Consider the following 82,313-nt stretch of genomic DNA (forward strand, 5'->3'; position numbering starts at 1 on the left):
CAATGTTAATTACTGAAAAAAGTGGTGAACTCATTCATTTTAAAAATGGTCAAAAAACTACTATCTCTGGTTTACCGGAAATATATGTAAGAGGTCAAGGAGGTTTATTGGACATTTGTTTACATCCTGAGTATAAAGATAACGGTTGGATTTATTTCACTTATGCATCTCCTGAAGGAGAAGAAAAAGGAGGCAATACAGCCTTAATGAGAGCAAAACTAAAAAACAATACTTTAGTTGATAAACAACTATTGTACAAAGCTAGTCCTAATACAACAAGAGGTCAACATTTTGGTTCAAGAATAGTTTTTGACAACCAAGGGTATTTATATTTTACTATTGGCGAACGTGGAGATAGAGATACAAATCCACAAGACATAACAAAAGATTGCGGTAAAGTTTATAGGTTAAATAGTGATGGGTCAATCCCAATAGATAATCCGTTTGTAAACACACCTAACGCAAAACCTGCAATTTTTTCCTATGGTCATAGAAATCCGCAAGGTATGGTTTTACACTATGAAACTGGTGAAATATGGACTCATGAGCATGGTCCTAGAGGAGGAGACGAAATCAATATTATAAAATCTGGAAAAAATTACGGATGGCCAGTTATAAGTTATGGCATCAATTATAGTGGAACAAAATTTACTGACATTACCGAAAAAGAAGGCATGGAACAACCCTTTCATTATTGGGATCCTTCAATTGCTCCTAGCGGAATGGCTTTTATAACTAGCGATAAATATCCTGGTTGGAAAGGAGACCTTCTAGTTGGTTCATTAAAATTCCAATATCTTGATAAATGTGTCATCAAAGATGGTAAAGTAATTAAAGAAGAACGTCTTTTAGACAACTTAGGTCGTGTGCGTTCAATAAATCAAGGACCAGACGGTTACATTTATGTAGGCATTGAAAACTTAGGAATTGTAAAACTGTTACCAAAAAAATGATAAAAACCAAACCACTATTATTTATTATAGCTTTAGCTACATTAACGTTGTGCAATAGCAAGAAAGAAGATAAAAGCCCAGAAATACAAGAAAGTATACAACGTGGTTCCGAAGTGTACAACGACTTTTGTATGGCTTGCCATTTACCAAACGGACAAGGTGTACCACGCACATTTCCGCCTTTGGCGAAATCGGATTATTTAATGAACAAAAGAGCTGAAAGTATAAAAGCTATTAAGTACGGACAAAAAGGAAAAATAACAGTTAATGGTGTTGAATATGATAATGTAATGACACCTTTAGGACTAAGCGACCAAGAAGTTGCCGATGTAATGAATTACATTACAAACTCTTGGGGAAACACCAATAATAAAATGATTACCGAAGATGAAGTTTCAAAAATTCAGCCTTAATTTTTCTTGTAAATACTTAAATTTGCCTAAATTCTAAACAAAAAATATGCTCATTATAGGAATCGCAGGAGGAACAGGTTGTGGTAAAACAACTGTGGTTAATCAAATATTAGCTCAACTTCCCGAAGGTGAAGTTGGGGTCATCTCTCAAGACTCATATTACAAAGACACGTCTCATTTGAGTTATGACGAACGAGTAAAAATCAATTTTGACCATCCTCGTTCTATCGATTTTGAACTTTTGGAAGAACACCTTAAAGAGTTAAAAAAAGGAAATACAATAGATCAACCTGTATACTCTTTTGTAAAACATAACAGAACAGGTGATGTTGTAAAAACCAAACCAAGAAAAGTGATGATTGTTGAGGGTATTCTTATCCTTACCAATCCTGAATTGAGAGACATGTTTGATATAAAAATATTTGTGCATGCTGATAGTGATGAACGTCTTATACGTCGTTTAAAACGAGATATTTCTGAAAGAGGAAGAGACATTGACGAAGTATTATCGCGTTACCAAAACACATTAAAACCTATGCATCAGCAATTTATAGAACCTATGAAAGAGTATGCTGACATTATCATACCAAACAATAAGTACAATACTGTAGCAGTTGATATAGTTAAAACTATTATTAATCAACGCTTGTAGCTTACAATGCCAAAAAAGAAAAACATAAAATATTTAAAACCTTTCAAAAATCTTTTTGTAATCATACTTGTGCCTTTTGCAATATGGATGCTGTTTTTTGACACTAACTCCTTTTTAATTCATCATGAATTAAATTCAGAAATGGAGGATTTAGAAAACGAAAAAGAATATTATAAAAAGGAAATTGAAAAAGACAATAAAGCTATTAAAGAGCTAAAAACCGAAGAAGGTATTGAAAAACTAGCTCGAGAAAAATACTATATGAAAAAGGAAAATGAAGAGATTTATATCATTGAGTATGAAGATAGCTTAGCAAAACAGAGTAATGAAAAATAATCCGTTATTTTCCACCTTTGATGGTGTCTCATCAAAGCAATGGAAGCAAAAAATTCAAGCTGACCTTAAAGGTGCTGATTATAATGATACACTAATATGGAAATCAAACGAAGGCATTGATGTAAGACCATTTTATCATGCTGATGAGTTTGATGCACTTCCTGAAATTTCAGATGCTGAAGCAACACAATGGCACATTTGCCAAACTATTTTTGTTGCTGACACTAAGAAATCCAACGAAAAAGCTATTGATGCACTTTCTAGAGGAGCCGAAAGCATCAAGTTTATTATTCCTAACACTAAAATAAACTTAGAAGAACTCCTCAAATCAATTGACACCAACACTACGCTACTCTATTTTGAATTACAGTTTTTAGATACTGAATACGTTACTGAAATCCTCAGCAAAACTTCAAAAGACAAGGTTTATATCCTAACAGATATTATTGGTCAATTAGCAAGAACTGGCAATTGGTTTAAAGACTTAAAAACCGATCATTCTATTTTTGAAAGTATTGTAAAAAGTACCAATTCTTTAAGTGTTGATGTTGCTTTATATCAAAATTCTGGAGCAACTATTGTGCAACAATTAGCATATGCGCTAGCACATGTTAATGAATATTTCAATCATCTTGATGCACTACTTTCAACTGAAGCAAAAAAAGAATTCAACATTGTTTTTAATGTTTCAGTAGGCACAAATTATTTCTTTGAGATTGCCAAACTTCGTGCTTTAAGGTTATTGTTTTCAACACTTGCCGAAGCTTTCAATTTTAATCCACAGTGTCACATTTTTGCTACACCTACAAAGCGCAATAAAACGCTTTATGATTACAACACCAATATGCTACGTACTACAACAGAGTGTATGAGTGCAATTCTTGGTGGCGCAAATTCGGTATGCAATTTACCTTATGATGCTATTTATCATAAAGACAACGAATTTGGAGAGCGAATCTCGAGAAATCAGTTATTAGTTTTAAAGCACGAAAGTTACTTTGACAAAGTCAATAATCCTGCCGATGGTAATTATTATGTAGAAACGTTAACTGAGCAAATTTCAGAAAAAGCCTTAGCATTATTTAAAGATATAGAAAGTAATGGTGGGTTTTTAAACCAACTTAAAGAAGGTACTATTCAACGTAAAATAAAAGAAAGTGCTACTAAAGAACAAGAAGATTTTAATGCTAACAAACTCATTTTATTAGGAACAAACAAGCATCCAAACCCAAACGATAAAATGAAGCACGAGCTTGAGCTATATCCTTTTGTAAAACACAATCCTGTAAAAACACTTATTGCCCCAATAATTGAAAACAGATTAGCTGAGTCAATGGAACAAGAACGAATTAATAATGAATAAACACAACATCATGAAGTTTAAATTAATTATTACATGCCTTATTGCAAGTTTAGTATTGTGGAACTGTAAGCAAGAACCAAAAACACCTGAAGTAGATTACAAATATGCTAACAACAACGAATTAAAAGACTGCAAAAGCAAAGACTCTCTTCTACTTAACGAAGCATTAATGTCTTTTGAAAAAGATTTAATAAACGCTTACGATCCAAAAACCCAAAGTCCAAACAGGTCTTATGTTAGGTTTTTAAGCGATGTAAGAGTTAATAAAGTTAATTATATAGCTATCACATCAAAACACACAAAAGAACTGTTTGAAGCTTTAAAATCTAAATCCGATTTATGGAATACTAAAGAGGGTGATTATACTTTAAACTACGCTAACCCTTTAGTCGCTTGTATTGCTTCTAATATGCAAGAAGGTGATTTAAAAATTACTTTCAATGCTTTAGTTGACACTAATAGTATGAGCTACAGAATGTATAGCGAAGAATTAAGACGAAACACCATAAGCATAACAAAAGACAAGTATTTAGCTCTTTTTGTAGCATTAGATTTATACTATGCTAAACTATTTGGTGTAGACTTTAACAAACAACCAGAAGCAAACATAGATTTCAATAAGAAACCTGTAAAAAAAGAAATTGAATCAAAAGATTCGCATGAAGGTCACAACCATTAAAATAACAGTATTATTACTTGTTGTAGTAACATTTCAATCGTGTCTTAATGTTGCCAATGACGTCAAAAGCTGGATAGAATTAAATGCTGAAGACGAAATTTTTGGTAAATACCACATGCTTGAAGACGATGGCATAAAAATATATCTACCTGATGTTTTTAAACGTTACTCATCAGTAGAGTATCAACAATTACTAGATTCTTTAGCCACAAAAAAAGACTATGAGTACGAGTCTAAAAGGCTAAAGTCCATGAGAGAACTGGAAGGTAATTTGTATTTATATTTTGATGAAACCACGCGTTCTACCTATAGTATAAATACAATGCCTTATATGCCACTTTACAAGAGAGACGCTCAATATTTATTAGGAATGATACGTCTTGGCAATGAAAGAGTAGCTGAAAACACCGATTTAAAATTCACTAAAATCACAGCCAAGTATAATGCTAGTAATGGTCCGCAAATTTTCAAAGTTGTACACAGAATTGATAATGAAGCTACACAAACCTCAACCTTTAGTACAACTTATATTATTTCGTCTAATCACAAAACGGTCTTCATTAATCTAACCACACCTTTTGACGTCTATTTTGACCCATTTCTTCAAAAAATGATTTTATAATGTCTAGAAAAAATATTCAACATATTACCTTAAAGAATCAAAAGCCAAGAACCAAGAACCAAGATTCTCTTCCTTTGGGAGAGATTTCCGAAGGACAGAGAGGGCTTTTTACGACTGCGGAAAATATAAATGTTCAGTCAACATACTCTAAAGATGACCTTAAAAATGTTGAACATCTAAATTTTGTGGCTGGAATAGCTCCAAACCTTCGTGGTCCATACAGCACAATGTATGTTCGAAGACCATGGACTATTCGTCAATATGCAGGATTTTCAACAGCAGAAGAAAGTAACGCTTTTTACAGACGTAATCTTGCTGCAGGTCAAAAAGGATTGTCTGTAGCCTTCGATTTGGCTACACATCGTGGATATGATAGTGACCACGAACGTGTTGTTGGAGATGTTGGAAAAGCAGGAGTTGCTATTGATAGTGTTGAGGACATGAAAATTCTCTTTGATCAAATTCCGCTAGACAAGATGAGTGTATCTATGACCATGAATGGTGCTGTACTACCAATTATGGCATTTTATATTGTTGCTGCCGAAGAACAAGGTGTAAAACCTGAACAGTTAGCTGGTACTATTCAAAATGACATTTTAAAGGAGTTTATGGTAAGAAACACTTACATCTATCCTCCTACACCATCCATGAAAATCATTTCAGATATTTTTGAATATACCAGCAAAAACATGCCTAAGTTCAATAGTATCAGTATTTCTGGATACCACATGCAAGAAGCTGGAGCTACTTGTGATATTGAATTGGCTTACACTTTAGCTGATGGATTAGAATACATTAGAAAAGGGCTTGATGCAGGAATGGATATTGACACCTTTGCTCCACGATTGTCGTTCTTTTGGGCCATTGGGATGAATCATTTTATGGAAATTGCCAAAATGCGTGCTGCAAGAATGCTTTGGGCTAAATTGGTAAAACAATTCAATCCTAAAAATTCAAAATCTTTAGCATTACGAACCCATTGTCAAACCAGTGGCTGGAGTTTAACAGAGCAAGATCCATTTAATAATGTAGCACGAACAACTATTGAAGCTGCTGCTGCTGCTTTTGGTGGCACACAAAGTTTACATACCAATGCATTGGATGAAGCTATTGCATTACCAACAGATTTTTCGGCTAGAATTGCACGTAACACACAAATATTTTTACAAGAAGAAACCCATATTACGAAAACTGTTGATCCTTGGGCAGGAAGCTATTATGTTGAAAAATTAACACATGACATTGCTCAAAAGGCATGGGAACTGATTGAAGAAGTTGAAGCATTAGGCGGAATGACAAAAGCTATTGAAGCTGGTATTCCTAAAATTAGAATTGAAGAAGCTGCTGCACGAAAGCAAGCTCGAATTGATTCTGGTCAAGACATTATAGTTGGTGTAAACAAATATAGATTACAAGAAGAAGATCCAATCGCTACACTTGAAGTTGACAACCAAATTGTACGCAACTCCCAAATAGAACGCTTAAAAGCCATTAAAGCAGAAAGAAATACCGGAAAAGTACAAGCAGCATTATCAAAATTAACTGAAGTTGCTAAAACAGGACAAGAAAATTTATTAGCTTTAGCTGTAGAAGCAGCTCGAGAACGAGCAACTTTAGGAGAAATAAGTGATGCTTTAGAAGCTGCTTTTGGTCGCTATAAAGCGCAAATTAAATCATTTAGTGGTGTGTATAGTAAAGAAATAAAAGACGACGAATCCTTTAAAAAAGCTAAAGAATTAGCTGATAAATTTGCTGAACAAGATGGACGACGTCCTCGTATTATGATAGCAAAAATGGGACAAGATGGTCATGATCGTGGTGCAAAAGTTGTTGCTACAGGTTATGCCGATGTTGGTTTTGATGTAGATATTGGTCCACTGTTTCAAACACCACAAGAAGCCGCTAAACAAGCTGTAGAAAATGATGTACATATTTTAGGTGTATCTAGTTTAGCTGCTGGACATAAAACTTTAGTGCCACAAGTTATTGAAGCACTTAAAAGTTATGGTCGTGATGATATTATGGTAATTGTTGGAGGTGTGATACCAAAACAAGACTATCAATATTTATTTGATGCAGGAGCTGTGGCTGTTTTTGGACCTGGAACAAAAATTAGTGATGCTGCTATAAAGATTTTGGAGATTTTGATTGATTAATACTTATATTTGATTTCTAACTTATATTAATCAACTAATGAAAAACACTTTTTTATTTGCATTCCTATTATTTACGTTAATTAGTAATGCTCAAAATGAATTTAAAGATGGTAGTTATACCTCAAAAAATCAAGAAGAATTTAGCGGTTTAATCAAAATAATCTCTGAAAGAGAAATTATTTTTAAACACAGTATTGATAGCAATGAAAAAATATTAAATGCTCAAGCTATACAAACTTTTAGTTTTAAAAAACCCTATAAAAAATATATAAGCCTTTCCGAAAACAATCAACCTGCTAAATTTTTTGAATATGTTATAGAAAGTGATGTTTCCCTTTTAATCCTAGATGACACCTATTATCTCAAAAACGAAACAGAGGGATTGAACAAGCTCGAAGTAAAGAAAATTGAAACATCGACAGATCAAGGTAAATACGAAAGCACTATTAACACTTACATAGGTGTACTGAATAATTATAGTAAGAACTGTAAAGAACTTCAATCCAAAGTTAATGCTGTAAAATATAACCGTAAAAGTTTATCTAAATTTGTTAGCGAACTAAATGCCTGTACAAATAACGATATTAATGACTTTTCTATAGATGAAGAAGTAGTGAATCTCTTTGAAGCTGGAGTTACAGTTGGAGGAAATTATGCTAATTTTGAAGACACAACTACAGGAGGTTATAAAACTGAAAGTCCTAGTATGGGCTTAGGTATTGGAGGATTTGTTAGTTTTTCACCTAACATAAATAAATACAACTTATCCTTTCTTTTTGGAATTGAATACAACCAAAAGAAAGTTGATTATAGCTACAGAGAACCTAACTTTGTAAGTGATAGAAATATTGTACATGATGCAAGTGTAATTGAGCCTTATTTATTAGCTCTTTATCAACCTTTTTATAACAAAAAAGGGCTTTTTAGTCCCTATATTGGTTTAGGTACATCTTATGGTTTTACCCTATCTCATGAAATTCAAGAAAGAGATAATCTTTCTGAGGTAATTTATGAAAGAGATGTTAATCAAACTTTTTCACTTCTCTACAAATTTGGAACATTTATAAACGTAAGCAAAAATAAGTTCATGTTTGAACTAGCTTTCTCTGATTACAGCTACCAAGTTCCAGGTGAAGCAGAGGATTATGGAACAAACTTTCAACTTAAAATAGGTTATGTATTTAATTTAAAATAATTAAATAAACTCAATACTTAAAGCCACTTTAAAAAATTAAAGTGGTTTTTTTATTTATAAAACTGTTAACAACTTCCATTTTATAAACTCGTAAATAATTGTATTTTTACGGGACAAAAAACCAAATCATATTAATGGGTAAAATCATTGCAATTGCCAATCAAAAGGGAGGAGTAGGTAAAACAACTACTTCTGTTAACTTAGCCGCATCTTTAGGTGTTTTAGAAAAAAAAGTATTGCTAATTGATGCTGACCCTCAAGCCAATGCTACTTCAGGTCTTGGTATTGATGTAGAAACTATTGAAATAGGGACTTATCAATTATTAGAGCATACTACTTCCGCTGAAGAATGTATAATGTCTACCGATTCACCAAATGTAGATATCATACCAGCTCATATTGACCTAGTGGCTATTGAAATTGAACTAGTAGATAAAGATGAACGTGAGTACATGCTTAAAAAAGCGATTTCTCACCTAAAATCATCTTACGATTATATTTTAATTGACTGTGCACCATCGTTAGGTTTGTTAACATTAAACGCTTTAACGGCTTCAGACTCTGTGATTATTCCAATTCAATGTGAATATTTTGCTTTGGAAGGTTTAGGTAAACTTTTAAACACTGTAAAAAGTGTTCAAAAAATCCATAATCAAAACTTGGATATTGAAGGTATGCTTTTAACCATGTACGACCAACGTTTACGACTTTCAAATCAAGTTGTAGAAGAAGTTCAAAAGCATTTTAGTGATATGGTTTTTGAAACCATTATTCAGCGTAATGTAAGATTAGGTGAAGCTCCTAGCTATGGTGAAAGCATTATTAACTACGATGTAAGTAGTAAAGGTGCTACAAATTACTTAAGTTTGGCAAAGGAAATTATTAAAAAGAATGGCTAATGGCGAAGGCAACAAAAAAACAAGCATTAGGTAGAGGACTTTCAGCACTGCTTAAAGACCCTTCTAATGATATCAATTCGGTTCAGGACAAAAATGCAGACAAGGTAATTGGTAATATTGTTGATTTAGATATTGAAGCTATTGAGATTAACCCTTTTCAGCCTCGTACAAACTTTAATGAAGAAGCCTTACGTGAACTAGCATCTTCAATTAAAGAGCTTGGAGTTATTCAACCTATAACAGTAAGAAAACTAGAATTCAACAAATACCAATTGGTATCTGGAGAACGTAGGTTTAGAGCTTCAAAATTAATAGGTCTTGAAACTATTCCTGCTTATATTAGAATAGCCAATGACCAAGAGTCGTTAGAAATGGCTCTTGTTGAAAACATTCAACGTCAAGATTTAGACCCAATAGAAATTGCGTTATCTTACCAACGTTTAATTGACGAAATCAATTTAACGCAAGAACAAATGAGCGATCGTGTTGGTAAAAAGCGTTCTACAATTGCCAACTATTTACGTTTACTTAAATTAGATCCAATCATCCAAACAGGAATGCGAGATGGATTTATATCAATGGGTCATGGTAGAGCAATTATTAACATTGAAGATCAAAATACACAGTTAACTATTTATGAAAAAATAATTACCAATAAACTTTCGGTACGAGAAACTGAAAAACTGGTAAAAAACTATCATTCTAGCAATACTGTAACTGTCCCAGAAAAGCAAGAACTTCCAAAATATATTAAAAAAGGCATAAAAGAGTTTTCAGAATACTTTGGCCATAAAATAAACGTTAAGGTATCAAAGAATGGTAAAGGTAGTATTACGATTCCTTTCCATTCTGAAGAAGATTTTAATCGTATACAAAAACTTGTTAAAAGTGCCAAATAAGACATTTTATAGTATTCTATTTTTACTTTTTATAGGTTCTACTTGCTTTTCACAAAGCGACAGCACCAAAGTAGATACTGACCTTATGGTAGTGAACGACACCATAACTCGTGAGCCTATAAACATTCTTGCACCTTCAAAGGCTGCATTTTATTCTGCAGTGTTACCTGGTTTAGGTCAAGCTTACAATAAAAAATATTGGAAAATCCCTATTGTTGTTGGTGCTATTACAACCGGAATTTTAATTTACGACCACAACAATAGAGAGTATCATCGTTATAGAGATGCATACAAAAGCCGATTAGCAGGCTACTCTAACGATGAGTTTTGGGGAACCCAAGCCGATGGCACAACTCCTCTAGCCTCTCCAAGAGTTTCTGACGATGGACTTATTAGAGCTCAAGAATCGCTAAGGCGAAATAAAGAAATTTCATTATTAGTAACCATTGGTATTTATGCTTTAAATATTATTGATGCTAATGTTGACGCACACCTACTACAGTACAACGTCGACGAAAATTTAGCTCTAAAGCCTCATTTTAAATATAATGAGCTTGAAAACACTTCTGATTTGGGTGTGACAGTAAATTTCAAGTTTTAGCTTAGCAATACACAAACGATACTTAAATTATGAAGATAGCTTTATTAGGATATGGAAAAATGGGAAAAACCATTGAAAGAATTGCTGAAGAAAGAGGCCATACCATTGTTATAAAAGCTAAATTAGACACAGCATACACCATTACTGATGCCGATGTTGCAATAGATTTTAGTATTCCTGAAGCTGCTTACAATAATATTTCAAACTGCTTACTCAATAATGTTCCAGTTATATCTGGGACAACAGGTTGGTTAAAAGATTATGACAAAGCAGTTAATTTATGCAAAGCGCAAAATGGTGCTTTTATTTATGCCTCAAATTTTAGCTTAGGTGTAAATATCTTTTTTGAAGTTAATAAAGTATTGGCAAAACTTATGAATGGGCAACCTCAATACAATGTTGAGATGGAAGAAATTCATCATACTCAAAAACTCGATGCACCAAGTGGAACTGCAATTACACTAGCTGAAGACATTATTAAAAATTCCAATTACGACAATTGGACATTAGATAACCCAAATCCAAAAGACATAAAAATAGACGCAAAACGTATTGAAAACGTCCCTGGCACACATGAAATCACTTATCAATCCAATGTAGATACTATTCAAATAAAGCATACTGCCCATAATAGAGATGGGTTTGCTTTAGGTGCTGTTGTTGCAGCCGAATGGATTATTGGGAAAAAAGGTGTATTTTCAATGAACGATGTGTTAAACATTGGTTAATTGCACAAAGGTTTGTAACGTTTTTAAATACTTTTCAACTCATAAAAAAAACATAAAATGACGAGTACACAGTGGTTAATTTTTTTATTTGCTATTCAAATAATACATGGTCTAGGCACATGGAAACTTTATATTAAAGCAGGTAGAAAAGCTTGGGAAGCCTTTATACCATTTTACAATGCTGTAGTATTAATGAAAATCATTAATCGTCCTTGGTGGTGGACCATTTTACTTTTTGTTCCTATTGTTAATCTTATAATGCTTCCTGTAGTTTGGGTTGAAACAGCAAGAAGCTATGGTAAAAACTCAGCAACTGATACATTATTAGCTGTTGTTTTACTTGGATTTTATAATTTCTATCTCAATTATGTAGCAGATGTAAAATATATTGAAAACAGAGACTTACACCCTAAAACTGGTTTAGGAGATTGGGTAAACTCAATTTTATTTGCCATAGTTGCGGCAACTATTGTTCACACTTATTTTATCCAACCTTTTACAATTCCGACATCGTCTTTAGAAAAAACACTTTTAGTAGGTGATTTTCTTTTTGTAAGTAAAGTGCATTATGGTGCTCGTACACCAATGACCACCTTAGCTACACCAATGGTACACGATACAATACCAGTAGCAAAAATAAAATCGTACATTCCAAAATTTGAAATGCCATACTTTAGACTTCCTGGTTTTCAAAAGATAAAAAGAAATGACATAGTGGTTTTCAACTGGCCTGTGGACACTATGAAGAACATGCGTCATACTGACAAATTCTACTATAAGCCAATTGATAAAAGAACAAACTATGTAAAACGCTGTGTTGGTATTCCTGGTGATTCGCTGTCTCTAAAAGATGGATATGTATACATAAATGGTAAGCCTAATGATTTACCAGATAGAGCTAAACTTCAGTTTTCATATGAAATTACCTTTAAGCGTAATCTACATCCAAATGATATTATTTCTTTATTAAATAGATATGATATTACTGATGGTCCAGGATATGGCAGAACACAAGGTTCATATTTAATTCCTGCAGCAACTGACGAAGCTATAGCACGTTTAAAGAACCATCCTGAAGTTGCTAGTGTTGTACCATTAAAAAATGAAGATGGTGTTAGAGATGCTGGTATTTTTCCTAGTAATGTGAATTACAACTGGAATAATGATTATTTCGGGTCGTTATATATTCCTGAAAAAGGAAAAACAATAGAGTTAACCTTAGAAAATTTACCGCTTTACAAACGCATTATCACTGCTTATGAAGGTCATAAACTTTCAGTAAACGGAAATCAAATTATAATTGACGACCAACCAACAACATCCTACACGTTTGCTCAAGATTACTATTGGATGATGGGAGACAATCGCCATAATTCACAAGACTCAAGAGTTTGGGGATTTGTTCCGTTTGACCACGTAGTTGGAAAACCAGTTTTTATTTGGATGAGTTGGGAAAATGGAAAACCTCGTTGGGAGCGTTTCTTTACAACTGTTGGTGGCAGTGGAAAACCAACATCATACCTCATCCCATTTTTAGTGTTACTTTTAGGTTGGTTTGGGTTTAATAAATGGCGTAAACGCAAAAAAGTAAATAGTTAATTTGTTATTTGTTTATTTCGCCAACCATTTTACTAATAAATCAAATGCGTTGAGAAATTATCAAATAAACGCATAAACAAATGAACGTACTACTCCATCCTACATATTTCCCTAGTATAGCTCACTTTGTTGCTATTGCTAAAGCTGATAATTTAACGTTTGAGATTTGTGATAATTACCAAAAACAAACCTATAGAAATCGTGCATACATTTATGCTGCTAATGGAAAGCTGCTTTTAAACATTCCTATAAAGCATACACAAAAAAACCGTCAACTTTATAAGGATGTAAAAATTGCTAATGATAGTAGGTGGCAGGATTTACATTGGAAATCTTTAGAATCGGCTTACAGAACGTCTCCTTTTTTTGAGTTTTATGAAGACGAATTTCAACCCTTGTTTACTGGTAATGAAACATTTCTTTTAGATTTTAATTTGAAATGTTTAGAAGTTGTTTTTGATTGCCTTCAATTACCTTTTGAATTTTCTACTACTGAGCATTTTGAAATAGAACCAAACCGCAAAACCGATTATAGGTTTTTAGCAAACAGTAGAAAAGAACAACCTCATAATTTTGATTCCTACACACAAGTCTTTGATGACAAGCATGGGTTCATTCCTAATTTGAGCATATTGGATTTATTATTTAATGAAGGAACAAATGCTATGAGTTATTTAGAGTCTCAACAGCTTCAAACACCATAAACTACTTTGCTAATTTTAATTTAGCAAGTATAGGATAGTGGTCAGACAATTCAACATCAAAGGTTTTAAAACCGTTTACTTCAAAAGCATCATCAGCTAAAATAAAGTCAATTCTAACAGGAAAAAACTTAAAGTTAAACGTACGTCCAAAACCATTACCTCCTTCAACAAAAGCATCCTGTAAATCGCCTTTTATCTCTTTATACACATAGGAATAGGCAGTATTATTAAAGTCTCCACAAATAACCATTTTATACTTACATCTTGCTTTATGCTGTAAAAACAAATCGGTTTGACTTTCCTGCATTTTAAACGTTTTACTTACACGCTTAAATAAGTTTTCAGAGGACTCATTTGCTAATTTTTCAACCGTTGGATCTATACCAAGCGATTGTAGATGCACATTATAAATTCTTATCGTGTCCTTAGCCTTTACTATATCGACAAAAATGGCATTATTACTAGTGTTTGGAAACTCAATAGAACCCGAGTTTACTATTGGGAATTTAGAAAATATTGCTTGACCGTTTTTCACCTTTTTACCTGAAAGCTCTTCATACTTATAGTACCCTTTTAAGTCAATAGCTTCATCAGGCCTGTATTCTTGCATGCTTAACACATCAGGCTGTTTTTCAGAAATAAAATCGACTATTTGAATTTTAACGGTTTCATCAGGAATCCATTCAAATACATTAAACAATCTCACATTATAATTCATCACTGAAATATTATTTGGATCTTCAATATTCTTGGATGATGAAAATTTATACAATGAAAACAGATAGTTATACCCAATAAACAATATAATAAGTGATAGTAAAAGCTGCTTTTTCACTTTTAAAAGCCAATACACAAAAAATAGAATATTGAGTAGTATTAAAAAAGGAACTGCAAGACTTAAAACTGATAATAAAGCGAAGTTTTTAGGCGACACATAAGGTAAAATATAAGACAGCAGCAACATTGTCGCTACAATGGAGTTAACGAAGAACACCAATTTATCTACCAATTTTAGTCGCTTCATAGACTTTTAATCCTTACCTGATTTAAATAAAAACGCTTTTTCTTCTTTAGTTAAACTTTCATAACCGCTTTTACTGATTTTATCTAGAATGAGGTCAATTCGTTTTTGTTTAGTAAACTCATTAAAATCGTCTTTATTATGGCCTGCAAACGGTTTTTTCTTGCTCTTATGAACTGTTTTTAAAGGCGACTTTCGTTTAAACATACTAGCAACGCTATCCATTATACGCTCAAAGCCTTTACCTATATCATTTCCTTTAGTTAATTGTTGTGCATATAAATATCCTAACAAACTTCCTCCTAAATGCGCTACATAACCACCTTGGTTTATGGTAAACAATCCAAGAATATCAATAACCACCATTGCTACACCTATATACCAAAGTTTAATGTTTATGGTTACCAATCGTGCTTCTTTATTAGGCATATAAGCGCTTAAAAAAATAATTAAAGCCCTTACTCCTGCTGATGCTCCTACCAATGGCAACGTATAGTTAACCAAGCTTCCAGAAAAAAGTGTATGAACCAATACAAATGCAAGTCCGCCAAATAAAATTCCTAAAAAGTAAATATTCAAAGATAGTTTTACACTAAAAAGGTTAACCAGCATATTAGAAATAAAATACAGGATAAGCATATTTAGAGCAATATGCCAAAAACCGTAATGCACAAAACCATAGGTAAAAATAGACCAAGGTTGGTATATAAACTCGTTAAGACTCACAGGTAATTCAAACCAATGCAATACATTGGTAGTGTTTTTAACCTTTGTAAGTATAAACCCAATTATATATATAACAACATTAACACCTATAATCTTTTCAAAGGCATTAAGACGCTTTAGTTTGTCTTGTATGTCTTGAGTAAGTGTTGTCATTTAATCCCATCTATTTTTATTAAACTGATTCTTTTTCCAATACCACATAATTATAAAGCCTGTTAATGCGCCTCCAACGTGAGCAAAATGTGCAACACTAACTCCAAACATAGAATTCCCTCCTGTGAGACCTGAAATCACTTCGTAACCTAACAATAATGGAATAAAATACTTTGCTTTAATAGGAATCGGCAAAAAAATCAACATCAACTCAGCATTTGGAAAAGACATCCCAAACGCAACCAAAAGTCCCATTAAGGCTCCAGAAGCTCCTAAACTATTAGAATAAAATATTTTTTGCAAAGAGTTCCAATTACTTTCTCCTATAGTTTTTACCCAATCAGGGTTGTACTTTTCTTGATTTAAAATTGAAACTAAAGTTTCTTTATCTAATCCATCAGCAAGTAATGGACTTATTATAGAATTAAATTGTACATAGTCAATCAATAATGGAATAAGCACTGCTCCTAATCCACATGAAAAGTAAAAAAACAAAAACTTATTTCTTCCCCACATCTGCTCCAAAGGACTCCCAAACATCCATATACCCAACATATTGAAAAGAATATGTAAATAAAATGTAGGATGATGCATAAACATATGCGTAAAAATTTGCCAAACTTGAAAGTTGTCGTTTTCAGGAAACCACATAGATAAAAGAGCAAAAGCCTTATCTCCAACAACTTGACATCCTATAAAAACCAGGACATTTATAATAATAAGGTGCTTAACCGTTTCTGTAATTCTCATCATAGCTTACATAAATTTTTTGTCGATGTCATCAACACTCATGGTTATAAAAGTCGTTTTATTTGTTGGCGAAACCGTAGGTTCCTTACAAGCAAATAGTGAGTTTACCAAATGCTCTTGTTCTTGTTTATTAAGCGATTGACCTGTTTTTATAGCTAAACTTTTTGCCATAGATTTTGCTAATAAATCTGTAGCACTAAAATTACTGTCTGGTACTTCTTGCTCAACATCACTTATCAGTTGTTCTAAAATAATAGACACTTCACTCTCAGGAACACCTAAAGGAACACCTGTAATCTCTATAGTATGGTCTTTAACGCTAGAAAATACAAAACCTGTACTTTCCAAATCTTCTTTTAACTGAATAAGTATTGGCAATTCTGTTGAGGAAAAATGCAACTGCAACGGAAATAACAACTGCTGACTAACAGCTTCTTTCACAGTCATATTCTTCAGTAAATTTTCGTACAACACACGTTGATGCGCTCTATGCTGATCTATCAGCAACATACCAGATTTTATAGTACTCACAATGTATTTGTTGTGAAGCTGATAAGTAGCTTGTGTAGTTTCGGTTTGCGAATCATCAAACAAGGTTTCATTTTTTGAATCGCTTTCAAACTCTACTTCACTAAAATTATGGTCTTGCTGTGTACTTTTTGATTCTAATCCTACATACAAACTGTCCCAACTAGATGTATTTTGTTTCTTAAAGGCAACTACAGGTTTACTGCTTCCACCTCCATGAGATACTTTTTCCTTAAAAGGATTGAAATCTCTATCAACTTCTATTGTTGGTGGTGTAGCAACACTCTTATCTTTGTAATCGTAAGGCGTGTTTAGGTTAGGATCACTATCAAAATCTAAAACTGGCGCAATGTTAAATTGCCCTAAGCTGTGTTTTACTGCTGATCTTAAAATAGCATACAAAGTATGTTCATCATCAAACTTAATTTCGGTTTTTGTTGGATGAATATTGATATCAATTGTTTTTGGGTCTACAGTAAGATTTAAAAAATAGCTTGGATGCGCTCCATCTTTTACCAAACCTTCAAATGCTGAATTGATAGCATGATTAAGGTAAGGACTTTTGATAAAACGATTATTTACAAAAAAGAACTGCTCGTTCTTTGTCTTTTTAGCAAACTCAGGTTTTCCTACAAACCCTGAAATTTTTAGCACTTCGGTAGTTTCTTCAACAGGAACTAACTTTTCGTTGGTTTTACCTCCAAAAATATTTACTACACGTTGTCTGTAATTACTACTTGGTAGATTAAAAATTTCGCTGCCATTATGATACATTGCAAACACAATACTTGGATGCGCTAATGCGACACGATGAAATTCATCGATAATATGTCGTAACTCTACTGCATTGGATTTTAAAAAATTGCGTCGAGCAGGAATATTAAAAAATAAATGTTTTACAGCTAAAGACGTTCCTTTTGGTGTTACCACAACATTTTGAGCTTTAAGGTCGCTACCTTCAATCTCAATTTGGGTTCCTAGTTCGTCTTGCTCTTGTTTGGTTTTAAGTTCAACATGAGCAATAGCAGCAATACTAGCTAATGCTTCGCCTCTAAACCCTTTTGTATGTAAATTGAATAAATCTTCAGCAGCGCGTATTTTGGATGTTGCATGACGCTCAAAGCTTAAACGTGCATCAGTAACACTCATGCCTTTACCATTATCAATAACCTGAATAAGTGTTTTACCTGAATCTTTTATAATAAGTTTTATTTCAGTAGACTCAGCATCTATTGCATTTTCGAGAAGCTCCTTAACCACTGAAGCAGGTCTTTGCACGACTTCGCCTGCTGCAATTTGGTTAGCAACATGGTCTGGTAATAGTTGAATAATGTCTGCCATTAGCGTTTTGAAAAGAATATTGACAGGTCAAAATCAATAAAAATCAAAAAAACCAAAATCAATACACCTATAATAATCAATACACGTCTGTTGGCTCCAGCCGTATCTTCATTATGCTTATAATCGTCAATGGCATTAACAAACTTGGTTTTTAATCCTTTATTGCTTCCTACAGTTTGCCTGTGTTCGTCAAATTTATGCTTAATTTCGTAAGGACTTCCCTCGCCTTTATAGTATCTTGGAGTGTATTCAAACTTTTTATTTCTTCGTAATTTAAACATGATGTAACGCTTTATTATTCGTAACGACTTAATATGTAAAGTATTACTAATACACCAATCAAAAACAAGACCAAAAAGGGTAAAGTAGTAAAAATACTTTTCTTACGTTTGTTAGCAGCTCTTACCTCTTCCCATTGTGCTTCAACACTTTTCTTGGTAGTATCATCTTGGTCTCTAAGATGTTTAGGCGTATAACTGAAACGTTTATTTTTACGTTGCTTAAAAAACTCCACTATAAAGTATAATCGTTGTTACACTTCAAATGTACTTAAAAAGCTAGGAAAATAAGCCTTTCAACTGCTAAAAATTGTTAACAGTTTTAAAATGAAGAATAGTGTTTTTAAGCTTTTCGTCTAAGCTCTGCCATTTTTATTGCAGCAACAGCAGCTTCAACACCTTTGTTACCATGTTTACCTCCAGACCTATCAATTGCTTGTTGCATATTATTGTCGGTTAACACACAAAATATAACTGGCGTTTCACGCATCACGTTAAGGTCTTTGATACCTTGAGAAACAGCTTCACAAACAAAATCAAAATGCTTTGTTTCGCCTTGTATAACACTACCAATAGCAATAACAGCATTTACCATTTGCTCTTGCATTTTTTTGCTTCCATAAATTAGCTCGTAGCTACCAGGAACTTGCCAATGCACAATATTTTCAGGTAAAGCACCATGCTCAATTAATGTATCGTAAGCGCCTTTAAAAAGGCCATTAGTAATGGTGTCGTTCCATTCAGAAACAACAATCCCAAACCGAAAGTCCTTCGCGTTTGGGATTGTGTTTTTATCGTATTCGGATAAATTTGCAGTTGCCATATGTATTATAAACTTGCTTCTGCTTTTCCTATAAGTACATCTATATTAGAAGCTTCATTTGAAGCAGAAAATTCTTCTTTTATTCTTGTAAAATAGTTTAATGCTTTTTGGTTTTCACCTTGAGACAATGCTAATGTACCAGCTTTGTATAAATATAATGGTGTTGTAAACTCATTATTAGAAATTGCAATAGCTTGCTCGTAGTAATCCATAGCGTCTTTTGGCTGATTCAATTGCACAAAAGCATCACCAATTCCTCCTTTTGCAAGTGGTGCTAACATGATATCATCACTTGAAAAATTGTTTAAGTAAGAAATTGCTTCAGAATATTTATTTAGGTTTAAGTAAGCCATACCTGCATAATAGTTGGCTAAATTACCTGCAGGAGTACCACTGTATTTATCAGCAATATCAACCATACCATATTTACCTTCACCTCCATTTAAAGCTAATGTATATAAAGAATCTTTTTCAACACCATTAACCGCTTGGTCAAAATATTGTTGTGCTTTATACATTTCATTCATAGCTTCTCCAGCTTTTGGTTCAGCAACAAATTTATTGTAACCTAAGTATCCAAGTATAACTGCAACAGCTACACCAACAATAATATAAATATAGTTTTGATTTTTAACAGCCCATTCTTCAGTCTTAGAAGCTGTTTCATCTAAAGTGTTAAAAACTTCAGCTGTTGTTGAGTGTTCTTCAATAGCTTCAACTTTTTCTTCTTTAGTCTTTGGTTTATATCCTCTTTTCTTATAAGTTGCCATATATTCTCTATTTATGCGCCGCAAAAATAAAATTTTTATTGGTAAATAAAAGGTAAATTATTTGTTATTTTTCAATAATTTGCACATCCTTTTCCATAATTGTTAACCAAAAACATCAATATATTGTTTGTTTTATGATTTTAAATTCCCTTTCCCTACTTAATTACAAGAATTTTGAAAGCCAATCTTTTGCTTTTGACACTAAGATAAACTGCTTTGTAGGTTCAAACGGAGTTGGGAAGACTAATGTTTTAGATGCTATTTATCATTTAGCTTTTGGAAAAAGTTATTTTAATCCTGTAGCTACACAAAACATAAAACACGATGCTGATTTTTTTGTTGTGGATGGTGTGTTTGACAAAGATGATAAAACCGAAAAGATTATCGTGTCGCTAAAACGTGGTCAAAAAAAGATGATTAAGCGCAATGGAAAAGTGTACGATAAATTTAGCGACCATATTGGGTTTATTCCTTTGGTAATTATTTCGCCTGCTGATAGAGACCTAATTATTGAAGGTAGCGATACACGTCGAAAATTTATAGACAACGTTATTTCACAAAGCAACAAACAGTATTTAAGCGATTTAATTAACTATAACAAAGTACTCTCACAACGCAATGCGTTATTAAAATATTTTGCACTCAACAATACATTTAATGCTCAAACACTAGAGGTTTATAACGACCAGTTAAATACTTATGGAACCTCAATTTTTAAAACTAGAGATGCTTTTTTAAAAGCCTTTATTCCTATTTTTAAATCGCGTTACAATGCTATTAGTAACAATAATGAAGTTGTAAATCTTAGTTATAAAAGCGATTTGTTTGAAGCACAACTAAGCGAACTCCTTAGCAAAAACCTCAATAAAGACAAAGCTTTACAATATACAAGTGTAGGCACTCATAAAGACGATCTTATTTTTGAAATTGAGCAATATCCTATCAAGAAATTTGGAAGCCAAGGACAGCAAAAATCGTTTTTAATTGCATTAAAACTGGCTCAGTTTGATTTCTTAAAACAAGAAAGTGGTGTTGCTCCTATTTTGCTTTTAGATGACATTTTTGATAAACTAGACGAACAACGCGTAGCACAAATAGTTGGTCTTGTTGACGATGAGCATTTTGGTCAACTCTTTATAAGCGATACGCATGCTGAACGTACCGAAAATGTTGTGAAACAAATTCATCAATCGTATAAAATATTTGAATTATGATAAGAGCCTTTTGCGTTAGCTTAGTGTTTATGGCATTTTTTAATTGCTCTAACAATCCTGAGACATTTGTAGAACATATTGAAGGTTATTGGGAAATTGATGAAGTAACTTTAAAAGATGGTTCAAAACGCGACTACAATTTTAACAGCACTATAGATTATATTGAAATTACTGACAGCTTAACAGGTTTTAGAAAAAAGTTGAAACCTAATTTCTCAGGAACTTTTGAAACGTCCAATGATGCTGAACAACTTAAGATTGTCTTAGAAAACGATAGTTTAAACCTCTATTACAAAACACCTTTTCACAGCTGGAAAGAAACGGTTTTAAACGCTACAAAAGATGAACTTTTAATTCTTAATGCCAATAAAGATATGTATCTTTATAAACGTTACGAACCTATAAATCTTGAAGAATAATGTCCAAACGCAACAACGAACACTCACCTATTAGCGACCTCCTAAAAGAGTTTGTAAACACTAACAACCTACAACAAGGTTTAGATAAGGTAAACGTACGTAATGCTTGGGAAAACATGATGGGAAATGGTGTAAACAACTACACTACCAATATTGTTTTAAAACAAGACACACTTTATGTACAATTAAGCAGTAGTGTTTTGCGAGAAGAGTTAAGTTATGGTAAAGAAAAAATTATTGCTATGCTCAATGAAAGTTTAGGTAAAGACGTTATCAAAAAACTAGTCCTACGATAAATAAAAAAAGCAGCTCAATGAGCTGCTTTTTTTTTATGAATTATATGTTATTAAAACATTTCTCTTCCTGAAAAATGGAAAGCACCTTCAATAGCTGCGTTCTCATCGCTATCACTTCCGTGTACAGCGTTTTCACCAATAGAAGCAGCATACATTTTACGTATTGTACCTTCAGCAGCCTCAGCAGGATTAGTAGCTCCAATTAAAGTTCTAAAATCTTCAACAGCATTATCTTTTTCTAAGATAGCTGCTACAATTGGTCCACGAGTCATGTACTCAACCAACTCACCAAAAAATGGTCTTTCACTGTGAATAGCATAAAAAGCTTTTGCATCAGCAGTAGTCATGTGAGTTAATTTCATTGCTACAATTCTAAATCCTGAAGCAGTTATTTTTTCTAATATTGCGCCAATGTGTCCTTTTTCAACAGCATCTGGCTTAAGCATTGTAAATGTTCTATTTGTTGCCATTTGTTTATTTTAATTTGGTTGCAAAAGTAATGTATTTCTTAACAAAAACAATATAAAGCAATATTAAAAAATTGTATCTTCGCCAGATATGACAAATGAAGATTACAGCAGCATAAAACAACTTTTAAGTTCCAAAAAAAACATTGTAATTGTACCTCATAAAAATCCTGATGGAGATGCTATAGGTTCAAGCTTAGGTTTATACCATTACCTTAAAAAGTACAATCATGAGGTTACAGTAATTGCACCTAATGATTATCCTGATTTTTTAAAGTGGATGCCTAGTGAAACCTCAATTTTAAAATACGAACTACAACAGGAAGATTGTGACACAGTAATTAATCAAGCAGATATTATTTTCACTTTAGATTTTAATGCGTTGAATCGAATTGGAGATATGGAAACTCCTATCCAATCTGCTACAGGTATTAAGATAATGATTGACCACCATCAGCAACCTGATGATTATGCATTGTATATGTATTCTGATGTTAGCATGTCATCAACCTGTGAAATGGTGTATAATTTCATTTGTAACTTAGGTGATGAAAATAGTATAGACCAAGACATTTCAACCTGTTTATATACAGGAATTATGACTGATACTGGTTCGTTTAGGTTTCCTTCAACCACGAGTACAACTCACAAAGTTATTGCCAATTTAATTGAAAAAGGAGCAAATAACGCTCAAATACACAATAACATTTACGACACCAATACTTATAGTAGATTACAATTATTAGGTTGTGCACTCAGCAATCTAAAAGTATTGCCAGAGTACAGAACAGCTTACATAAGTTTGTCGCAACAAGAGCTTAACACATTCAACTTTAAAAAAGGTGACACCGAAGGTTTTGTTAATTACGGTCTCTCGCTAGAAGGTATTGTATTTGCTGTTATTTTTATAGAAAACGAGCAAGAAAACATTGTAAAAGTGTCGCTAAGAAGTAAAGGAGCGTTTTCAGTAAACGAATTTTCTAGAGCACATTTTAATGGTGGTGGACACACAAATGCTGCTGGTGGAAAAAGTGATTTGGGCTTAAAAGAAACTATTGAAAAATTTATTAGTATATTACCCAGCTATAAAGAGGTCCTAAATCATGAATAAAAGCATCATTATATTACTAATAAGTTTTATGGCTTTTAGCTGTAAATCACCTGAAGCTAGACTTCCTAAGACCGTTAAATCTGGTTCATTTATTAATGCTTCAGTAGAACGAAATATTAAACTAAATAAAAAAGAGCAACAGTTTATTGAAGGTATTATTAAAGATAATCCTGAAATAGATTACATTGCTTCTGAAAGTGGTTTTTGGTACTATTACAATACTAAAATTGAACAAGATACCATTACACCACAGTTTGGTGACATTGTAAATTTTGATTACGATGTTAAAGACTTGAATGGTTCACAAATCTATTCTGAAGAAGACATAGCACCTCAAGATTATGCTATGGACAAAGAAGAATTGTTTACAGGCCTTAGAGAAGGTTTAAAACTTATGAAACCAGGAGAAACAGTAACATTCTTATTTCCTTCGCAAAAAGCCTATGGCTATTATGGTGACACCAATAAAATAGGTGTTAACACACCTTTAATGTGTAAGGTAACCGTAAATACAATAACAAAAAAACAAAACAATTAATTAAAATTTTATGAAACTGATTAGTAAAGCCCTACAGTTATTTATTTTATTTATACTAGTAACTGCAACCTCATGCAAAGAAGACCTTTATCCAGATTTAGAAGATGGTCTTTATGCTGAAATAGTGACTTCTAAAGATACTATGGTTGCTAAGTTATTCTTTGAAAAAGTACCAGTTACTGTTGCCAATTTTGTGGCTTTAGCCGAAGGTACTCACCCTTTAGTTAGCGAGCAATTTAAAGGAAAACCATTTTACGATAGTTTGACTTTTCATAGAGTTATGGATAAATTCATGATTCAAGGTGGAGACCATACTGCTACTGGATCTGGTGATCCTGGTTACAGATTTGTTGCCGATTTTGACCCAAGCTTAAAACATGATAAAGCAGGTGTATTATCAATGGCAAATGGTGGAGGAATTGACACCAACGGAAGTCAGTTTTTTATTACCGAAGTACCATACCCAAGCTTAGATGCTTTTGATGCTAATGGTGACTTTAAACCTTGTGACCAACGTGGTGTAAGCTGCCATTCAGTATTTGGACAATTGGTAAAAGGTATTGAAGTACAAGATTCAATTTCTAACGTAAAAGTTGGACGTGGTAACAAGCCTCTTGAAAATGTATACATCTACAAAGTAAACATTATCAGAAAAGGATCAGCTGCAAAATCTTTCAACGCTGCTAAGGTTTTTGAAGAGCAAATGCCTAAGGTAAAAGAAGATTTAGAAAACATGAAAGAACAAGCTCGTATAAGAGCTGAAGAAGAAAAGAAAGCTAGAGAAGCTAAAAATGCTGAAGCTGGTGCTGAAATAAAAATACAATTAGACGAATACCTAACTAAAGCTACCGAAACAGCTTCAGGTTTAAGAGTATATTACATTAACAAAGGTGATGGAGAAAAGCCTGCACAAGGTAAAAGAGCGTATGTAAACTACGAAGGTTATTATGAAGATGGACGTTTATTTGACAGTAATGTTGAAGCTGTTGCTGAGCGTCATGGTATGTTGGACGAGCGTAGAAAAGAAGCTAATATGTACAAGCCTTTCCCTATGAAAATTAGTCCAGATGCACAACTTATTGCAGGTATGAAAGAAGCCCTTGCTGATATGCGTGTTGGTGATAAAGTATATATGTACATTCCTTATCACTTAGCCTATGGCGAACGTGATTACGGACCAATTCCTGCAAAATCAAACCTATCGTTTATTGCTGAAATGACAGGAATAGAATAGATTTCTAAATATTAAGAATAAAAAAACTCCATTTTCAGATGAAAATGGAGTTTTTTTATGGTGTTCAATTTACTTTTTCGGAATCTGTTTTAAGATTTCAAGTACATAGTTCCAATATTTTTGAGCCGAAGAAATTTGAGCACGCTCATCAGGTGAATGTGCACCTTTAATATTGGGTCCAAAACTTATCATATCCATTTCAGGATAATTTTGTCCTAAAATACCACACTCCAATCCTGCATGACAAGCAGCAACATGAGGTTCCTCTCCATTATTAAGTGTTTTATATAATGGTACCATTACTTTTAGTATTTCAGAGTCCATATTAGGCTGCCAACCAGGATAATCACCACTAAACTCAACTTCACAACCTGTTAGTTCAAATGTTGCTCTTAGTGTATTGGCTAAATCCCATTTAGAACTTTCTACCGAAGAACGCGTTAAACAACCTATTTTAATATTCCCTTCTTTTACAATTACACGTGCAATATTATTTGAAGTCTCTACCAAATCAGGAATATCAGCACTCATACGATACACACCATTTAACGCAGCATAAATAGCTCTTGTTAATCCTTCTTGCACACCTAAATCCATAATAGATTTTGGTGTTTCAATTTTAGAAACCACAACTGTTAAATCTGGTTCCATTGTTTTATACTCTGCTTTTATCTCTTGAGCCAATGCTTCTGTTTCAGCAACAAACGCTTCTTCATGAATCGCATCTACAACAACAGTAGCAACACTTTCACGAGGGATTGCATTACGTAAACTTCCGCCATCAATTTCACTAATTCTCAAGCCAAAGTTTTCAAATCCGTCAAACAATAAACGATTCATTATTTTATTGGCATTACCTAAACCTTCATGGATTTGCATTCCAGAGTGTCCACCTTGTAAACCTTTTACGGTTAATTTAAAACCTGTTTTAAACTCAGGAGTTTCTTCTTCTTTATAAGTTCTTGTAGCAGTAACATCAACACCACCAGCGCAACCTACTCCAATTTCGTCATCTTCTTCGGTATCTAAATTTAAAAGTATATCTCCTTGCAATAAACCACCTTCAAGTCCCATTGCTCCTGTCATTCCTGTTTCTTCATCAATAGTAAATAAGGCTTCAATAGCAGGATGCTCAATATCTTTACTTTCTAAAATTGCCATTATGGTGGCTACTCCAAGTCCGTTATCAGCACCAAGCGTTGTGCCTTTGGCTTTTACCCAATCACCTTCAATAAACATTTCAATTCCTTGTGTGTCAAAATCAAAAACGGTATCGTTATTTTTTTGGTGAACCATATCTAAATGCGATTGCATTACAATGGTTTTGCGGTCTTCCATACCAGCAGTTGCAGGTTTTTTTATAATGACGTTACCTACCTTATCAACAACTGTTTCTAAACCGAGTTGCTTTCCAAAATCTTTCATAAACGCGATAACACGCTCTTCTTTTTTAGATGGTCTTGGTACAGCATTTAGGTCTGCAAACTTGTTCCAAAGTTGTGTTGGTTCTAATTGTCTTATTTCTGAATTCATAGTATTTACTTTAAGTTTTACAAAGGTAACCAATAGCGTATGTTTTATAAAACTATTTTCTATTTTTGATTTATGCAGAAATACCTCAAATCCATACTAGCGTTTTCAATTGTACTTCAAATTATACTCTTGAAAATTATAGCACGTTTTCCTGATGTTGTTGAACAATTATACAGCAATGGTCTTTATGTATACATCTCAAAACTGATGCGATACGTTTTTGGTTGGGTGCCTTTTTCTGTAGGTGATGTGTTATACACCTTAGCTACTGTTTATATATTAAGATGGTTGTTTGTAAATAGAAAACGTGTAATAAAAGACACAAAAGCGTGGATTTTAGATGTATTATCAGCCGTATCTATAGGGTATTTTACATTTCATTTACTTTGGGCTTTTAATTATTACAGGCTACCACTACACAAAGCGCTTAATATAGAAAAAGACTATACTACTGAAGCACTTGTAGCAACTACAGAGCGTCTAATTAGTACTGTAAACACTGTTCATATAGCCATTACAAATAATGACACTATTAAGGTTGATATGCCTTACAGCAAAACAGAATTATTACAAAAAACCCCTAAAGGCTATGATAAACTTTCTAAAAAATTTCCTCATTTAGCTTATCAGCCTAAAAGCGTTAAACGTTCTATTTATAGTTTACCACTAACTTATATGGGCTTTTCAGGGTATTTAAATCCGTTTACCAATGAAGCACAAATTGATGGACTGATTCCAACTTTTAAATATCCAACCACTGCAAGCCACGAAGTAGCACACCAATTGGGTTATGCTGCTGAAAATGAAGCTAACTTTATAGGTAGTATGGCAGCAATGCATCATGATGATATTTATTTTAAGTATTCTGGTTATGCGTTTGCATTAAGACATTGCCTACACGAAATTTATAGACGCGATCCTAAACAGTATGAAACTTTGGTTACTAAAGTGAATAAAGGCATTTTGAAAAACTATCAAGAGGTTAGAGACTTTTGGGACAGTTATCAAAATCCAACTGAGCCTTTGTTTAAATCTACTTACGATACATTTCTAAAAGCTAACAACCAAATAGATGGTATGGAAAGCTATAGTTATGTAGTTGCACTTTTAGTAAATTACTTTGAAAATAATACATTCTAAAAAAGTTAAAAAAAGTGTATTAGTTCGTTACTAAAGGCAATATTTCTATCTTTAGCTTTCTATTTTTTAACCAACACTTACATAATGATAAGACCGTATCTCACTATCTTAACATTTTTGTGCTGTTTTTCATTTTACGCACAAGAATATTTTCCAAAAAATGATGGTGTAGTTGCAACAAACACTAACTACACTGCATTTACAAATGCTAAAATTTATGTGACTCCTACTCAAGTTATTGAAAACGGAACACTTTTAATTAAAGACGGAAAAGTCGTTGCTACAGGAACTTCTGTTAGCATTCCAAAAAACACTAAAATTATTGATGTTTCAGGTAAAAGCATCTACCCTTCTTTTATTGACATCTATTCCGATTTTGGTATCAAAGCCCCTGAACGAGACTCAGGAAGTGGCAGAAGTGCACAGTACGAACCTAGCAGATCAGGATATTACTGGAACGACCATGTAATGCCTGAAAACAAAGCAATAGACCGCTTTAGTTTTGACAGCAAAAAAGCTTCAGAATACATTAAAGCAGGTTTTGGAACACTTAACGCACACATACAAGATGGAATTGTTAGAGGTAGCGGAATGCTTGTAGCGCTTGATAGCGAAGGCACCAACGCTAACCGAATATTAGATGATCATTCTGCGCAATACTTCTCGTTTTCTAAAAGTGTGACTTCAAGACAGTCTTATCCTTCTTCTATTATGGGAAGCATGGCTTTACTAAGACAACTGTATATTGATGCTGATTGGTATGCAAAAGGAAACTCTAAAACAAAAGATTTATCTCTTGAAGCACTAAATAAGAATAAATCCTTAATTCAAATTTTTGCTGCAGGTAGTAGAGCTAACTTATTAAGAGCTGATAAAGTTGGTGATGAATATGGTGTACAATATGTTATACTTGGAGGTGGTGATGAATACGAACGTGTAAACGAAGTAAAAAACACAAACGCGTCGTTGATTATCCCAATTAATTTCCCAGATGCTTACGATGTTGAAAATCCGTTTTTAGCTTCAGGTTTATCGCTTAGCGATATGAGAGCATGGAATCAAAAACCAACAAACCCAAAGGTTTTAGCTGAAAACAATATCAAATTTGCGTTAACTACGCATTCATTAAAATCGCCAAAAGAGTTTAAATCCAACCTCTTAAAAGCCATTGAATATGGACTTTCTGAAGAAAAAGCTTTGGAATCACTTACTACTATTCCTGCTCAATTATTAGGAAAGCAAAATACTATTGGTTCTTTAAAGAACGAAACTTACGCTAACTTCTTAATTACTTCTGGAAACATTTTTGATAAAAAAACCACATTATATGAAAACTGGGTACTTGGTCAGCAAAATGTTATAGAAGACATGACTATTAAAGACATTAGAGGCGACTATGAGTTTAGATTAGCTGGTGAAGATTATAAAATGTCATTAAAAGGAGAACTTAGCAAATTGAAATCTGAAATTATCAGTGGTGACAATACCTTAGGTTCTAAAGTAAGCTACAGTGATAATTGGGTTACTATTTCAATGACAACAAAAGATTCTACAAAACAAGAGTTTGTTAGAATTATAGCAAATGTTGATAGTGACAACAACCTTAGAGGTACAACTACAATGCCTACAGGAAACGAAATGTCATTTTATGCTAAATCTTTAAAAAAAGAAGACGACACTAAATCTGACGACAAAAAGAAATCTAAAGACTCCACTGAAAAAGTATTTCCAGTAACATTCCCAAACAATGCGTATGGTTTTACCGAATTACCAAAAGCCGAAACATTATTATTTAAAAATGCTACAGTTTGGACTAATGAAGCTGATGGAATTTTAGAAAACACTGATGTACTTATCAAAAACGGAAAGATTGCCAAAATAGGTCAAAACCTATCAGACAATAGCGCAAAAGTTATTGATGCAACAGGAAAACATCTTACTGCTGGAGTTATTGATGAGCACTCACATATTGCTGCTGCATCTATAAACGAAGGTGGACAAAACTCTTCTGCCGAAGTATCTATAGAAGATGTTGTAGAACCAGGAGATATAAGTATTTACCGTAATCTTGCTGGAGGTGTAACTTCAATACAAATCTTACATGGTTCGGCTAACCCAATTGGAGGTCGCTCAGCAATTATAAAACTAAAATGGGGAGAATCTGCCGATAATTTAATTTATGACAACAGTCCTAAGTTTATCAAATTCGCATTAGGTGAAAACGTAAAACAGTCTAACTGGTCTAGCTACTCAAGATTCCCACAAACACGTATGGGAGTTGAGCAACTCTATATAGATTATTTCACTCGAGCAAAAGAATATGATGCTTTAAAGAAAAGCGGAAAACCTTATCGTAAAGACATAGAGCTTGAAGTACTTGCTGAAATATTAAACAAAGAGCGCTTTATTTCTTGTCATTCTTATGTACAAAGCGAAATAAATATGCTAATGAAAGTGGCTGAAAAGTTCAATTTCAACATCAATACGTTTACACACATTTTAGAAGGCTATAAACTTGCTGACAAAATGAAAGAACATGGTGTTGGTGGCTCTACATTTAGTGATTGGTGGGCATACAAGTATGAAGTAAATGATGCCATTCCTTACAACGCTGCAATAATGCACAACCAAGGTGTTACAGTTGCTATAAATAGTGATGATGGCGAAATGTCTCGACGTTTAAATCAAGAAGCTGCAAAATCGGTAAAATATGGTGGTGTTAGTGAAGAAGAAGCTTGGAAATTCGTAACTCTTAATCCTGCTAAATTATTACATATCGATGATAGAGTTGGTAGTATTAAAGTAGGTAAAGATGCTGATGTAGTTTTATGGACAGACCATCCACTTTCAATATATGCAAAAGCAGAAAAAACCATTATTGAAGGTGTTACCTATTTCGATTTAAAACGAGATGAAATGATGAGAAGCAAAATTCAAAATGAAAAAAGCGAACTCATCAACTTAATGTTACAAGCAAAGAACAAAGGATTAAAAACACAACCTATTAAGAAAAAAGAAAAAGAATTTTTGCATTGCGATTCTATGGATAACGAACACCATGAACACTAAAAAAACAGTATTATGAAACAAATTAAACAAACCCTTATAGTGTTATTAGTGTTATGCTTTTCATCAGCGATAGCACAACAAACACCTGCTCCAAAGCAAACTAAAGACATTGCTATTGTAGGAGCTACAGCTCATATTGGTAATGGTAAGGTTATTGAAAATAGTATTATCATAATTAAAGATGGTAAATTACTTACAGTTGCCGATGCTGGAATTGTAAAAATCAATATCACTAACATGGAAACCATAAATGCCGAAGGTAAACATGTGTATCCAGGATTTATAGTACCTAACACTACTTTAGGATTAGTAGAAATTGATGCAGTTAGAGCAACTGATGACGATGCCGAAATTGGAACTTACAAACCACACATTAGAAGCTTAATTGCCTATAATGCCGAATCTAAAGTGGTTGAAAGTATGCGTCCAAACGGAGTACTTATAGGACAAATAACACCAAGAGGTGGTACTATTTCAGGAACATCGTCTATCGTTCAATTTGACGCTTGGAACTGGGAAGATGCTGCTATAAAAGTTGACGATGGCATTCATGTTAATTGGCCTAATAGTTTTTCTAGAGGTCGTTGGTGGCGTGGAGAAGACCCTGGTTTAAAACCTAACGAAAACTACTCGAAGCAAGTTAAAGAACTTCAAGATTATTTAGACCAATCTAAAGCCTATAACAATGGAGACAAAAAAATCACAAACTTACCTTTTGAAGCACTTAAAGGTATTTTTGATGGTTCTAAAAAACTATATGTAAATGTAGATGACGAAAAAGGAATTAATGATGTTATCAACTTCAAAAACAAAAATGGTATTAAACACATGGTTATTGTTGGAGGTTATTCAGCTTATAAAGTAGCCGATTTACTGAAGCAAAACAATATTCCGGTTTTAGTACAACGTCTTCATAAAACACCTAGTAATGAAGATGACGATTACGATTTACCTTATAAATTAGCAAAACTATTAACAGACAAAGGTGTTACAGTTGCTTTAGAAAGTAGTGGTAGTATGGAGCGTATGAATGCTAGAAATCTTCCGTTTTTAGCAGGAACAGCTGTAGCTCATGGCGTAACAAAAGAGCAAGCATTACAAATGATAACGCTTAATACTGCTAAAATTTTAGGTATTGATGATCAATATGGTTCTTTAGAAGAAGGTAAAAGCGCTACACTTTTTATTAGCGAAGGTGATGCATTAGATATGCGTACAAATGTTTTAACACACGCTTTTATTGATGGTCGCGATGTGAGTTTAGAAAGTCATCAAACTAAATTGTGGAAACGCTACTCCAATAAATTCAAAAATCAAGAATAACTTAAAGCGAACCAAATGGTTCGCTTTTTTGTTCAATAGACATTCGTTACAATAAAATTATCGACTAAAATGGCTACTTTTGTCTGGTTATGACAAAAGAAATTACAAGCATACAAAATCCTTACATTAAACAACTTGTTCAGTTAAAAGACAAATCGCGTGAGCGTAAAAAGTCTGGATTGTTTCTTATTGAAGGCAAACGAGAATTATCTTTAGCACTTAAAGGCAATTATGACGTGGATACCGTTTTGTTTTATTCTGAATTGATTTCGGAAGAAGAACTATCTTCATTAATACCATCAAACATTAAACGTATTGAAATTTCTAAAGATGTATTTCAAAAAATTGCACATAGAGACACAACCGAAGGGATTATTGCTGTTGCCAAAACAAAATCACATCTTTTAGATGATATTATCTTTAAAAGTGAAAACCCTTTGATTTTAGTAGCCGAAGCTCCTGAAAAACCTGGTAACATTGGTGCTTTATTACGTACTGCTGATGCTGCCAATGTAGATGCTGTAATTATTGCAAACCCAAAAACCGATTTATACAACCCTAATATTATTCGTTCTAGCGTTGGCTGCGTGTTTACCAAGCAAGTGGTTACAGGCTCAACAAAAGATATCGTTTCGTTTTTAAAACAACATCACATTAACATTTTTTGTGCTGCACTACAAGCTTCTGTAAACTATCACACACAAGATTTTACATTACCTACTGCTATAGTTGTAGGTACTGAAGCGACTGGATTAAGTGACGAATGGTTGCAAGAGTCTACACATAACATTATTATTCCTATGCAAGGTGAAATTGACTCTATGAATGTGTCTGTTGCTGCAGGAATACTTATTTTTGAAGCTGTTCGCCAAAGAATTTTAAACGGATAATTATTAATTCCTAATATGACTGCCACTACTCTATTTTATATCATAATAGCAATAATCATTGTAAATTTTTTTATTGATAAAATCCTAGATGCGCTTAACGCAAAACATTTTAACGATGCTATACCAAACGAGCTTAAAGATGTTTATGATGACACTGAATATAAAAAATCGCAAGCCTACAAACTCACCAATTATAAGTTTGGTGTTTGGAGTTCAACTTTTTCGGTGGCTTTAACGTTGGCTTTTATTTGTTTTGGTGGTTTCGAATATGTTGATGTTTTAGCAAGACGTTTCAGCGATAACTCAATTGTAGTCGCTTTGGTGTTTTTTGGTATAATCATGTTTGGTAGTGATATCCTATCTACTCCATTTTCTTACTATAAGACTTTTGTAATTGAAGAGCGTTTTGGCTTCAATAAAACTACCGTAAAGACATTTATTCTAGACAAAATAAAAGGCTTATTAATGATGGCTGTTATTGGTGGTGGAATTTTAGCACTCATCATTTACATATTTCAACTTACCCAACAACATTTTTGGTTATACGCTTGGGCCATCATAACCATATTCTCGGTATTTATGAATATGTTTTATGCTAAGCTTATTGTACCACTATTCAACAAACAAACTCCTTTAGAAGAAAGCTCTTTACGTCATAAAATTTCAGAATATGCTCAATCGGTTGGGTTTAATCTTGAAAAAATATTTGTGATTGACGGTTCAAAACGTAGCACAAAAGCAAACGCTTACTTTTCGGGTTTTGGAAATGAAAAAAGAGTTACACTATATGATACCTTAATCAATGATTTGGAAGAAGAGGAAATTGTAGCAGTTTTAGCTCATGAAGTAGGTCATTACAAAAGAAAACACATTATTTACAACTTAGTAGCTTCAGTATTACTTACAGGACTTACCTTGTATGTGCTTTCCATTTTTATAACCAACCCATTACTTTCTAATGCCTTAGGTGTAAGCACACACAGTTTTCATGTTGGTTTAGTTGCTTTTGGACTACTCTACGCGCCTATTTCTGAAATCACAGGATTGGTAATGAATTGGCTGTCTAGAAAGTTTGAATATCAAGCTGATGATTACGCAAAAAACACTTATAAAGCGCAACCGCTTATCACAGCTTTAAAAAAACTAAACAAAAACAGCCTTAGCAATTTAACACCTCACAAAGCTTACGTATTTGTGCATTATTCACACCCAACACTGTTACAACGCATGCGAAATTTAATGGGTTAAATAGCATTTATTTTTAACAGGTTTGGTAACTGTTTTCCATTAAATAAAACCATAAAAAGCAATTGCACATTAAATTTCTAATGCGTACTTTAGTTTTATGACAGAAGTTGAGATAGAAAAAGAAAATGCAGCCATTGCTAAAGCTTACAAAGAACTCCTTAAAGTAAGTTACCAGACATTAACCAATGACGATAAAAAATTAATCCGTCATGCGTTTGATGTAGCTGTTGATGCGCACAAAGATCAACGTAGAAAATCTGGTGAAGCCTATATTTTTCATCCTATAGCTGTAGCAAAAATTGTCGCTTCAGAAATAGGCTTGGATGCTATCTCTATTGCTGCTGCTCTGCTCCATGATGTTGTTGAAGACAATGAGGATTATACCAAAAATGACATCGAACAATTATTTGGAGAAACTGTTGCTCGTATTGTTGACGGACTTACTAAAATTTCGTCACTAAGTAAAGAAACCGATGTTTCCACCCAAGCGGAAAATTTCCGTAAAATGCTATTAACGCTTAACGACGACATTAGAGTTATCATTATCAAAATAGCCGACCGTCTTCATAACATGCAAACCATGGATGCGATGAGACGTGATAAACAGGAAAAAATAGCTTCTGAAACACTGTACATCTATGCACCATTAGCACATAGAATTGGGCTTTACAACATAAAAACCGAACTAGAAGATCTTGGTTTAAAATATACCGAACCTGAAGTTTATCAAGACATTCATGATAAAATAAAGGAAAGTAAAGAAGAGCAAGACAAATACATTGAAACCTTTTCTAAAACCATTAAAGATGCTTTAGATGCTGAAGGCTTAAATTACGACATTAAAGGTCGACCAAAATCTATTTATTCTATCCGTAGAAAAATGATAAAACAAGGTGTCACCTTTGATGAAGTATATGACAAATTTGCTGTTCGTATCATTTACAAGTCAGATGTCGCTAACGAAAAATTCCTAGCTTGGAAAATCTACTCCATAGTTACAGACCACTTCACACCTAACCCAACCCGATTAAGAGATTGGATATCCTCTCCAAAATCTACTGGTTACGAAGCGTTGCATATAACGGTTATGGGACCTAAAGGACGTTGGGTAGAAGTTCAAATTCGTAGTGAGCGCATGAACGAAATCGCCGAAAAAGGCTATGCAGCACACTACAAATACAAACAAGGTAATACCGAAGATGCTCTAGACACCTGGATAAATAAACTACAAGAAGCATTAGAAACTAACGAAACCAATGCTGTTGATTTTGTTGAACAGTTTAAGCTCAACCTATATTCAAAAGAAATTTATGTCTTCTCGCCTAAAGGAGATTTAAAATCGTTACCAAAAGGCGCAACACCTTTAGATTTTGCCTTTAGTATCCATACCGAAATAGGTATGAAAACAAGAGGAGCTAAAGTAAATGGCAAACTGGTGCCTTTGAGTCAAGAATTGCAAAGTGGTGACCAAGTTGAAATTTTAACATCCGAAAATGCCAAACCTAACTCCAACTGGTTAGACTATGCTACCACTGCAAGAGCTCGAAGCAAAATTAAAGGGTCGTTAAAAGACGAGAAAAAAACAATTGCTGAAGACGGTAAAGAGATTTTAAAACGAAAACTAAAGCAACTTAAAATAAACCTTGATGAAAAGGCTGTAAACGACATGGTTGTTTACTTTAAGCTAAAAACAAGCTTAGACTTATTTTATCGTGTTGGCATTGGCACTATTGACAATAGTATGCTTAAGGACTTTGCTTCATCTAGAAGCAATGCTTTAGTTAGCTTTATCAAAAATAAAATCTCTAGAAGACAAAACATCTCTAAGGAAGAGATAGAAAAAGATGAGATTACCTCAAAGTATGATTTATTAGTTTTTGGTAAAGAAGAAGAAAAACTAGATTATAAGTTAGCTAACTGTTGTAATCCTATTCCTGGAGATCCTGTATTTGGATTTTTAACTATTAATGAAGGTATAAAAATCCATAAAAAGAATTGCCCAAATGCCTTGAGCTTACAATCTAATTATGCCTACAGAATTATTCAGGCAAAATGGATAGATTCTTCGCAACAAGAATTTTCAGCTCAAATAAAATTATCTGGTATTGATAATTTAGGATTGGTAAACAACATTACAAAAATTATTTCTTCAAATATGCACGTTAACATGAAGAGTATTAGTTTTCAAAGTGACGATGGTGTTTTCACAGGAAAAATCAACGTTGTAGTTAAAAACAATTCCATGTTAAAAAAACTTATGGATAACCTTAAAAAAATTAATGGTATAGATAAGGTTACTAGAGTGTAAAAAATGTGTAAATTTGCTCCCGAACCTTCGGGATTAATTATGAGTGTAAAGACAGAACAAAGTAATCAAGAAATCGTAAAGAACGTTTTTACGGCTTTCTTAGAAGAAAAAGGACACAGAAAAACTCCTGAGCGTTATGCTATACTTCAGGAAATTTACGATAGTGAAGAACATTTTGATATTGAATCTCTATACATCAAAATGAAAAATAAAAACTATCGTGTAAGTCGTGCTACACTATACAATACTATAGAAATCCTTTTAGAGTGTGGCTTGGTAAGAAAACACCAATTTGGTCAAAACCAAGCACATTATGAAAAATCTTACTTCGACAAACAACACGATCATGTTATTTTAACTGACACTGGTGAGGTAATTGAATTTTGCGACCCAAGAATTCAATCTATCAAAAAAACCATCGAAGAAGTTTTTGATATAAAAATCAACAATCACTCACTTTATTTTTACGGAACTAAAAACAAATAACACTAACTAAATTATAATGGCAGTAGATTTACTACTAGGTTTACAATGGGGAGACGAAGGCAAAGGAAAAATTGTTGATGTTCTCACCTCCAAATACGATATTATTGCAAGATTTCAAGGTGGTCCAAATGCTGGACATACATTGGTATTTAATGGTAAAAAACATGTATTACACACAATACCTTCTGGTATTTTTCATAACGATACTGCAAATGTAGTTGGTAATGGTGTAGTTATTGACCCTGTAATCTTCAAAAAAGAGCTTGATAAATTAGCAGAACAAGATGTGGACTACAAAGTATCACTTCTTATTTCTAGAAAAGCTCACATTATACTGCCTACGCATCGTTTATTAGATGCTGCAAGCGAAGCTTCAAAAGGAAAGGCTAAAATAGGCTCAACCCTTAAAGGTATTGGTCCAACTTACATGGACAAAACCGGAAGAAATGGTATAAGAGTTGGTGATATAGAACTTGCCGATTGGAAAGAAAAATACAGAGCTCTTGCAGATAAGCACGAAGCTATGATAGCATTTTATAATGTTGACATTCAGTACGATTTAAAAGAACTTGAAGCTGAATTCTTTGATGCTATAGAAACTCTAAAAACACTTCAGTTTATAGATTCTGAAGAGTACTTACACCAAGCACAAAAATCGGACAAATCCATTTTAGCCGAAGGTGCTCAAGGTTCGCTTTTAGATATCGATTTTGGAACCTATCCATTTGTAACTTCTAGTAACACTACAGCTGCAGGTGCTTGTACTGGACTTGGAATTGCTCCTAATAAAATTGGCGAAGTGTATGGCATCTTTAAAGCTTACACTACTCGTGTAGGTTCTGGACCATTCCCTACTGAATTATTTGATCAAGATGGAGAAACTATGGCTAAAGTTGGTCATGAGTTTGGAGCAACAACTGGTCGTCCACGTCGTTGCGGATGGTTAGATTTGGTAGCATTACGCTATGCATGTCAAGTAAATGGTGTTACGCAACTTATCATGATGAAAGGTGATGTCCTTTCTGGATTCAAATCGTTAAAAGTATGTACTGCTTATAACTATAAAGGTGAAACCATACATCACTTACCGTTTAATATTGAAGAGAAAAATGTAACGCCTATATACACAGAGTTTGACGGTTGGAATGAAGACTTAACAGAAATGACTGAAGCATCTCAAATGCCAAAACAACTTAATGATTACATCGCTTTCTTAGAAAAAGAACTTGAACTTCCTATCACAATTGTTTCGGTAGGACCTGACAGAAAACAAACCATTGTAAGAAAGTAATTTACAAACCTAAATACTAAGCCTGCTCATTATTTTTAAGCAGGCTTTTTTCTGTTAAAAAATGTGTTAACACATACGAAAGCCTTTAGAATATAGTTATTTTTGAAAAAAATTAATTTTATCTTGAAAATACACAACCTACTCTATTACACTATACTCATACTTTTTGTAGTCACTAAAAGTTATGCTCAAGAAGGTAAAAGAATACAAATTGAGCATGCTGGTTTTATGGTTGCTGATTCTACTGTTGGTAAAGACATTGCAACCTTTGTAAGAAATGACCAGCAACAAATTCATGTTACTCATGATGGTGTAAACATGTGGTGTGATAAAGCCATTTATTATAAAAACGAAAACTTTATTGAGGCATTCAGTAATGTGAGAATGCAGCAAGGAGATACTATAAACATGACTGCTAAGTATGTTGAATATAGCGGAACTACAAAACTAGCTTTTGCCAGTGGAGACGTTGTACTTACCGAACCGCAATCTACCTTAACAACTGACACGCTCTTTTTTGACCGAGCAAAACAACAAGCTTATTATAAGAGTAAAGGAAAAGTGGTTAGAGACTCTTCTGGTACTATTACTAGTCAAATTGGTCGTTATTACATGGACAGCAAAAAATACCGTTTTTTAAAAGACGTGGTATTGGTTAATCCTGATTACACAATTAATTCCAACCAATTAGATTTTTATTCTGAAAGTGGTTACGCTTACCTTTATGGTCCAACAACTATTAAAGGCGAAACTTCAAACATTTATTGCGAAAGAGGATTTTATGACACCAATAACGATGTTGGTTATTTCGTAAAAAAATCAAGAATAGATTATGAAAATCGAATTTTTGAAGGTGATAGTATGTTCTTTGATCGAAACCGAAGTTTTGCTTCTGCAACCAATAACATAAAAGTTACAGATACTACAAATAAAAGTATCATTAAAGGACATTATGCCGAAGTATTTAGAGAAAAAGACTCTGTGTTCATCACCAAACGTGCTTTAGCAATTACAGTACAAGAAAACGATTCCATTTACATACACAGTGACACGCTTATGGTTACTGGTAAACCTGAACATCGAATTACAAGGGCTTATTATAATGCCAAAATTTACAAAAGTGATTTAAGTGGAAAAGCAGATTCTATTCATGCTGACCATAAAACAGGATTGACCGAGCTTATCAATTTATCACGCTTTTCATCAACCGATGCTTTTGCTACTAAGCGCAAACCTATATTATGGAACTTAGGTAATCAAATGAGTGGAGACACTATTCACTTAATTTCAAACACTGAAACCGAAGAACTAGACTCTTTAAAAGTATTTGACAATGCCTTTTTAATAAGTAAAGACACTTTAGGCACAGGATTTAATCAAATTAAGGGGCAAAAACTATATGGCTTGTTTAAAAACAACGAATTATATAATGTTGATATCATAAAAAATGCTGAAATCATCTATTTCTCTAGAGATGGAGAAAATGAACTCATTGGAATAAACAAGTCAAAGTCTGGTAGTATCAACATTCAAATTTCAGATAACACTATTAATGAAATTAGACTAATCAATCAGGTTGATGGAGACTTATTTCCTGAATCTCAATTCCCTGAAAATGCTAGACGACTTAGAGGTTTTGATTGGCGAGAAGAAGAACGTCCAACTAGTGTTGAAGACCTTTTTAAAGACGATCCTCCACTAGAACTTCCTATTATAAAAGGACTAGGAGAGTTTGTTCCTGAAGAAGAGTTTTTTGATGAAGCGTTGTTAGACCGAGTTGACGAAGCTGAAAGCGAAGACCCTAAAAAAGTAAACAAAGCTGCTCGCAATATTCCTAAACAAGTATTGCAAAAAAGAGATTCCATTAAAGCTCAAAACACACCTCTAAAAAAGGTGGTTAAGCCTAAAAAGGATAAGCAATAACATGAAATCGGATTTTTTCACATACCAAGCGCAAACGAGTCCTCATCCTTTAGCTATGGAAATTTCTCATGCTAATGGTAGTTATATTTATGATTCAAACAATAAAGCTTATTTAGATTTTGTAGCTGGTGTTTCAGCAAATAGCTTAGGTCACAATCACCCAAAAGTTGTTAACGCCATAAAAAATCAACTGGATAAATACATGCATGTTATGGTTTATGGCGAATACATTCAAGAACCAGCAGTAGAACTTGCTAAACTTTTAGCTAAACATTTACCTAAGCCTCTTGAAACAACGTATTTAACAAACTCTGGTACCGAAGCTATTGAAGGCGCTTTAAAACTAGCCAAACGTTTTACAAGTAGAAGTCAAATAATAGCTGCAAAACATGCTTATCATGGCAATACTATGGGTTCCATGAGTGTTATGGGTTACGAAGAACGCAAGCAAGCGTTTAGACCTTTATTACCTGATGTCCATTTTATTGAATTCAATAACGAAGTTGACATCAATACAATTACCACAAAAACTGCAGCAGTAATTTTAGAAACCATACAAGGAGGTGCAGGTTTTATTGAACCTACCAATGATTACTTACAAAAGGTTAAAGCAAAGTGTAAAGCTGTTGGTGCTGTTTTAATCTTAGACGAAATCCAACCTGGTTTTGGTAGAACAGGAAAACTATTTGGTTTTGAACACTACAACTGTGTTCCTGATATTTTAGTTACAGGTAAAGGCCTTGGTGGTGGAATGCCTATTGGTGCATTTACAGCTTCTAAAGACATGATGTCTAATTTATCTGAAAACCCAAAATTAGGACACATCACTACATTTGGAGGACATCCAGTAATTGCGGCTTCAGCTTTAGCTACAGTAAAAGAAATTACTGAAAGTAATTTAATGACTGAAGCTTTAGAAAAAGAGCAATTAATACGTAAAAAACTAAAGCATCCTTTAATAAAAGAAATAAGAGGAAAAGGATTAATGCTAGCTGCAATGACACCTTCTGCAGACATAACAAATGAAGTTATTTTAAAGTGTCAAGACGAAGGATTAATACTTTTTTGGTTACTTTTTGAGCCAAAAGCCATCAGGATTACGCCTCCATTAACCATTTCAAACGAAGAAATTATTAAAGGTTGTGACATAATACTTAAAGTTTTAGACTCAATTTCTTAATCTTATTCGCTCTAAAAATACGACATAAACATCTGATACATAGCAAACAAAACCCAATCATATAAAATAAAAATTCACCTGTTAATTAATTTGTTAAAAACATTCATCGCAAAAACTTCAATTGCGCCAATAGAACAGTAAATTTATTACAAGTAACAATTATACCTGCCTATGGAGTTCAGTCGCAGTGACGAAAACAACTTATCGCTTACAAGATTTGAGTCAATGCTAAAAACCAACAATGTGTTGTTTTTTGATTCAAATGAGTTTGAAAACATAATCCAGCACTATCTGGAAATTGGTAAAATTGCCCTCGCAAAAAAAGCCATCAAATTAGGGTTAGAGCAACATCCAACATCAGTTAACCTTAAACTTTTTCAGGTTGAGATTTATGTTATTGAAAACAAGCTAGAACATGCTGACAAGATTCTTGATGAACTTTATGAAATAGAACCTTCTAACGAAGAAATTTATGTTCAAAAAGCAAATGTTCTCTCTAAAAGAGATGAACACGAAATGGCAATCAACACGTTAAAGATTGCTTTAAAACTGAGTAATAATGACGAGGATGATTCTGATTTATACGCACTCATTGGTATGGAATACCTGTTTTTAGATAAGTTTGAAGAAGCAAAAGAGTATTTTATCAAGTGTCTTGAATTAGACATGCACGATTACTCTGCTTTGTATAATATTATTTATTGTTTTGATTTTCTTGACCAAAACGAAGAAGCTATCAACTTCTTAACTCAATATTTAGACAGCAATCCTTATTGCGAAGTTGCTTGGCATCAATTAGGTAAGCAATACTTTGCAATTAAAGACTATAAAAAAGCATTAGCAGCATTTGACTTTGCTATTATTTCAGACGACACTTTTGTAGGTGCTTATCTTGAAAAAGGAAAAGTTTTAGAAAAGCAACAACAGTACAATAATGCTATTGAAAATTATAAAATAACCTTAGCACTTGACGAGCCTACATCATTTGCACTGTTAAGAATTGGTCATTGTTATGAAAAATTAGGCAATGACGACTTAGCGGTTCAATATTTTTACAAAACTGTACACGAAGATCCGCTTTTAGATAAAGGATGGATTGCCATTACTAAGTTTTATAATAAGAAACGAAATTTCCAAAAAGCGCTTTATTACATCAACAAAGCAATAAATATTGATTGTGAAAATGTGATTTACTGGAAACTGTATGCACAAATCAATCATCAGTTAAACTTTTTGGAAGAAGCTGAAAGAGGCTACAAAAAAACATTAGAACTTGGCAATTATGAACTTCAAACTTGGTTATCTAGGTCTGATATTCTAATCAGTTTAGGTGAGTTTGAAGCTTCTATTTACAACTTAATTCAAGCTGCAGAATTTTACCCTGAAACACCAGAAATTGAGTTTAGATTAGCTGGTTTATATTTTACATTACACGAATCAGAAAAAGCGCATTACCATTTAAAAAATGGCTTGTTGCTAGACGATGAGTTTTATTACATACTAGAAGAACTTTTCCCGAAAGTTTATAATAAAATTTCTGTAAAAGAGATTATTTCAAATTCTAAAAAGGCTTAAAGCGAAAATTCCATACCTTTACGTTTCTTATTTTTTAAAATAACAAATGCAAAGACGCTTTTTAGATTATTTCATCCTTTCACTTAAAGGTATTGCCATGGGAGCAGCAGATGCAGTTCCTGGAGTTTCTGGCGGAACAATAGCCTTTATTTCTGGTATTTACGAAGAACTAATTACCACTATCAGCAACGTTAACTTATCCTTAATTACAACTCTTAGAAAAGAAGGTTTTAAAGCCTTTTGGATTCAGCTTAACGGTAACTTTTTGGTGGCACTATTAACTGGTATTATTATTAGTTTTGTGTCCTTTATGCGATTAGCCAAATACCTTATTGAAAATCATCCTATTTTAATTTGGTCGTTCTTTTTTGGGTTAATTGTAGCTAGTATCTTCTTTGTAGGTAAGCAAATACAAAAATGGAATTTAGCAGTTATTATTTCTCTAATAGCTGGAGCCTTAATCGCCTATTATATTACAACACTACCTTCAATGGCTAATAATGATAATCCTTTGTTTTTATTTTTTGCTGGAGCTATTGCTATTTGCGCTATGATTTTACCAGGTATTTCGGGTTCATTCATTCTTGTTATTCTTGGAGCATACAAAACCTTAAGTGATGCTTTGCATGACTTTGACATAAAAAAAATACTAATTTTTGCTGTTGGTGCAGTTGTTGGTTTATTGAGTTTTAGTCGCGTTTTAAAGTGGTTGTTCAAAAACTACCACAATATCACATTAGCTATTCTTACTGGTTTTATTTTTGGGTCTTTAAACAAAATTTGGCCTTGGAAAAAAGTGCTAACATGGAGAACAAACTCTAAAGGAGAACAAATTCCTTTATTAGAAGAAAGCATATCTCCTTTTAACTTTGATGGAGACCCTAAATTAGCAATTGCCATTGTTTTAATGATTGTAGGTTTTTCTACAATTTTTATACTTGAAAAGTTAGGTTCTAAAAAACAATAACAATGCAAAGCACCAGAACTTTTAAAGACAAACTATTTCTGGTCATTAAAGGACTAGCAATGGGAGCCGCGAATAAGGTTCCTGGTGTATCTGGTGGTGTGGTTGCTTTTGTTGCAGGGTTTTATGAAGAGTTTATATACTCACTTCAAAAGGTAAACAAAACAGCTTTTAAACTTTTATTCAACGGTAGATTTAAAAGTTTTTTCAATTACATAAACGGTCGGTTTCTTACCTTACTCCTTTTTGGGATGTTGGTAAGTTATTTTAGCGTATCAAAAATATTGGATTACTTCCTGGAGCATTATCAGCTTTTTGTTTGGAGTTTGTTTTTTGGGATGATTATTGGCTCCATTTATTACATAAACAAAGATTTTAAAGACTGGAATTATAAAACAATACTCTCTTTAATTATAGGTATTGCCTTAGGTGTTGGTATTAGTTTTTTAGATCCAGCTAAAGAAAATGACAATCTTTGGTTTGTATTTTTCTGTGGAATCATTAGTGTTTCAGGAATGACACTTCCTGGATTTTCTGGTTCTTTCATATTAATTCTCTTAGGAAATTACGTATTACTTCTAGTGGACTCCGTTAATGCTTTATATGATACTTTTTCTGAAATTTTTAGCGGCAATTTTGAGTTTGTTCACGATGCAAATAGAATAAGAATGCTAAAAGTTTTAGGAGTGTTCACTTTAGGCTCAGTTACTGGATTAGTAACATTTTCGCACATACTTAATTACATTTTAAAACATTATAAAAGTATTACCACAGCAACAATAATTGGTTTTATTATTGGCTCTCTTGGTGTTGTTTGGCCTTGGAAAGAGATTGTTTACAAACAAAACGCTTCAGGTGATTTTATTTTAGACTCTACTGGACAAAAAATTATAGAAAACTACACACGATTTATTCCTGAACTTAACAACGAAACATACATTGCAATTTTGTTTGTTTTAATAGGAATTTTAATAGTTTTGGCGTTGGAATGGTACGGACAAAAAACCAGAAAGATAAATGCATAAATTAGGATTAGTAGGTAAGAATATCTCCTATTCATTTTCCAAAAAATATTTCACTGAAAAATTTGAAAATGAACAACTTCCGTTTGAATACGAAAATTTTGACATCAAAGCAATTTCTGAATTAAAAGATATTATTGCTTCCAATAAAAAGTTAGTAGGATTAAACGTAACTATACCTTACAAAGAGGCTGTAATCCCTCTATTAGACGATATTAACAAAAGAGCGAAAAAAATTGGAGCTGTAAATACTATAAGAATTTCTCCTAAAGGAAAACTTAAAGGTTACAACACGGATTATTACGGATTCAAAAAATCGTTACAACCTTTATTAAAACCTCATCATACTTCTGCTTTAATTTTAGGAACAGGTGGAGCTTCAAAAGCTATAGCATACACGCTAAAAAAATTAAAAATAGATTTTGATTATGTATCTAGAACTCCAAAATCTGGAGTTAAATTTTTGTATTCAGATTTAACCGATCAAATCATAAGCTCATACTCAATTATTATTAATTGTACTCCTGTTGGAACTTATCCTGACGTTAACACATGTCCTGATATTCCTTACGATGGCATCACATCAAACCACATACTTTACGATTTAATCTACAATCCTGATCAAACAAAGTTTTTAACTTGTGGTGACATAAAAGGTGCACAAACTTGTAATGGCTATAAAATGCTAGAGCTACAAGCCGAAAAAGCTTGGAAAATTTGGAATCTTAAATAAAGTACCAAAATTTCTATTCCTTTTTGTAATTCAGTGACTTGTTAGTATATTAGCTTTTTAAGTATTTAGAACTAAAAACATTGTAAAATGTCAGAGAAAGATAACCTGCAAAATGCAGATGGAAACGAAGAAACAAAAGCTACTGCAAACCAAGCTACTGAAAGTACTGGAGCTGAAACAACTCAAGATGCTACGTCATTAGAAAACCCAACAACTGATGAGAATACTAATTCTACTTCAGAACAGGTTGAAACTAATGAGGAAACCAAAACTGAGACTGTTGAAGAAAAATCCAACTCTCATGTAGATGAAATTGACGAGTCTAATGCCGAAGATGCTGAAGACGAAAGCAATAGTGAAAGACACACACTAGAAGAAAAAGACTACCACGCCATGTCAATGGAGCAGTTGGTAAAAGAATTTGACAGTTTACTTAAACAACAAAAAGTTCAAACTATAAAATCTCATGTTGATGAGATAAGATCTGAATTCAATGCTAAATTCAGTGAACTTCTTGAAGAGAAAAAAGAAGAATTCATTAACGATAGTGGTAATGAAATAGACTTCAAGTACTCTACTCCAACAAAAAAAGAGTTCAATTCACTTTATAAAGAGTATAAAAGCAACCTAAACGCTTACTACAAAAATCTAGAAAGCAGTTTAAAATCTAACCTAGAAAATCGTTTAAGAATTATTGAGGAAATTAAGGGACTTATTAATGTTGAAGAAAATATAAACACAACATACAAGCACTTTAAAGAACTACAAGAAGAATGGCGAAATGCTGGTCCGATTCCAAGAGACAAATACAATAACGCTTGGAATACATACCATCACCATGTTGAGATTTTCTATGATTTCCTGCATCTCAATCGTGATTTGAGAGATATGGATTTTAAACACAACTTGGATCAAAAACTTAAAATTATTGAGCGCGCTGAAGAACTTGCAAAAGATGACAACGTAAACAGAGCGTTTAGAGAATTGCAAGTGCTACATAAAATGTGGAAAGAAGACCTTGGTCCTGTTGCTAAAGAACATCGAGAAGACATTTGGGATCGATTTAGCAATGCAACTAAAACCATACATGATAAACGACAAGCGTATTATGCCGATTTAGATAAGGCCTATGAAGCTAACTTAGAGCGTAAAGAAGAAATTATCGCAAAGATTGATGCAGTAGCTCAAGACAACGCCAACACACATCAAGCATGGCAAAAGAAAATAAAAACTATTGAAGCCTTAAGACAAGATTTCTTTAATGCTGGAAAAGTACCAATTAAAGTTAATGAAGCTACTTGGGCAAAATTTAAAGCATCAGTTAGAGCTTTTAATAAAAAGAAAAATTCCTTTTATAAAAACTTAAAAAAGGAACAGTATGATAATCTTCAGAAAAAGCTAGACCTAATAAAAATTGCTGAAGACAATAAGGACAGTGAAGACTTTGAAACTGTAACACCTTTAATGAAGAAAATTCAAAGTGACTGGAAAAAAATTGGGCATGTTCCAAGAAAAGACAGTGACAAAATTTGGCACAAGTTTAAAGCTGCTTGTAATCATTACTTCGATAAACTTCATGCTGAGCGTAATGCTGCTAATAAAGAATTATTTGAAGCCTATGAAAAGAAGTCAAAGTTTTTAGAAGCCTTAAAAGATTTAAAATTATCAGGAACACCAGAAAGTGATATTGAAACTTTAAAAGCTAAAATAGACGAGTGGAAATCATTAGGCAATGTTCCTCACAGCAAACGTTATATTGAAGGAAAGTTCAATAAGGCTTTAGATGACATGTTCGGTAAACTTAAAATGGATAAGACCGAAATTGAAATGATTAAGTTTGAAAATAAACTTGAAGCCTTATCGCAACCTGATGATACTAGACTTCTTGATAATGAACATAATTTTATTCGTAAAAAAATAGACGAAGTAAAAGGAGAAATCAACCAACTAGAAAACAATCTTCAGTTTTTCTCTAATGTTGATGAAAGCAACCCTATGGTAAAAGATGTTTTAAACAATATTGAAAACCATAAAAACAATCTGAGCATTTGGGAAGAAAAACTTAGAAAACTTAAGGATATGTATTAAAAATCAAATCCTACCTGCTAAAAACAGGTAGGATTGTGACCCCTAACTAAACTAAATTTTGAATCTTAATCACATCCGCTTAAAATATAATTAAGACTACCTACTTATGATTATGAAACTATAATTTCAAGTTTCTATCTGTATTATATACGTATTATCTTACATGTTTGGATCACGCAAAGTGAAAAAAAATTATATTTTTTTTGCTTCTTCCCAATAAACGTCCATTTCTCTTAGGCTCATGTCCTGTAAACTTTTGTTTAGTGACTTCGCTTTTTCTTCTAAATACTGAAATCTTTTAATGAATTTTTTATTGGTTTTCTCTAAAGCATTCTCAGGATTAATTTTTAAAAACCTTGCATAGTTTATTAAAGAAAATAAAACATCTCCAAACTCGTTCTCCATATTTTCTCTATTTCCACTATCTACTTCATGCTTCAATTCTTGGATTTCTTCCTCAACTTTTTCCCAAACTTGATGAGGCTCTTCCCAGTCAAAACCTACTCCAGCAACTTTATCTTGTACTCTACTCGCTTTTACCATTGCTGGTAAACTTCTTGGGACACCTTCTAATACGCTTTTCTTTCCTTCTTTTAGTTTTAACTGTTCCCAATTGCGTTTTACATCCTCTTCATTATCGACACTTACATCTCCATAAATATGCGGATGACGATCAATAAGCTTATCGCAAATGCTATTACAAACTTCAGCAATATCAAAATGGTTGGTTTCGCTTCCTATTTTTGAATAAAATACAATATGTAAAAGTACATCACCTAGCTCCTTTTTTACTTCATCTAAATCATTATCCAAAATAGCATCACCTAACTCATAAACTTCTTCAATGGTTAGGTGTCGTAAGGATTCCATAGTTTGCTTTTTATCCCATGGACATTGCTCACGCAACTCATCCATAATGATTAACAAACGCTCAAATGCTTTTAGTTGTTGGGTTTTATCTGTCATGATTTGATAATATTAAGACCCAAAAATACGATTAATAGCTATTTAATAAAGCATGTATTACTACATGTTTATTAAAACATATTAACCAAAAAATGTAAGTTGTTATTCTTCTTCTTCAGAAGTTGAATCTTCAAGAGCTTCAAGGTTTTCCAACAGGTTGTGTTGGTGAAGTAAATTGTACCATTGTACAATCTTTTTTATGTCGCTTGCATATACTCTATCTTCGTCATAGTCTGGTAAAACTTCAAAGAAATATTCTTCTAAAGCATCTTTACCATCTTTATGACTTACTGATGTAGTTTGCCCGTTTTCTTTCTCTTTTATTTTAAGAAACACTTTGTATAGTGGCAATTCTTCTGATAGTGTATAAATAGCTATTTCACTAAGTACACTTACATTGCTGTGTATGTTAACTGATAGTCTTTTTTTATCAATTAATGATTCGGCAATTAATCCTCCACGTGTTTGCGTTACTATTTTAAATAATCCAGGTTTTCCGGAAATAGAAAGAATTTTATCTAAACTCATGTGTTAAACAGGCTTTTTTTTGTTGTGGGCAAATATAATTTTTTGTGAATAAGAATTAAAACTATTAACGTTTCTTTTTCATTAAAGGAAACTTCATTTTATAGTCAATCTTTATTTTTCCTTTTGATATGTTAGCTAGCTTTCCTTTTATAAGTCGCTTTTTAAATGACGATAACTTATCAGTAAATAAAACACCTTCAATATGGTCGTATTCATGCTGAATAACTCTCGCAATTAAACCATCAAACTCTTTGACATGTGTTTCAAAATTTTCGTCCTGATACTGAATCTTTATTTTTGGTTGTCTAAACACATCCTCTCTTACATCTGGAATACTTAAGCAACCTTCGTTGAAAGCCCATTCATCTCCTTCTTCTTCTAAAATTTTAGCGTTTATAAAAGTTTGTTTAAAAGCTTTTAATTGTTGCTTTTCTTCTTCAGTATGCGATTCATCTTCTGAAAACGGTTCAGTATCTACTAAGAACAAACGTATTGGCAACCCTATTTGTGGTGCTGCCAAACCTACACCATACGCACCATACATAGTATCGTACATATTATCAATAAGTTCATTAAGATTAGGATAATCTTTAGTAATCTCTTCTGCTTTTTTTCTTAAAACAGAATCGCCATAGGCAACAATAGGTAAAATCATAAATTCTTATTTTCGGATGCAAAAATACAATTCTTATGCCTTTTTTGAAGTTTTTAAGCACAAAAAAACTCCTTACATGGTAAGGAGTTTAATATTTGAGTTTGAATATTTTTTATCTCATTACTACAACCTTCTTTGAAATAGATAGATTGTTAGATGTAATTTGAACCATATAAATACCGTTAGGTAAATTAGAAATACTTAAAGGTTTCACACTTAAATTATCAGTATTTTCAGTTAAAACCAGTTTTCCTGTTACTGAATATATATTGATACTTGCTGAAACATTAGATTGAAACTTTACATTTAATGTATTTCCAGTAGTTACTGGGTTTGGAAATACTCTTAAAGAATTAAAAATTGCTTCAACTTGTTTTATCGATAATGTTTCGTTAGTAAGTGTTCCGTCAGTGTATTCGCAAGTTGCATAACCAAAATCAGCAGTAAAAGTGTTTGGTGGAGCAACTGGGTCTCCTGATGTTAATCCATAAATAGAATACTCGTCATCACAACTAGATAGTGTAAAAACACTAGATCCTACATTTACAGTAGTTGGTCTGTTCTCACATAGAGAAGTTCCTGAGTCATAAAAGAAATACAATGAAGATCCGTTAGAGAATCCTGTTGGAGGGCAAGATTGCGCGTTTACTTTATTAAAACCAAATAGGCCTATTATAAGTAATAAAAATAAATAGTAGTTGTTTTTCATAGTTTGGGGTTTTAAATAATTACCAAGCCAAACATATATCTCAGGAGCAAATGCCTAAAATAATTTAGTTGAAATGCCTTAATTTACTGATAAAATACACTTTATAGCCTTTTTTTATCTTGAATAAAGGTAACTTTGAAGTATTATTGTAGCGCTAATTTCATCTACTAAGGCTTTATTTTTTCGTTGTTTTTTAGTCAACCCACTATCTATCATGGTTTGAAACGCCATTTTAGAAGTAAAACGTTCATCAACTCTTGTAAATGGTATATCAGGAAAAGTCTTCTTAAGCTTATCAATAAATGGTTTAATAGCTACCTCACTTTCAGAGGCTTCATTATTTAAACGCTTAGGCTCTCCAATAACAAATAGCTCTACAGATTCATTAGAGACATACTCTTTTAAAAAAGCAAACAAGTCTTTAGTTTCAACAGTTGTTAACCCAGAAGCTATAATTTGCAACTCATCAGTTACAGCTATTCCTGTTCTTTTAGTACCAAAATCTATTGCTAAAATTCTTGCCATATTGATTGCAAAGGTAACATAATAAAAAACTCTCCCTTTATAAAAAGGAAGAGTTATTAAAATAATTAGCTATTAATTAACTGATGATTTAATTTCCCTCTAACTAAACAAAACCACTCATTAATCATTTTTAAGACACACACACAACGGATAGGTCACATATTATTTTATTTTTTTCTCTTAAAATTATAGAACTATCTTTGTAGCTAGTTTAAAACTTAAATTATACCAATGACAGAATTACAAACCATTATTGAAAATGCTTGGGAAGACAGAGCACTTTTAAAAGACCAAAACACAATTGACAGCATTAGAAAAGTAGTTAACTTACTAGACGCTGGAGAATTAAGAGTTGCTGAACCTACCGCTAACGGTTGGCAAGTTAACGAATGGGTTAAAAAAGCTGTAGTATTGTATTTCCCTATTCAACAAATGGAAACGCTAGAAGTTGGTATTTTTGAGTATCATGATAAAATTCCTTTAAAACGTAACTACGCTGAAAAAGGCATAAGAGTAGTACCACATGCTGTAGCAAGACATGGTGCTTATATTTCATCTGGCACTATATTAATGCCTAGTTATGTTAATATTGGTGCTTATGTTGATGAAGGCACTATGGTTGACACTTGGGCAACTGTGGGTAGTTGCGCTCAAATAGGAAAAAACGTTCACCTTTCGGGTGGTGTTGGTATTGGTGGAGTTTTAGAACCTTTACAAGCTGCTCCCGTAATTATTGAAGATGGTGCATTTATTGGTAGTCGTTGTATAGTTGTTGAAGGCGTTCGTGTTGAAAAAGAAGCTGTACTTGGTGCTAATGTTGTACTGACTATGAGTACAAAAATTATTGATGTTACAGGAGATGAACCTGTTGAAATGAAAGGTATTGTTCCTGCACGTTCAGTTGTTATTCCTGGAAGTTATACCAAAAAATTTGCTGCTGGCGAATACCAAGTACCATGTGCATTGATAATTGGTAAGCGTAAAGAAAGTACTGATAAGAAAACTTCTCTTAATGATGCTTTAAGAGAGTACGACGTTGCTGTGTAAATTTAAACTGAGTTAGCGTTTCTGCTAATGATTTTTAGAAAGCTTAAAGTTTGAAAGTTTTAATCATTCAACAAAAAATGATAGGTGATGTTTTAGCAACAAGCATTTTGTTTGAGGCTATAAAGCAAAAACATCCTGATGCTGAAGTGCATTACATTATCAACTCTCAAACCTATCCTGTTGTTGAAAACCATCCTTTTATTGATAAGTTTCATTTTTTTACACCCGAACTCGAAAAAAGCAAGCTAAAACTATATCAATTTGCGAAACAGCTAAAAAAGGAACATTATGATGCTGTAATAGATGTTTACTCTAAAATATCTAGTAATATAATAAGTTATTTTACGAAAGCTAAAATCAGAATTTCATTAGACAAAGGTCCTAACGCATTAATTTACAATCATCTTTTTAAAAATAAATTGAAAGCTGATACTAATGCAGGATTAGCTATAGAAAACAGGCTGCAATTATTAGCGCCTTTAGGAATTGACCCTTTACATATTGTTAGACCAAAAATTCACCTTACTGATTCTGAAAAACAAAACGCTAAAGACTTTTTACTAGGTCATGATATTAGTTTAGAGAAACCTTTATACATGATAGGTGTTTTGGGAAGTGGCAGCTCCAAAACATATCCTTTTGAGTATATGGCAAAAACGATAGATACTATTGTTAATGAGCAACCTGAAGCTCAACTATTATTTAATTATATCCCTAAGCAAGAAGCTGAAGCCAAAGCTATTTATGAGTTGTGCAATGCACAAACCAAAACGCAAATCTATTTTGAAGTGTTTGGGAAAAGCTTGAGAGATTTTTTAGCAATAACATCTCATTGCGATGCTTTAATAGGTAACGAAGGTGGTGCAATTAATATGGCCAAAGCATTACACATTCCAACGTTTACTGTATTCTCTCCATGGATAAAAAAAGAAGCTTGGAATATGTTTGACGATGGTAAAACCCATGTTTCGGTTCACTTAAAAGATTATAATCAAGAGCCTTATTTAAACATAAAACATCCTAAGGAATTAAAATCTAAAGCTGCAGAATTATACTCTCAATTTAAACCAACGTATTTTGATGAGGAATTAAAAACGTTTTTAAAACGTTTAAACTAACCTTTCTTAATTCCGTACTCTGTCCACTTTAAGTTTTCCTTTTTCACTTTAGCTCTAATGGCTAAATTACGATCTAGCGACTCTTGCGTTTTATAACCTCTAGCATGATCCAAATGTAAACAAATGGCTTTATAGCGTATTTGTTTTGTTTTAATTCCATTATTAACTAGGCGTTCTCCCAATTCTCTATCAGGACCACCATATTGCATGCGTTCGTCATAACCGTTAATGGCAATTAAATCGGTTTTCCAAGCAGAAGAATTACAGTTATTAAATGTTGCTCCTGTTGGTGTTATCTTATCCATAAAATCAGCATATCCATTTTTAGCAGAAAGCTTCAACTTGTTTTTCCAGTTAAGTTCTCCTTGAGATTTTAACCATTTTACTTCAAAACAACGTTTTGATTTAATATCATCTTCAGCTATGGTTTCGCTAATATCCATTGGTAATTTGCAATAACCACCAGATAAGAAATACCCTTCTTCAGCAAATTTAGCATGCGTTTCTACAAAGTCTTCTCTTGGAATACAATCACCATCAGTAAATAGGATATACTCGTTTTTTGCCATTACAATGGCTTCATTTAATATTTTTTGGCGTCTATATCCTTTATCTTCATGCCATGCATGAGTAATTTCTACAGGATAATCTGCTTTAAACCTATCAATAAGCTCTTTGGTTTCATTAGTAGAGCCATCATCAGCAATTATAATATCAAAATCCTTATAGGTTTGCACACTATAACCATAAAGTACTTTCTCTAACCAATCGGTTTTATTGTACGTAGCGATTATAACTGTTATTTTAGGAAATGCCATTTAATTGGGTTTTTCTTGTGTAATTAATTGGTGCAAATATAAGCAAATAGTATACATTATATTTTGAAAAAGGGGTTTTAAAACTATTGATATGGCTATTGAATAATTACAAAATACGTACTTTTACAACATCAATATTTTTTAAATGATAAAACTATCTGGTGTAATAATTACGTTTAACGAAGAACGCAAAATTGAAGAATGTCTTCAATCGTTAAGCAATGTAGTTGATGAAATAGTAGTTGTAGATTCGTTTTCGACTGATAACACTAAAGCTATTTGCGAAAAATTTAACGTAAGGTTTATTGAACAGAAGTTTTTAGGCTATATCGAACAAAAAAACTTTGCTATTGCGCAAGCAAAACATGACTACATTGTTTCTCTTGATGGTGACGAAGCCCTATCTGATAAGTTGCAACAATCTATTTTAGATGTAAAATCGAATTGGAAATATGATGGATATTACAGCAACCGTTTAAATTGCTTTTGTGGTCAATGGATAAAGTACACAACATGGTATCCTGATAAAAAATTGCGTGTTTTTGACCGAAGAAAAGCAAAATGGTCTGGTATTAATCCGCATGATAGAATTGCTCTAACTGATAAAAACAATAAGACAGGTTTTTTAAAAGGAGACATACTGCATTGGAATTATGACACCTACTCTGAGTACAATAAAAAAGTAGAATTATTTACCTCAATTTCGGCTGAAGCCTATTATAAATTAGGAAAAAAAGCACCTTTATATAAAGTACTTTTTAATCCAACTTGGGCATTTTTTCAATCTTACTTTTTAAAACTTGGATTCTTAGATGGCTTTAATGGTTTTTTTATTTCAGTACAAACCGCCAACACACGGTTTTTAAAGTATTCAAAATTGCGTAACCTATACAAGCAAAATCGTTAGCGTTTTTTCTTCCTCCAAAAAAAGTATTTCTTTTTAAAAGCTTCTTTCTTTTTAAACCCTGAAGAAAATTTTTGAGAATAAAAGTACATACGTTCTCTAACTTCATCATTAGGCTTATTCATTAGTTTAGCATACTCATCACTTATTATATCTAACATGTAATCTTTTGGAGACAAGCGTGCAAAATTAGCTAAACGCTCTTGATAGTTTAATGTTTTAAAATCCATTCGGTTAAGGTCTACTAAATAAAACTCATAACCAGAATTGGTCTTTTTTATAAGTGTATTTCCTGGAGAATGATCTAAAAAATGAATTCCCTTTTCGTGCAAGTCATAGGTAAATTGAGTAAATTGTCTTAATATGTTTTCGTAATCCTCATATTTAGGCTCATCAATAAGTTTTCTTATAGTGAAATCATATTTTAACTGCTCACTAATGTAATAGCTTCTTCCAAATGTAAAAATAGATTTATACTCTACAAATGCCACTGGAGTTGGTGTTAAAACACCCATTTTAAGCAAACGCTTTGCGTATAAAAAAGAACGTTCAGCTTTACTTTTTCTAAAAAAACGATAGACAATTTGGTTAACTACATTAGGGTTTTTAAAGGACTTAATATTATACTCTGCATCATCAATTGTTATCTTTTTAATTTTATTTCTAGAACCGTAACCTATTAATTTCCCTTCGTGGTCAAAATTATCAATTGCCTTAAGAACTTTTTCCTTATTCAATTTTGAGTTATCTGCCAATACTATTGTAATTCCCATAAACCTGCTCAATAATTTCGTATTTTTATATAAGAGTATAAAAGTAACATATAATCATAAAGTGTTTAATACTTTTATATAATTTATTTACTTTGCCAATTGTATGAGCTACCTTAATTTTTTCAAGAAAAAACTATCACACTTTGAGAGAGCGCGCAATAAAAAAGAAGTTATTGAGCGAATAGTTTCCAATCCGTATCAACACAATAACGATGTTGTTAACCTACATAGATTAGACCCAAACAATGTTGGCGACTTTTACTGTGCACCTCACCATTACTTTGATGAACTAAAAGGAAAAGCTCTCGATTTGTTTGATTACAAAAATAATGACGATAGCGTTAGAGACAATTGGCACAAAACTATTTGCGATAATGCTCTTATTATTGGAGGAGGTGGATTGCTAAACCGACCAGGTTTTAACATGCACATGAATATGCTTGAAAAACTATCTCAAACCGATAAAAAAATTGTGTTTTGGGGAGTTGGTCATAATAGCAAAAGCTCAAAACTTTACGGAAAACAAATTAAATACAATATTACACCTAGCAATTATGGTTTAGTAGGTGTTAGAGATTATGGTAGAACTGAAGAATGGGTACCTTGTGTAAGCTGCATGCATCCTATTTTTGATACTTCGTTTGATGAAACCAGAGAAATTGGTATTGTTTTTCATCAAAAAACACTCAGAAACAAAAAGGTTATTTCAAAATTTTCAGACTTTGAAAGTATAGCAAACAACTCCACTTTTGAAGCAATGGTTGAGTTTATAGCTTCATCAAACATAGTTTTGACCGATAGCTACCATGCTATGTATTGGGCAATGTTGTTCAATAAAAAAGTTATGGTGTTTCCTAATTCAACCAAGTTTTACGATTTTAAATACCAACCTGTTATTTCAACCTTTTCAAACTATAAAGACGATTTAAACAAACTTCAATCCTATGATGGAGTTCTAGAAGAATGTCGAACAGTTAATAATGCATTTGCTGAAAAAGCATTTAATTACTTAAACTTATAACACCAATGTTTGAGCATTTCTTAATCACAAGATTTAACCTTACTAATCCTGATTGGACCACAACAAAAAACAATGAGTTATTGCTCAATGACTCTTGGATGGAACAACGCATATGGTTGTTTAAAAGTTTTTGTCTACCATCAGTTGTTAATCAAACCAACAAAAACTTTACTTGGTTAATTTTTGCAGATACAGCAACAAAATCTGATTATAAAACCATACTGAATGATTTGGTTAAAGACCATGACTTTATTCGATTGGAATATATTGATGGTATGGCAAAATTTCAAAGTTCAATAAACACTATAGTTTCTAAAATGTCGCAAGGCAAAAATCATATCATTTCAACCAGAATTGACAATGACGATGCCATACACAAAGATTTTATTGATGAAATTCAAAGCCAATTTAATTCACAAAAATATCTTGTTATTGATGTTATTAAAGGGTACTCCTTACAAATAAAACCTCAAATAATGCTCGGAAAAAAGGAGCATATTTTCAATCCTTTTTTAAGCTTAATTGAAGAAAACAACAACCCTAAAACCATTTGGCATAATAGTCATACCGATTGGAAAAATGAAACACGCATTAAGTACTACACAAAAAAGCGCTTGTGGATTGCTATCATACACGACAAAAACAAAATAAACAACTTTAATGGTTACGGAAATATAAGCTGGAAAAACCTATCAAAAGAGTTTATTCTTTCTGATGAAATGAGCAACACTATATTAAATAATGCCATTGATAAAAGCCAATGGAGAAAATTGAGTTTAAAAAACCGCATTATCGTAAAGTACAAAGTGGTAAGCAAAATTTTCAAAAAGAGTATTGGCGTTTATAAACTAAAATCTAAGTAACATGACTGATGAAATTAACTCAGCACTAAAAGTTTTAAAACAAGGAGGTATTATCCTTTATCCTACAGATACGGTTTGGGGAATTGGTTGCGATGCTACAAATTATGAGGCAGTTGAAAAAGTTTTTAAACTTAAACAACGTGCCGAAAGTAAGGCTATGATTTGTTTGGTTAACGATTTTAAGATGCTCAATCAGTATATCGAAGATGTACCAGAAGTAGCTTATGATATTTTAAAATACGCTGCAAAACCTACTACAATTATTTACGACAGACCATTGCGTGTTGCTGAAAATTTAATTCCAAAAGACAATACACTAGCCATAAGAGTTGTTCGTAAAGGGTTTGCCAATGCACTTGTTAAAAAACTTAGAAGACCCATTGTTTCAACATCTGCTAATATTAGTGGACAACCTACACCAAAATCGTTTAAAGAAATAAGCGAAGACATTTTAAAAGGTGTGGACTATGTTGTAAATTTGCAAAATGTAAAATCAGCATCAAAACCATCTGCAATTATTAAATTAAGTAACGATGGTGCTGTAGAAGTTATAAGAAAATAATTTTCTACAAATAACAGCATTTGGTGTTTGAGATTATATGAGTATGAATTACAAGCAAGCACTTCAACACCCAATATTCGAGATTGTTTCCCAATCGGCTAAAGAACTTAATTTAGATAGCTACGTTATTGGTGGTTATGTACGAGATTTTCTACTTAAAAGAGATTCAAAAAAAGATATTGACATTGTAGCTATAGGAAGCGGAATAGAACTTGCTAAACAAGTTGCTAAAAACCTTCCTAACAACCCAAAAGTACAGGTTTTTAAAACCTATGGTACTGCCATGTTGCGTTATGACGATATTGAAGTTGAATTTGTAGGAGCTCGTAAAGAAAGTTATAACGAAGACAGTAGAAATCCTGTTGTTGAAAATGGTACCTTGCAAGACGACCAAAACCGTCGTGATTTTACCATTAATGCTTTAGCGCTTAATTTATCTCAAGAACATTTTGGTGAATTACTAGATCCTTTTAATGGTGTAAACGATTTAAAGAACAAGTGTATAAAAACACCTTTAGATCCTGATATCACTTATAGTGACGATCCTTTAAGAATGATGCGTGCCATACGTTTTGCAACACAATTAGATTTTGAAATTGAAAAAAAATCTTTGCAAGCCATTTCTAAAAACAGTCATAGAATACAAATTATAACTAACGAACGCATTACTGTTGAGCTTAACAAAATTTTGGAAAGCAAAACACCTTCTATCGGTTTTTTACTTTTAGAAAAAACAGGATTGTTAGAGCTTATCTTACCTGAACTAACCGCTTTAAAAGGTATTGACGAAGTTGAAGGACAACGTCATAAAGATAATTTTTACCACACTCTAGAGGTTGTTGATAATATTAGCAAATACACCGACAACCTATGGTTACGTTGGGCTGCATTATTACACGACATAGGAAAAGCACCTACCAAACGCTTTAGTAAAAAAGTGGGTTGGACTTTTCATGGTCACGAGTTTGAAGGTTCAAAAATGGTGTATCATTTATTTAAAAGACTTAAAATGCCATTAAATGACAAAATGAAATTTGTTCAAAAAATGGTATTAATGAGCTCTAGACCTATTGTGTTAGCAAATGAAGAAGTTACCGATTCGGCAGTACGTCGTTTAGTATTTGATGCTGGTGATTATGTAGACGATTTAATGACGCTTTGTGAAGCTGATATTACTACCAAAAACCCTAAAAAGTTTAAAAAATATCACAACAATTTTAAAATTGTTCGCCAAAAGATAGTTGAAGTTGAAGAACGCGACCATATAAGAAACTTTCAACCGCCTATTTCAGGAGAAGAAATCATGCAAACTTTCAACCTAAAGCCTTCTAAAGAGATAGGAATGATTAAAGAGACCATTAAAGAAGCTATTCTTGATGGTAAAATTCCTAATGAATATGAAGCAGCTTATCAATTAATGTTAGATAGAGGTGTTCAGTTAGGTTTAACAATTCAAAAATGAAAACACATTTCAATACTATAGCAAAAGTAACCTTAGTCCTAACCTATTTAGTAATAATAGCAGGAGCTGTTGTACGTATGACAGGTAGTGGAATGGGTTGTCCTGATTGGCCTAAATGTTTTGGATACTACATTCCTCCTACTGAAAAGGTTCAACTAGAATGGCATGCTAACCACGATTACAAAAAAGGTCAAGTTATTATTGTTGACGAAACTTTACAAGTGGCTAAAAGTAATTTTACGTCTTCCAATGAGTTTATAAAAACCAATTGGGACACCTATACAAAACATGATTATGCAGTATTTAATCCAACACACACATGGGTTGAGTACATTAATAGATTATTTGGTGCACTTGCTGGTTTAGCAACTTTAGTCATGGCATTTGCATCTTTAAAGTATTGGAAACGCAACAAAAGCATTACGCTCCTATCGTTTTTTACTGTTTTTGCAATGGGCTTTCAAGCTTGGTTAGGAAAAACCGTAGTCGATTCAAACTTAGCGCCTTTAAAAATTACTATTCACATGGTAATGGCATTAGCAATAGTAGCTGTAATGCTCTACATAATCTTTAAAACCAAACAAAGTAATACGTCCTTTACATTCAACATACAATTTAAAAACGCATTAATTGTAGCGTTAACTTTAACCTGTATTCAGGTAGTTTTAGGAACTCAGGTAAGAGAATTTGTAGACCATCAAATAAAAGCTCTAGGAGAAGGCAATGCCTCAAACTGGTTAAACGATCCTACCACAAGTTTTTATATTCACAGGTCATTTTCTATACTTGTATTATTAGTTAATGGCTACTTGCTGTTACTACTTAAAAAACACCAATTGCATTACAAAAAAGTATATTGGGTATTTGGTATTTTATTGGTTGAAATTGCTTCAGGAATTGCCATGGCAAACTTTAGTTTTCCATTTGGTTCACAAACCTTACACCTTATATTAGCTAGTATATTATTCGGAATTCAATTCTACTTAATATTAGAAGCTACAAACGCTAAAAACAAAGTCTAAACTTTGTAACTTTGCACATTATTGAACATTTATGATTTACAGATTTAGAATAATACTTGACAACGATACAGAAGACGACGTATTTCGTGATTTAGAAATTCGTGAAGATGACACACTAGAAGACCTTCATAACATTATAACCCAATCTTTTGGTTTTGATGGCTCTGAAATGGCTTCTTTTTACCTAAGTAACGATACTTGGGAGCAAGGTGAAGAAATCTCTTTGTTTGATATGAGCGATGGTGTAAACCCAGTAAAATTAATGAACACAACATTAATTAACGATGTGGTGCACGAAGCGCAAACCAAATTGATTTACGTCTATGACTTTTTGAGTATGTGGACCTTTTTTGTAGAGCTTGCTGAAATAGTTGATGAAGCTGAAGGTTTTGACTACCCTAACCTTATGTTTGTACATGGACAAATCCCTGACCAAGCACCTGACAAAAACTTTGAAGCTGAGGATTTTGATGACTTTAATGAGTTTGATGACGACCTTGATATTGACGACTACGAGAGTCTAGATTTTGATGAAAACTGGAATTAATTTTCCAATTTCCTAAATTTTTTACGCAACCATTCGGTTACTTTTTCATCTAAAGAGTATAACTCTAAATTATTTATTATGAAAAAGCAACCTATTTTTAAATTAGTATTACTAGTATGTATTGGTGTATTGGCACTTAACTGTACCAATGATGATGACAACCAAAACAACATTCCTGCTGATACCTACACATCACTCTCTAGTTTAGTTGAAGCTTTAAAAGAAGAACCTCAATCTCATGACATTACAGACCCATCTGTTGCTACAGTAATTACTGGAGACGATGGTACAATATTTAATATTGGAGCAAATACTTTTACTGATGACGACAACAATGTTATTACTACTCCTGTTGTCGCTAAATTATCAGAGTATCTTACATTAGATAAAATGTTTCTTAACAATGCGCAAACCTCAAGCAATGGTCAATTATTGATTACTGGAGGAAGTTTTAACTTAACCTTTGAAGATGAAAACGGAAACCCTGTAAATGCAAATCCGTTTAACATTCAAGCACAAATGACTATCCAAACAGACACTACTGGTTTAGGATTAACTAATATGGATTACTACGTAGGATCTGTCGTTACACAAGATGGTAGAGAAGTTGTAAACTGGGATTTAAACCAACAAAACGAAAACTGGTTTAATGATGGTTATTTTAATATTCTTGGGCTAGAACAAGGTCTATCAAACTGTGATGTACTTTATGATATGGCTGGTGAAACGGCAACTCAGTTTGAAGTTTCAGTGTCTGATATTACTGATTACTCTCAAACTACAGTATGGATGTTTATTGAAGACTTTCCTTCAGTTGTTATGATTACAAGTTTAAATGATGCTGAAACTGCTTTAGAAACTTATGCTGGCTCAATTCCTCTTGGTTTAAATGCAACTTTAGTTGCAATTACTATTGATGAAAACAGCTATTTAAAGTTTGGTAGTTTACCTATTACTGTTGAAGGTGATGACACTTTTAACGTTACTGTTGACTATGGTACAACTGAAGAACTAACACAATTGGTAAGCTCTATTGTAAACTAATATAAGTATTGAAAAAATATAAATTTAAAAGCATCCTCTTTGGGATGCTTTTTTTGTTAGAAAAAACCATTGATTGAACCAAATTAATTTCAAAAAGTCAGTTCGAGTGGTTTTTGATAGAAAAACCGTATCGAGAACTATTTAAAAAAGACTAAAATTCTTATTCTCGATACATATCGACTATAAACGTCGATATACTCGAATTGACAGAATTTAGTCAAAACACAACCAACAATAGGCTAGAAAAAGTTTTTCATGTTCATTCCTTGATAGTTTCGTTTTACAAAGGCTAGAGCGTTTTTCATAATGTCTCCCATTGTTTTGCTCTTCTTAAATTCAATATCTAGTGTATAATCATAAATTTGCTCTCGAAGCAGTTTTATATGCTCAGGAATTGATATTGTGTCGTCTTGCATACAATCTAGCAACTCCACTATTCTATCATGATAACTAATCATTCGACGTGCAACAATTGAGCGTTCTTCAATTTTATACTGCTCAATAGATTCTTTTTGAATTTTCTCGCGCACCAACTCTACCATTTTAAAATTCTCTTTAAAAAATTGAGGCCTGTACACATTAAACTTACCTTCATAACTCTGTTGGTCAAAATCGATAGCTCTAATTTTAAAAACCACATGATCAAAATCGTGTGTTGGTACAATTACATAGTTGTATGATCTCATATCACCAAGTAATCTAATCATACAACGTTCGTTAAACTTTACAAACTCTTTAGCTATTTGCGATTTTTCAGAAGCAGTACATTCTGGCAACATGTTTTTAATAAACTCATCACCAGGAATACCAGCAATATGCTCTTCTATCAATGTATTTTTATAAACTAAAAAGTTAAGGTTATAAGGTGAAAGCATATGCTCAAACTCTAGTCCATACACCCGAGAAGCATCGGCTTTTTTTACATAAAAATAGGTGTAGTTATCGTTGAGTATATTTCTAATTTTCACTCTAAAAGGCTTTGAGTTCCCGAAGGTGCAAAAGTCAATAGCATCAACACTTAGGTACTTAAAAATACTTTCATTACCATCAGAAATTAAAATAGAATACACTCGCTTTAAGCTCAAATCTATCTCTTCGCGTTCAAACTCGTTATAGTACACACGAATCCAAAGTGTGTCTTCGTCATTCTTATCATAAACCACTACCGAACCTTGAAAACGCAATAGGTCTTCATAAAAAATAGGTAAGCGAATATTCCTGTTATAGTCTTGTAAATAGTTATGTAACTTACTATTTATTGGGTAAGATGGTTTCTTTTTCGATATCTTTAAGTCGTCCATAGCATTTAAAATCATTACTAATTTAATGTTTTATAAAATACTATGTAACAATAAGCGGTAATACTCGTCATATTTTTAACTAATCAATCATATTATATTTTGGAACAAATATTAACAATCAACAATCTCACCAAGAAATTTGGCTATTTAACTGCTGTAAAAGACCTTTCTTTTACCATAAATAAAGGTAATGTTTACGGAATTTTAGGACCTAACGGAAGTGGAAAATCAACCACTCTAGGTATTGTACTTAACGTAGTTAATAGAACTTCAGGACAATTTAGCTGGTTTGATGGTAAAACATCTACACACGAAGCACTTAAAAAAGTAGGCGCTATTATTGAGCGTCCTAATTTTTACCCTTATATGACTGCACAACAAAACCTAAAACTGGTGTGCAAAATTAAAGGTGTTGACTATGCAAAAATTGACGAAAAGCTTGAAATTGTTGGTTTACTAGACAGAAAAGACCATAAATTTAGAACCTACTCTTTGGGTATGAAGCAACGTTTGGCAATCGCATCAGCATTGTTAAACGATCCTGAAATATTAATACTAGATGAACCTACTAACGGTCTTGACCCTCAAGGAATTCATCAAATTAGAGAGATTATAAAAAAAATTGCTGCTAATGGTACTACAATTCTTTTAGCATCTCACCTTTTAGATGAAGTTGAAAAAGTGTGCTCTCATGTAGTAGTACTTAGAAAAGGTGAAAAACTATACTCTGGTCGTGTTGACGAAATGATTAACAGTCATGGCTTTTTTGAGTTGAAGACAGATAAAGAAGATGAATTGGTTAAACTACTTGAAAGTGATACTTCTTTTGGTAAACTAAAGATTGATAACGGATTAATTACTGCGTTTTTAAACCAACCAATGGATGCCTCTTCCTTTAACAAGCTCATGTTTGAAAAAGGAATTGTGTTATCACACTTGGTAAAACGTAAAGAAAGTTTGGAAGAACAGTTCTTACAATTAACAGACAACAACTAATCAAAATCAATCAAAAAAAACACAGTATCCATGTTACGACTTATAAATTTAGAATTACAGAAACTTTGGCTAAACCGAACAAGCAAAGTATTAATTTTTGTATCGTTCATCCTGCCATTTACAGTACTCGTATTATCTTCAATTAAAATAAACTTTTTCGGATTTTTCACTTTAGAATTAGGTGAACTTGGAATCTTTAATTTCCCTATCATTTGGCACATTACCACATTTTTTGCATCGCAATTCAAGTTTTTCTTTGCAATAGTTGTGGTAAGTATGATAGGTAATGAATACAGCAACAAAACCATAAAACAAAACCTTATTGATGGACTCAGTAAAAAAGAGTTTATCTTATCAAAGTTCTACACTATTGTATTCTTTTCTTTAGTAGCAACATTACTTATAGGTATAGCTTCTTTTTGTATAGGCATGTACTACTCTAGCTATACTGAAGCATCTATTGTTTTTAGAGAAACCGAATTTTTACTCGCCTATTTCGTGAAATTAGTAGGATTCTTTAGTCTATGTTTATTCTTTGGTATGCTAGTAAAACGCTCAGCTTTTGCTTTAGGGTTTTTATTTGTACTCTATATTGTTGAATGGTTAATTTTTTGGGGAGCTTATGAAGTTTTAGGAACAGCAGATTCAGCATTTAAAGTAAAAAACTTTTTACCGCTAGAGTCCATGTACAAACTTATTGACCAACCTGTACAGCGTATAGTAATGACAAAGTTTCCTGAAAAGACCGAAATCGCTTATGACTATGCAGTGCATTGGTATGAAATTGTTACTGTAATAGGTTGGACTGCTCTATTTGTCTTTTTATCGTACAGATTATTAAAAAAGCGAGATTTGTAATATCTTTAGTGATTCAGTATTTGTATATACTTCTTGTTAACTTAACTTTAAATTTCTAAAGTTTTAATAGGATTTTCAGCATTTAACTTGTTGTATATACAAACGCTTTATCACTAATATTTCATGAAAAAGAACATCTTATTACTCTGCTTTAGCATTTACTGTACATTAAATATGTACTCCCAAAACGAAGCTGCAAATTGGTATTTTGGAAAAAATGCAGGTTTAAGATTTAACACAACTACTGGTACTGTTACAGCTGTTACCGATGGACAATTAAACACTTTAGAAGGTTGTACATCCATTTCTGATACTGATGGTAATTTACTGTTTTACTCTGATGGTAGAACCATTTGGAATGCCAATCATATACCAATGCCCAACGCAAGTGAAGCATTTGGAACAGGACTTAAAGGTGACGACTCTAGTACGTCTTCAGGATTGATAGTACCAAAACCTCAAGATTTAAATCAGTACTATATTTTTACTGTTGATGAACCTCATCATTTTAATTCATCGGCATTTCCTAACCAACAAGATGGAGATGGCGTAAATGATGGTTTAATGTATTCTTTGGTTGATATGACTTTAGAAGGAGGCTTAGGTGATGTAGACCCATTAGAAAAAAACGTTCCCCTAATCACCTATGACACCACAAACCAAACCGAATCTGAATTTAAATGTTCTGAAAAAATAACCGCTGTAAAAGCTGATGATTGCTTCTCCTTTTGGGTAATTACTCATTTTGTAGATAAATTTTATGCTTTTAAAGTAGACCAAAACGGTGTTAACACTACTCCTGTAGTATCTACTGTAGGACCTGTAGTTCCTGCCGAAGGTTATAGAAGAAATGCTTTAGGTTACTTAAAAGCATCTCCTGATGGTACAAAACTAGCAGTGGCACATCATGGGTTTGCTACTGTGCTTCAAGGCGAAACAGGTGGTGGTGTTTACTTATTCGATTTTGATAATGACACAGGTGTAGTTTCTAATCCGCTAACCCTTTTTGGTCAAGAAAATAATGATAGCCCTTATGGTGTTGAGTTTTCGGCTGAAAATAGAAAAGTATATGCAACCATTAGCGATGGTATTGCTGGTAATGGCTCTAGCCATGTATTACAATGGGATCTTGAAAGCACAGATATTCCTGGTTCAATGACAGTTATTCATTCGTCAAATTCTTTTAGTGCTGGCGCATTACAACTTGGGTTAGATAAAAGAATTTACAGGGCTCAAGTTAGTTTTGCTAATATAAATGGAACTGGAAGACATATTGGAGTGATTCAAAACCCTGAAGCTGATGGAAACGCAGCTGGTTATAACGAAACAGGTGTTTTACTAGATATTAATGGCAGCTTTCAAAACTTAAGTCGTATAGGCTTACCACCTTTTATTCAATCGCTTTTTAATAGTCAAATAGATATTATTCAAAATGGGATAAGCACTACAGAACTTTTACTCTGCGATGGTGATAGTTACACACTTATTGCCGAAGACGTTGCTGGAGCAACCTATAATTGGTCTAAAGATGGTGTACCGCTTACCGAGACCACTTTTGAGCTTTTTGTAGATACACCAGGTTTTTATGAAGTATTTATTGAACCTAACAATGGTGAATGTCCTATTGAAGGTGAAGCTATTGTAAGTTACCACGACATTCCATTTGCAAGCCAACCAGACGATATGGTGATGTGTGACATTACTGAAACCTCAACTTTTGACTTCACACAACAAGATGCACAAGCATTAGACACGCAAGATGCTACTGAATATAATGTACACTATTATGCTTCACAAGAAGATGCTGATAATAATGAAAATGAAATTATAGGTGTGTACAACAACACTTCTAATCCGCAAGAAATTTTTGTCCGTGTTGATAATGCATCTAATCCTAATTGTTATGCAACCTCTTCGTTTTTTATAGAAGTATTTATTACACCACAAATAGAAACTTTAGAAGATATTACAGTTTGTGATGAAGATTTTGGAGGAAATGTAATGGATGGTATAACAACTTTCGATTTATCAACATTGTACACCGACATTTATGGTAGTCAAGATCCAGCTTTATACACCATAACATTTCATTCCTCGCAATTAGATGCTGACGACAACTCAGACGCTTTAAATACAGACTACACTAACACAACGCCTTACAGTGAAAATATTTTTGTTAGAATTGAAAATAACATCAATCCTGATTGTTACAGTACTGGAAGTTTTACTTTTATGGTAAACGATGCTCCAGAAGCTGTTAATTCAACCATAATCCAATGTGACGAAGATGGCATTCCTGAAGGATTTACAATCTTTAATATTAATCAGATTTTTGATGATATTACTGCAGGAGCAGCAAACCGAACTATAAATTACTATCTTTCATTGAATGATGCTCAAGGCAATACAAATGAAATTGATGGTAATGCGTTTGAAAACTTTTTCAACCCTCAATTGGTATATGCCAAAGTAACCGATGAAATTACTGGTTGCTATAACATAGCTGAAGTTACATTAGAAGTCAGCACAACTTCAGCAAACAATACAACAATAGAGGTATGTGATGACGATGGAACTGAAGATGGTTTTTATGCTTTTACATTAAACGATGCCAATGATGCTGTGTTAAGCGGTTTACCTGATGACTTGGAACTTAGCTATTACGAAACCTATGAAGATGCGTTGCTAGAAACAAATGTACTATCAAATACATTTACTAATACTATAGCTTATTCTCAAACAATTTATGCTAGAGTTGAAAATTCAAATGCTTGCTATGGAATAAGTGAAGTAGAATTGGTGGTTTTTGAACTTCCTAATATTGAAACCGAAGCTGAAACTATATATTGCCTTAATTTTTACCCTGAAACCATAACACTAACAGGTGGTCTTATTGACGATTTACCTAATAATTATTACTACGAGTGGTCAACAGGTGAAACCACCACTACAATTGAAGTTAACGAACCAGGAACTTATACTGTACGTGTTATAAATACTGATGGTTGTTATAAAGATAGAACCATTACTGTACTACCATCAAACATTGCTTCTTTTGACAATATAGAAGTTATTGATGCTACACAAAACAACATGGTTACTGTTTTTGTTTCTGGTGAAGGCGATTATGAATATGCAATAGATAATCCTGAAGGTCCTTACCAAGACAGCAATGTATTTGATAATGTAGCTGCAGGTTTGCATACCATATATGTAAGAGATAAAAACGAATGTGGTATTGTAGATGAGCTTATTTCGGTAATAGGGTTTCCAAAGTTTTTCACACCAAATAATGATGGTTACCATGATTATTGGCAAGTTTATGGTCTTTCAGAAGAATTTCAGCCTCAAAGTGTCATTTATATTTTTGATCGTTATGGTAAATTGTTAAAAGAACTAGATCCTGTTAGTCCAGGTTGGGACGGAACATATAATGGGTTTCCTTTGCCTTCAAGCGATTATTGGTTTCATATTACCTTAGAGGATGGAAGAGTGTTTAAAAGCCATTTCACTTTAAAACGTTAAATCCGATTGAGCCAGTTAATGTTCAAAAAAGTCATGATGATAAGGGTAACCCAACTCATATTACTTTTCTTTCTTTTTTATAATCCTACTACTGTTTTGGGTCAAGATGTTGAGCTGTACCAACAGTTCAATGGTAGGTACGATTACACTGCAATAGGAAACACATTAAACTTAGCTGAAAATGGAACAGGAGCTGATTGTATAATTTCAACAGAATCTTCAGCTACTTTATCTTTAAACGCAAATCAAACTATTGTTGCTGCTTACTTGTATTGGGCTGGTTCAGATACTGGTGATTTTAATGTATCTCTAAATAATAATCCTGTTACTGCTGAACGCACTTTTAGTGACGCTTTAGATGCCAACAGACTGTTTTTTGCTGCATTTGCTGATGTAACCACTTTAGTACAAAGTATTGGTTCTGATGAGTATACTTTGTCAGATTTAGACATACAATCTATAATTTCACCATATTGTCCTACAGGAACTAACTTCGCAGGTTGGGCAATTACTATTATTTATGAAGACGATAATCTACCTTTAAACCAATTGAATGTGTATGATGGTTTACAAAGTGTACCTGATATATTAACTATTACTTTAGACAATCTAAATGTATTGGATAATGAAAATGCCAAAATTGGGTTCATTGCTTGGGAAGGTGACCGCTCATTAGCTGTTAATGAACAACTAACTATTAATGGAAATATTATAGGAAATCCGCCACTCAATCCTATCAATAATGCTTTTAATGGTACTAACAGTTTTACTGGAGCGTCAGACCTATACAATATGGATATTGATGTTTACAACATTCAAAACAACATATCTATTGGTGATACTTCGGCAACTATTCAACTTACGTCTGGTCAGGATTTTGTTATGATAAACAACATCATTACGGTTTTAAACAGTCAGCTACCTGATGCAACAATAAGTCTTGACAATTATATCGTGGAATGTGGCAATAGAAACATTGAAATTGAATACACTGTAAATAATTTCAACAGTACAGACGTACTTCCCAACAACACTCCTATTACATTTTATGCTAACGGAATAGTTGTTGGGCAAACCACAACCTTAAATACTATTGAAATTAACGAATCGGAAACCAACTCCATAGTTTTGACCATTCCTGAAACGGTTGGAGAGGATTTTATTTTAACGCTTTCAGTAGATGATATTGGTGACAACTCAGGTATTGTAATTGAAATCAATGAAAATAATAACATGTTTGAGCAAACCATCAATTTACTTGTTGCTCCTCCTATTGAAACTTTGCCTGAAACCTTGCTCTGCGACGAAGGGTTTAATTCAGCAACATTTAATCTCAATGAAATTTTTCAGCAATCAACAAACATTAATGATAATGTAGCGTTTTACACTAGTCTTTCAGATTTACAAAACCAAGAGAACGAAATTTTTGACCCAACAGCTTACAACAATACTACAAATCCTGAAACTATTTATGCCAGAGTTGAAAGCGACCCTTGTTATGATAGTTACCAATTTAATATACTAGTAGAAAACTGTCCACCATACATTCCTGATGGGTTTTCACCAAATAATGATGGTCCTAACGATTGGTTTAATATACAAGGTCTGTATGATATTTTTGAAAATCACAAACTACTCATCTACAATCGTTATGGCACTTTAATATTTGAAGGAGATAATTCCAAACCTTGGGATGGAAAAGCAAACAGAGGAATTAATAATTTAGGTAAACTATTACCTGTCGGCACATATTACTATGTGCTTCATTTAAACGACCCAAACTACAAATCTATGGCAGGTTGTGTCTATTTGAACTACTAAATGTTAATATTTTGCGTATTTCGTCGTATTTTTTTGCATTTCATCCTTGATTGATTTAGTTTTCACAGCAAAATAAAAGAATCACTATTCAACATGTCCCAAAACCATGTGTCGCTGTGAGTAAAACTTAACCTATTGATAATGAAAACCATCAAAATTTCCCTCCTTGTATTTGCATGTTTTTTATGTAACCAAGTATTCTCTCAACAAATTACTGTTGATAATACACTAACTGAACAACAACTTATCGAAAACACCCTTACAGAAGGCTGTGTAGAGATTACTAATATCAATTCGCAAGTTAATGGTAGCGTGAATGGATTTGGAAGTTTTGGTTATTTTGAAAGTGCGTCTTCGAACTTTCCTTTTGAAAATGGAATTATTCTTTCAACTGGTAATGCAGCTTCTGCAGGAAACACGCAAAACAACGACATACTTAATGAAGGTGAAGACAATTGGCTTACCGATACCGATCTTGAAACCGCTTTAGGAATTTCTGGTACATTAAACGCAACTTCTATTGAATTTGACTTTATTTCAATTTCAAATCAAGTACAATTCAATTATATCTTAGCTTCCGAAGAATATTTTGGTAATTTCCCATGTGAATATTCTGATGGGTTTGCATTTCTTATTAGAGAAGCAGGAACCAATGATCCTTACACAAATATTGCAGTAATTCCTGGAACATCTACTCCTGTCAACACAAACACTATCCATGATGAAATTGCTGGATTTTGTGCTGCTGAAAACGAAGAGTATTTTGAAGGCTATAGCATTGGAGACACAAACTATAATGGTCGTACTGCTGTAATGACTGCAACTGCAACAATTACGCCTTATGTACAATACCATATAAAAATGATTATTGCTGACCAAACTGATGAAAACTATGATTCGGCTGTTTTTATTGAAGGTAACAGTTTTGATGCTGTTGTAGATTTAGGTGAAGACATTTCAACTTGTGCTGAATCTTTAACCCTTAATGGAGATATCCAAAATGCTCAGGCTACTTACAGTTGGTATTTAAACAACACCTTAATTAATGGTGAAACTCAACCTGAACTTCATGTAACGCAATCTGGAACCTATACAGTTCAAATTGAAATTCCTATTTCAAACACAACTTGTATTATGGAAGATAGTGTTGACATTAGTTTAAGCTCTACACAATCTGCCGATCCAATTTCAGATTATGAAATTTGTGATGATTTAAGTGGTGATGGTATTGAAACTTTTGATTTATCAACTAAAGACGCTGAAGTTTTAGCATCTGTACCAAACTCAACCTACAATTACTCATATCATTTAACAAATGATGATGCCATAAACAATACAAATGCTATTACAACACCAATACAAAACACCTCTAACCCACAGGCTATTTTTGTAAGAATTGAAGATGTCAATAACGGTTGTTTAGCTTTTAGTACGTTCAACTTAATAGTTAACGAGCTACCTAATATTACAGCTCCTACAGATTTAGATGTTTGTGATGATGATACTGCTGATGGTTTAACTTTAATTGATTTAAGTGAAAAGGATGATGAAATTACTTCCGGACAAACTATTCTTGATGTTACCTATCACTTTACTCAAGCCGATGCTGACTCAGGAGCAAATCCAATTGCTTTACCTTATAGTAACACTAGTCAAACAGAACAGTTATTTGTAAGAGTTACTAATTCGCAAACGGGTTGTGCATCAACTACAACACTAACTTTTAATGTGTTGGATAATCCTGTTATCAATACTGAAGACCTTTACATTGACGCTTGTGACCCAGAACATGATGGTTTTGCAACTTTTGACCTCAACACAATAACTGACGAGGTTTTAAATGGAATTACTGGAGTTTCAACTTCATTCCATGAAACTTACGAAGATGCATTAACATTAAGTAATCCAATAGCAAACCCTACTAGTTACGACAATACTACGTTTGAAGAACAAACATTATATATAAGTGTTGTAGATGATGTTTCAGGATGTATTTCGGTTGCTCCTTTTGAAATTCATGCAAACCTTTTACTAACAGGAACTACAATTAGAAATTTTTCGTTGTGCGACCAAGATAATGATGGTGAAGAAGCTTTCGACTTAGAAAATATAGCTATTTCAATTATAAACGACATCCCAAACGTAACAGTATCTTTTTATGAAACTGAAAGCGACAGAGACAATCAAATAAATGAAATAGATGTTACTGTTGCGTATGTACCTAATGAAATTCCGCATACATTATATATTGCATTACATAGCGACACTTGCACTGAATATGAAGACATAGAACTTAATCTAAACCCAATTATAGAATTTGACACCATAGGTAGTGTTAATTATTGTGATGACGACCAAGATGGTTTTACGCTTGTCGATCTTTCAATTTTTGACAGTATGGTTACTGAAGGGCAATCAGGGTTTACGGTTATGTACTATGAATCTGAAAGTGATGCTAATAGCAATACCAATGCATTACCTACTATGTATAACAACATTTCTAATCCGCAAATACTATATACTAGGATTAGATATGACCAAACAGGTTGTGCTGATGTTAACTCGTTTGAGTTAAATATTATTCCTGCTCCTATTACAGCAACACCAACCGATGTTATAATTTGTGACGACAATCAAGATGGTATTTACACCATAGATTTAAATTCTAAAATTTCTGAATTGGTTTCAGATACAGCAAACAGAACATTTTCGTTCCACACCAGCTTATCTGATGCTGAAGCTAGTGCCAACGCAATTACTAACCCTCTAGCATACCCAAGTAATACTCAAACAATTTTCGCAAGGGTTGAAAATGCTACAACAGGATGCCATACTATTGAGTCTTTTGAAGTTATTGTAAACACACTTCCTACTTTTATAAACATAAGCAATTACAGTATTTGTGAGCAAAACAGCGACGGTTTTGGCGACTTTACATTCAATACAAAAGATGCTGAAATTCTCAACGGACAAGCAGGTAAAGAAGTGCTTTATTTTGAATCTCAAAACGATGCAGACAACCGCACAAACGCTATTGATAAAACTGTAGCTTATCAAAACTTAAGCAACCCACAAACCATTTTTGTGAGGGTTGAAAACACAACAGATCAAGATTGTTATGGCACTGCATCATTTACTATTGAAATGGGAAGCAATCCGGAGTTCAATGCACCAACCGATTGGTTTGTTTGTGACGATATTTCAAATGATGGCAGCGAAGTATTCGATTTATACGAAAAAATAACTGAAATCTCTCAAGGCATTCCTGAGAGTTTAGACATTACATTTTACACCTCTTTGGTTGATTCTGAAAATGGTACAAACCCTATCGCTTTAAACTATGCCAATACTTCAAATCCGCAAACTATTTATGTGAGAATTGATAATGGTACAATTTGTAATTCATTAACCGCTTTTGAGGTAAATGTTATTCCTGCTCCTGAAGCTAGTCCTTCAGAACCATTAGTGTCCTGTGATGTGGATTATGATGGTATCGTAACTTTTGATTTAACCGATGCTGAAGTTGATATTTTTGACGTAAGACAAGACGATATTGTTATTGCTTACTACGAAACACTTAACGATTTAGAAAACGAAACCAACCCAATTGCAGACCCTGAAAACTATAACAACATTTCAAACCCACAAACGGTTTATGTAAGAATTACAAATACGGTTTCTAACTGCTATTTAGGTTTACCGCTAGAGCTAATTGTAAACCTACCTCCTACTATAAACGATTTTGAGTCAGTTAGTATTTGTGATAATGTTGACAGCTACTACAACCTTAATGAAGTGAATGCTTTAGTAACTTCTGAAACTGATGCTGTAATCACCTATTACCTTAATGCTAATGATGCCTTAACTGCAAATAATGTAATTGCTACAGACTACACGTATCAAACCAACAACGACACAATACACGTTAGAATTGAAAATAATACAACAGGTTGCTTTACTACCTATGCTTTTCAATTAGAGGTAAACCCATTACCTGTTGCATATCAACCAAGTGATTTGGAAGATTGCGACGATGATTTTGACGGATTTTTAACCTTTGACATATCGCAACAAAACGCAACAATTTTAGGAACACAAAGTCCTAATAACTTTACTGTAACATATCACAACAGTGAAACTGATGTAAATACAGGAGACAATAATTTACCAGACTTGTATGATGCTATTGATGGAGAAATCATTTACGTGAGAGTTGAAAACAATACAACAGGATGTTACATTACCACTCAATTTACAACTCATGTTTATGCAAGACCTATTGTCGATATTGATGACCAAACCTTGTGTTTAAACAATTCACCTTTATACGTAACTGCAGAAACAAACAACCCTGGAGACGAATACATTTGGTCCACAAACCAAACCACTCCAGATATTGAAATTACTGAAATTGGTTCGTACTGGGTTACTGTAATCACACCTTTTGGATGCTCTACAACCAGTGAGTTTGAAGTCATAGAATCTGAAACTGCAATTATAGAGTTTACTGAAACTTTAGATTTTTCTGACCCAAATTCTATTACTGTTAATGTAAGCGGAATTGGTGACTATCTGTATATTTTAGATAATGGTGTACCACAAGAATCTAACTTTTTCAACAATGTTACTTTAGGATACCATACCATTACTGTAATGGATATTAATGGTTGTGCTGAAGCTACTAGAGAAGTTGTTGTGGTTGATGCGCCTAAATTCTTTACACCAAATAACGATGGCTATTTTGATACTTGGCACATCTCTGGTATAGAAACCTTACCTGGTTCCATAGTATATATTTACGACCGTTATGGCAAACTTATTAAGCAATTAACCTCAAACTCTGCTGGATGGAATGGGTTCTATAATGGAAACCGAATGCCTACAAGCGACTACTGGTTTGTTGCTAAAATAATAAGTGATGATGGAGAGTTTGAAGTTAAAGGACATTTTACGTTAAAAATCTAAAAATCACTTCACTTCATTTATTATTCTTTTAAAGTTTAAACTATCAGAAGGATGTGGAGCACTTCTTAAAACTATTTGGTTGTTCTTATTTAAAATCACATATCTAGGAATAGCAGTAATCTTTAAAAATTTTGCTAATGAAGAACTAGTTCCATTTAATAAGAAATACTGATTTCTAACTGTTAGGTATTCACTTAATTCTTTAGACATATCCAACCATTTACTTTTATTCTCATCTATAGATAAATAAATCCACTCAACATTATCTTCAACAATAAGCTTATCTTTAAATGATTTTGTTGTTTGAATTTCTGAAATACAAGGTCCACACCAACTCGCCCAAAAATTTAAGACTCTTGTTCGTTTATCTGATCGTCCAAAAATTTCTCTTAACGTTAATGTATCTCCAAATTTATTAATCAACTTGGAATCTAAAGCTCTATCAGACAATTTATAATCGAAAGAGCTTAAATCTTCTTTCATTTCCTGAATTTTTTCTCTGTAGTCCTTCTTTGAAATTTTTACTTCGTATTCATCAAGTATATTTTTCATAAAATCTACATTTTGAATGCTGTGTCCAAATCCATGTAAATTATAATCATATAGCATTCGAGTTATCGCATAATTTTGTATTTCTCCTTCAAGATTAGTCTCTATATATTCTTTTTCTGCTATAAGTTTCTCTCTGGAATAATCTGGATGATTTGAAGTTTCAAAATAATGACTAATAAAAGCGTTTAAAGTATTCTTATAACGAGGAATGTATAAAGAATTTGGCTCCTTAAAATCTTCAATTGTAGTATTGTTTAAATATTCACTACTGTTAAAGATAGTCTCTTTACTTGCGTACTCTTGTTCTATAAAAGTTTTTAACCCATCTAAAGAATTATAATAAGCTCCTTCCCAACCTCCTACTTTTTCATATCGTGGACAGATAAGATTATACAAATAAGTATATTTTAAATAATCTTTTACGATTTTTATTTCACTATTTGATGTTACATTATAATCATCAATATAGTTTTCAAATAATTTATTTCTTTCATTATTAATAGAATCAACTCTATTTTTATAATCTTTTATGTTTCCTTTATAAGGGTTTCTACCATACTCTAAATTAGAGTAGCTATTTATTTCATACAAAAAATTATTAATAGCTGCATTTTTTCCTTTAAACACAATCTTATGGTCTTTTATTTCGTAAAAAACCGTGTCTCCTGGTACATATAAAATATCTGTGTAATAAAAGTGTTCATCATTTCCCCAAGACATTGTTTCCATTATCAATGGTTGACTTATTGAGTCTAATACCATAATCATTGTGTCTTGGTTTACTTCTTTTTTTGTGTCTTTATGATTTTTTCCAAATGAATAAGTGGGATTTAAAGGCACTAAAAAATTGAAAACATTCTCATCATCAGACACGCACTTAACAACTACTTTTTCTGAGTTATACTCTACTTTTTCTATAGCATCATTATTTACTTTAGTAGTCTTTTTTTCTTTAAGACAACTAGTAAAAAGTAGAATTAAAACACATATAATTCTATACCTCGATTGTTGAATTCTCATATTTATCATTAAATCCTTCTAAATATAAGAATTTCAGCTCTCTATATCACATTCCTTTCTTTAACATTTCTTCAACGAAATACATTAAAGCATTATGTATCTTTGCAATCGGAAAAATTGCAAATGAACAAAGTAGTTATTATAGTATTGTTGTGTATGTGTACGTTTACCTATGGCCAAAACATTCAGGTAGACAGTCAAACCTATACACCTCAACAACTCATTGAAGACATTCTAATTGACAGCAACTGTATTGATAACGTTGTGGTGACCAATGTTTCTGGTGGCGATTTTGGAAACACCGACCAAAGTTACGGCTATTTCGATGCTGCTGGAACAACTTTTCCCTTACAAAGTGGTATTGTCCTTAGTACAGGACGTTTATCAAATGTACCTGGACCTAACACTTCATTAAGTGATGATGATGCTCCAAACTGGCTTGGAGATACTGATCTTGAAAATGCATTAAACGAGTCTAACACTACTAATGCTACAATTATTGAATTTGAATTTTCTTCAGTAGCTTCACAAGTAAGTTTTAGATACTTATTTGCTTCAGAAGAATACCAAGAAGGCAACTCTAATACCTGTCAGTATTCTGATTTGTTTGGGTTTTTAATCAAACCTGCAAACCAACAACAATATACTAACATTGCTCTAATACCTAACACGCAAACGCCTGTAAAAGTAACTACAGTACATTCAGGAATTCCTGGAAGTTGCGCTCCTATTAACGAAACGTATTTTGGAAGTTGGAATGGTGCTAACACTCCTATCAATTTTAATGGTCAAACTACTGTTTTAACTGCAACTGCTGACATAGTTCCTAATGAAACGTATCATGTAAAACTTGTCATTGCCGACGAGGAAAACTACAGGTACGACTCTGCTGTATTTTTAGAAGCTGGAAGTTTTGAGCTTTCAACAAACTTAGGTCCTGACAGATTATTAGCCAACAACAATGCTGTTTGTGAAGGAGAAACCTTAGAATTAAATGCTTACCAAAATGGACAAAACACCTACGAGTGGTATAGAGATGGTATATTAGTTCAAGGTGCTCAAACAGGTTGTGGAACCTGTGGAACATATACTGTTTCTCAACCAGGTACATACACTGTAGAAGTAGGATTGGCTAATAGTTGTATTTCTTATGGTGAAGTGGTTGTTGAATACTCACCCAACCCAATAGTTTTTGATTCGGTATTAATTGAATGTGACCAAAATCAAGATGGTATTACTTATTACAACTTGTTTGATGCCTCACAAGATGTTACTAATAATGACGCTTCACTTCTTGTTACTAATTTTTACCTTTCGGAAAATGATGCGCTCAATGAGGTCAACGAAATACCAAATGCCAGCAATTTTCAAAATAGTAATCCTTTTCAAACAGTTTATGCTCGTGTAGAAAATGAAAACCGATGCTCTAACATTGCTGCTGTAGAATTACAAATATCCAATAACACCTTATCTATACCTAATGCCGAAGCTTGTGATGGTGAAGTCATTGATGGTTTTGGAGAATTTGATTTAACCGAAATTTCAACCTCTTTTGAAGATCAAATTCCAACTGAAGCAACAGTTCAATACTACGAAACTGAAGCTGATGCCTTTAGTGAAACCAATGCGTTGAGCTCTCCTTATCAAAATAGTACAGCATACAATCAAACGCTTTTTGTTAAAGTAACAACAGCCAACAACCAATGTTATAGCATTGGCACTGTAGCTTTAGAAGTACTTTATACGCCTACCCTTTTAGAAGACGAAACGTTTATTTACTGCCTCAACACCTATCCTGAAACTTTAACATTATATGGAGGTGTTCTTAACGATTCTCCAAGTAACTACTATTATGAATGGCTATTTAATGGAAATTCAACAACAGTAAATACCTCTTTTAACAACATTAACGAAGTTGGAACATATACTGTTATTGTAACCGACCCTAATGGATGCTTTGCATCAAGAACTATTACGGTTGAAGCTTCAAACATAGCTACAATAGAAAATATTAGTATTGAAGAAGGCACATTTAACAATACAATATCTGTAACCGTTAGTGGTGAAGGCATGTATGAATATGCTTTAGATAATGGTGCTTATCAAGACGAATCTGTATTTTATGATGTTCTTCCTGGATTTCACACAGTTTATGTTAAAGACAAAAATGATTGTGGAGTTGCTGAACAAGTTATTTCAGTACTTGGTTTTCCTAAATTTTTCTCGCCAAATGGTGACACAATTAAAGACACATGGAAAGTATATGGAACCAATGAGCAATTTAACCGAGGTATTGATATAAAAATATTTAATCGCTATGGTAAGTTATTAGCTTCAAGAAATCACCTTACTAATGGTTGGGATGGTACTTTTAAAGGTAAAGCTTTACCAAGTGACGACTATTGGTATCTTGTGACTTTACCTGACGGAAGAACTTACCGAGGACATTTTGCATTGCTTAGGTAATTGTGTAATTTTAGTTGACTTAAACCAACCATATTGTTAAAAGAAAAAAAAGTCAAATATAAAGTCAAAAGTGGTGCTAATCGTATGAATGAAATAATACGAAAAGGAATAAAGCACGAGACTTTTAGCAAAAGGTATAATATTTGGGCTTAATATTCTCATGATGGCGGATTTGATCTTTTCAATAGTCTCTCTCTAATATCTTTTGAACCTAATTTAGGTTCTCTTGTAAAGCTAAATTTGAAATCTGCAAATTCTAATAGTCAAGCAACAGAAAGTGTTTTAATTTTGAAAAGAAAAAACACACTCACTTATAACATACATTTTGGTTTTGCTATATTCTTTTTTTGCTTAACATTTGTTATTGCAGCCTATCATAATTTTCTTAATGAAATTAATAGTTTACAGATGTTCATTCTCCCATTTTTTGGAATAATCTATATCCTACTAATTGAAATATCTGCAAAATCTAAAATATCTAATTTAATTAAGCAAGTTGAAAGAATAATGGAAATGGAAAAAATCGAATATGAAATAGTTTAACGAAAACCTGTGCAACTTGAGAAAAAATTAGTTCAGCAAAGAGATTTTGCATTGCTTAGGTAATTAGATAACCCTAACTTAACAAAAGAATCAACTTACATTTATTACTTTTGCTCGTTCAAAAATAATAAATGAAAAAGCTCCTATTTATTTGCTTTACTGTAATGGTTTATTCTTTTGCAGTAAATGCTTCTCCAAAAAGCAATTCTAATTCTACTTTTTACTGTCCAAGTCCTGTTATTAATTCCTTTAGTCCTTCTCAAGGTCCAGTTAATACTCAAGTTACTTTAGTAGGAAGTAATTTTGAAAACACCGCATCAGTTAATATAGATGGCATTAGTGCTAGTTTTACAATTGTTAGTAATAATGAATTGTTAGTCACTATTCCCGAAGGAGCTGAAAGTTCAACTATTACTGTTTTAACAACTGGAGCTTGTTCTGGTACTTCCGCAAACAGTTTTACCGTTTTAGAAGATTCTTGTAGTATTGGAGAAGTTTACATTTCTGAGGTTTATGACTCCGAAACAGGAAGCTATGGTGCTGTAGAACTTTATAACCCTACCAACACTGTAATTAACTTAAATGGTGTTTACGAATTACAACGTTTTGGCGATATTGGTGATGCTACTCCAAGCGCAATTATTCCACTAACAGGAACTATTGCTCCACAAAGCACATACATGATTGTAATGGGAAGCACAGGTAATACATGTAGTGGATTTCCTATTGGAGATGCTGTTGCTGCTGGTATTAATGATAATGATGAAATTAAACTCGTAAAAAACAGTACTGTAATTGATGTCGTTGAAGCTATTGATGAAAGAGGTTACACTATAATTAGAAATGCAAACGCTACTGCTCCTTTGGATACTTATAATGTTAGTGATTGGAGTATTAGTACTTTTGAAGACTGTAGTAATTTAAATACCCACACTGATACTGCTAACAATACTATTCCTGAAATTACCGATCCTATCTCACAAACAATTTGTGAAAATGGAATGGTAACTTTTTCCACATCTTTAAACAACAGTATTTTTCAGTACCAATGGAAAGTTCTAGATACGTCAGGAAACTGGGTAGATGTTCCTAATAGCAGTCCTTATTCTAACCCACAAAATAGTTGGCTAGATATTACAAATGTCCCTCTAAGTTTTAATGGTAATCAGTACTATTGTGAAGTCACTTACAATTCATGTACATTAATTACCAATGCTGCTCAAATTACTATAGATACACCAGAAGTCGACACACTTCCTGATGTTGAAGTTTGCTCTGAATACACATTACCAACACTTACAAACGGAAACTACTTTACTGAAACTAACGGAACAGGAACACAGCTTAATGCTGGTGACAACATAAACACTAACCAAACTATTTATATTTACAATGAAGTTGGCACTGCTCCAAACAACTGCTCTAACGAAAGTAGTTTTGAAATAACCATTACTGGAACAC

At 32.9% G+C, this 82,313-nt stretch carries 72 protein-coding genes (1 of these 72 cut by a window edge); 53 read left to right on the forward strand and 19 right to left on the reverse strand.

Annotation, left to right across the window (positions count from 1 at the left end; genetic code table 11):
- The 15 genes from A8975_RS10585 to A8975_RS10655 form a co-directional block, all read left to right on the forward strand.
- Nucleotides 1-953, forward strand: the 3' portion of a protein-coding gene (locus tag A8975_RS10585; RefSeq protein WP_134200384.1) for a PQQ-dependent sugar dehydrogenase. It extends 154 nt beyond the left edge of the window; the window shows 953 of its 1,107 coding nt (coding positions 155-1,107); the start codon falls outside the window, past its left edge; its stop codon occupies nucleotides 951-953.
- Entirely contained in the window at nucleotides 950-1,366 is a 417-nt protein-coding gene (locus tag A8975_RS10590; RefSeq protein WP_134200386.1) for a c-type cytochrome, read from the forward strand. Before A8975_RS10585 ends, A8975_RS10590 begins: the two co-directional genes overlap by 4 nt.
- Before the next feature lie 46 nt (nucleotides 1,367-1,412).
- Complete coding sequence (gene udk, locus A8975_RS10595) at nucleotides 1,413-2,018, forward strand: uridine kinase (protein WP_131507661.1); 606 nt, start codon at nucleotides 1,413-1,415, stop codon at nucleotides 2,016-2,018.
- A gap of 6 nt (nucleotides 2,019-2,024) precedes the next feature.
- Nucleotides 2,025-2,354 carry an FtsB family cell division protein gene (locus A8975_RS10600; RefSeq protein ID WP_129760500.1) on the forward strand — a complete coding sequence of 110 codons (330 nt, stop codon included), beginning with the start codon at nucleotides 2,025-2,027 and terminating at the stop codon, nucleotides 2,352-2,354.
- Nucleotides 2,344-3,717, forward strand: coding sequence for a methylmalonyl-CoA mutase subunit beta (locus tag A8975_RS10605; protein WP_134200388.1), 1,374 nt, complete (start codon nucleotides 2,344-2,346; stop codon nucleotides 3,715-3,717). Before A8975_RS10600 ends, A8975_RS10605 begins: the two co-directional genes overlap by 11 nt.
- A 10-nt stretch (nucleotides 3,718-3,727) precedes the next feature.
- Entirely contained in the window at nucleotides 3,728-4,396 is a 669-nt protein-coding gene (locus A8975_RS10610; protein ID WP_129760496.1) for a hypothetical protein, read from the forward strand.
- Nucleotides 4,377-5,018 carry a hypothetical protein gene (locus A8975_RS10615; RefSeq protein WP_134200390.1) on the forward strand — a complete coding sequence of 214 codons (642 nt, stop codon included), beginning with the start codon at nucleotides 4,377-4,379 and terminating at the stop codon, nucleotides 5,016-5,018. The genes A8975_RS10610 and A8975_RS10615 overlap by 20 nt, the downstream gene beginning before the upstream one ends.
- Nucleotides 5,018-7,174: a methylmalonyl-CoA mutase gene (gene scpA / locus A8975_RS10620; protein WP_134200392.1), complete on the forward strand. Its 2,157-nt coding sequence runs from the start codon at nucleotides 5,018-5,020 to the stop codon at nucleotides 7,172-7,174. The genes A8975_RS10615 and scpA overlap by 1 nt, the downstream gene beginning before the upstream one ends.
- A 37-nt stretch (nucleotides 7,175-7,211) precedes the next feature.
- On the forward strand, nucleotides 7,212-8,369 hold the full coding sequence (locus tag A8975_RS10625; protein ID WP_129760490.1) for a hypothetical protein: 1,158 nt from the start codon (nucleotides 7,212-7,214) through the stop codon (nucleotides 8,367-8,369).
- 134 nt (nucleotides 8,370-8,503) lie between these two features.
- Complete coding sequence (locus A8975_RS10630; RefSeq protein WP_134200394.1) at nucleotides 8,504-9,268, forward strand: ParA family protein; 765 nt, start codon at nucleotides 8,504-8,506, stop codon at nucleotides 9,266-9,268.
- Nucleotides 9,268-10,167 (forward strand): ParB/RepB/Spo0J family partition protein, encoded by a 900-nt coding sequence (locus A8975_RS10635; protein ID WP_129760487.1) that lies wholly within the window; start codon nucleotides 9,268-9,270, stop codon nucleotides 10,165-10,167. The genes A8975_RS10630 and A8975_RS10635 overlap by 1 nt, the downstream gene beginning before the upstream one ends.
- Nucleotides 10,157-10,768 carry a DUF5683 domain-containing protein gene (locus A8975_RS10640; protein ID WP_134200396.1) on the forward strand — a complete coding sequence of 204 codons (612 nt, stop codon included), beginning with the start codon at nucleotides 10,157-10,159 and terminating at the stop codon, nucleotides 10,766-10,768. The genes A8975_RS10635 and A8975_RS10640 overlap by 11 nt, the downstream gene beginning before the upstream one ends.
- 29 nt (nucleotides 10,769-10,797) lie before the next feature.
- Complete coding sequence (gene dapB, locus A8975_RS10645) at nucleotides 10,798-11,496, forward strand: 4-hydroxy-tetrahydrodipicolinate reductase (RefSeq protein WP_134200398.1); 699 nt, start codon at nucleotides 10,798-10,800, stop codon at nucleotides 11,494-11,496.
- Between the two features lie 57 nt (nucleotides 11,497-11,553).
- Complete coding sequence (gene lepB / locus A8975_RS10650) at nucleotides 11,554-13,095, forward strand: signal peptidase I (protein ID WP_134200400.1); 1,542 nt, start codon at nucleotides 11,554-11,556, stop codon at nucleotides 13,093-13,095.
- Nucleotides 13,096-13,175: 80 nt separating this feature from the next.
- Nucleotides 13,176-13,799 (forward strand): WbqC family protein, encoded by a 624-nt coding sequence (locus A8975_RS10655; RefSeq protein ID WP_134200402.1) that lies wholly within the window; start codon nucleotides 13,176-13,178, stop codon nucleotides 13,797-13,799.
- Nucleotide 13,800: 1 nt separating this feature from the next.
- Here the strand turns inward: A8975_RS10655 and A8975_RS10660 are convergent, their stop codons facing one another.
- From A8975_RS10660 to A8975_RS10695, 8 genes are all read right to left on the reverse strand, one after another.
- Complete coding sequence (locus A8975_RS10660; RefSeq protein WP_134200404.1) at nucleotides 13,801-14,823, reverse strand: endonuclease/exonuclease/phosphatase family protein; 1,023 nt, start codon at nucleotides 14,821-14,823, stop codon at nucleotides 13,801-13,803.
- A 6-nt stretch (nucleotides 14,824-14,829) separates the two neighbouring features.
- A complete protein-coding gene (locus A8975_RS10665; protein WP_134200406.1) occupies nucleotides 14,830-15,699 on the reverse strand; it encodes a rhomboid family protein in 870 nt (289 codons plus the stop codon).
- Nucleotides 15,700-16,452: a rhomboid family intramembrane serine protease gene (locus A8975_RS10670; protein WP_131507685.1), complete on the reverse strand. Its 753-nt coding sequence runs from the start codon at nucleotides 16,450-16,452 to the stop codon at nucleotides 15,700-15,702.
- Between the two features lie 3 nt (nucleotides 16,453-16,455).
- Nucleotides 16,456-18,318 carry a DNA mismatch repair endonuclease MutL gene (mutL, locus tag A8975_RS10675; RefSeq protein WP_134200408.1) on the reverse strand — a complete coding sequence of 621 codons (1,863 nt, stop codon included), beginning with the start codon at nucleotides 18,316-18,318 and terminating at the stop codon, nucleotides 16,456-16,458.
- Nucleotides 18,318-18,599 (reverse strand): riboflavin synthase subunit beta, encoded by a 282-nt coding sequence (locus A8975_RS10680; protein WP_129760470.1) that lies wholly within the window; start codon nucleotides 18,597-18,599, stop codon nucleotides 18,318-18,320. Before A8975_RS10680 ends, mutL begins: the two co-directional genes overlap by 1 nt.
- Nucleotides 18,600-18,613: 14 nt before the next feature.
- The gene (locus tag A8975_RS10685; protein ID WP_129760468.1) at nucleotides 18,614-18,832 is read right to left on the reverse strand and encodes a hypothetical protein; all 219 of its coding nucleotides are present in this window, start codon (nucleotides 18,830-18,832) and stop codon (nucleotides 18,614-18,616) included.
- 107 nt (nucleotides 18,833-18,939) lie between these two features.
- Complete coding sequence (ribH, locus tag A8975_RS10690; RefSeq protein WP_131507689.1) at nucleotides 18,940-19,419, reverse strand: 6,7-dimethyl-8-ribityllumazine synthase; 480 nt, start codon at nucleotides 19,417-19,419, stop codon at nucleotides 18,940-18,942.
- Nucleotides 19,420-19,424: 5 nt separating this feature from the next.
- The gene (locus tag A8975_RS10695; protein WP_129760464.1) at nucleotides 19,425-20,189 is read right to left on the reverse strand and encodes a tetratricopeptide repeat protein; all 765 of its coding nucleotides are present in this window, start codon (nucleotides 20,187-20,189) and stop codon (nucleotides 19,425-19,427) included.
- Nucleotides 20,190-20,323: 134 nt separating this feature from the next.
- On the opposite strand from A8975_RS10695, the gene recF reads away from it, so the two are divergent.
- From recF to A8975_RS10710, 3 genes are read left to right on the forward strand one after another with little or no spacing between them, the layout of a single operon-like run.
- A complete protein-coding gene (gene recF, locus A8975_RS10700) occupies nucleotides 20,324-21,403 on the forward strand; it encodes a DNA replication/repair protein RecF (protein WP_134200410.1) in 1,080 nt (359 codons plus the stop codon).
- Complete coding sequence (locus tag A8975_RS10705; RefSeq protein ID WP_131507693.1) at nucleotides 21,400-21,822, forward strand: hypothetical protein; 423 nt, start codon at nucleotides 21,400-21,402, stop codon at nucleotides 21,820-21,822. The genes recF and A8975_RS10705 overlap by 4 nt, the downstream gene beginning before the upstream one ends.
- Nucleotides 21,822-22,118 (forward strand): DUF721 domain-containing protein, encoded by a 297-nt coding sequence (locus tag A8975_RS10710; RefSeq protein ID WP_134200412.1) that lies wholly within the window; start codon nucleotides 21,822-21,824, stop codon nucleotides 22,116-22,118. The genes A8975_RS10705 and A8975_RS10710 overlap by 1 nt, the downstream gene beginning before the upstream one ends.
- Nucleotides 22,119-22,168: 50 nt before the next feature.
- Here the strand turns inward: A8975_RS10710 and A8975_RS10715 are convergent, their stop codons facing one another.
- On the reverse strand, nucleotides 22,169-22,588 hold the full coding sequence (locus tag A8975_RS10715; RefSeq protein WP_129760457.1) for a nucleoside-diphosphate kinase: 420 nt from the start codon (nucleotides 22,586-22,588) through the stop codon (nucleotides 22,169-22,171).
- 88 nt (nucleotides 22,589-22,676) lie between these two features.
- Here A8975_RS10715 and A8975_RS10720 point away from each other — a divergent pair, with 88 nt between their 5' ends.
- Genes A8975_RS10720 through A8975_RS10730 form a run of 3 tightly spaced genes read left to right on the forward strand, consistent with a single transcriptional unit; the run spans nucleotide 22,677 to nucleotide 25,468 of the window.
- On the forward strand, nucleotides 22,677-23,696 hold the full coding sequence (locus tag A8975_RS10720; protein ID WP_134200414.1) for a DHH family phosphoesterase: 1,020 nt from the start codon (nucleotides 22,677-22,679) through the stop codon (nucleotides 23,694-23,696).
- A complete protein-coding gene (gldI, locus tag A8975_RS10725; RefSeq protein WP_131507697.1) occupies nucleotides 23,689-24,234 on the forward strand; it encodes a gliding motility-associated peptidyl-prolyl isomerase GldI in 546 nt (181 codons plus the stop codon). The genes A8975_RS10720 and gldI overlap by 8 nt, the downstream gene beginning before the upstream one ends.
- 10 nt (nucleotides 24,235-24,244) lie before the next feature.
- Entirely contained in the window at nucleotides 24,245-25,468 is a 1,224-nt protein-coding gene (locus A8975_RS10730) for a peptidylprolyl isomerase (protein WP_131507699.1), read from the forward strand.
- Between the two features lie 69 nt (nucleotides 25,469-25,537).
- Here the strand turns inward: A8975_RS10730 and A8975_RS10735 are convergent, their stop codons facing one another.
- On the reverse strand, nucleotides 25,538-27,001 hold the full coding sequence (locus A8975_RS10735; RefSeq protein WP_134200416.1) for an aminoacyl-histidine dipeptidase: 1,464 nt from the start codon (nucleotides 26,999-27,001) through the stop codon (nucleotides 25,538-25,540).
- A 72-nt stretch (nucleotides 27,002-27,073) separates the two neighbouring features.
- Here A8975_RS10735 and A8975_RS10740 point away from each other — a divergent pair, with 72 nt between their 5' ends.
- From A8975_RS10740 to A8975_RS10810, 15 genes are all read left to right on the forward strand, one after another.
- Nucleotides 27,074-28,141 (forward strand): DUF3810 domain-containing protein, encoded by a 1,068-nt coding sequence (locus A8975_RS10740; RefSeq protein ID WP_134200418.1) that lies wholly within the window; start codon nucleotides 27,074-27,076, stop codon nucleotides 28,139-28,141.
- 84 nt (nucleotides 28,142-28,225) lie between these two features.
- Nucleotides 28,226-31,210 (forward strand): amidohydrolase family protein, encoded by a 2,985-nt coding sequence (locus tag A8975_RS10745; RefSeq protein WP_134200420.1) that lies wholly within the window; start codon nucleotides 28,226-28,228, stop codon nucleotides 31,208-31,210.
- Nucleotides 31,211-31,222: 12 nt separating this feature from the next.
- Nucleotides 31,223-32,533, forward strand: a complete 1,311-nt coding sequence (locus A8975_RS10750) for an amidohydrolase family protein (RefSeq protein ID WP_134200422.1) — start codon at nucleotides 31,223-31,225, stop codon at nucleotides 32,531-32,533.
- Nucleotides 32,534-32,622: 89 nt separating this feature from the next.
- Nucleotides 32,623-33,423: a TrmH family RNA methyltransferase gene (locus A8975_RS10755; RefSeq protein WP_134200424.1), complete on the forward strand. Its 801-nt coding sequence runs from the start codon at nucleotides 32,623-32,625 to the stop codon at nucleotides 33,421-33,423.
- Nucleotides 33,424-33,438: 15 nt separating this feature from the next.
- Nucleotides 33,439-34,671: a M48 family metallopeptidase gene (locus A8975_RS10760; protein WP_134200427.1), complete on the forward strand. Its 1,233-nt coding sequence runs from the start codon at nucleotides 33,439-33,441 to the stop codon at nucleotides 34,669-34,671.
- 97 nt (nucleotides 34,672-34,768) lie between these two features.
- Complete coding sequence (locus tag A8975_RS10765; RefSeq protein WP_129760440.1) at nucleotides 34,769-36,979, forward strand: RelA/SpoT family protein; 2,211 nt, start codon at nucleotides 34,769-34,771, stop codon at nucleotides 36,977-36,979.
- 39 nt (nucleotides 36,980-37,018) lie between these two features.
- On the forward strand, nucleotides 37,019-37,465 hold the full coding sequence (locus A8975_RS10770; RefSeq protein WP_129760439.1) for a Fur family transcriptional regulator: 447 nt from the start codon (nucleotides 37,019-37,021) through the stop codon (nucleotides 37,463-37,465).
- A 16-nt stretch (nucleotides 37,466-37,481) separates the two neighbouring features.
- Nucleotides 37,482-38,756, forward strand: coding sequence for an adenylosuccinate synthase (locus A8975_RS10775; RefSeq protein ID WP_134200429.1), 1,275 nt, complete (start codon nucleotides 37,482-37,484; stop codon nucleotides 38,754-38,756).
- A gap of 228 nt (nucleotides 38,757-38,984) precedes the next feature.
- Nucleotides 38,985-40,679, forward strand: a complete 1,695-nt coding sequence (locus A8975_RS10780; RefSeq protein ID WP_410504198.1) for an OstA-like protein — start codon at nucleotides 38,985-38,987, stop codon at nucleotides 40,677-40,679.
- A gap of 1 nt (nucleotide 40,680) precedes the next feature.
- Entirely contained in the window at nucleotides 40,681-41,859 is a 1,179-nt protein-coding gene (locus tag A8975_RS10785; RefSeq protein WP_134200431.1) for an aspartate aminotransferase family protein, read from the forward strand.
- Between the two features lie 171 nt (nucleotides 41,860-42,030).
- The gene (locus A8975_RS10790) at nucleotides 42,031-43,434 is read left to right on the forward strand and encodes a tetratricopeptide repeat protein (RefSeq protein WP_131507719.1); all 1,404 of its coding nucleotides are present in this window, start codon (nucleotides 42,031-42,033) and stop codon (nucleotides 43,432-43,434) included.
- Between the two features lie 46 nt (nucleotides 43,435-43,480).
- On the forward strand, nucleotides 43,481-44,401 hold the full coding sequence (locus A8975_RS10795) for a DUF368 domain-containing protein (protein WP_134200433.1): 921 nt from the start codon (nucleotides 43,481-43,483) through the stop codon (nucleotides 44,399-44,401).
- 2 nt (nucleotides 44,402-44,403) lie between these two features.
- A complete protein-coding gene (locus A8975_RS10800; protein ID WP_134200435.1) occupies nucleotides 44,404-45,423 on the forward strand; it encodes a DUF368 domain-containing protein in 1,020 nt (339 codons plus the stop codon).
- Nucleotides 45,416-46,153, forward strand: a complete 738-nt coding sequence (locus A8975_RS10805; RefSeq protein ID WP_131507725.1) for a shikimate dehydrogenase family protein — start codon at nucleotides 45,416-45,418, stop codon at nucleotides 46,151-46,153. Before A8975_RS10800 ends, A8975_RS10805 begins: the two co-directional genes overlap by 8 nt.
- Before the next feature lie 87 nt (nucleotides 46,154-46,240).
- Entirely contained in the window at nucleotides 46,241-48,241 is a 2,001-nt protein-coding gene (locus A8975_RS10810; protein ID WP_131507727.1) for a DUF349 domain-containing protein, read from the forward strand.
- A 192-nt stretch (nucleotides 48,242-48,433) separates the two neighbouring features.
- Here A8975_RS10810 and mazG read toward each other — a convergent pair whose 3' ends face one another.
- The 5 genes from mazG to ruvX all read right to left on the reverse strand — a co-directional run bounded on the left by mazG (nucleotide 48,434) and on the right by ruvX (nucleotide 51,624).
- Nucleotides 48,434-49,207, reverse strand: a complete 774-nt coding sequence (mazG, locus tag A8975_RS10815) for a nucleoside triphosphate pyrophosphohydrolase (protein WP_131507729.1) — start codon at nucleotides 49,205-49,207, stop codon at nucleotides 48,434-48,436.
- 102 nt (nucleotides 49,208-49,309) lie between these two features.
- Nucleotides 49,310-49,735 (reverse strand): DUF5606 domain-containing protein, encoded by a 426-nt coding sequence (locus A8975_RS10820; RefSeq protein ID WP_129760430.1) that lies wholly within the window; start codon nucleotides 49,733-49,735, stop codon nucleotides 49,310-49,312.
- 64 nt (nucleotides 49,736-49,799) lie between these two features.
- Complete coding sequence (def, locus tag A8975_RS10825; protein WP_129760429.1) at nucleotides 49,800-50,390, reverse strand: peptide deformylase; 591 nt, start codon at nucleotides 50,388-50,390, stop codon at nucleotides 49,800-49,802.
- A gap of 112 nt (nucleotides 50,391-50,502) precedes the next feature.
- Nucleotides 50,503-51,099: a T9SS type A sorting domain-containing protein gene (locus A8975_RS10830; RefSeq protein WP_134200437.1), complete on the reverse strand. Its 597-nt coding sequence runs from the start codon at nucleotides 51,097-51,099 to the stop codon at nucleotides 50,503-50,505.
- 114 nt (nucleotides 51,100-51,213) lie between these two features.
- Nucleotides 51,214-51,624 carry a Holliday junction resolvase RuvX gene (ruvX, locus tag A8975_RS10835; RefSeq protein WP_131507733.1) on the reverse strand — a complete coding sequence of 137 codons (411 nt, stop codon included), beginning with the start codon at nucleotides 51,622-51,624 and terminating at the stop codon, nucleotides 51,214-51,216.
- 231 nt (nucleotides 51,625-51,855) lie between these two features.
- On the opposite strand from ruvX, the gene A8975_RS10840 reads away from it, so the two are divergent.
- On the forward strand, nucleotides 51,856-52,671 hold the full coding sequence (locus A8975_RS10840; protein WP_129760426.1) for a 2,3,4,5-tetrahydropyridine-2,6-dicarboxylate N-succinyltransferase: 816 nt from the start codon (nucleotides 51,856-51,858) through the stop codon (nucleotides 52,669-52,671).
- A 50-nt stretch (nucleotides 52,672-52,721) separates the two neighbouring features.
- Nucleotides 52,722-53,789, forward strand: coding sequence for a glycosyltransferase family 9 protein (locus A8975_RS10845; protein ID WP_134200439.1), 1,068 nt, complete (start codon nucleotides 52,722-52,724; stop codon nucleotides 53,787-53,789).
- Here the strand turns inward: A8975_RS10845 and A8975_RS10850 are convergent.
- On the reverse strand, nucleotides 53,786-54,607 hold the full coding sequence (locus A8975_RS10850) for a glycosyltransferase family 2 protein (RefSeq protein ID WP_131507737.1): 822 nt from the start codon (nucleotides 54,605-54,607) through the stop codon (nucleotides 53,786-53,788). The genes A8975_RS10845 and A8975_RS10850 overlap by 4 nt on opposite strands.
- A gap of 145 nt (nucleotides 54,608-54,752) precedes the next feature.
- Here A8975_RS10850 and A8975_RS10855 point away from each other — a divergent pair, with 145 nt between their 5' ends.
- Nucleotides 54,753-55,514: a glycosyltransferase family 2 protein gene (locus A8975_RS10855; RefSeq protein ID WP_134200441.1), complete on the forward strand. Its 762-nt coding sequence runs from the start codon at nucleotides 54,753-54,755 to the stop codon at nucleotides 55,512-55,514.
- On the opposite strand, the gene A8975_RS10860 is transcribed toward A8975_RS10855, so the two are convergent.
- Complete coding sequence (locus A8975_RS10860) at nucleotides 55,511-56,284, reverse strand: lipopolysaccharide kinase InaA family protein (protein ID WP_134200444.1); 774 nt, start codon at nucleotides 56,282-56,284, stop codon at nucleotides 55,511-55,513. The two genes, A8975_RS10855 and A8975_RS10860, sit on opposite strands and share 4 nt — an antisense overlap.
- A gap of 103 nt (nucleotides 56,285-56,387) precedes the next feature.
- Here A8975_RS10860 and A8975_RS10865 point away from each other — a divergent pair, with 103 nt between their 5' ends.
- The 7 genes from A8975_RS10865 to A8975_RS10895 all read left to right on the forward strand — a co-directional run bounded on the left by A8975_RS10865 (nucleotide 56,388) and on the right by A8975_RS10895 (nucleotide 62,805).
- Complete coding sequence (locus A8975_RS10865) at nucleotides 56,388-57,305, forward strand: polysaccharide pyruvyl transferase family protein (protein ID WP_134200446.1); 918 nt, start codon at nucleotides 56,388-56,390, stop codon at nucleotides 57,303-57,305.
- 5 nt (nucleotides 57,306-57,310) lie between these two features.
- Nucleotides 57,311-58,168, forward strand: coding sequence for a glycosyltransferase (locus tag A8975_RS10870; RefSeq protein WP_134200448.1), 858 nt, complete (start codon nucleotides 57,311-57,313; stop codon nucleotides 58,166-58,168).
- Between the two features lies 1 nt (nucleotide 58,169).
- Entirely contained in the window at nucleotides 58,170-58,730 is a 561-nt protein-coding gene (locus A8975_RS10875; RefSeq protein WP_129760419.1) for an L-threonylcarbamoyladenylate synthase, read from the forward strand.
- Nucleotides 58,731-58,773: 43 nt separating this feature from the next.
- Nucleotides 58,774-60,192: a CCA tRNA nucleotidyltransferase gene (locus A8975_RS10880; RefSeq protein WP_134200450.1), complete on the forward strand. Its 1,419-nt coding sequence runs from the start codon at nucleotides 58,774-58,776 to the stop codon at nucleotides 60,190-60,192.
- Nucleotides 60,189-61,214, forward strand: a complete 1,026-nt coding sequence (locus tag A8975_RS10885) for a COX15/CtaA family protein (protein WP_134200452.1) — start codon at nucleotides 60,189-60,191, stop codon at nucleotides 61,212-61,214. The genes A8975_RS10880 and A8975_RS10885 overlap by 4 nt, the downstream gene beginning before the upstream one ends.
- A 31-nt stretch (nucleotides 61,215-61,245) precedes the next feature.
- Nucleotides 61,246-61,761, forward strand: coding sequence for an IS1096 element passenger TnpR family protein (locus tag A8975_RS10890; protein WP_131507752.1), 516 nt, complete (start codon nucleotides 61,246-61,248; stop codon nucleotides 61,759-61,761).
- Between the two features lie 78 nt (nucleotides 61,762-61,839).
- Nucleotides 61,840-62,805 carry a hypothetical protein gene (locus A8975_RS10895; protein ID WP_134200454.1) on the forward strand — a complete coding sequence of 322 codons (966 nt, stop codon included), beginning with the start codon at nucleotides 61,840-61,842 and terminating at the stop codon, nucleotides 62,803-62,805.
- Between the two features lie 239 nt (nucleotides 62,806-63,044).
- Here A8975_RS10895 and A8975_RS10900 read toward each other — a convergent pair whose 3' ends face one another.
- The gene (locus A8975_RS10900) at nucleotides 63,045-64,121 is read right to left on the reverse strand and encodes a hypothetical protein (RefSeq protein WP_370450272.1); all 1,077 of its coding nucleotides are present in this window, start codon (nucleotides 64,119-64,121) and stop codon (nucleotides 63,045-63,047) included.
- A gap of 84 nt (nucleotides 64,122-64,205) precedes the next feature.
- On the opposite strand from A8975_RS10900, the gene A8975_RS10905 reads away from it, so the two are divergent.
- The 5 genes from A8975_RS10905 (at nucleotide 64,206) to A8975_RS10925 (ending at nucleotide 76,271) form a co-directional block, all read left to right on the forward strand.
- A complete protein-coding gene (locus A8975_RS10905) occupies nucleotides 64,206-65,102 on the forward strand; it encodes an ABC transporter ATP-binding protein (RefSeq protein WP_131507756.1) in 897 nt (298 codons plus the stop codon).
- 30 nt (nucleotides 65,103-65,132) lie between these two features.
- On the forward strand, nucleotides 65,133-65,960 hold the full coding sequence (locus tag A8975_RS10910) for an ABC transporter permease (protein WP_134200456.1): 828 nt from the start codon (nucleotides 65,133-65,135) through the stop codon (nucleotides 65,958-65,960).
- Nucleotides 65,961-66,083: 123 nt separating this feature from the next.
- Nucleotides 66,084-69,485 carry a T9SS type B sorting domain-containing protein gene (locus A8975_RS10915; RefSeq protein ID WP_134200458.1) on the forward strand — a complete coding sequence of 1,134 codons (3,402 nt, stop codon included), beginning with the start codon at nucleotides 66,084-66,086 and terminating at the stop codon, nucleotides 69,483-69,485.
- Between the two features lie 36 nt (nucleotides 69,486-69,521).
- Entirely contained in the window at nucleotides 69,522-71,306 is a 1,785-nt protein-coding gene (locus A8975_RS10920) for a gliding motility-associated C-terminal domain-containing protein (protein ID WP_134200460.1), read from the forward strand.
- 141 nt (nucleotides 71,307-71,447) lie between these two features.
- On the forward strand, nucleotides 71,448-76,271 hold the full coding sequence (locus A8975_RS10925; RefSeq protein WP_134200462.1) for a T9SS type B sorting domain-containing protein: 4,824 nt from the start codon (nucleotides 71,448-71,450) through the stop codon (nucleotides 76,269-76,271).
- Between the two features lie 3 nt (nucleotides 76,272-76,274).
- Here the strand turns inward: A8975_RS10925 and A8975_RS10930 are convergent, their stop codons facing one another.
- Complete coding sequence (locus A8975_RS10930) at nucleotides 76,275-77,843, reverse strand: TlpA family protein disulfide reductase (protein WP_166667469.1); 1,569 nt, start codon at nucleotides 77,841-77,843, stop codon at nucleotides 76,275-76,277.
- Nucleotides 77,844-77,966: 123 nt separating this feature from the next.
- Here A8975_RS10930 and A8975_RS10935 point away from each other — a divergent pair, with 123 nt between their 5' ends.
- Nucleotides 77,967-80,309, forward strand: coding sequence for a T9SS type B sorting domain-containing protein (locus A8975_RS10935; protein ID WP_134200466.1), 2,343 nt, complete (start codon nucleotides 77,967-77,969; stop codon nucleotides 80,307-80,309).
- A 674-nt stretch (nucleotides 80,310-80,983) separates the two neighbouring features.
- A partial coding sequence (locus tag A8975_RS10940; RefSeq protein ID WP_208325371.1) for a lamin tail domain-containing protein occupies nucleotides 80,984-82,313 on the forward strand: 1,330 nt, incomplete at its 3' end.

This window comes from Meridianimaribacter flavus (genome assembly GCF_004366715.1).
Lineage (GTDB): Bacteria > Bacteroidota > Bacteroidia > Flavobacteriales > Flavobacteriaceae > Gaetbulibacter_B > Gaetbulibacter_B jejuensis.

Excerpts from the sequence above, each read along its gene's own strand:
- A8975_RS10930 (WP_166667469.1), bottom strand. The coding sequence starts at position 77,843 with ATGAGAATTCAACAATCGAGGTATAGAATTATATGTGTTTTAATTCTA.
- A8975_RS10915 (WP_134200458.1), top strand. The coding sequence starts at position 66,084 with ATGAAAAAGAACATCTTATTACTCTGCTTTAGCATTTACTGTACATTA.
- A8975_RS10755 (WP_134200424.1), top strand. The coding sequence starts at position 32,623 with ATGACAAAAGAAATTACAAGCATACAAAATCCTTACATTAAACAACTT.
- A8975_RS10805 (WP_131507725.1), top strand. The coding sequence starts at position 45,416 with ATGCATAAATTAGGATTAGTAGGTAAGAATATCTCCTATTCATTTTCC.
- A8975_RS10695 (WP_129760464.1), bottom strand. The coding sequence starts at position 20,189 with ATGGCAACTTATAAGAAAAGAGGATATAAACCAAAGACTAAAGAAGAA.
- mutL (WP_134200408.1), bottom strand. The coding sequence starts at position 18,318 with ATGGCAGACATTATTCAACTATTACCAGACCATGTTGCTAACCAAATT.
- A8975_RS10625 (WP_129760490.1), top strand. The coding sequence starts at position 7,212 with ATGAAAAACACTTTTTTATTTGCATTCCTATTATTTACGTTAATTAGT.
- A8975_RS10910 (WP_134200456.1), top strand. The coding sequence starts at position 65,133 with ATGTTACGACTTATAAATTTAGAATTACAGAAACTTTGGCTAAACCGA.
- A8975_RS10890 (WP_131507752.1), top strand. The coding sequence starts at position 61,246 with ATGATTTACAGATTTAGAATAATACTTGACAACGATACAGAAGACGAC.
- dapB (WP_134200398.1), top strand. The coding sequence starts at position 10,798 with ATGAAGATAGCTTTATTAGGATATGGAAAAATGGGAAAAACCATTGAA.
- A8975_RS10715 (WP_129760457.1), bottom strand. The coding sequence starts at position 22,588 with ATGGCAACAAATAGAACATTTACAATGCTTAAGCCAGATGCTGTTGAA.
- A8975_RS10765 (WP_129760440.1), top strand. The coding sequence starts at position 34,769 with ATGACAGAAGTTGAGATAGAAAAAGAAAATGCAGCCATTGCTAAAGCT.
- A8975_RS10655 (WP_134200402.1), top strand. The coding sequence starts at position 13,176 with ATGAACGTACTACTCCATCCTACATATTTCCCTAGTATAGCTCACTTT.
- A8975_RS10605 (WP_134200388.1), top strand. The coding sequence starts at position 2,344 with ATGAAAAATAATCCGTTATTTTCCACCTTTGATGGTGTCTCATCAAAG.
- A8975_RS10870 (WP_134200448.1), top strand. The coding sequence starts at position 57,311 with ATGTTTGAGCATTTCTTAATCACAAGATTTAACCTTACTAATCCTGAT.
- A8975_RS10800 (WP_134200435.1), top strand. The coding sequence starts at position 44,404 with ATGCAAAGCACCAGAACTTTTAAAGACAAACTATTTCTGGTCATTAAA.
- A8975_RS10925 (WP_134200462.1), top strand. The coding sequence starts at position 71,448 with ATGAAAACCATCAAAATTTCCCTCCTTGTATTTGCATGTTTTTTATGT.
- A8975_RS10750 (WP_134200422.1), top strand. The coding sequence starts at position 31,223 with ATGAAACAAATTAAACAAACCCTTATAGTGTTATTAGTGTTATGCTTT.
- A8975_RS10760 (WP_134200427.1), top strand. The coding sequence starts at position 33,439 with ATGACTGCCACTACTCTATTTTATATCATAATAGCAATAATCATTGTA.
- A8975_RS10900 (WP_370450272.1), bottom strand. The coding sequence starts at position 64,121 with ATGATTTTAAATGCTATGGACGACTTAAAGATATCGAAAAAGAAACCA.
- A8975_RS10820 (WP_129760430.1), bottom strand. The coding sequence starts at position 49,735 with ATGAGTTTAGATAAAATTCTTTCTATTTCCGGAAAACCTGGATTATTT.
- A8975_RS10670 (WP_131507685.1), bottom strand. The coding sequence starts at position 16,452 with ATGATGAGAATTACAGAAACGGTTAAGCACCTTATTATTATAAATGTC.
- A8975_RS10780 (WP_410504198.1), top strand. The coding sequence starts at position 38,985 with ATGGTTGCTGATTCTACTGTTGGTAAAGACATTGCAACCTTTGTAAGA.
- A8975_RS10785 (WP_134200431.1), top strand. The coding sequence starts at position 40,681 with ATGAAATCGGATTTTTTCACATACCAAGCGCAAACGAGTCCTCATCCT.
- def (WP_129760429.1), bottom strand. The coding sequence starts at position 50,390 with ATGATTTTACCTATTGTTGCCTATGGCGATTCTGTTTTAAGAAAAAAA.
- A8975_RS10590 (WP_134200386.1), top strand. The coding sequence starts at position 950 with ATGATAAAAACCAAACCACTATTATTTATTATAGCTTTAGCTACATTA.
- A8975_RS10615 (WP_134200390.1), top strand. The coding sequence starts at position 4,377 with ATGAAGGTCACAACCATTAAAATAACAGTATTATTACTTGTTGTAGTA.
- A8975_RS10705 (WP_131507693.1), top strand. The coding sequence starts at position 21,400 with ATGATAAGAGCCTTTTGCGTTAGCTTAGTGTTTATGGCATTTTTTAAT.
- A8975_RS10665 (WP_134200406.1), bottom strand. The coding sequence starts at position 15,699 with ATGACAACACTTACTCAAGACATACAAGACAAACTAAAGCGTCTTAAT.
- A8975_RS10660 (WP_134200404.1), bottom strand. The coding sequence starts at position 14,823 with ATGAAGCGACTAAAATTGGTAGATAAATTGGTGTTCTTCGTTAACTCC.
- A8975_RS10860 (WP_134200444.1), bottom strand. The coding sequence starts at position 56,284 with ATGGGAATTACAATAGTATTGGCAGATAACTCAAAATTGAATAAGGAA.
- udk (WP_131507661.1), top strand. The coding sequence starts at position 1,413 with ATGCTCATTATAGGAATCGCAGGAGGAACAGGTTGTGGTAAAACAACT.
- A8975_RS10895 (WP_134200454.1), top strand. The coding sequence starts at position 61,840 with ATGAAAAAGCAACCTATTTTTAAATTAGTATTACTAGTATGTATTGGT.
- A8975_RS10600 (WP_129760500.1), top strand. The coding sequence starts at position 2,025 with ATGCCAAAAAAGAAAAACATAAAATATTTAAAACCTTTCAAAAATCTT.
- recF (WP_134200410.1), top strand. The coding sequence starts at position 20,324 with ATGATTTTAAATTCCCTTTCCCTACTTAATTACAAGAATTTTGAAAGC.
- A8975_RS10920 (WP_134200460.1), top strand. The coding sequence starts at position 69,522 with ATGATAAGGGTAACCCAACTCATATTACTTTTCTTTCTTTTTTATAAT.
- A8975_RS10875 (WP_129760419.1), top strand. The coding sequence starts at position 58,170 with ATGACTGATGAAATTAACTCAGCACTAAAAGTTTTAAAACAAGGAGGT.
- A8975_RS10740 (WP_134200418.1), top strand. The coding sequence starts at position 27,074 with ATGCAGAAATACCTCAAATCCATACTAGCGTTTTCAATTGTACTTCAA.
- A8975_RS10865 (WP_134200446.1), top strand. The coding sequence starts at position 56,388 with ATGAGCTACCTTAATTTTTTCAAGAAAAAACTATCACACTTTGAGAGA.
- A8975_RS10610 (WP_129760496.1), top strand. The coding sequence starts at position 3,728 with ATGAAGTTTAAATTAATTATTACATGCCTTATTGCAAGTTTAGTATTG.
- A8975_RS10735 (WP_134200416.1), bottom strand. The coding sequence starts at position 27,001 with ATGAATTCAGAAATAAGACAATTAGAACCAACACAACTTTGGAACAAG.
- ruvX (WP_131507733.1), bottom strand. The coding sequence starts at position 51,624 with ATGGCAAGAATTTTAGCAATAGATTTTGGTACTAAAAGAACAGGAATA.
- gldI (WP_131507697.1), top strand. The coding sequence starts at position 23,689 with ATGAATAAAAGCATCATTATATTACTAATAAGTTTTATGGCTTTTAGC.
- scpA (WP_134200392.1), top strand. The coding sequence starts at position 5,018 with ATGTCTAGAAAAAATATTCAACATATTACCTTAAAGAATCAAAAGCCA.
- A8975_RS10680 (WP_129760470.1), bottom strand. The coding sequence starts at position 18,599 with ATGTTTAAATTACGAAGAAATAAAAAGTTTGAATACACTCCAAGATAC.
- ribH (WP_131507689.1), bottom strand. The coding sequence starts at position 19,419 with ATGGCAACTGCAAATTTATCCGAATACGATAAAAACACAATCCCAAAC.
- A8975_RS10810 (WP_131507727.1), top strand. The coding sequence starts at position 46,241 with ATGTCAGAGAAAGATAACCTGCAAAATGCAGATGGAAACGAAGAAACA.
- A8975_RS10730 (WP_131507699.1), top strand. The coding sequence starts at position 24,245 with ATGAAACTGATTAGTAAAGCCCTACAGTTATTTATTTTATTTATACTA.
- A8975_RS10630 (WP_134200394.1), top strand. The coding sequence starts at position 8,504 with ATGGGTAAAATCATTGCAATTGCCAATCAAAAGGGAGGAGTAGGTAAA.
- A8975_RS10635 (WP_129760487.1), top strand. The coding sequence starts at position 9,268 with ATGGCGAAGGCAACAAAAAAACAAGCATTAGGTAGAGGACTTTCAGCA.
- A8975_RS10775 (WP_134200429.1), top strand. The coding sequence starts at position 37,482 with ATGGCAGTAGATTTACTACTAGGTTTACAATGGGGAGACGAAGGCAAA.
- A8975_RS10855 (WP_134200441.1), top strand. The coding sequence starts at position 54,753 with ATGATAAAACTATCTGGTGTAATAATTACGTTTAACGAAGAACGCAAA.
- A8975_RS10880 (WP_134200450.1), top strand. The coding sequence starts at position 58,774 with ATGAATTACAAGCAAGCACTTCAACACCCAATATTCGAGATTGTTTCC.
- A8975_RS10885 (WP_134200452.1), top strand. The coding sequence starts at position 60,189 with ATGAAAACACATTTCAATACTATAGCAAAAGTAACCTTAGTCCTAACC.
- mazG (WP_131507729.1), bottom strand. The coding sequence starts at position 49,207 with ATGACAGATAAAACCCAACAACTAAAAGCATTTGAGCGTTTGTTAATC.
- A8975_RS10830 (WP_134200437.1), bottom strand. The coding sequence starts at position 51,099 with ATGAAAAACAACTACTATTTATTTTTATTACTTATAATAGGCCTATTT.
- A8975_RS10935 (WP_134200466.1), top strand. The coding sequence starts at position 77,967 with ATGAACAAAGTAGTTATTATAGTATTGTTGTGTATGTGTACGTTTACC.
- A8975_RS10850 (WP_131507737.1), bottom strand. The coding sequence starts at position 54,607 with ATGGCATTTCCTAAAATAACAGTTATAATCGCTACGTACAATAAAACC.
- A8975_RS10710 (WP_134200412.1), top strand. The coding sequence starts at position 21,822 with ATGTCCAAACGCAACAACGAACACTCACCTATTAGCGACCTCCTAAAA.
- A8975_RS10745 (WP_134200420.1), top strand. The coding sequence starts at position 28,226 with ATGATAAGACCGTATCTCACTATCTTAACATTTTTGTGCTGTTTTTCA.
- A8975_RS10770 (WP_129760439.1), top strand. The coding sequence starts at position 37,019 with ATGAGTGTAAAGACAGAACAAAGTAATCAAGAAATCGTAAAGAACGTT.
- lepB (WP_134200400.1), top strand. The coding sequence starts at position 11,554 with ATGACGAGTACACAGTGGTTAATTTTTTTATTTGCTATTCAAATAATA.
- A8975_RS10795 (WP_134200433.1), top strand. The coding sequence starts at position 43,481 with ATGCAAAGACGCTTTTTAGATTATTTCATCCTTTCACTTAAAGGTATT.
- A8975_RS10720 (WP_134200414.1), top strand. The coding sequence starts at position 22,677 with ATGACAAATGAAGATTACAGCAGCATAAAACAACTTTTAAGTTCCAAA.
- A8975_RS10790 (WP_131507719.1), top strand. The coding sequence starts at position 42,031 with ATGGAGTTCAGTCGCAGTGACGAAAACAACTTATCGCTTACAAGATTT.
- A8975_RS10840 (WP_129760426.1), top strand. The coding sequence starts at position 51,856 with ATGACAGAATTACAAACCATTATTGAAAATGCTTGGGAAGACAGAGCA.